Here is a 115343-nt window from a genome sequence, read left to right as displayed (position 1 = left end):
GTTGTTTCCAATCAAAATTATCAACCGACAGTTGAATTGATGAGATTTTTTACCGCTTTCGGAATCAACAAGTTCAATCATATTGAGTTAAAGGATAAAACTTGGCAAACGGTAAGTCCGTTTCGTCAGGATATTACAGAATTAAAACCTTCCCTTTCAGAAAAAGAACTTTGGATTGGAACTTTCATTGGAAATTATGACAAAGGCGGTCATAAAGTAAGTTTAGATATTACCATCCACAACAGCGAACAAATTGTTAATAAAAACAATAAGGTCATTCCGCTTTTCAACACGACTAATATTATGGAAATGGCGGGTCAGGATTATGCAACAATGTTTAATAATGACAAAGGACTTTTTGTAGAATTTAATTTAGAAAAAGATCTTAAAAATGCACAGTTAAGATACATTACAACCGGACATGGAGGTTGGGAAAATGGTGACGAATTCATCCCGAAAGCCAATTCAATTTATGTAGACGGAAAATTAAGCTTCTCTTTTACACCCTGGAGAACAGAATGCGCGTCTTACCGATTGTTTAATCCGGCTTCCGGAAATTTCGCAGACGGACTTTCTTCTTCAGATATAAGCAGATCAAATTGGTGTCCCGGAACGGTAACCAATCCAAACTTCATTTCTTTAGGTAATTTAAAAGCTGGAAAACATACAATTCAGGTGAAAATTCCGCAGGGAGAACCAGAAGGAACGAGCTTCAGTGCATGGAATATTTCAGGTGTTTTACTAGGAAATGAGTAAAAACAAAACCTCCTTGCAATATTATTACAAGGAGGTAAAAACACAAATGATGAAAAAAAATTATTTCGAGCAACAAAGGTGAGAAAAATATTTGAATTACAAATAATAAATTAAAAAATATTTATGTTAATTATTGCTTCTTTATGAAACATAGTTGTTTTTCTATTGTTAAAAAAATTCTTTCAAGTACTAAATTTTAATTATTTTAATTAATTTTTTAAATTAAAAATAAAAAATTAATTAAAAATATAAACTATTTACAAATTTTTATTGCAATTTTTAAACCACACACTTAGCTTTGTATCAAATAAATATAACATGTGTGGAATCGTTTGCTTATTTGACGCAAAACAGTCAACCGAAATACTAAGACCTCAGGTTCTTGAAATGTCTAAAAAAATCCGTCACCGTGGTCCCGATTGGAGTGGAGTTTTTCAAAGTGAAAAAGTTGTTTTTTCTCATGAAAGACTCGCTATCGTAGATCCCGCTTCTGGAAAACAACCTCTATTTTCAAAAGATGGAAAAATTGTACTTGCCGTAAACGGTGAAATTTATAACCACAGAGAATTAAAAAAAGAATTCCCTGATTATGAATTTCAAACCGAGTCTGATTGCGAAGTCATTATTGCTCTTTACCAGAAATACGGAAAAGATTTTATTGAAAAACTTAACGGTATTTTTGCTTTTGCATTATACGACATTGAAAATAACACTTACCTCATTGCAAGAGATCATATGGGAATTTGCCCGCTTTATCAAGGTTGGGACAGAGAAGGAAATTATTACGTTGCTTCTGAATTGAAAGCTTTAGAAGGAATCTGCAAAAAAATTGAAACATTTTTACCTGGACACTATTTATATAATATTGAAGGACACAAACTTCAGCAATGGTACAAAAGGGACTGGGAAAACTTCGATGCTGTAAAAGATAATGTTATAGATATTCAGGCTATCAGAAAAGGACTGGAAGATGCCGTTCACAGACAATTGATGAGTGATGTTCCTTATGGAGTTCTGCTTTCAGGAGGTTTAGACTCATCTATTATTTCTGCCATTACCGCAAAATTTGCAAGACAGAGAATAGAAAGTGGTGACACTCAGGAAGCGTGGTATCCAAGATTGCACAGTTTTGCAGTTGGATTGGTCGGTTCTCCCGATTTGGCAGCAGCGAAAAAGGCTGCAGAACATATTGGCTCCATTCATCATGAAGTTAACTTTACCGTTCAGGAAGGCTTAGATGCGATTCGTGACGTGATTTATCATTTGGAAACTTATGATGTGACAACAATTCGAGCTTCCACTCCGATGTACCTTTTGGCAAGAGTCATAAAATCTATGGGAATCAAAATGGTACTTTCCGGTGAAGGTGCAGATGAATTATTTGGCGGATATTTGTATTTTCACAAAGCTCCGAATGCAAAAGAATTTCACGATGAAACCGTAAGAAAACTTAGCAAACTTCACTTATATGATTGTTTAAGAGCCAACAAAGCATTGATGAGTTGGGGAATTGAAGGCAGAGTTCCGTTTTTGGATAAAGAATTTATGGATATTGCGATGAATGTAAATCCGGAAGATAAAATGATTCGCAAAGAAGAAGGAAAAATTGAAAAATGGGTTTTAAGAAAAGCATTTGAAGATCTTTTACCGGAATCTATTGCTTGGAGACAGAAAGAACAGTTTTCTGACGGCGTTGGTTATTCATGGATTGACACTTTAAAAGATATTGCTGAGAAATATGTGTCTGATGAAATGATGGCGAATGCAAAATTCAAATTTCCATTAAACACACCACAAAACAAAGAAGAATATCGCTACAGAACAATTTTTGAAGAGCATTTCCCAAGTGAAACTGCGGCTGCAACAGTTCCTTCGGTTCCTTCAGTTGCATGCTCCACTCCTATCGCATTAGAATGGGATGAAGCATTTAAAAAGATGAACGACCCAAGTGGAAGAGCCGTAAAAGTGCACGAAACTTCTTATTAAAATCTATGAAATTTATCAATCCTGTATTCGTACAGGATTTTTTATTCAATAAAATCAATAATATTTGCATAATTTAACTAAGTATTAAACTTATTATCTAATAAATAATTATATTTGGAAAATAAAAATAATCTCTGTTGTAAAATGAAAAGAAACATTACTATTTTTTTTGCTTTACTGTGTACAAGCTTAGCTTTCGGACAAGGTAAATACGGAAAAGTTCTCAATTCTAAAAAACTAGCTCTTTCTTATAAAACTGTGAAACCTGTTGATAAAGACGATTATTATCAACAATATTATTGGTTGGTAAAAGCTGAGCAGCTTAAAACATATCCTCATCTTGCTGATGTAAAACCTGTTGTTTTGTACAACTTTGTAAAGAAAGTAAACCCTCAAAACCCTACAAAAAAATTAGATGACAGAGGAAAAGAACTGAGAAAAACAGCAGAATTATCTTTAGATCAATACTTCAAAAACAAAAATTTCCAGAATAATGCAGTTTTGCTTTATAATTTGGAAACCTATGTAGATCCTTCTCAGGGAGAATATTTTACAAAAGTAGATGCTGAAAAAATCAAGCAACTAGTTCCTAAAGAATTTTTCGGGTTCGCTTCTTTAAACAAAAAAACTAAAGAAGAGACCAACTATTATCTTTGGGTTGACAAGAAAAATGATAAATTTAAAATCGTTGACATCATTCCAAATGAAAAAGACAATGCTAAATTTTACGCTTCTGTAAAGCAATATCTTCCGAAGTATAAGTTTGAAAGAAAATATATGCCTACAGTAAAAAAGGGTACTAAAGCTGATAAAACAGATAAAGATTTCTTTTACATTATGCCTTTTGAGCAAAATAAAGATAATATCGAATACAAAACAGAAGATTTTGAAACATTCATCCTAAGCCAGGTAAAAAGAGAAGGTGAAGCATGGATTGGAGTAGAAAAACCGAGAAAATAAAAAAGTTAATCTTTTAATAAAAAGCCCTGAAAAATAATATTTTCGGGGCTTTTAATTTATATTAGCGACAATAAAATTCACTTAACTATGAAAATAACATCAAGCTTTCCTGCACTATTTTTATTTGGAATTTTCTCTGCTCAATCTTACAAAGCAGTTTATGATTTCAAATGGAAACCTCAGAAAAACGCAACTGAATATTTGCATGAAGATTTTGCATTGTTGATCAATGAAAACAAAACATCAGAATTCTTATCTTACATTAAATTTAAAAGTGATTCTGCCAAAACCACAGTTGTAAATAATTTTAAAAAAGCAGGACAAGGAAGTATGTCTTTTGATTTTAAATATGGTGAATCTAAATTTAATGAGGTTATTTCTAAAAATTACACCACCAGAGAAATTCAATTTGAAAAACAGCTTCAAGACAAACTTTTCGTTGTAAAAAACAATTGTAAAATAGCCTGGAAAATAGATGCTGAGAAAGATAAATTCTTAGGATATTCTGTTCAAAAAGCAACCACAGAATTTGGTGGCAGAAAATGGACTGCATGGTTTTCTACAGACATTCCCATTCAGGATGGACCTTATAAATTTTCTGGTTTAGCTGGTTTAATTTTAAAGATGAATGATTCGGAAAATGAATTTATATATGAAATGAGATCAATCACCAAAGAAGCCAATGACATTTCAGAACGAAATTTCGGAGTTTTCAATACCATTAAGCTTAATTCTGGAAAATTTCATAAAATTTGGGAAGAATACAAAAAGCTACCATCCTCTATTTTCAACTATCAAACATCTTCAGATAATGATGCTTGGATGGCAAGCTACACCATTGGCGGTGGAGACACGAATGATAAAAAATACCGTGAAAATTATGATAAAAAGACCAAGGAGTTTTTAAAAAGTGTTGAAAATCCGATCGAGCTGAAAAATGATTGTCTGTAATAAAAATAGATACAATTAAATCTAAACTTCTTATCTTTGCAAAACAATGAAACACTTAAACAGCATTTTACGCTTACCGTTTTTCAGTACTTATTATTACCCGTTCTATCGTTCGGGAAGTATTTCTATACCTAAAATTCAATAAAATTTAAATTAAAAATATTGATGAGCCCGAACAGATTTGTTAGGGCTTTTTTATGCTTAAAATACAACAAAATGATACACACATTAAAAGAAAATGTAGAAATTATTCTACCAGAAAACGGTTTGGAACAGAAATTAAAACAAGCCAAAGAAGAAAACAGAAAACTCATCATCAAACTCGGTTTTGATCCCACTGCTCCGGATTTACATTTGGGACATGTTGTTGTTTTGAAAAAACTGAAACAGTTTCAAGATCAGGGACATCAAATCATCATCATTGTCGGAAGTTTTACGGCAAGAATCGGTGATCCGACCGGGAAAAACAAAGCTAGAAAACCATTAAGCAAAGAAGAAGTTCAGCATAATGCAGAAACATACATTAATCAGCTTTCAAAAGTAATTGATGTAGAAAAAACGAAAATTGTTTTTAATTCTGATTGGTTAGATTCTCTGAATTTTTCAGAAGTTATTCAGTTGATGTCAAAAGTTACAGTAGCTCAACTGATGCATAGAAATGACTTCAACAAAAGATTCACCGAAAACTCTCCAATTGCAATGCATGAATTGGTTTACCCAATTTTACAGGGATTTGATTCCGTAAAAATAGAATGTGATATTGAAATGGGCGGAACCGATCAGCTTTTTAATTGTACAATGGGAAGACAATTGCAGGAAGCTCATCACATATCACCACAAATTGTGATGTGCATGCCTTTATTAAAAGGACTTGATGGAAAAGAAAAAATGAGTAAATCTTTGAATAATATTATCGGATTAACAGACGAACCGAACGAAATGTTTGGAAAAACAATGTCGATTCCTGATTCTCTGATCAATGAATTTATTGATTTGACCACAGATTTTTCAGATGCAGAAAAGCAAAATTTGAAATTGAGAATTTCTGATGGTGAAAACCCAATGAACATTAAAAAAATCATTGCGAAAAATATTATTTCTCAATACCACAATGAAGAATCGGCTGAAATTGCTGAACAGTTTTTCATTAATCAGTTTCAAAACAAAAATTTTGAAGAGAAAGTATTTGAACCAATTTCTATTGAATCTTTATTTTCGAATCAATCAAAAATCAGCTTGATTGAGCTTTGTCATCATTTGAAAAATAACGAAAGTAAATCTTTCATAAGAAGATTAATTGAAAGCGGCGGAATTCAGATTAACAATATGAAAATCAATGATCCAAATGCAGAAATTAAGCTTTTAAAAGAGACAAAAATTAAGATTGGGAAAAGAGATTTTTTTGAATTGGTGTAAAAGATTTATATCTTTCAATATTATATTTAAATGATATTAATGAAAACTCAAATAATAGAAGTAATTAAAACTCAAAATTTCACAGATTTAATATCTGATGTAAACGAAATTATTTTAGATTCATTTTTAGAAGATGGTTTTGTGAAAGACCTTCCAATTTTTGGTTTATTTTTTAAAGGAAAGAACTTAGTATCAACAATTCAGGAAAAACTTTTTTATAAAAAGATATTCACTTTTTTAAAAGAACTAGAAAACACTTCTTCAACGGATAGAGAAAAAGAAACTGAAAAAATAGATAATAATCCAAACTATAAAACAAAGGTTGGCGAAAAATTATTATTTATAATTAATGAAAATGACGATTGCGAAAAAGCAAAATATGTTGGGATCTTGTTCAAAGAGTTTATCAATCAAAATTTGAATTATAATGATTTTATAAGATTATCACATTCGATCAATAAAACTAATATCATTGATTTAAATAATTTTATCAATGGTTCTATAACAAATTTACTAAAAGAAGAATATGAATATTATATTAACACAGGTTTAATAACCCAAGAATTTTATGATTCAATGGATAAAAAAAACATGATAGGAATACTTCCTCGTGGAGAATCTAAAATTGTTTACAAGAAATCATATATTGGAAAAAAGATAAGATATTTCTTAAAGTTAAAAGATCTCTTTTAGTGAAATAAAAATTTATTGATTCGCCATCGTCACATAAATAATTCTTCCGCCTTCTTCATTAGAAAGCAATATTTTTTTGCCTTCTGACAATTCAACCATTGAATTGGGCGGAATCTCTTTTTGTTCGGTTAAATCTTTCATAGAAGTCAAAGTCTGATTCACCAAAACCCATTTATCTTGATAAAAAGTAAAGTATCCGACTGGTTTTTTATCTTCGAAAGTCAGACTTTCATTGCGGATTATTTTTCTTGAAACGTGCCATTTGAATAAATATTGATTATGATAGACCATTAATCGATGATTTTCAGGCTTCCAAACCTCATCATCATATTTAAAATACAAATCGAGAACAGGCAAGCTTCCTTTGTGTGAAGTTCCACAGAACGGACATCTCGGAGTTTGGGTATTATCAAAAACATACCATTTCTCGTTACATTCAGGATTATGACAAGGCTGAATTAAATCTACTGTTTTCAGTAAAGCCGTTTCCCATTCATTTGCCAAAGGTCTTTTTATTGGATCATGAAGCCCGTCAATAAAAGCTTTTCTAAACAATTCAGACAAATAAGGTCCGGTAACGGTGTAAGGAATTTTATTCGGATCGCCCCAGAAAGCATCCCATTTTTTAAGATATTCAGTTCGCACTTTATTGGTCAAATCGGTTGGATGCTCTACGAAAAGAGCTTTTTCTCCCATTGATAATATCTCATCTTTTTCAGAATCCAGATCCCAGATTTTTCCGCCTCTCAAAGGATGGCGACGAAGAAGATACATATAAATAAGCACCGCCAGAGCATGAAGATCAGTTTTCTGATTCGGAAGCTGTCTTCCCGGATCATGCAGATGCAAATGTTTCGTTTTTAAAACCTCGGGAGCGATAAAATCTGCTGTTCCAATCACTTCAGGCGGAAACAATTTCGGAACAACCAATCCGTCAATATCAATAATACAGGCAGATTTCGTCACCGGATCAACCAAAATATTATTATAAGAAAGATCTGAATGCGCCAAACCCATCTGGTGCAATTTTTTAATTCCACGTGTGATGTTGATCGCAATCTGGAAATAACTTAACCAGTCTCCCAATTCAGATTTATCCAGACGAAGCGGATAATGCTGGTTTCTGAACATCGGAGCGGTGAACCACTTCCCCACTTTATCACTTCCTGCAATGTTATCTGAACCAAAATATCCTTTCGCAAAAAAAAATTTCTGACTGTAAACAGGAACAACAATTCCCGTTAAATTATTTTTCTGAACAATATCGTAAGGCCATCTGAAAACCTCATCTAAATAATAATCTGAAGCGTTTCCGTTTTGAATATTCACCAAATACGTAGAGACGATTCTTTTAATTCTTTCCTTTTGTTCGTTTTCTAAAGGTGTTCTGTAAAAAGCCACCACATATTTTCTGTCAGGTGAAAAATAAACATCTTTCACACCTCCTTTTACAGGGTTTTCATCTACGTATTCATATGATTTTGTAGTGTCTAAAATTGAGGAAACAGTGGTCGTTTTCATGAAATTCAGTAACTTAAAATTTATTTATTATTGCTCTCCCTATTAGTAATTTAAGAATTCTAAATACTTCTGCCTCATTAATGTTCAACCAATGCTTTTCAAAAATTGGTGTAAACCTATCAAACTGCCCGTTCTTCTCTTTATAAATTATTAATCTGTCTTTATCACAAATACCAAAAATAGAAGATTTCATAATTCTTGCATATGACAATGCTTGATTATAAGATTTAGTTTTTTCAATATTGGAACTCATATTAAATTTAGCTTCAATAACCAATGGAGAATTTTGAAAATACGTTTCTCCTTTTGGGAAAAATACAAAATCTGGAATTACTTTTTCTTTTCTTCCAGCCTTTTGTGATAGTTGTCTTACCCAATCATTCTCAGAATATCCTAACTTTTCCAATAATGGTATTAAAAGCTTATCCTCTACATCTTTTTCATTTCTTATGTTAACATCAAATTCTACATCGGGTTTATATAATTGTGGAAGAATAGAAATATCAAATCCTTTCTCAATTAATAATCTTTGTAGTTCTTTATAATCTTGTGGCGAAAAATGAACACCATTTACTCCTTGAAAATTTTTACGAGTAATTGGTAATAAAGAAAAATATGAGTCCGCTTTTAGTTCAGCCAAAGTTATCTTTGGAATGAGTATACCGTTTGTAGCTCTAGTTCTGCTATTATAATAATTAAAAGGTGTATAAACTCCGTCAATATCTGCTCTCCAAATTGATTGTATACAACTATGTGGTGAAAGTACATACATTACAATAATATCACCTCGCTTGGTATTTTCATTACAAGTCCAGACAGATTTCTCTCCTTGAATTGGGTTCTCTAGAAATATTTTATAATCCTCTTTACTCCCACCAGTCAACCAAATATTCGTAGGTTCTGGTAATTCATTTTGAGTTTGTTTAGCTTCTAATAGCAAAAATGCAAAATCATAAATACAAGCACAGGTTTCTTCAATTGTCAAATCATTTTCTTTAGAAAATTGTTTAATATTATTATTTAACTCATTATACAATAAAAGCCTTCCTTTTTTATCTGATTTTATAGGCAACTCGGGCATTTGAATATTTAATACATCAAGAATTTTTATAAAAACATCAAACTCTTCACTAAATAATATTGGAACAAAAAATAACTCACTGTAAAAATATAATATAAGTGATATTTCTGGTAATACTGAACAAAAGGATTTATAATCTTTTTGAAGAATAATAGGTTTTTGATTTTCTACTCTTACAAATTTTCCTGCATCATTCTCTTCAACATAAAAAATTTCAAGATTATCAATAAGATTTTTGAAGTATTCTGATGTATCATTATTATCAGTAAAAAGCAAATTATCAAATTCAATACTATTAATTATTAAGAAACAATTATCTATAAAATAATCTTCACTATCAACTCCTCCTAAGTACTGATTAAGCTTTTGAAAAATATTTTTTGTCTTTATTTCTAAATCATCTTTTCCAGTATCGAATGTAAATAAATCAATGGCTTCTTTTCCTTTTTCGGAATTCTTATATAAGTTCCAAATATTTTTATTCATTTACAATAATTGTAGTAATTAGTTAAAAAGTAATAAAAAGATTTAAAGAGACTAATAAATCACCGCCAAAGTACGATCATCATGATTTCCTTTGCTCCAGAAATCCATCCAGGAAAGCAATTGTTCATCAATGTTTTCATCGTTTTGAAAATCTACTTTCGCTTCATCATCATTTTTACCATTTAAATCTTCAAAAAAAACTTTCCAGCTTTCTATGTCTTCCAGTTTATTTTCGGTGATAAATTTCGGGTCGTAAATTCCATCCGTCATTAAAACCAATTTAGAAAAGTCTTTAGCATGCGTAATTTTGAAACGTGAAGAAATAGTGTCATCAAAAATTTCATTCATTGTGATAAAACGAGTTCCGCCCCCAAATTCGCCGACGTCCATTGTGTTCAGCAATTTTACCTCAGAAAAATCTTCATTAATCAGATTGATCGGACAGTCACCTACTCCAAAACTTAAAATAATATACCCATAATCAAACTTTTTAACCAAAGCAAAAATCAAAGTAGAATGTAAATCCTTTAGCATGACAAAATGTTCTTCTGCTTTATCTTTTAATGTTTTAAAAGTATCAGAAACTCCTTCGTAAAGAATTTTTATAATGTTTTGTTTCGCTTCAGAATTCTCATTCTCTAAATTGAAAATTTCATTGAGATGAATATCTAGCTTGGTTAAAACTTCTGTATTTTTAAAATAATCGTTGATTGATTGCGATGCCAGTTCAGAGCCATATCTTGCTAATTGTGCCGAACCAGCTCCATCAGAAACCGAAATAATACTCCAGGAATTAGGTAAATCATTTACCGCAAAATCATCATCTCTGAATTTTCCTTCATGCGCATGAGAACGACCTCTTTGCGAAGACACCACAATTTTTTTATCTGAAAAATTTCCTTTAAACTTTGCTTCATCTGATTTGTGAAAAGGCGCTTCTTTATCGGAAGGAATGTTTTTCCACAAATCTTTTGGATCTGCGTTGACGAAAAGCTGCGCTTTTTTAAATTCAGAGTTTTGCTCGTCTTGAATATGAAAAAATTCGATCTTTAAATCGTAAGTATCGCTTTCAAAAGGTATTCCTTTAATCTTGTTTTCTTCAAAGCTTAAACCCGCCAATTCCAGACCGGAAATGTCTTTAATTCTGATATTCGGAAACTGTTCCATCGGAAAAATAAATTCATATTTCTTCTTGGAATGTGCATTGGTAATCGGAAAAAATGCGTCGGCAAATTCTTCTCTTTCTTTATAAATCATTGCTTCCTGCATAATTTTGTTCTGAGCTTCAATAATCAGCTGTACATGAGTCTGAATTTCCGTTTGAGTCAACAGCTTTGAAACTACTTTATCCAATATTTTACGATCATGAATATCATGATTTTTCAAAATCTGCCTGATTATATTTTCCATTTAGCCTAAAGTTCGGTTGATGTCAAAACCTTCATTGCTGAATCCGTAATAATCTCCGGTTCCACACCATGGACATTCATTGTAACCTTCGCCTTTTAAACAATGAATTCCGCCACACGAACAGGTTGCCAAAGCAATCGGATTAGCACAATGCGGACAAGAAGGAGCACCGTGAAGTTCTTCCACCGAAATTTTCTGACTGCTTTTCTGCGCCGAAGAAAGTCGGTAATACGAAGCATCGTCTATTCTGTACGTTCCTTCCAGTCGGTAATATCGGGTTTGCATTCCTGCAATACCTGAATCGGTAAACGATTTTTTATATTTAATTAAGTACGATTTTTTTGACTCTGAACATTTTCCGTTCAGCACTACAAAATTATTATCGGGAAATCTTTGTTGAGCTTCGGGATCAACTTTTTCTAAAATACTGTGATCGATTTTAGATAAATTAATTCCTTCTTTATTGGCTTCCGTCACACTCTGGCTTGTCGTTTTAATAGAGTCTGTCACCCATTTGAAAAATTCTTTGTATGAATTTTCAGAATTGTTATTAAATAATAAAACGTTATCTGAAAGTGAGCCCAATAATTTATGATTGGTATTATCACCAATAGATATTGCAATCGTGTTTGATTTTCCGTGATAGTTTTTATTCCATTTTTCGATAGCGATTTGAGCGTCATCAGTAGGAACTCCGTCTGTAAAAAGAAAAACAAGAGGTTTCCAGTCACCTTTTCTATCGTAAGTGGTTTTTACAATATCTTTATCGATACAATCCATTACTTTAAAGAGACCTTTTGCCAAAGAAGTTCCACTTCCTACAGGGATTTTAGGCGGATAAAAAGAAATAATATCCTGCAACGGCGTAATCACTTCTGCTTCACCTGCAAAACCAACAACAGAAATCCAGACTGTTTCTAATGAATACGGATCTTTTTTCAGTTCTCTTACAATGGTTGAAATACCTTCCTGAACCTGATCAATCGGTTCACCAATCATCGATTCGGAAATATCTACCAAAAAATAAATGGGAAGTCTTCTCATCATTTTTAATTTTAGAAGATTTAAAATTTAACCATTAAGGTTCTATTAAGGATTTAAGAATATTAAGTTTTAGCTTCGCTCTTAGCAACTTGCTTTAAAAAAAGCTATTTGATTTTTCTTAATGAAACTTAACTTCTTAAATCATCTTAATGGTTTGATTTTTTATAATTTTTAGTGACAGATTTTAAATAATAATATTTAATTCTGATGGTGGTGGCGGAAGACTGATGCTTTCACCTGTTCCCTGAGATTTCCCACCCATTGTGATGGATGAACTTACCCATTTGAAAAATGAAGATAAGGTTGCAGCATCGGTTGTATCGAGTTTTACGACATTATCGGTCAATTCTTTCAGGAAACTTTCATCAGCTTTTGGACCTGCAGCACATCCTACAATCACCCCAAAATCCATATTTTTGATTATAGGAATCATCTGTCTGTATTTTTGAATATCTGAAGGTTTTCCGTCGGTAAAAATAAAAAGAAGCGGTTTCCAGTCACCTTTTACTTCTGTTGAACCTTTTATTAAATCCACCTGAAGCAGTGCAGAAACCAGTTCCAAAGCAGCTCCTGTATGAGTAGGACCACTATCGGGACACGTAATTTCCATCGGATGAAAACTTGCCAGATCAACCATCGGAATAATATTTTTTACTTCACGATCGAAAGTTGTGACACTTAAATACAATGTATCCATCGCTTGCGGATCTGAACGAAGCGCACTTATTAATCCGTTGAAACCATTGTTCAGCGCCTGAATGGGTTCACCATTCATCGAGCCGGAAGTATCCAGCAGAAAATACGCTAATAATCTTCTGTTCATTTTGCGACAGTATTATTTGAAAGATTTAATTAAAAATTTTAAAATCCATCAAAATTAAGTTCTCTTAAATATTAAAGAAAATCAATTTTGATGGAATATTTTTTATAAAAACTTTGATTAATTAGTAAGAATAGTTTTTAAGAATATCTACAAAACTATCGGTATGGTTGGGTTCTCCTAAAGCACGGAATTTCCAGTCACCATTGTGTCTGTAAGCTTCCGCAAAAACCATAGAACACATTCCGTTCATACTTGCGTCGCCCGAAAGACTGTATTTTGTAATTTCTTTTCCTCTTGCATCAACCGCACGGATAAATGCATTATCGATCATCCCGAAATGCTGGTTATTCTTTCTACCCATGTAAATCGTTACCACAAAAATAATTTTCTGATAACGCTCATCAAGCTGTTCTAATTTTACAATAATTTGTTCATCATCACCATCTCCGGCTCCGGTTCTGTTATCTCCTGTTAACCAAATATGTCCGCTTGGATGTTGCATTGAGTTGAAGTAAATAACGTCTCCCTGATAAAGTCCCATTTGCCTTCCGTCATTGGTCTGAACGGTTCTTCCTAAATTGGCAACTTTTCCGTTTCCATCAAGAAGAAATGCAACTGCATCTAAATCATACTCCGCTTCTTTGCTGAACATTTTTCCGAAAAAACCTCCCTGTTTACGAACATCCCATCCTAAACCAATTGTTACCTTAGACAGATCATAAACACTTTCTCCACGGTCGTTTTTTCTTAAATCAATAGTTTGACCTTTTTGTAAATTAATTGCCATTTTTAATATCTTTTTTGTGTTGTTTTAAATTTTATTTTGGTTTCTTTTTTTTTGTAGTATTTATTTTAACGCAAAAGGTGCAAAGATTTTTTCTCTACTAAATGTTTTTAAGGACGCAAAAGCGTTCTACTCAGCAAAGATTAAAAGTCTTGGATTTACGCTATTTAATTATGTTTTTTTATTTGATGATTTGACCTTTATAATATTTCTCTAAAAAGAAACCAAGATCTGCTCTGTAACCGATACCTGAAGCTTCAAATTTCCAGCTTCCGTTTCTTTTGTAAAGACGTCCGAATTCTACACCTGTTTCAATAGAAAAATCTTCATCAAGCTCATATTTTGCAATTTCCTGATGATTGTTATTATCCACAACTCTGATGTAAGAATTTCTTACCATTCCAAAGTTTTGCTTTCTTCTTTCAAAGTCTTCAATTGTTACCACAAACAGAATTTCTTCCACTCTTGGATCTACTTTTTCAAGATCAATAACAATTGCTTCATCATCGTCTCCATCGCTGCTTTTTCCATCGGGATCATCTCCTGTATGTTGTAAAGCTCCGTCTGGAGAATTTAAGTTATTATAAAAAACAAAATACTCGTCACCAACAAGCTTTCTGTCTGAATCAATCATAATTGCTGAAGCATCTAAATCGAATGCATGACCGGTACCTTCATTTGGATCCCATCCCAATCCGATTGTCATTTTTGTAAGTCCTAATTCTATTTTTTGACCTTTCTGTAAATTAATTGCCATAATCTATAAATATAATTTTTCCCTTAAGATAGATTTGATTTTTGAATTAACCAAATTAATGATAAAAAGTCATACAGTTTTAAAGTTTTTTTAATATTTGAAAAAAAAATTAAGCAAAAAAAAATCCTGCTTCAACTGAAACAGGATTTCTATATTTTAAAATGAATAAGATTATTTTTCTATTATATTATTACGTGCTTTTGCCAACATCGGAATAGAAATTAATCCCATCACCAACATAACGACAATCTGTAACGGAAGCGAGATAAATGAATACGTCAATCCCATTTCGCCACCAAACTCAGCACTTTTGCCCATCGCAAGGAATAATGCCATAAAACCGTACTTCATTGCCAAATTAAAGGCTCCAATTCCGCCACTTGCAGGAATTATCATTCCTAAAGTTCCTACAACAATGATGAAAAATCCGTCAGCAAAAGTAAAATCTGAAGTTTCAGGTAATGCAAAACATACCAAATACGCTACAAAGTAATAAGAGATCCAGATTCCTAATGTATATATAATGAACTTTCCTTTTTCTTTCAGTTTGAAAATCGAGGTAAGACCTTGAATAATACCATCAATAAAACCAATAATTTTGCCCAGAACAGGAACGTTAACAAATTTATTTTTAAAAACAAAAAATAAAACGCCTGCAACAGCCAATCCTGCAACAACTAAAAGTATTTTATTTGGATTAACATTTATCCCTGAATTTTTATAAAAAGCCAGTATTGCTTCATATTTAAAGATTAGGGTCAATCCTAAAAATCCAAACATACAAATCAAATCGACTACTCTTTCCAGAATAATTGTTCCAAAAGATTTATCAACAGGAACTTTTTCAACACCATATAAAGCAGTTGCTCTTGCCACTTCACCACTTCTCGGAATGGTCAAATTCATCAAATAACCAAAAGACAGAGACCAAAGCGCATTTGAGCTTGAGATTTTATGTCCCATCGGTTCCAACAATAAATTCCATCGAATTGCTCTGAACCAATAAGCTAAAAGTGCAAACACAGCGGCAAAAGCAACCCAAAGGTAATTGGCTTTCGCTAAAGATTTCTGAATGACTTTAAAGTCTAATCCTCTCAACGCTAACCACAAAAAAAAGCCTGCAAAAGCAAGCGAAATTACTATGGTTAAAAAAGATTTTAAAGTTTTATTAGATTTTTTCTCCATATTTTAGGTAAGAAGATTGGTTTTTTCGTCCGGGAAAACGATTTTCGGCTGAAACTCCTGAGCTTCTTCTGGTGTCATCTGTGCATAAGCAATAATGATGATGATGTCATCACGTTGTACTTTTCTTGCAGCAGGACCGTTCAGACATACTTCGCCAGATTTTCTTTTTCCTTTGATTACGTACGTATCAAAACGTTCTCCGTTGTTGACATTGACGATATAAACTCTTTCTCCCACTACCAAACCTGCAGCTTCGATAAGATCTTCGTCAATGGTAATACTTCCAATATAATTAAGGTCTGAAGCCGTAACTCTTACCCTGTGAATTTTAGATTTGAATACTTCTATTAACATGTTGCAAATTTATTAATAATATTTAATAAAATCATTTTAAAATGAAAATTACAACTATCATAAATTGAGGCAATTATTTTTATTCCAACTAAAATATCAACAGTTATTTTATAAACTTAACAATCATATCAGCAAAAAAATCAATACTTGATATTAAATTAGGAATTTAATAAATTAAAAAATAAATAATATAAATATAGCAAAGTCAATGTACATAAGTAGTTGGCACGATTTTAGTACCTCGAAACGTAGATTTTTCGCAAAAACCCAAATTGTCAAATTTTGATTGATTTTAAGAAATTGTAAAAAAAATCAATAAGTTTTTACAAAAAATTTGCACAATTTGAAAATTGTTTTAAATTTGCTTTTATAACTAACTAACTTTTAATATTAAAAATTATGAACAAGTCTGAATTAATCGACGCAATCGCAAAAGACGCAGGTATCACTAAAGTTGCTGCAAAAGCTGCATTAGAATCATTTATTTCTAATGTAACTACTACACTAAAGACAAAAGAAGGAAAAGTTTCTTTGGTAGGTTTCGGTACTTTCTCAGTATCTGAAAGAGCAGCAAGACAAGGTATTAACCCTGCAACTAAAAAACCTATTAACATCGAAGCAAAAACAGTTGCTAAATTTAAGGCTGGTGCAGATTTATCTGCTGCTGTTGCTACAGCAAATGTTCCTGCTGGTAAAAAGAAAAAATAATCTTCTGATTATAAAAAAGAAAACCTCATCATCTGATGGGGTTTTTTTATTGCTAAATAAAGTTGTTATTTTAAAAACTAAGGCGCCAATCTAGAAATCTTCCAATCAAGATCTTCTAATGTATAGATAATTCTATCATGCAATCTATTGGGTCTTCCCTGCCAAAATTCTATTTCGTAAGGCTTTGCGATATAACCGCCCCAGTTTTCTGGTCTGGGAACTTCTTTATTTTCATATTCCTGCTCTAAGACTTTTAATTTTTCTTCTAAAAACATTCTGTTGGGAATTTCCTGACTTTGAGGTGAAACTGCTGCACCGAGCTGACTTCCTTTCGGTCTTGAATGAAAATAACCATCACTTAAATTCGTTGCAATTTTTTCAAGATTTGCTTTGATAATTATCTGTCTTTCTAAACCCGGCCAAAAGAAGTGAAGACAGGCTTTATGTGTTTTTTCGATAGCTTTTCCTTTTCTGCTGTCGTAGTTGGTATAAAAAATAAAACCTTCGTAAGTATATTCTTTCAGTAAAACCATTCTCGTGCGCGGACAACCATCTTCTTCCAACGTAGAAACAGCCATTGCATTAGCCTCAGAAACGGAAGGATTTTCAGAAGCATTTAAGAACCAATCTCTGAATTGCTCAATAGGATTCTCTTTAATCTCAGTTTCAATAAGTTGAGATTTTTCGTAGATTTTTCTTTTATCGTGGAGGTTTTCCATAAATAATTTTTATTAAATTTGAGTATGAATTACTCATACAAAGGTAAAATATTAATTTCCACACCCGATATTTCCGGCGATATTTTTTCAAGATCGGTCGTGCTGATTATAGATCATTCCGAAAGTGGAGCATTCGGTTTGATACTGAATAAGAAAAATAGCAAAATGAGTAATCGTTTCAAAAACTTCTTTGATTTTGAAATTGAAGTTTACGACGGCGGTCCGGTAGAAAATGATAAAGTCTTCTTTATCATTAAAGGAAAAAAAGTAACTGAGAATTTTACCGAAATTAATGATGACTATTATCTTACAGAAGATATTGAACTTATCATCAATGCTGTTTTACAGAATGAAATCAGTATTCAGGATGTAAAAATATTTTCAGGATATTCGGGATGGTCTCCATCACAGCTGGAAAATGAAGTTCTACAGAAAGTCTGGACGGTTGTAGATGTTTATAATCTGGATTATACCCTTCCCAATGATCATACTTTGTGGAAATCTATTATGCAGAATCTTGGCGGTGAATATCTTTTGTGGGCAAATGCTCCGGAAGATATTTCGTTAAACTAGTCATTACTTCACATTGAAGCGATTTAAAATTTAACAAATTTTTAAGCTTTCTTTACATAATTTTTAAGATACTTTTCACGTTATTTGATAACCTAAAACAATGAACTATGAAAGCATTAAAATTACTGGTTGTATCATTCGCATCTGCCGCAATGCTTTCTTTCTCAACCGAAACCAAAAAGATTATTGTAATAGATGCAGGACACGGCGGAAATGATTTCGGAGCCAACATCAATGGTGTGTCAGAAAAAGATATGGTTTTGAGTATCGCTCAACAAATTAAAAAAGCAAGCGATAAAGACGGAAAATATGATGTTATCTTAACAAGAAGTGATGATACTTATGCAACTCTTGCAGAACGTACCGAGCAAATCAATAAACTGAATCCCGAAATGGTTATTTCGCTTCATATTAACAGAACTCCTGAAGCAAACACCAACAAAAGCGGTCACGAAATTTTCATTCAGAATAATCAAGAATCTAAAAATTTAGCTGAAAAATTATCGAAAAAATTAGGAGAATGCAACATTAAAGAACAAAATCTGCATATCCTGAGAAATTCAAAATCACCTGCAGTTTTGGTAGAATTAGGCTATATCAACAATACTAAAGAAAGAGAATACATGAACAGCAGCCACGGGCAAAGAGAAATTGCTCAGAAATTTGCTGATTTCATCAACGAAAAATAATAAAGAATACAGTTTCTGATCTCAATCAGAATAAAACCCGGTAAAGGACTTTAATGTTGTTTACCGGGTTTGTCAATTTTAGAAACTATTTCTCCAGCTTTCTACCAATTCGGTAAAACGAGCGCTTTCAAAAGTTTTATTTCTAATTTTCTTTACAGAAAAGATCCCTTTTTCATCTGAAATTAATAGAATTTCTTCCGCTTTTTGAGATTCAAAAGCAATAATTTCATGTTCCTGCGTATCGGAAAGATTATTTTTATGCAAAAAGGTCACAAAGTTCTCCAATAAAGGCGAAATATATGCTCCTTCTGACTGTTTTGGTATCTTGATAACATTTCCTTCCAAGAAAAGAAGATTTCCAGTTGTAGAACGGGCAATACGTTTGTTTGGATTTAATAAGATCACATCATCCAAGTCATTTTCCTGGGCGTAAATTCCTCCATAAATGTTTTCAGGGCAATGAACTCTGATGTTACTCAAAAGGTTATTATTTACATTGATTTCTTTAATTAAATCTAATTCTAAAGGTCTTTGATGAATAGAAAGTACATCATCCATTTCATCTACTTCAAAATAATAAGAAACCGTCGATTTAGATAAAATAACTCCGTCTGAATTTCTGAATACCAAGAAATTGATAATTCCGTTTTGAACACCTTCTCCTTCGATCACTTTTGTATTAAAAAGATTCTGAAAAAACTCCAGCGTATAAGTAAGAGGAATATTCATTCTCATTTTTCTCATGGAAGCCATTAAAAAGAAATAGCATTCTTCATCCATGATTAATTTTGAATTTCTAATAAAAAAAGAAACTTTCACAGCATCTCCCGAAAGAAACGCACGGTTTTTCAATTCAAGTTCTTCAGATGTAAAATAGGTATTTTTCAAAATTTAATTCTTTTATAAAAAAATAATGAACGATAAATCGTTCATCAGTTTTGTTCATTTAAAACAGTCCTACTTAAGAATTAAGCAGCACCTAATTTTATTCTAAGGTTTTCGATAAGATTTTCCCAGTACATTGCATTTTCCTCTTCATCACCTTCTTCACAAAAATCTGTAATATTTAAAGCTAGATCTTCTGTAATATCATCAATTGTGATGGTCATTTCGAAGAAATTTTTCGTCCCTTCGTCTTCTTCCCATCTGTAACGTACGAAACCTTCAGGCTTATATCTGATTAAAGTCGCCTTTTCAGCAGGACCTCCACCCCAACTGAAAAAGAAATCATCACCTTTCTCTACTACCTCATCCGCAAACCATTCAGACAATCCCTCAGCAGTTGCCAAATATTCGTACAAAATCTCTGAAAGACAGTGCATTGGGAATTCGTAATGGACTTTATGTTTCGCCATATAACTTATTTTTAACGTCACGCAATATATAAATTAATTTTTTCATTACGCAAAATTATATTTAAATTTTTATGATTTTTGTCAGAAATATTCTTATTGCTTCAAAACGAAGTTTAACAGCCAATTCCGAAATAAAACTGCATCAAAAAATCTTATGCAAAAGCAACCTTCTGCGCACAGCTTTATATAGGGTTTTCCTCGTTTAAAACGTCAAGAATAATCTTACATCCTTCTGTAATTTCTTCTTTAGAAATTGTTAGCGGTGGAGAAATTCTCAGGTATTCATTTCGGTATAACTGCCAGAAAACAATAAGACCTTTTTCCATACATTTTTTAGCAACATTGAGTGTAAATTCCGGAGTTCCAAGATTTACCGCAAGCATCAAACCTTTCCCGTTGATATTTTTAATTTTAGGATGAACCAAAAGTTCTCTGTACAGTTTTTCTTTTTCATCCACTTCATTCATCAAACCACTTTCTAAAACTTCTTTTAAAGTTGCATGAGAAGCTGCAGCAATCAAAGGATTTCCTCCAAAAGTTGTGATGTGCCCTAATTTCGGAGAGTGAGAAAGCGTTTCCATAATCTTTTTCGAACTCATAAAGGCTCCGACCGGAACTCCACCTCCCATTCCTTTTCCCATCACCAAAATATCAGGAACGATACCGAAATGCTCAAAAGAAAAAAGTTTCCCTGTTCTACCAAAACCTGGCTGGATTTCATCAAGAATCAATAAAGCTCCAACTTCTTCACATCTCTTTTTTAGTTTAATTAAATAATCATTATTTGGAACTAAAAATCCTGCTGCTCCCTGAATAGTTTCAAGAATTACGCAAGCTGTTTTTTCTGTGATTTTATCGAAATCATTTTCATTATTAAACTCAATAAAAGAAACCATTGGTAACAAAGGACGAAATTCTCTTTTGTGACCTTCATGTCCTGAAACGCTTAATGCTCCGTGCGTATTACCATGATAAGAGTTTTTGAAAGAAACAATTTCTTCTCTACCCGTATATCTTTTTGCCAGTTTTAAACTTCCGTCAATTGCTTCCGCACCGCTGTTGACCAAGTAAGTAATTTCTAAAGGATCCGGAGTTGCTTCAGCTAATAATCTACACAATTCAACAGGTTTTTCCTGAGCATATTCGCCATAAACCATCACATGAAGATATCTATCAGCCTGCTCTTTAATCGCATTTACTACTTTCGGATGCGAATGCCCCAAAGTATTGGCAGAAACTCCCGCTACGAAATCGAGATATTTTCTTCCGTCTTTTCCAAAAATATAGCTTCCTTCTGCTTTTTCCACTTCAAAACCTGCTGCAAATTGTGTCGTTTGAGCCTGATATTTAAAAAAATCGTTTTGCATTTCCATTGTATGAAAAATTTTAGGCAAAGCTAAAAAACATTCATCAGATGTAGAAATTTCATACATGATTATTACCCGTATTTGTACAAATTTCAACTTAGGGGTCTAAGTTACTAAAATTACACGTCTAACTTCTTCGATTAAGACGTGTAATTTAATTATGTTGTGCGTCTAATTAAGATTAAGCCTTGTCAAGGTTTAGAACCTTGACAAGGCTCTCCAAATAAAACAAATATTTACAAAGAAAAAAGACCAGCTTTACAACTGGTCTTTCATTTATTATTTTCTTACCCTTTTAGGTTTTTTAGCTTCTTCTTTAGCTCTTTCTTTTTCCGCTGCTTCCTGTACTTTATTGTAAAGAGCATCGTTGGGTTCGTATTTTATCTCTTCATAATTTGGTGAGTCAACGAGAATATCCTGCCATTTCCGTATTCGGTCTTTGGTATTCCAGTTGAAATCTTCAAATTTTTTCTGCTCCGGAGAAATCTGACTCATCGGATACGTTTTTGCTGCCGCTCCGATACTGCATGAAATAATCTGAACCTGACGCTGATCAAACAATGCACTGATAATTCCGCATATTGATACATTAACCCCGATTCTTTCGTTAACCTTTGTTTTCTTATTAAATTCATCGGCATACGTTATTGCTTCAGCATTTCCGATTACTTTAATTTCTTTGATATCCGGACCTTCGTAATACACCGTCATTAATTTTCCTTTCACCTGATGAAATTCATCTAACAGATTTAATGAATCTACTTTAGCAATCGCAAAACCGTTTCCTATTACTTTTAAAGAGTCGATATTTTCAGTTTCAGTATTAAAATAAGCTTCTACTTTATCACCGGTCACCTGTTTTTCGCCGCTCCATAAAATAGGATTAGTGTACATGTGCATAATTCCATCTGTTTCGTTGAAAGCAATAGAATCTGCTCTTCCCTGTGCATTTGATTTATAAATTCTTGCTTTTTTGAAAGCCCTCAAATAACTTTTCTTTTTGGTAATATCTGCAGTATCCGGTTTTTGATAAGACAGAATTTTTTCAGACGAAAAATAAAGCGAATCTTTTTCAAAAATCTTCACCGCATAAGGCTCTTTAGTCATCATTGACGAGTCTTTCTTTTCATAAATCTCACCATAACCACCTTTAATGTATCTTTTCTCTAAAGGATCATCAAGCGTAACATTTCCCGTAGCTTTACCGAAACCAGTGAGTTGATTATAATACATCTCATCTCCGGTAAGAATCTTGTCATTATAATAAATCCTCGAGTTTTTTGTAAGAAAAGACTCTTTGGTATTCATATTATGAGTTCCTTTATCGGTAATAATTCTGTTCTTCGGATTTTTATTATTAGTAATTACGGTATAACCGTTAATGGTAACAATATTGGTATTCTGATTCTGAACCACATTATCGCCTTCCAAAGTATAATCTTTATCTACAATTTTAACTCTTCCTGTAAGATCAATCGTACGTGTCGTCAGAAAATAAGTGGCAGTTTTTGCGTAGGTTGTGCTTTTACCGTCATTGATAGTTCCACCTGTATTAAAATAAGCCTGATTAGAAACCCTGTCGTAATACATGGTTTCAGTTTTAATAATCGTTCCTTTAGGATCGGTTAAGACCACATTTTTTCGGGCAACACCTTTTTGAGTATTTCCGTCGTACTCCATTTCTGATGATGTAATGATTGAGCCATCAGAGTTTTGAAGTCTTGTATTTCCGATTGCTTTTACAAAGTTTTCGGCTTCATACATCACCACTTCATCGGCGCTTAAAATAGAGCCTTGATGATCGATGACAACATTTCCCTTTAAATATTGATTACCATCATATTTGGCAGGATCTTTAATAATTTCATCAGCATGAATAATCTTCACCTTTTGTCCGGGCTTACTTTTCTGTGGCTGATTTTTTACAGGACTTTGTAAATAAGGGTCTCGTTGCGCAGGTTTCGGTGTAACCTGAGCCAAAGTAAACGAGGAAATAAATAGGAATAGAAAAAGAACCAGTCTCATTGATTAATCATTCTTAGTGCCATAAAAATACAGCGAATGAGAATCAATTTTTACGCCAAAAGCTCCTTCTATTGCTTCTTTAATCCCTTGAATTCTAGGATCACAGAACTCGATGATTTCTTCAATTTCTTTGTCTGAATCTTTTTTGTAAATCACCAAATGATCGTGCTGCTTATCAAAATAAGATTTCTCGTAAGAAGATGAAGTCAATGTTTTTTCACCAAACTGGTGCTTACGAATTAAGCCTGCATCAAGGAAAATCTCGATGGTATTGTAAATCGTAGCTTTAGAAACATGATATTTTTTCTGCATCATCAGAAGATACAAATCATCTACATTAAAGTGATGATCCATATTATAGATCTCTTCTAAGATGGTATATCGTTCAGGCGTGTTACGAAAACCTTTTTCAAGTAAATAATTTCGTAAAACGTCTTTTATTAAAGCTATATTTTTTTCTTTTTGTAAAGTATCCATTAAAAAATTTATCTTACAAATTTATTGATTTTTATTTAAATCAATATCATGCATTTAAGCTCTGTAATGCAAGTATTAAAAATTAGATCTTCTAAATTCTGCCTGTTGAATTTTACTGCTTGAGATCGTTTCTTCCGTTAATGGCGCCGATTCTACGACAACATTGTGCGAAGTAACACCCCAAGATTTGAAGTCATCGCTACCGATATATTTAACAAAATTATAAATATTTAACGTTATTTTTTGTTTTACCGTTAAAAGAATATCGTTGATATAGGTGTTATCTATGATTACATACTTTAAATCTGGCGGAACATTATGCGCTCTCAAAGAGGGATGGCTGCTTCGTGATGGAATTGTTCCGTCTGCCATTAAATCCTTTAAAACCATATTGAAATAATCATTGATTCTACGGTCTACCTTAAATCCTAAAAGGAAATTTACTTTATAAATCGTTCCCGGCAAAATTTCATCTATGCTGTATTTAAATGTGTAAGGATCTTCTTGGTTGACAATACTCAGAATAAAATAATGATCTGCTCTTTTAGGCTGTTTTTTAATAATGGAATAAATAATTTTCGATTCTATTTCATCATTTCGCTTCGCGCGGCTCAGATACGCAAGATTGGTACAATATTTTGGTATTGTTTCATCCAATTTCATGTCTTTGATGATAGAAACATATTTATCGATCTTCACATAGCTCGTGAAATTGGCTTTTAATAATCTTCCGTTGTACCAAGCGTACATACAAACTGCAATGAAACCTCCAAGAACCATTGTTAACCAACCGCCGTCGAAAAACTTAATTACATTCGCATAGAAGAATCCAGATTCAAGGAAAAGATAAATGGCTACAAAACCAAAAAGGAAGAATTTATTTAATCTTGTACGGCTTAACCAATATGTTAATAAGATTGTGGTCATCAACATCGTTATGGTAATTGTTAAACCATAGGCTGCTTCCATGTGCTCTGATTTCTGGAAGAAAATAACGACGATAAAACAGAAAAACATCAATCCCCAATTGATTCTTGGGATATACATTTGTCCTTTTACTCCTGAAGGATATTCGATATGCTGATTAGGCCAGAATGAAATTGACATCGCCTCAGAAAACATTGTAAATGAACCTGTAATTACTGCCTGACTTGCAATAATTGCTGCTAAAGTTGCCAAAATTACTCCCGGTAAAACGGCCCATTCCGGCATAATTCCGAAGAAAGGATTGACTCCTGAGAAAACTTTTTCATAGTTATCTAACAACCAAGCTCCTTGTCCTAAATAATTAAGGATCAACATCAATTTAACAAAGATCCAGCTTACACGGATATTTTTCGCTCCGCAATGTCCTAGATCTGAATATAATGCTTCCGCTCCGGTTGTACATAAAAACACTGCACCCATGATTACAATTGCACTTGGCGAATGGGTAATCAGGTTATACGCATACATTGGGTTGAATGCTTTTAAAATTTCGATATGATCAAAAATATGCATTGATCCGAAACCTCCCAAAACCAAAAACCACGTCACCATGATAGGTCCGAAGAATTTTCCGATAGAAGCCGTTCCGAATTGCTGTACAACGAAAACGATAAAGAGAATAAATAGGGTAATAAAAACAACCGGTGTTTCTGGATTGTAGATTTTAAGTCCCTCAATTGCAGACATTACCGTAAGAGAAGGCGTAATCACACTATCGGCAACCAAGGTTGATGCACCAATGATGGCGACGACGTAGAGCCATTTCTTTTTTAGTTTTTTAACTAAAGAATATAAAGCTAAAATTCCACCTTCACCGCGGTTATCTGCTTTAAGAGCGATAATCACATATTTAAGAGTTGTCTGAAGTGTTAAAGTCCAGATAATACAAGAAAGCGCACCTTCAATATAAGTGTCGAAAGGCATCGTTGAGCCATCTTTCCTTGCATTGACAATTGCCTTCATTACGTAAAGCGGTGATGTACCAATGTCTCCGAAAACAATCCCTAGAGAAACGATAACTCCCACAAATGAAAGCTTTTTAAGGTCTATATGATGACCTCCTTCTGTAACTTCTGCCATGTCAGCTTATTATTTTTAAAAGCGCAAATTTATATTAAATTTATCAGCCACCGTCACATTAGTCATGCATTGTATAAATGAAAAAACTTCCTTTCGGAAGTTTTTTTCTATAATCGCACAATAATTATTTCACGTACATTGCTTTTTTGATTTCCTCTTTCACTTTTTCAAGTTTAGGGAACCATTCTGCAAATAACGCAGATGAATAAGGAGCAGGCGCATCAGGAGTAGTAATTCTCTTGATTGGCGCATCCAAATAATCAAATGCTTTTTGCTGTACCATATAAGTAATCTCTGAAGATACAGAACCAAATGGCCAAGCTTCTTCTAAAATTACCAATCTGTTTGTTTTCTTTACTGAAGTTAATACCGTATCGAAATCTAAAGGACGAACTGTTCTTAAATCGATAACTTCTACAGAAATACCTTCTTTAGCCATATCTTCAGCCGCCTGAAGAGCCAATTTCATGATTTTTCCGAAAGAAACTAAAGTAACATCAGTACCTTCTCTTTTAATATCAGCTTTTCCTATTGGTAAGTAATATTCTTCTTCAGGAATTTCCATTTTGTCTCCGTACATCTGTTCAGATTCCATGAAAATTACCGGATCGTTATCCTGAATTGCAGTTTTTAATAATCCTTTCGCATCATAAGGGTTTGAAGGAACTACTACTTTAAGACCCGGAACGTTTGCGAACCAGTTTTCAAAAGCCTGAGAGTGTGTTGCTCCCAACTGACCTGCAGAAGCTGTAGGACCACGGAAAACAATCGGGCAGTTCCACTGACCACCACTCATCTGACGGATTTTTGCTGCGTTGTTGATAATCTGATCGATCCCAACAAGAGCAAAGTTGAATGTCATATATTCTACAATTGGTCTGTTACCATTCATTGCAGCGCCTACAGCAATTCCTGTAAAACCAAGTTCTGCGATAGGTGTATCGATTACGCGCTTAGCACCAAACTCATCCAACATTCCTTTAGAAGCTTTGTATGCACCATTATATTCTGCAACCTCTTCTCCCATTAGAAAAATGGATTCGTCTTTACGCATTTCCTCACTCATTGCCTGCGCAATCACTTCACGAAAAGTATGTTCTGCCATATTTATTTGAAAAATTTAGAGTACAAAAATAGTGTTTTTTTATTATTTACATAACAAAAAAGACAACTCATTGCTGAGTTGCCTTAATATTTAATATTATTTTAAACTGATTAGTTTACTTTCTGCCAAACCTGTGTTCTTCCTAAAATAGAAACGCCCATATATCCTCTTACATTTAGCTTATCTCCGCTTTTGGTGATGGTACATTTGTAAGTTTTACCTGTTTTAGGATCTGTAATGGTACCTCCTGTAAACTCATCGCCATCTTTTGCCAAACCTCTGATGATTTCCAATCCTAAAATTGGCTTCCCTTTTCTGTCATCTTTACAGCTTGTACAGTTAGGATCTGCTGGTTTAATCAATAACTGAGATACTTTTCCGTAATATTTACCGTCAGATTTTTTGTAGATTTCTACGATAGATTTTGCCTGTTTTGTTTCATCATCTATGGTTTTCCATTTTCCTTCGATTTGTGCAAAAGACATCACACTGAACAGTGAAAGTACAAATGTTGCTAATAATTTTTTCATATTATAGAGTTTAATTTAAATTATAGATTCTTAAATTCTTAATTAGTTAAAAATAGACATAAATTTTAAACGCACAAACATTTTTATTATCCTTTGCATATATAACAACAGAAAGAGCATTTTTTAAAATTAAACAAATAAAAAATTAATTCAATTTTCTATTGATTACGCGGCTCATATAATCCTGATACCATGCTTTTGCCATTTGTTTTCCTTTTTCGGTTTCCGGAGATTTTATTTTATCATTCAGATTGTTTTGAAAACCTAAATCGCTTTTATCATAAATTCCGATAATATTTTTACCATCGAATCTGTAAATATAATTTCCATAGATAAACTGCTCCGAAGTTCCGTCTGAGTTTACAATCAAAGGCTGGTATTTTTTTTCACTTACCAAACTTCTACCCCAACTTCTTATTTTTTTATTGTATCCGATTAAATCTGCCAAAGTAGGATAAATATCAATTTGCTGTGCCAATTCATCATTCACTCCTTTTAATTGATATTCAGGATTTGGAGAATAAAAAATCAACGGCACCGCAAAACGGTTCATCGCTTTTTCGTATTCAGAATAATACACCTGATTGGTGTGATCTCCTGTAAAGACAAAAATGGTATTTTTAAACCAAGGCTGTTTTTTAGCAGTTTCAAAATATTCTTTAATCGCATAATCGGTGTATTGCATCGGTTCATGCATTTCAATGTTCCCTTTTTTAAATTTCCCGTTATATTTTGCAGGAATTTTAAACGGATGGTGTGAAGATGCTGTAAAAACGGTTGCCATAAAAGGGGTCGACTTCCCTACATTTTTAGCAAAATACTGTAAAAACGGTTCATCCCAGATTGCCCACATTCCATCAAAATCTTCATTGTGATTGTATTCGTCTTTTCCGAAATAATGTTTAAAACCAAGAATATTTCCAAAACCTAAAAATCCCATTGAACCATTCGGAGCACCGTGGTAAAATGATGTATCGTACCCCATATCATTACAAACCGAAACAATCGACTGAATTTTCTGATTAGAATAAGGCGAGCTCGTAAAAGCATCCATCAAGCTCGGAATTCCCGCCAAAATACTGCTCATCCCATGAATTGATTGCCTTCCGTTGGCAAAAGTATTAGGGAAAATAAGACTTTCATTTGCCAAACTGTCTATAAATGGTGTGTAAGAAACATAATCTTTAATGTTTTTATCTTTATTAAAAGCTCCGGAATATTCTCTACCGAAAGATTCCACAATAAAAATCACAATGTTTGGTTTATCCTGAACCTGTCTGTCGTATGTTTTATAGGTATTGATATTTTCATCAATAAATTTCTGATCGACAAAATGAACTTCCTTAAAATTATTGGTTCCCATGGTTCTGAAAAACGAAAAAGTAGAGTTCAAAACCAAATTTCCCTGAAGCGGAGTTTTTACAAATTTATTCGCATCAACCAAATTAATTGGTCTTGTGCTGTGTTTGAAATCTCCTCTGATTCCGCCAACAATTAATACCGCAGAAATACACAAAGTCACCACAGACCAAATAAAGTAAGGAATGAGCTTTACAGGTTTTTTATAATTGATTTTAAATCTTTTATACAGAAAAACCCATGCAGCCATTAAAAACACAAACCAAATAATAACAAATGGATGCTCTATAATAGAAGCAGTGAATACTTTTAAAATATTCGTCTCATGTTTTGCTACCTGAAAAGCTGCAGAAGTAAGCCTTGCCTGAGAAAATTTATAGTAAATAAAATCCCCGAAATTCATTGCATACGCAATTCCGTTGGTGATAAAATAAAGCCAGATCATAAATTTTTGATATCCGCTTTTTGTATTGATGACAATAGGAATTAAACTTAAAAAAATAAACAAAGCATTCACATACAAAATCGCTGTAAGATCAAAAGCAATCCCGTGATAAGCCAAGCTCAGATAATCTACAATGCTGTCTACTTTTATTAAATCTTTATTGAAAAACCAAAACAAAAGTCTCGCAATCTGATAAAAAACAAAAGCCAAGAAAATCCTGTAACATAGAACGAGGATTTCTTCTTTTCTGAATTCTTTGAAAAATTTCATTTTTAAATAGTATTGTTTTTAAAAGTCGATTATTTATCGGTTGCAAAATTACATTAAATTCATATGTAGATATTTATTTTTTTTAAAGGTCATATGCAATCGCTAATATATACTGACTTATCTATCACTGTTAGTTATAGCGATTTCATAGAATTGTAATTTTTAGTTGACATTAATTAAGGTTAAAATTTTTAAAAAATGTAATTTTGCTTCTATGAATTTCATTAAGAACAATCTGGCAAACGCCATTACACTGGGCAATCTTTTTTCGGGTTGCGTTGGTGCTGTACATTTGATTTTAGGTGATTACCAAACGACAGCAATCTGCATTATTTTGTCTTTGGTTTTAGATTTTTTCGATGGTTTTGTGGCAAGAGCATTAAAAGCCAATTCGAATTTGGGAACCCAGCTAGATTCTTTGGCAGATATGGTAAGTTTCGGTTTTATCCCGGGATTGACGATGTTTAAAATGCTGGAACCTTTCGGAAATGAACTTTTTGGATTACAGCTTCCTTTTGAAATTAAATACTTCGGGTTTTTAATTACGCTTTTCTCTTGTTTGAGATTAGCAATTTTTAACCTTGACGAAGAACAGAAATATTATTTTAAAGGTTTAAATACTCCTTCAAATACAATTTTAGTTTTTGGATTATTTTATGCTTTCAAAGAAATCCAAAGCTTTAGTTTCCTTCTTGAAAATGTATTGTTTTTATTGATCTTCACTGTAATTTCTTCTTGGATCCTTATCAGTCCGATTAAAATGATTGCCATGAAATTCAAATCGATGAAACTACAAGATAATTATCCGAAATTAACTTTATTAATTGGCTCAATTCTTATTTTAGCGATATTTAAAATTGTCGGAATCCCGATGGTTATTCTTTATTATATTTTTATTTCAATTATATTTCAAAAACAGCTGAATTAAGAAGCTGGATGATAGAAGCTGGAAGTTTTATCCTGATTCTATTTTCAAATTAATACATTCTCAAAATTATAAAAAATGAACTTAAAACTGCATAAACCTCTTTGTGTATTTGATCTTGAAACAACAGGAACCAACGTTGGAAAAGACCGAATTGTTGAAATCTGTATTTTAAAAGTAAATCCCGATTCTTCAAGAGAAAGCAAAACATGGAGAGTAAATCCCGAAATGCCGATTCCTGTTTCGTCAAGTGAAATCCACGGAATTTATGATGAAGACATCAAAGACGCTCCAACTTTCAAAGAAATTGCTCCAAAAATTGTTGAGATGATTTCCGGATCTGATTTGGGAGGTTTTAATTCAAACCGTTTCGATGTTCCTTTGTTGGCTGAAGAATTACTTCGTGCAGAATTTGATTTTGATTTAAACAAATTCAAATTAGTCGATGCACAAACAATTTTCCATAAAAAAGAACCAAGAAATTTGGGTGCTGCTTACCAATTCTACTGTGGAAAAACTTTAGAAAATGCCCATTCTGCGGAAGCTGATGTATTGGCAACGTTCGAAGTTTTGGATGCACAAGTTGGAAAATACGACGATCTTCCTAATGAAGTTGCCGAGTTAAGTGAATTTTCTACTCAGAATAAATTTGCTGATTTAGCCGGAATGATTCATTACAATGCAAAAAATCAGGAAATTTTTGCTTTCGGAAAATACAAAGGTCAGGTTGTAAAAGAAGTTTTCCAGAAAGATCTGGGATATTTCGGATGGTTGCAAAACGCTGATTTCCCTTTGTACACCAAGAAAATTTTTACTAAAATTCAGCTTTCAAGTAAATTTTAAGTTTAATAATCTTTTAATTTTCTATAAAGTATGAAAATTGAGTTATAAAAATTAAAAAAGGATGAGCAACTTAGTTAAGTTTAAATTTTACGAAACTGCACTTGAAGCCAATCGTGACAAGCAGATTCTTGCCGAAAGCAACATCAACAGTTTCATTGCAAACGAACAGCTGATTCAGTCGGATTGGTTGCTTTCACAAGCTGTTGGCGGAATTCAGCTACAGGTTTTTGAAGATGATTTTGAAAACGCCGAAAAAATCTTAGCTGATTATAAAGAAAACGAAAAGTTTGCCCTTGAAGTAGAACATATGATTGAACATCCGAAGTTTGATTTTGTCTGCCCTAAATGTGGCTCAAATCACATCTACAAAGACGACAGATCAACAAGTTTCTTTGGAATTTCTTTGCTTTCGAGTGATAGATATGTGTGTTACTATTGTGAGAATGAGTTTACGCATTGAGAAGATGGAGGTTTGAAGCTGGGTGATGGAGGTTGACATGATTGAGAATATATTTGAAATCGCTACGTCGTTTCACTCCTCGTTTGGTTTTAAACACTACAATTTTATTAGCCCCGATTGCAGTGACATCCTTTTGTGCAGCGCAGCGGAACAAAAGATAAAGCGGAAAGCGGGAAAAAGCTTCTTAAAAAATACTACTAATAAATAACAATGAGTGATTCTGAGATTGTTTTTTCGCTCATCACAATGACAAATAAATTATGAAGATAATCTGCATAGGAAGAAATTACAGCGAACACGCAAAAGAACTGGGAAATGCTATTCCCGATCAACCTGTGATTTTTATGAAACCCGACACCGCGGTTTTAAAAGGAAACGATTTTTACATCCCCGAATTTTCAAATGATGTACATTATGAACTGGAAGTGGTGGTAAAAATCTCAAAAGGAGGAAAATACATCCAAAAAGAATCTGCTAACAAACATTATGAAGAGATTGGTTTGGGAATCGATTTTACTGCAAGAGATTTGCAAAGCGATCTGAAATCTAAAGGTCTTCCATGGGAACTGGCAAAAGGTTTTGATGGTTCTGCAGTGGTGAGCAGTTTCTTTAAAAAAGAAAATTATAATCTTGAATCTTTGAATTTTTCGCTTCTCAAAAATAAAGAGAAAGTACAAAACGGAAATTCAAAAGATATGATCTTCAGCATCGATGATATTATTGCTTTCGTTTCGCAGTATTTTACATTGAGAGTTGGTGATCTGATCTTCACAGGAACTCCGGAAGGTGTAGGAAAAGTATCTGAAAATGACGTTTTGGAAGCTTATCTCGAAGACGAAAAAATCTTGGATATAAGAATTATGTAACAATATCATTTGAGATTGGTCTGTTTTTTTCATATCTTTAAGAAGACTTAAATTACAAATTCGAACTTATGATTAATATTATTTTACCTGTAGATTTTGGAGAGAAAACAGATCAGCTTGTTGATGGCGCCGTAAAATTTGCCAAAGAAGTAAACGGAAAGATTTGCCTTATTCATGTTGCGCCAACAGATATTGGTTTTGCAATCGGAGATATGGGATACCAATATTTTCCGGAAGTGGAAGAAAATGAAATCAGAGAAGAATTGGTTCTTTTAAATAAAATTAACCAAAGAATTCTCGCTCAGGATGTAGATTGCGAACATATTCTGAAACAAGGTATCGCAAAAGATATTATTCTGGAATATTCTGATCTTAAAAATGCGAGTTACATTGTAATGGGTTCTCACGGAAGAAGCGGCATTTACGATGTGTTTGTAGGAAGTTTAACCAAAGGATTGACGAAAAGCTCGAAAATTCCAGTACTGGTTCTTCCAATTCATGAATAGTTTCAACTAAAAAAATAAAAAAGACCGATCAAAAATTTTGACCGGTCTTTTTCTATATAACCAATTAATTAACCTTCTTTTTTATAGATCGCAGGATCGTAGTAAGGATTCTTACCTTCTGTAGGAGAATAATATTCTTTGTCTTTGTCTCCACCAAGAGTTACCACCAAAACGTAGCACCAATACGTGAATAGTACGCAACATACTGCGAACAAAATCCAGTTTAAAACGTTTCCGAAAATATCGTAGAAACCAAATGCCCATTTGAATGCATCACTTAAGAATAGAAAGAAAGACGTCATTATTTTCCTTTTTTAAATTAACTTTGTACAAATTTATAAAAAATGTTTAGATTACTTTCAAAAGAAAGCAATATTTTTTCAATTCCTGTGTACATTGGTTTTCTGCTTTTAATAGTAATACTATTTAACATACTGAATTTCAATACTTACGAAGGGATTATTGCAGGAATTACTTTTGTAGGAATTGCATTGGGATATTTCTGTTTCAACGCAATAGATCTTAATTATCACACTCATTTGCCATTATTCCTCTACACATTTTTTATTTTCGGACTGTACGATGGCAATATCGACCTCGGAATTGCAGTTGCCATTCTTACCAATTCTTTTCTTTTGCTTCTTTTAACGAGTACCAATGAAGATGTAAGAAAGAAATCGTACGTTTTGGTAGGTTCTATTGTTGCGCTCAACTTTATATTTTTGCCAACAACATGGCCGATGATGATCTTTGTATTGATTCATTTGATAGTTACTTCCGAAAGAGTCGGTTTAAATATTTTCAGATTTCTGTTGGGAATTATCATGATTGGACTGAGTTATTTTTCAGTAATGTTTTTCTTTCAGTTCAATTCCTGGAATACCGATTACATTCCTTTCGGGAAAATGGAAATGATGACGGATTACACAGACTTATTTTCACTGATTCCAATTGCTTTACTGCTAATCTATGCAATATATGACCACTTTACCCATTACAATAAGAAAAGCCCTGTAAGTAGATATAAATATACTTTTTTACTTGTTTTTTCTTTAGCTCAGCTTATAAGCATCGTTCTTTATATGAATAAGAACTACGAATATTTATTACTTCTGGCTTTTCCATCAACGATTATTTTAAGCCGTATGATGAAATTCTTACCTAAATACTGGATGCAGGAAACAAGTGTTTGGTTAACCATTGTAAGTTTAATTGCTTTTAAAGCAGGAACTCACTTTAATTTATTTTAAAAAAAAGATTATGATTCAAATAGACGATAAATTAATTTCTGAAGATATTTTTTCTGAAGAATTTGTTTGTAACCTTACCAAATGTAAAGGTGCATGTTGTGTAGAAGGTGATGTAGGCGCTCCTTTAGATAAAGACGAGCTTGTGATTTTAGATAATATTTATGATAAAATAAAGCCTTATCTTACAGAAGCCGGAATTAAAGCACTCGACGAGCAAGGAACATGGACAACCGATCCTACAGACGGAATGTATGTGACTCCGATGATTGAAGATGCAGAATGTGCTTATGTAACTTTTGATGAAAGAGGCGTTACAAAATGTGGCATCGAAAAAGCTTACGAAGATGGGGCTGTAGATTGGCAGAAACCGATTTCTTGTCACCTCTACCCGATCAGAGTTACCGACTATTCTACATTCTCAGCTTTAAATTATCATGAGTGGAGTGTTTGCAGCGACGCCTGTACTTTAGGAAAAGAACTTCAGGTTCCAGTTTATAAATTTCTTAAAACTCCGCTTACCAGAAAATATGGTGAAGATTTTTATGCTACACTAAGCGATGTTGCTGAAGAGTGGAAGAAAGAGTATGGGAAATAGTTGATAGTTGATAGTTGATAGTTGATAGTTGAAAAATAAATGATTTTGTTATCATTATTCTTTTTATCAGTGCATTGAAAGTCCCGAAGGGACGACTTAATAAAGAATAGGATGAAATCCTATTAGTTAAAAAAACATCACAGATTCCTCAAAAAAAACAAACCACCGCAGAAAAATTTCTGCGGTGGTTTTCATTATATGTAATCTACTAAGATTATTTTACTGCAGTAGCTTTTACTGTTGCAGCAGCTTCTTTTTTAGGTGCATTTTCCCAACCGTCTTCAGGCATTAAAGTAGCAATAACTCTGTTCTTTGTAAGATATTTCTTAGCAACATCTTGCAAATCTTTTACAGTCAATGCTTTTACTTTTTCCTGATAATTTAAGATTTCATACTTATTGCTTCCGTCTAATTGATTTTTAGAAATAGCATTCATCCAATAATTATTGTCTTTGATGTCTGTTTTATAATCATTCATCTCCCCTTCTTTATACTTATCAAGATCTTTTTGTTCAGGACCTTTATCGATCAGTTTTTGAAGCTCTGTAATTGCACTTTTCGTCAATTTATCTGCATTTTCAGGTCCACAAGGGAAACTTAAGCTGAAGCTATAGCTGCTGTAAGGAACTTTTCCCATATAACCTCTAGCTCCACCACCGTAAATTCCGCTTTCGTCTTCTCTTAGTTTTTCAATAACTTTGATGGTTGCCACTTCACCTAAAGCTGAAAGTGCTAAAGCTTCTTTCTCGTTATAAGGAGCTTCACCCGAATAAACAATCTGTACCATACTCTTCGGATCTTTACCTTTTTTGTACACTTTGGTATGATCTCCAGTGATTCCTCTATATCCTGTATCTTTAAAATTTGTAGTTTTTCCTGTAGTTGGTAAACTTGCGATATATTGTAAAACTTCATTTTTAAATTTAGCCTCATCAATATTTCCTACAAAATAGAAATGGAAGTTTCCTGCATTGGCAAATTTCTCTTTGTAAACATCGTATGCCTTTTTGTAATCTGTCGCCGCCCAATCTTTTTCTAATGGAAGAATTCCGATGAATCTCGGGTTTTTCTGATTAGTAAACTTAGCATGCTCACTTGCGAAATAAGTCTGAGGATTAGACAAAATGTTATCCAGCATTGCAGACTGTTTTACTTTGTAAGCATTGAATGCTTCCGGGCTGTAATTTAAACCTGTAAAATAAGCATAAACAAGCTCCATTGCAGTGCCAAGATCTTTTTGGTTGGTTCTACCCATTATTCCTTCTAAAGTGCTGCTGATGTAAGGATTTACATTCACTTGTTTTCCTGCCAAATAATTGGTAAGATCTGCTTTAGAAGCACCGTTTACCCCAGCTTCAGTTAAAGCTTGATAGGCAAACTGAGTTTTATTGAAATCTGCATCATTCAATAATGAATTTCCGCCTAAACTTCTTGCTGAGAAAACAATCTCATCATCTTTAAAGTCGGTTTTTTTGAAGGTTACTTTTGCACCGTTGCTTAGCGTCCATGTTGTGGTGCCTAATTTTGCATCGGTTTCAGTTTTAGCAATTTTACCTTCAGATTTGAATGGTTTCACTAAGTTTTTAAGGGTAGCTTTTTCTTCGTAAGGTTTAAGATCAGCCATTTTTACATCGTCAAAAGTTTTTAAAACCAAAGCTTCTGTAGGCATCGTTACATTGTCTTTTTTAGGACCTGTAATTACGATCACCCTGCTGTCTTCTTTCACCATTTTTTTGATCACCTCATTGGTTTGTGCCAACGTTACAGATGGTAAGAAGCCTTTTACATCTTCATATTCCCAAGCAATTCCCGGCATTGGTTCCTGCTCAAGGAAGTTTCTTACATATTCGTCTACCAACATATCGCTTTCTGTTTTGTCGCGGTTGTTGTAAGATCTTTCCATATTAGACATTATCTGAGATTTTGCTCTGTCTAGCTCACTTTGTGTGAAACCAAATCTTTTAGCTCTTTCAGTTTCTTCTAAAAGTACTTTCAAAGCGCTTATCTGATTTCCTTCTTTCACCATGGCATACCCTTGGAAAGCTTCCTTCGTTCTCGCATAAGTTCCGCCGTGATAAACAGATCCGAAAGTGAATGGAGGATTATTAGAATTCACCAATTCTCTTAATCTGTTGTTCAGCATTTGCGTTGCAAGGTTTTCGATCAGGCTTTGGTTGTATTGTTCAACGGTAACATCCGGTGTATAAGAATCTGCATCCTTCATAATAAACTGAACCATAGAATTAGTCGCATCCGGATCAGTTTCTATCGCTACTAAAGTTTCTTTATGATTCGGAAGATCAAAAGTTTTTCTTTCTCTTGGCTTAGAAGGATTCTTGTATTTGCTGAAGTTATTTTTAATCTTCTTTTCTACCTCATCTACATTAATGTCTCCTACAACTACCAATGCCATCAGATCTGGTCTGTACCAGTCTTTGTGAAACTGTCTGATGACATCCGGTTTAAAATTCTGAAGCACTTCTTTGGTACCGATAGGTAATCTGTTGGCGTACTGAGATTTGTATAATAATTTAGGTAAATATTTATCAGACATTCTTTTGTCTGCTCCTAAACCTAATCTTAATTCTTCTAAAACAACTCCCCTTTCTTTATTGATCTGCTCATCAGTCAATGTTGCATTAAAAGCCCAGTCTTCCATTACCTTCAATCCTGAATCCAGATTTCCAGGTTTATCTAAAGGAACGGGAAGCATATAAACGGTTTCGTCAAAGCTTGTGTATGCATTAAGGTGCTGACCAAATTTCACTCCTATCGACTGTAGAAAGTCTACCAATTTGTTGTCTGGGAAATTTTTGGTTCCGTTGAAGTTCATATGCTCCATAAAGTGGGCAAGACCTCTTTGGTTTTCGTCTTCAAGGATAGATCCTGCGTTGATTGCCAGCCTGAAATCTACTTTCTTTTCCGGCAATGTGTTCTTTTTGATATAGTATTTCATTCCGTTAGGAAGAGTACCAGTCCTTACAGAAGGATCCATCGGGATATTCTGTGCAAAAGCCATAGATGACATTAGAATAACCGCAGCTATGGACGATAGAGTTTTTTTCATATAGTTTGATTTATTTTTTTATCTGAGCTAAAATTAAAGATTAATCCCAGCCCGAAGAAATTTAATCCCAGATTATTTAGTTAAACTTGCGTTAAAGTTTTAAAAACAAAAAAACCGGCAAAAGCCGGTTTAAAATATATAATCAGTAACAACTACTTAAAATCTGCATCAGAAACACCAGAATTAACGGTAACTTTTGTTGTTTTAATAACTACTTTCTGCCCGCTACCTTCAGCGTCGATATCTCCCGGAAATTTGATTCCGTCTACAGTAAGGTAAGATTTTATTACTGCATCACCCATTTCTGTGTTTGATTTATATAAAAGCCCCGTAACCACATCAAAGTAAAATTTACCTTTATCTGAAGTCAGTACATTATAATCCTTACCATCCAGCTTTTCTACAGTCACTCCGCTGAAATTAGCAGCATCATATCCTAAAGCATCGATGGTTTTTCCCTTTTTCAGCTCCGAAACTGTCGTTGCAGGTAAGTCTGTTTTGGTCCCCATCTGGTTTACGTATCCTTTCTCGCCATCAAACATCTGGGTAACTTCCTGTCCCATTACCGACTGTACAGATCTGAATTTGTTGCCCATTTTTTTGGTATTCATGGTAATTTCCATTCCCTGAAGAGACATTGTGTTTTCTGTAATTGTTGTTTTTACAGCCTCCAGTTTACTTTTTCCACCCAATGCATTCAGGTAGCTATCGATAACCAACTGAGGAGAAAGTTGAGATTTTACTACTGGTGCAGTAATAGTCGTTTTTGTCTGCGCATTTACAGTAGTGGTAAACAATGCTGCACAGAAAAACGGAATGATGATCTTTTTCATATTGAAATATTTATTGTTTTAAAAGCTTGTGAAACCTATTATTTCTTTCGGTTTCATTGTTAAATTAGGAGTGGTAAAGATAATCATATTATAGGATATACATTAAACCTCCGAAACACCTTTAATATTTCGGAAAAAATTCTTTTGAGAAATGAAACCAGCAATTATTGCAAGAGCCAACCTTACTTTTAATCTTTAATAAATTTTGTAGAGGTTGAGTTTCCGTCTTTATGGATTAGTTGTAAAATATAATTTCCCTTTGACAGCGATGACACCTTAAGTTGCGATAGCTTTGAGCTGTTTTTCTGTGAAAAAACTCTACGGCCTACAAGATCGAATACATGAAATTCATCAATTTCTTCAGGAGATTTTACATAAAGAATATCTTTTACAGGGTTGGGATAAACTGACGCACCATTATCAATCGTCACAGATTTTACACCCAGGCTTTCGACCGCATTTATTTTGATATAAGAAAAATTAGCCACTGTGATGCCAGTATTCAGCTCCCAACATGCAGACAAGTAGGTTCCATAAGCTGTGGAATTGGTATAAATAGCCTTTGAAGGAACCGAAGTAGAACTATTACTCCCTGTATGGCGTATTTCTATAACAAGATTTCCGCCCGTATAAAGATAAGGCGTATCGAATACGAAGGTATAAGCGTAAGGATTGCTGCTGTTTCCGCCAGGAACAGAGCCTGCAGGGATCGTAAGGCTGCCCGATTTCACCATAGTCTGATTCCCGGTAATATTGGTTGCAAAGTTCATTTGCATATTGGGAGGAGCCACTCCTTTGCTGAGATAAATCTCATAGCTGCCGAATGTAGTATCAGAAATCGGCCAAGAATTCGTATGAGAATCCTGAAGCCTGAACGAAATCGAGCTAATGTATTTGTTGGTCATTAAAGAAATTGGAGCATGAGCAATAAGCATCTGAAATCTTCTTGGAACATTTGAATATGGTCCCAGAAAAGCCCCATCTTCACCACTAAGACCGGGCAAAGTGATAAAACTGCCCTGCGCTTTAACGTTTGAAGACAACATTAATAAGAACAACAATGCATAGAAACTCAGGTTTCTGCTTCTTTTTCCGTTAAAAATAACAAATGAATCTGAGAACGGATAACTAATAAGGAGTAGACCTTTTTTCATATGTATATTTTTTGTGATTCTAAAGATACAGTTTATTAATAAAATCAAAACTAAGGTTTTACAGTGTGCAAAAATAGAAAACCTTAGCAATTATAATCAATTGGCATAAACTGAAAAACCTCCAATTTCTTGGAGGTTTTCAAATATTTATATCAAAATAAATTATTTTTTAAGTTCTTCTAAAAACTCGTCGTGAGAGATTTCAGTTTCCTTTTTTGTTGCTTTTTCAAGAATAACGTCTTTCAATTTAGCCATTGCTACTTCAGAAGAAATTTGTCTTACCTGCTCTTGGTCTTTCAACATTTCAGCAGCATATTTTTGAATTTCTTCGTCACCTAAGTGGTGAATTCCGTAGATTGCCAATTGATTTTTCACTAATTGTTCAGCCTGAGCCAAAACATCAGCATAATCTAATTGAATATCGTTATCAGACATCAATTTACCTTCGATAATCTGATATTTCAATTGAGTTTTCTCAGCTTCAAGAATTGCTTGCGCCTGCTCTTCAGACTGGATGTTCTGGTTAGAGAAGATCAACCACTTAGTCAAGAAAGACTCAGGAAGTTTTACTTCTTCTTTTTCAGAAACCTGCTCCAACACTTTGTTTACAAAGTGTACGTCTGCATTCTGCTGGAAGTACTCGTCTAATTCAGCTTTTACTTTTTCTTTAAGCTCTTCTTCAGTTTTGATGTTTCCTTCACCATAAACTTTATCAAATAATTCCTGATTAAGTTCTGCCAAGTTTAAGCTATAGAAATCTTTTACTTTAACTTCAACTTCAGCGTGGTGTAAATGCTCAACTTCTTCTTTAGAGAAACCTAATTCTTTAGCCAAATCTTCGTCAGCAGCAAGAGTTTCTTTAGAAACTTTTACAGACTCATTCATCTTCAAACCTTTAAGCAATTTGAAAGCTGCTTTGTTTTCAGCGGTAATGGTAGCGATTTTTGGTGCGTGATTGTGCTCTCCTTCTGCATCTTCTTCTACAACCTGAGTAATCTCGAAGTTGATATAAGAATCTTTAGTGATCTTATCTTGAGGAACCTGCTCAGCAAAGCGCTTCTGCATATTTTCGATGCTCTTGTTGATTTCTTTTTCAGAAGCCGAAACTTTGTAGTGAGGAGCTTCATATTTAGCCAAGTCAATAGTAAACTCAGGCTCGTAACCTACTTCGAAAGCTACTTCCAACTTCTCTGCATTATGATTGAAATCATTTACAGGCTGTGGAACCGGCTGACCAACTAATCTTAGTTTGTTTTCGTTGATATAGTTATTTAAAGCATCAGAAACTTGTTTGTTGATTTCTTCGAATGCAATCCCTGCTTCATATTGCTTTCTAACCATACTCAAAGGCACTTTTCCTTTTCTGAAACCAGGAACCTGTGCGTTTTTAGCATAATTAATCAATTGCTTTTCTACTTTTTCTTTGTAGTCAGATTTCTCCAATGTTACTGTAAGCAATGCACTTACATCATCATGGTTTTTTGCGGTAACCTTCATTATTGATTAAAATTTTAGGTTGCAAAAATATGAATTTTTTATTAAAACAAGACATTCCTTTTGTTATAATACGTTAAAATAAAAAGACATTACCGAAATAATGTCTTTTTATAATATTAAAAATTTGTCTGAGCTAACTTTTAGTGTGCGTCAACGGTAATATCTACATCAGTTTCACCACCTGTAGTCTGACCTAACTGATTGGTTGCTGAAGGATAATTTTGATTAACTGTTGCAGGACCGTGAATCAATTTGATGTTCATCTTTCCTGTCGGTTGCGTAGAATTAATTTTCCATTCAGTTCTTAAACCTAATTTTTGTCCGTCTGTTCTTACAATATCATTCGCTGCTCTCAAGACTGTAATATCTGCGTTTGCAGGAGCATATGTAATAAAATGATGATCTTTTTCTTCCTCAATTTCATCAGATGAATGATAATGATCATCGTGCTTAATTTGGAAATCAAGTTCAGTTAAATAAGTACTTCCTACGGTTAGATGTAAATGCCCCACTGCTTCACCAGAGATAACACTAACCGTTTGTACGTCTGCAGCATCAGCTTTATTAGTCAATTTTAAAACCACTTTTCCAATTTCGTCATGCTCATGAACATCTTCTGGAATTGTATCATCATCTGACCTACATGAAAATACTAAAAGTGCTGCAAAAAGGACTAGTGTAATATTGATAAATTTTTTCATTTTAATTTTAAATTTTAAGTTGTAAATAAATTAGAAATTGTATTTAAGAGTCACGACGAAGTTCCTTCCGGGTTCGTACATATAATATCTGAGTCTGTTCAGATATTCGCGATACTCTACATTAAATACGTTATTAATTCTGAAATTTAAATTCAGATTTTTAAATAAGTCTGCTCCCACAGAAGCATTAAATAAGGTAAACGCAGCAGGTGTAGAACTAAAATCAACGACTTCATTTCTTTCCACTCCGTCTTTAATAAAAGTTACCGGTAAATTTCTTATCGGAAAACGATTTTGCTTAAATGTATTTCCGTTTTCTAAAGTAACATAGAAATTCTTAGGTTTATTCAGATTCAGCTCAATAGAATTTCTCAGTTTTGCAGGCATCATCAAAATCAGTGGTTCATTATTCGAAAGATCGTCACCTCTTAAAATACTGAATCCTGATTTCCATTTTAAATTATCTAAAATTGACAATTCTGCATCGGCATCAACTCCGTAAATTCTCGCTTTAATCTGCTGATAAGACCAAACCGGAAAAACCCCTCGGTTGGTATTTAAAACACTCGTTGGAATTTGGTTCACAAAATTATCAGACATCATCAGATAAGGATTGGCTTCGATGTGAAGACCTTTCAATACATCAAAATGACCCGCCAATGAAAGATTAATATTATAAACTGTTTCTTTTTGAATGTTTAAATTCCCTTCTTCCATCACCGCTGCTGAATGATGTAAACCATCTGAAAATAGTTCTGCAGCATTCGGACTTCGATCTGCTCTGGATACATTCAGCTTAAACTCAAGATTCTGAATCGGCTTATAATCTAAACCTACATTCGCCGAAAAATTATGATAATCTAAAATTGGTCTGGTTAAAGTTCTGCTTCCTGATTCACTCACAAAAAACTGTGGAAAAACATCTGCATAATTCGCATTCCATTTATCAGAATCATAATATTTGTAAGCATCATATCTGCTGAAATCATATCTTGCCGCAGCTTCAATATTAATTTTTGAATTAAAACGGTATTTAAAAACAGAAAAAGCTCCGCCATCATACCTGTAATAATCCGGAATCAAACGTCTTGCTTTGGTTGCAGGATCAGGAAAATTATCCTGAAAAGCAGCAGAAATTCCGCTTTCTAAACTCCAGTTTGTACGCTCAATTAAATGAACCAAACTTGCAGAATTGGTGATTAATCGTAAATCCATTGAAGGCAATTCGCTCAGTTCTCCCCTTCTGATATCATATTCCTGTCTTCTGTTTAACTGAAAACTGTATTGAAAAGTCAGCTTACCAAAATCTGCAAAACGTTTGTAAGCGGAAAGTTTTGCAATATGATGCTCTACTTTCTGTTTCGGATTGTCGATATTGTGTGTAAACTGATCAAGATAGAAAGGCTGCCCAAAATTTACCGCATTATAAAAATCTTCGGGACTCGACAAATGTGCACCTCTGTAAATCCCAAATTCTTGGTTAATTCCGCTATAAGAAACATCAAAACCCTGCAAAAAAGAATGTTTCCCAAATGAGAAATTAAAAGAATTAAATTCCATCCCTGTATTTTGCAATGTATGATGCGGAACATACTGATCGCCAGTTTTTCTGTAACTTCCTCCGGTTTTTACAAACCATTGGTTTTCCCAAGATTTAGCAACATTAGCAGCAATTTCACCTCCTCTTCCACTTGAAATTCCTGAAAGTTTCAGGCTTCCCATAATGGTATCTTTTTTCGGTAAAATAGCCGGTTCCAAAACGACAACTCCGCCTACTCCTTCATTTCCGTACTTTAAAGCAGATGCACCTTTGATGACATCAATGTGTTCAAAATCATTGACATCGATATTTGGAGCGTGCTCAACTCCCCATTCCTGTTCCGCCATTTTCACACCGTTATTCAGGATAGAAATTCGGCTTCCATATAACCCACGTATTACAGGTTTTGTAATATTATTACCGGTTTTCAACGCGGTAACACCAGAGATTTTCGATAATAAATTCCCCAGATTTTCTGTAGAATTTCTTTCGATTTCCGTTTTATTAAGCGTTCTCATAATCACAGAACCTTTTGTTTTGTGACTTCCGTGAATGGTCACGGTTTCTATATCACCGATATGATGTTCCAGCGTGATTGCTAAATGCAAATTTCTGTCGACTCCCACATTTTCAGTATAATCGTCGCACAGAGCATGTTTAGCAATGAGCTGATAATTTCCTGCAGGAATATTTTTAAATGAAAACTCACCTTTTTTATTGGTATTGGCTGTAAAATCTCCAATTTTCACCACCGCATTTTCAAGCATGGTTTTATCGTGAAAATCCTGAACAGTTCCTTCTACCGTGTAAGTTTTCTGTGCGTTTGTAATTGCAAATCCACAAAGGATAAGCAGAACACTATATATCAATTTCATTGTAAAATAGATTGATTGAGTGTTTTTTTAAGCTGATTTTTTAAATAATGAATTGCTTAAAAAAACACATTCGTTAAAATTTTGAATTGGATTTTTTTTGTTTGAAACTATGAATCTTTATGATCAATTTTGAACCATTAAGATTTTATTTAAGCAGTTTAGAATAATTAAGTTCAGCTTCGCATTTTAAGAGATACCTAAAAAATTTATATGATTTTTCTTAATAAAACTTAACTCCTCAACTTACCTTAAAGGTTAAAAAAACGGCTAGTTTAATAAAATACATCATGCATTTAAAAATTATTCAAATCTTGAAAAATTTAAAGCAAAAAAATCCGAAAAGAATCTATTGATTATGAAATTGCGGGAGGTCCCCGAAGTTGAAAAGAAAATTTAGTTTGTGACCAGATTTTTTCCTGTACAGCAAAAACCTGCTCTACCTCATGAGTATGTTTGATCAAAGTGAAACTAAATTCATCTGGTAATAAAGTATTTCCTGTTGCTAAGAAGTGACAAGCCAAACAATCGCCAGCTTTTTCTTTTGCGTCGGTTTTTGAAATAGCGTTTTCTGTTTTTTTAAGATTAAAATGCTTAAAATCTCCAGACTCGTGACTGTGAAAGCTTGAAGAAAAGAGCGCAAAAAAGTAAATCCCAAGCATCAGCTTTGAGATAAAACTCTTTAATTGTCTACTTTCCTTAAAAACCATTGGGCAAAATTATAAAAAATAAATGAAAGGCTTTTCAATAAAGATTAGAAATAACAATTATTTATTGTTGATACTTTTGCCTTGAAGCAAAAGTATCCAAAAATTCAAGACTGGAATCATCCGCTAAAAATTAAAATTGAATCCTAAAATTCCCAAAACTCGTGCGGATTGAAGATAAAATTGATTAACATATATATTGCCGCACTCAAACAATGGGAATTTCTTAACGGCTTCAATTGTAATTTTCTTAACGCTCCTACTTCCTAAGTCGTTCTTCTATCACAAAAAAAAGATGAACTTTTCAGTCCATCTTTTTAATATTTATTTAAAAAAAATTAGTCTAATTGCGTTCCCAAATGTTCCCATTCCTGTAATGCAAGATCGAGTTCCTCTTTGGTTTTATTATATTTTTCTAAAGTTTCTTCAGAAGGATTTTCTTTAGTAAACGTAGCTTCAAAAGTTTCGATGGCTGTTTCCAGTTCAGAAATTTTTTCTTCTACTTTCTTTAATTTATTCTGAATACTTTTCTGTTCTTTACTGATAATGGTTGATTGTTGTTGGTTATTAGTTGCTGGCTTTTCTTCAACTTTTTTTACTTCAACTTTAGGTTCATCACCATGAAGCTTTGCTTTTTCTGCAGAAATTTCTCTGATTGATTCTTTCTGTCTGAATTCAAGATATTCATTGATATCACCTAAGAATTCTTTCATTTTACCATCACGGAATTCGTAGATTTTATCACAAAGACCTTGTAAAAATTCTCTATCGTGAGAAATTACGATTAATGTACCTTCAAACTTCTGTAAAGCCAATTTGATAATCTCTTTAGACTGAATATCTAAGTGATTGGTAGGCTCATCCATAATCAACGTGTTGAAAGGACGAAGAAGCAATTTACAAAGCGCCAAACGGTTTCTTTCACCTCCGGAAAGAACCTTTGTTTTTTTGTTTACCGCTTCACCCTGGAAAAGGAAAGATCCTAACAAATCTCTTACTCTAGGTCTTGTTTCTTCGGTTGCTGAATCTTCAGCTTCTTCCTGAACGGTTTTATTAGGCGTTAAAACCTCTTCCTGATTTTGGGCAAAATAACCGATGTTTACATTATGTCCTAAATTCCAGCTTCCTGAATAATCTTTTATGTCTCCTGCAAGAATTTTCGCCAATGTCGTTTTTCCCTGTCCGTTTTGTCCAAGAAGGGCAATTCTGTCACCTCTTTGAACGATGAAGTCTACATCATCGAAAATCTGTTTTTCACCGTAAGATTTCCCAAGATTTTCAGCTTCGAAAATAACTTTTCCGGGAACTTGTGACTGTACGAAACGGATATTGAATTTAGAAACGTCTTCGTTATCAACTTCAATACGCTCTATTTTATCTAATTTTTTGATCAAAGACTGCGCAAAAGATGCCTTAGTCGCACTTGCACGGAATTTGTTGATGTTATCTTCCATCTGCTTGATTTCCGCATCCTGATTCTTTTTAGCCTGAATCAGTTTTTCACGGCGGTCTTCACGCATGATCAAATATTTAGAATAATTGGCTTTATAATCGTCCACTTTTCTATTATTTACATCAAAAGTACGATTACAAACTGCTGTCATAAACTGTTTATCGTGACTTACCAAAACAATTCCTCCCGGATAATCTTTCAAGAAATTTTCCAGCCAGATAATCGATTCCATATCCAAGTGATTGGTAGGCTCATCGAGAAGCATCAAATCGTTTTTCTGAAGAAGCAATTTTGCCAATTCAATTCTCATTCTCCAACCTCCGGAAAACTCGTCAGTTATTTTTTGAAAATCATCTGCTTTAAAACCTAAACCGAATAAAACTTTTTCGATATCGCCTTCCAAATTATAGGCATCATGGTGCATCAAAAGGTCATTCAGATCGGTCATTCTGTTGATCAGATCTGTATAAGAATCGCTTTCGTAATCGGTTCTTACCGTCAATTGATGATTAATTTCTTCCAATTCTTCTTTCCAAGCATTAATTTGCTCAAAAGCCTGCATGGTTTCATTCCAAACTGTTCTTCCTTTTACAAAATCAAGATCTTGTTTTAAAAAACCGATGGTAATATTTCCTTCAGGAACTACGTTTCCTTCATAGAAAGTAATTTCTCCGGAAAGCATTTTCAGAAGCGTAGATTTCCCCGCTCCGTTTTTACCAACCAAACCAATTTTATCATCCTTTTTGATGGTGAAATTTACGTTTTGAAATAAATAATTACCTGAATGATGTAATCCTAAACCCTGAACCGAAAGCATTTGAAATGAATATTAAAGTGAATAATGAATGTGAATCTTTTTCGGGTGCAAAAATACAGAAAAGAAATGAATGACAGTAAAATAAAAAAGAGCCGTCTTTGTGAGACGACCCTATCCTAAATTTTAACAAGAATATTTACCGTCCTAGCTTTGCTTCGGCAGGCATCATATTTTCTTTTAATAATTGTTCACATTCTATATTTTGCGCTACAATTATTTTATTTACAATGTATTTTACATTTTTAAAAATTAAATTCTACAATGCTTTGAGAAATGTTGTTGGTCAGAAAATCGATGTAAATAATATTGGGCAAAGCATGTCTTTTTACTACAAATTCATCCTTTAAAACTGCAGGTAATTTTCCGTTGGCTTCTTTAGCCATGTTTTCTATAGAATCAAAAAAGTCGGTAAATCCTTGTGGAGTTAATGTCCATGACAACAGGAATAAACTGTTTTTACTTTCATTATTTTTAGAAAATTCGTCCCATTTAGCCAGTTGATTACTCTTCATTTTATCATAATTATTGGTATCTGAATATTGGTCAAAAACTTCCAGATTATAACTTCCATCACCAAAATCACGATATCTACATTTTCCCTGATCTGGATTGATAAAATCATCATAATCAAACACAACAATCATTTTACCTCTTAAGTCGCCCAATTTCACCTGAGTAATATTAATTTCAGGATTATTAGATTTATATAAAATATCGGTGTAATTATTGATTACGTCATTTATTTTAGGGATAATTTCGCTTGGCTTATGATCTTTATAATCCCGGATATGAGAAATTTTCAGAATTGCGATTTCAGACGGAGAATTTTTGAGAAAATTTCTTACATCATTCAAAATATCAATAAAATATTCGCCGCTACAGCCATTGCCATCGGTTCTGTGAAATGTTACAAGTTTATCTTTGTCGAAATCTATTCTTACATCAAAATATCTTGAGCCGTTTTCGAGTTGCTTACCGATTGAGTCATATTGGGTTTTCACCAGGTGATTTGCAAAATTCAAAGGAGCGCAGTTTCTAAGTTCAGACATTCCTGCATCGTGACTTCCGGGAATGGTAATCTGCTTCAACGTTTTTTCAGAAGAAATACTTTCCATCCATCTATTCAGCATTATTCCGAACGAAAAACTGATTTCATTTACAGGATTTCCACCTCTTAGAAAAATAAACTCATTCAAAGAACCCTTATTGCTTTTTACGACCGTATTTACTTTATTTCCGCCAATATTATGACAAGCTGTACCGCCAAACCACCAGTTGTTGCTTCCTGCACTGTGACCTTGAGCTAAAACGATATTATTAAAAGTAAAAATTTTATTGTTCTGAAACTCTAAAACCAAAGTTCCCAACATTGCGAAATTCAAATCATCAGGATTGTGATTGAATATGGTATTGTTTTTATTGACCTGTCTTGAAAACCATTCTGCAACTTTTTTCGAACCTTTTCTACCGATAGAAAAATTAAACTTTCCATCGCTTCCGCAATACGAAGAAAATCCTTGACGAATATGATGATCGGGATCTTGCCCATCTGTAACTGAGAAGTCTTTTACAGTAAAACTTCCTTTTACCAAGCTACCTGTACCAGAAGTAAAGACAACTTCATTATTTCTGTATTCCATGATTACTATTTGTTTTTTGGTTGTTTTGAAAAATATTTTGTAAAGCTTTACTGAAAAAATACAATTCAAAGTAACGAGAATAAAAGAACAAATATTAGCGTAGAAATAACCAAATAAAAAATTCCGTACAAGTACGGAATCTGTTTTTAAGCCGGGGAATAAATATTGTTAACGATAGCGTAAATTACAATTCCTACCGTATTTTTTGCGCCTATTTTTTCGATTGCTCTTTGTCGGTGACTTTCTACAGTTCGTGGACTGATAAAAAGCTTTTCGGCGATTTCGTGATTGGTAAATTCCTGGCAAATCAGCTTCACAACATCTTTTTCTCTTTCGGAAAGGTCATGATCCATACTAAACAATGATTTTTTCTTAGAAGTATTATTCATGTAAGAAAGAAGCATTTCATGGTCTTCATTCGTAAAGAAAATACCATTTTCAAAAACTCTTGATATGGCTTCTATAAACAATTTTTTGTCGGAATTTTTTGGAAGAAACGCAGAAACTCCCAACTTGACCATGTAGCCTAAAACCGATGTTTTGTAATGAGATGAAAGGATAATAATTTTTAAATCAGGATATTTATCTTTTAAAATCTCAACCAATTCGAAACCGTTCATCGGTTGCATCTGAACATCAACTAAGGCAATATCGGGGAAATTTTCTTCGGCACACGTCTCAAGATTTTCTAGAAATAGGTTTCCATTATTTGCCATCATCGTTACCGAAAAGTTTTTTTCTTTTGACAAAAGCATTTTTACTCCTTCGAGAATTAGCTGTTCATCATCAACCAAGGCAATTTTTATTTGGTCACTCATTATTTTTCTGAATTTTAAAGATTAATCTGCTTCCTTTATTTATGATACTTTTCCATTTGAATTTGGCATCCGTCGACTGCATTCTGGATTCTATATTTTTGATTCCCATTCCTTTTTTAACCTTTTCATAATCAAAACCTTGTCCGTTATCAAAGATAACAATTCCTGTAAAATCGTTAAAATCTTTAATGAGAATATCAATTTTATCTGCACTTGAATGCTTAATCACATTCGTTGTAAACTCCTGTATTATTCGATATATCTGAACTTCTACAAACACATCTTTTTTTTGGTATTCTGAAGAAACATGGAGTGAAATATTAATTCTTGCCGATAAATTGGTAATTAATTCTTCGATATATAAAATCAAACCTAATCTTTCGAGGTTTACAGGATAAAGCGAATGTGAAATATTTCTCGTACTATCAATTAATTCTGAAATTTGTCCTGAAATAACTTCTGAAGTAGAATCATCTTCAATATCTAGATTATTCAGCCATAAAGAAAGAATATTTAATCTGTTGCCAATGTCATCATGAACCGAGACCGCAATTCTTTTACGTTCTTCTTCCTGGACTTTGGTGTTTTCTAAAACCAACTGTTTCTGATGCTGGATTTCAGCTAAGTTCTGCGCTTCTTTTTCTTTTAAAATACGGTCTACAAAAGTTTTGTACGCCAACAATATAAAAAATACGATAACTGCAAGTGTTACAATTATCAGAATAAGCAGATTGATATTTAAGGTTACTTCTTTAATTTTAAAAAGGTATATACGATTGAACAATAAAGAAAAGTTGACAGAACATTATTAACACCCATGATTAAATAAACACTTTCTGTAGATAAATTAACAAATTGCGACAGCACTACAAAAATAAGAACAGAAACCGAATAATAAAAGAAGATACTTGCGTCAACCAAAATAAACCGGTCTATATTTTTTCCGTTTTTAATCTGCTGAATAAGAAATGTCGCAACAAGACAGATGATGACCAGATTGGAAATAATTTTTGCCAAATCATAATTAAAACTAATCTTTAAACCATAAATCACAAATAAAAAACCAAGAGAAAGAAGTCCTGAAATAATCAAAAAAAGTTTATTTAGATTCAGTTTCCTTATAAAAAGTCCCGTTAAAAGGTAAAATTCTCCTGCAATAAAGAAATGGTATAAAAACGAAGTATCATCTGACTCTAATATATAAGGCAATGTAAAACTACAAAGCTCAATTAAAAAAAGAAAAACAATATAATAAGTATATTGTTTTTCTTTCTTATTTAGAATGGTAAATTTCCAAAATATCAAGAATATGATGGCTAAAAGCAATCCATAATTGATAAATAAAAATGTTTTGTAAAATTCTACCATTTTTAGCAATTATTCATCAGTTCCAAGATCTGGTATTTTACAGATTGGAGGACAAGGCTTTGCATAATCATAAGTATTTGAGATCGTTTCTACACTTCCTCCATTTCCTAAATTTTTATGAAAAGCAATAAATATTAATGCCGATAATTGTTTTTGATAAATCTCAGAATATTTTAACCCAAATGAACAAACAAAGCTAAGATCTGCATCTGCATGACAAATTTTTTCTGAAGGAACATAGAATTTATTAAAAATAGTTCTTGCTTTATCTTCTTTATATTGAGCATAAAACCAGTCTTGCCCGTTACTTTGCCAAGATTCGATAGAATTTACCGCTTTATCCTGCTCCATGATCGGTTGGCTTGTAATTGGAAAAAACATATCAGAATCATTATCAATCTTACGCATATCTTTTGACAACAACGCATTCTTAACAACAGTATAAGTCTGAACTTCAGTTAATTTCAAATCATTTTCTAAAGCTTCAAAAGTGCAATAAGGAAATTCACCAACGGCTACTTTAGTTCCTTTTTCATCCAATGGGCATAAGATTATAGCCAATTGACCTTTAATAACTCCTATTTCAACACAAAATTCTTTGTTAGAGTTATTTTTCTTAAGCCATTGCACTTGTTCAGGTGATAGATTGAATACATAATTTGGCGGAAAAAGCTCTGCAATTCTTTTAATGTCCTGCTTTGCCATAATCCAACCTTCCAAAGCCATGGAATATTCTTCTCTGTTTAAATTATTCATAAAGATGGTTTTTAATTTCTGTGCATAAAATTATTGAATCTGCCTAAACTACGCAAACATCCCATGAATAAATAATAATTATTTAATAGTTTCTCACCGTCACATGAAAACAGCTCTGTTGTTTTTCTTTAATGTAATAAATGCGCCCTGCATCCGCATAGTATTTTAACACCTTTTCTAATGCAGCTTCCATTTTTGGATTATTCTTTAAAACACCATTAAATCTTACATAAGAAATATCGAATGAATTACCGTAATTATGCGAACTAATCCCTAAACTTGCGTTAGAATTTACTCTTCTCAACCTGCATTGATCTTCAAGTGTTCTGGTAATTGATGAAACTGTAAAAGTATGACCTTTTGTTTCTTTACTGAATCTTGAGCCGATTTTTTCTAAAGTCGCCTTTCCTTTAGAAACCATCCAGGCTCTGCTGTAATCTAATTTCTGAACCTTAAAACCTTTTCCTGATTTTTTGATGGAATGAAATTTCCCGCTATTGATATATTTCTGAACGGTTGCTGTGGTTTTCAGAAGTTTCACATTAAAGCTTTTTGAAGCATCTAAATGGGGTTTATAAAGCGGAGTCGGCTCAACTTTTAAAACTTCCGTAAGATCATAACAAGGCAGCGTTTTTTTGGATTGCTGACTAGAAAAAGTGTGATGGAAAAATAAAGGGATTATAAAAAGATACTTCCTCATTAAATATCATTTAAAATGTAAAACGAATAAATATTGGTTTTCTTACATTCAAAGATATTAATTTCAAGGAATGACATAATATTTTACATTTAAAAATATTAACTTAAAAAAAGTTAATTAATATGATTATCATTAAAAATAAAACCATAATTACAATAAAATAAATATTTAAAATAAAAAATCATTGAATTATTAATTTTTGTAAATTAGCTTACTAATTAAAAAATACAATAGGAGATGATTTCAAAAACCTCAAAATTTGTTGCTGAAATGTTCGGCACCATGGTCTTAGTTTTAATGGGTTGCGGAAGCGCTGTAATTGCAGGAGCAGACGGAACCACAGGAGTAGGACTTCTAGGAATTTCTTTCGCATTTGGCCTTAGTGTTGTTGCCATGGCTTATGCAATTGGTCATATTTCGGGATGCCACATTAATCCTGCAATTTCAATTGCGATGGTTGCAGCAGGAAGAATGAAAATGGGCGAAGCAATTAGCTACGTTATTGCTCAGATTATCGGAGCCATCATTGGAGCCGGAATTCTTTACCTGATTTTTACCAACCATCCCGGTGCAGAAATGAAACCGTGGGCTTTAGGATCTAATGGTTGGGGAACCGGATATCTTGATCAGTATAATACAATTGCAGCTTTTGTTGCGGAATTCGTTTTCACTTTTATCTTTTTGATGGTGATTTTAGGATCAACTTCTACAAAAAACATCAATGGTGGATTTGCAGGTTTAGCAATTGGTTTTTCTTTGGTTCTAATTCATATTGTTGGAATTAAAATAACCGGAGTTTCTGTAAATCCGGCAAGAAGTATTGGTCCCGCAATTTTCGCAGGTGGAGAAGCGCTTTCTCAATTATGGTTATTTATTTTAGCTCCCGTTTTAGGTGGGGTTTTCGCAGCATTCACTTACAATTTACTGATTGAAAAGCCTGAAGCGGCAAAATAGTAAAAACACATTTTCATATAAATAAATCCTGTCTTTTCAGACAGGATTTTCTATTTTATTTTCTTAATTTCAAAAGGATTTTTAAAGATGAGTTCTTCATGCTTTCCTTTCACCTCCATTTTTTTTGATAATAAATTGAGCGCCATTTTTCTTATAAAAAGGTCTTTATCAGTGAGATTCCAATAAGAATCTTCGTGAACTTTTGCTGGTTTTCGGATTAAATAAAATTCAGTTTCCCAAGAATCTACATTATGATAAAACTCAATAATTCCACAATGTTCAGGAATAACAGAATGTTCAATCATTCCCATTGGCAAAAGAAAACTGAAAGAATTGCAGATGTAATCTCCACAGCAAATCTTATCGTGTTTTAAGAATTTCTCACCTGTTGCAGTATTGACGTAAGATTTTTTAAAGTCATTTTTAAAATCGCTTTTAGACAATTTAATTTCTATTTCATGGCTAAAACCTTCTGCATTTATAATTAAAATATCAGCTTCCCAATCTGCCTGAAAATGGTTGGTCAACACAATTTCTTTCTCAAAATCACATTGAGAATGAATGTATGCATGAACAAGCTCTTCTATTTTTAACATTATTTTTAAGAAACAATTATTAAACTCTAAAATTCTACCACTCTAAAACCCTCAAACACAAATTAACTCACCAGCAAGCTGCAACCGCGAATATCGGAATGGTCAATCCTTCCCAAAACCTGAAATTTATCGCCAACAACTTTTCCTAGATCCTGAGTAGCAATAAATGAGCAAGAATGAATATTTGCTAAATCAATAATATTAATAGCACCGGTTTTTCCTTCCTTTTCATAACTGAAAGGGTCTTCTACATTCCTCATCAAAACCCGCATCCAGTTTGGACACTGATATTCATTTTGTCCCAAAGAATAAGCTTGCGAAAGAAGCTCGGTCATAGAATATTCCGAATAAATTTTCTCAGTTTTAAAACCTTCCTGTAAAATCTTCAGCAATTCATCTTTGGTCATTTCCTCTTTTCGTCCCTTCATTCCACCTGTTTCAATTACAGTCAGGGTGTTGGAAAGTTGGAGGATTTGAGAGTTTGAATTGCAGAAATCAAGGAAATCTAAAAGTGCAAATGAAACTCCAAAGAGAATAACTTTTTTATCTTTTAGCTCATTTAAAAGCTTAAATAAATCTTCATGGTTGTAAAGAAAATATCCGTTTTCAGGTTTGTCGGATTTTTTCATTAGATAATCGACCATGTAAATTAAAGAAGAATTTTGTTTTTCAAGATAACTTGGCAACAATCCAAGAAAAATAAAATCTTCCGGTTTTCCGATAAACTGTTCAAAACTTTTGTAAATACTTTCCTGATAAATATTTTCATCAGCAATGAAATGCTTAGACAAATTCATCTGAGTTGTTCCAGAACTCTGAAAATATAATTCTGTAGATACATTTTTGTCTAAAATCTGATGATTTTTAAACATCTCAATTGGCAAAAAAGGAATTCTGTCTAAACTTTCAATTTCTTCTGGATTGATTTTCAAATAGTCAACAAACTTTTTATAGACTTCTACATTGTCATATTGATAACGAAATGTTTTAAGCGAGGCAGTCAAAAAGTCATGTTCTGTCTTTATGTCGAATATATTTTCCAATGATATAAATATTTTAAAACCTGATAATGATTCAAAACAAATCATTTATTATACCAAGCATAGCTTTTAATTATTTTTTAATATTAAAATTAAAAATTTGGTTGGATTCTTGCAGTTGTAATTTCGGAATATGGATTAGTAATAAAGGTCATAAACCTTTATTCAATAATTACCTCTTTGCGAGGTAATTTTTTTATTCTTGTTTTTCAAACGTTTTTAATTGAAAATCTTGTTCGAAAACCCCATATGTGAAATAAGAAATCCAGTCTCCTAAATTGATGTATTTTGATTTTTTTCCTAAATCTAAAACCATCGGCAAATGTCGGTGACCGTAAATAAAGTAATCAATATTCTCTGTTTCAAGCTTCTTTTTAGAATAAATAATCAAAAACTCTTTATCTTCTCCTAAAAAAGCTTTGTCTTCATCTCCAGAAATCATTTTATTTTTCTGCGACATATACAAAGCAATCTTCATCGCAATGTCGGGATGCAACCATTTGAAAAACCATTGTGCAATAGGATTTGTAAAGACTTTTTTCATTCTTTTATAGCCTTTGTCTCCCGGTCCTAATCCGTCCCCATGAGCCAAAAGAAACTGTTTTCCTGCAATTTCAAAATATTGTTTTTTATAAAAAACGGTACAGCCAATTTCTTCTTCAAGATAATCTTTCATCCACAAATCGTGGTTTCCTACAAAAAAATAAACCTGAACACCGTGATCTTTTAATTCGGCAATTTTTCCTAAAACACGCACATAACCTTTTGGAATTACATGATTCCATTCGTGCCAAAAATCAAATAAGTCACCCATCAAAAATAAAACCTGAGCATCTTCTTTGATCTCATTCATCCATCGGATAAATTTTTCTTCACGCACTTTACTCTCCTTAGGATTAGGAGCTCCAAAATGCTGATCCGAAGCAAAATATACTTTTTTTCCCGGCTCTAAATTGATGGTTGTTTTAATCACCTTTTATATTTTAAATTCAGTAAAAAAATATTAATTATCCTCTGCAAACCATTCTCCGTAAGAGTTTTCGGTTTCGTGAAGTTTAAGATAAGCTAAAGAAATTCCTTCCGGAAGTTTTGATTTTACTTTTGCAGCAATGGCGTACAACATATTTTCGCAAGTCGGCTGAAAAGTACAGTAGATCACTTTATGACCCTGACTTTCTAAACCTTCTCCCAATTCTCTGTGCGGAGAAACTCCGTTAATCAAAACAGCATGATCCCAAACATCAACAATTTCAGATTTTACAATATCTTTAATATCGCCAAAATCTACCACCATTCCGTTTTTAGGATTTTCAAGATCATTTACAGGTTTTCCTTTTACAGTAACGAAAAGTTTATAGGAATGCCCGTGCATATTTTTACATTTCCCGTCATAATTATACAAAACATGAGCAGTTTCGAATGTAAAAATTTTTGTAATACGTATCATAGTGCAAAGATAAGGAAATTCGATATGTAAAAGAATCACCTTACCCTGACTTTAATTTTAATCTAATTAAAATATCGTCGCTATAAATACAATCAGTACAATTGGCACAACAATGAAGGCAATTGGTAAAAGAAGATTGGCAATGGCTTTTCCTATCGAAAATTTTTGCACTTCTGAAAGTCCAATCACCATAAAAACCAAAGTTGCAAGTGATAATAGATTTTCTATAATGAATGAAATCCAGAAAACAACGTTTATGAACATACCTTTTTCCAAATATCCTGCAAAATCTGTAAAACAATCAACGCCATAAACAGCAATCTGCAAAAACAGAAAAAACAGACCTAAAATTGAAGGAATCATTGCATAAGCCATCATTCTAAAAATGGAAGATGTATTTCCAACGCCATTCAGCCATTTTCCCGACCAACTTAAAAGTGCTGCATAAATATAATAGGAAATCCACCCCAAAGCTCCACCAAGAATAACGCATCCGAAAACAATTAAAAACAGTGATGAATGATCACCCATATTTTTAGAACTAGAGCGCTGAAAAGCACTCGCTACCCCCGCAAGAAACATAAAAAAGTACAAATATTTCTCGTATCGGGTATCGTTTATAAATTTGAAAACTCTTCGAGGTTCCGTCCAGATCTTTGTAAAAACATCCTGATCAGAAAGTGCATCATATTTTTCAAACTCCTCAAATTGATCTTCTGTATATTTTGTTTCCATGTAGTTTTTATAGGATCACGAAAATAAACATATTTATTAAAAATCAAAGTAAACTTAGCCAATTCTCATCCAATCTTTTAATTTTCTGAGTTTCTTTATCAATAAAAACCCAAAGCGTAAGAGAATCTACAACCAAAACATCATTACAATAGAATTCTACTTTTCTCGGCTGTCGAATTCCTTCCGGTGATTTTGGATAAGTTCTTATCGTAACTACATCATCTAAATAAACCTGCTTTTTGTATTGAATATGATGATCGAGAAGCATCCAGATATCATCTGGAAAACCTAATTGATTTTTTACAGAATTCCAATGTTCGCCCGCAATTTCTTCCACCCATTTTACATATTGTACATTATTGACGTGATTATTTGCATCAATATGTTGTTCTGTAATTTTTATTTGCTTTTCAAAAATCAAACTCATCTTCTTCAAATATTTATTCAAAAATAAGATATCAAACAGAACCTTCTCAATTTTTGGGAAGGTTCTTAACAATTAAATTTAGTTAAAATGATCTTTTTAATATTTTTTTCTGTTAGAAAAACGCAAAGGCGCAAGGAAACTTACAAATTACATGTTTTAAGACGCAAGGATTTTATCTTCGATAAAATTTACAACTTTTAATATTTAAAATCTTTGATTTTCTTGCGTCTTAAAAAACATTATAAATTTCATTAAGCTTTGCGTCTTTGCGTTTTTCCAACAAATTATTTTTAATGAATTCTTTTAATGAAACTGTGCAGTCTCAGTAGAATCTTTCATCGCAACAGTCGCCGAAGAACCTCCTGTAACAATATTCTGAACCTCATCAAAATATCCTGTCCCCACAAAAGTCTGGTGTTTTACCGCTCTGAAACCTTTTTGCTGCAAGGCAAATTCTCTTTCCTGTAGTTCAGAATAACCCGCCATTCCTTTTTCTTTATAAGCTAAAGCCAATTCAAACATCGCCGTATTCAATGCATGGAAACCAGCCAATGTAATAAACTGGAATTTGTAACCTAATTTCGCCAATTCTTCCCTGAAGTTCAACATTTCTTCAACACTCAGTCTTGCTGCCCAGTTGAAAGAAGGCGAACAATTATAAGCCAACATTTTTCCCGGATATTTAGCATGAATTCCTTCTGCAAATTTTCTCGCCTGTTCCAAATCAGGATTTGAAGTTTCCATCCAAATCAAATCTGCGTAAGGAGCATAAGATAAACCTCTGTCAATTCCCTGTTCCACTCCATTTTTCACCACATAAAAACCTTCGGAGGTTCTTTCACCAGTTACAAATTTTTTATCTCTGTCATCAATATCTGAAGTCAACAAATCTGCTGCATCCGCATCCGTTCTTGCAATAATTAAACTTGGAACGCCCAAAACATCCGCCGCCAAACGAGCCGAAATTAATTTATTAATCGCTTCCTGAGTCGGAACCAAAACTTTTCCGCCCAAATGACCACATTTTTTCGCAGAAGATAACTGATCTTCAAAATGTACCGCTGCAGCTCCCGCTTCAATCATTTGCTTCATCAATTCATACGCATTCAGATTTCCACCAAAACCAGCTTCTGCATCAGCAATAATAGGAACTAAATATTCTTTTTCTCCACCTCCGTTTACCGATTGAATCTGATCTGCCCTCAACAAAGCATTATTTATTTTTTTTACCACAGAAGGTACTGAGTTCGCAGGATACAACGATTGATCAGGATACATTTCACCAGATAAATTAGCATCTGCAGCAACCTGCCATCCTGAAAGATAAATCGCTTCCAATCCTGCGTCAACTTCCTGTACCGCTTGATTTCCCGTCAAAGCTCCTAAACCCGCAACAAAATCCTGAGAATTCAGTTTATCCCAAAATTTCTTTGACATTTCTGTTGCAATCGTATAATCTAATTTATAAGAACCTCGAAGTTTTAATACCTCTTCTGCTGTATAAGGTCTTTTCACACCATTCCAACGTGGGTTTTCTAACCAGTCTTTTTCTATTTCCTGAATTTGATCTTGTCTTGTTTTCATAATATTTTTTGTTTAGTTAATTGTTGATGTTAGTTGCTAGTTGTTGGTTTTTAGTTGACAGTTTATAACTCTCAGACACTAAAACCCTCAAACTCTCCCACTCAAATAAATGGATAAGCTTTTAAGGTTAAAAATTCTTCGAAGTTTTCGCAGAAAATCAATTCGTTGAAAAGTTCTTTTGCCAGATTGAACTTTCCGTTTTTGAAACGTTCTTCACCTACATATTTTTCGATGCGTTCCAATTCTTCAAACTCCCACTGCAAAATCATTTCTCTCGTCAATGTTCGATCATCATTTAATATCGCTTCATTTTTTAGCCATTGCCAGATTTGGGTTCTTGAAATTTCAGCTGTGGCAGCATCTTCCATCAGGTTGTAAATAGCTGCGGCACCAACTCCCATTAACCATGATTCGATATACAAAATTCCAACGTTAATGTTTTTTCTTACGCCTTTTTCAGTGATTTCACCTTTCGGAATTTCCAGCAAATCATTTTCTGTAATTTTATAATCAAACTTTTTATCTATTTGATTTTTCTCAGGCATAAATTGATCGAAGATATCTTTCGCCACAGAAACCAGAGCAGGATGTGCCACCCAAGTTCCGTCGTGACCATTTTTAACTTCCCTTTCTTTATCATTTCTCACTTTTCCGAAAGCCTGACTATTTGCTTCATAATCATTTTTAATAGGAATTTGTGCCGCCATTCCGCCGATTGCATGAACATTTCTTTTGTGGCATATTTCAATCACTCTTTTAGAATAAGCGCTCATGAAAGATGAAGTCATTGTCACCTGATCTCGATCTGGAACGATAAATTCAGGAAGATTTCTGAATTTTTTAATGAATGAAAAAATATAATCCCATCGTCCGCAATTTAAACCGGAGCTGTGTTCTTTTAATTCAAATAAAATTTCGTCGATTTGAAAGGAAGCTGTAATTGTTTCGACCAAAACTGTTGCTTTAATAGAACCTTGCGGAATCCCAATATAATTTTGAGCAAAAACAAAAACATCATTCCACCAACGAGCTTCTTTGTAATGCTCTAATTTTGGAAGATAAAAATAAGTTCCACTTCCATTTTCCTGCAATCTTTTTATATTTCTGAAAAAGTAAATTCCAAAATCGATTAGCGAAGCAGAAGTTGGCTCACCATTAATTTCAACATGCTTTTCATTTAAATGCAAACCTCTCGGACGAACCAACAAAACAGCCGTTTTTTCATTCAACTGATAAGATTTCCCCTGCTCATTCGTAAAATCAATTTTTCGATTGATGGCATCAGAAAGATTAATTTGTCCTTCCATACAGTTTTTCCAAGTTGGCGAATTGCTGTCTTCAAAATCTGCCATAAACGTTGAAGCACCAGAATTCAAAGCATTGATAATCATTTTCCGATCGACTGGTCCTGTAATTTCTACTTGTCTGTCGAGCAAATCTTCAGGAAGTGGAGCGCAGATCCAATTTCCATTTCTGATTTCTTCTGTTTCAGATAAAAATTTCGGAAGAATTCCTTTATCAAATTCCTGCTGAGTTTTTTTTCTTTCTTCTAAAAGTTCTAATCTTTTAGCATTAAAATTTTGATGAAGTTCAACCAAAAAATCGATCAAATCATTGGAGAATACTTCTTCAAACTGCGGTTGAGTATTTATATTTAATTGTGTTTTAGTTTCCATAACATCTTGATTTTGTGATTCGACATTACAAACCTAAATAAAAATTTTCACATACAGCGAACGTTCGCTAAATTTATTTTAAAAATTATTATGCGAAAAATCGCTTCTAAATATTATATTTGAACTATGAATTCTGACAGCGACTTTATCAAAACGGTTTTCGGACTTAAACTAAAACAGCAGAGGCAAAAGAAAAATTGGTCTTTGCAGGATCTTGCCTTAAAGACAGGATTATCAAAATCTTACCTTAATGAAATTGAAAACGGTAAAAAATATCCGAAACATGATAAAATTATTCAGCTTTCAGAATCTTTAAACTGTACTTTTGATGATTTGGTTTCAACAAAGCTTGATAAAAGTTTAGCCCCTTTCAACGAAATTTTACAATCTGATTTTTTTAAAGAAATTCCTTTGGATCTTTTCGGAATCAATAAAAATAACCTCATCAGTATTATCAGCGATGCACCAAAAAAAGTGACCGCTTTTATTAATGCTTTGATAGAAATTTCACAGAACTACAATTTAGGAAAAGAGCGGTTTTACTTTGCCGTTTTGCGTTCGTTTCAGGAATTAAACGATAATTATTTCCCAGAAATTGAAGATAAAGTCTTGCAGTTTGCGCAGGAAAATCAATTGAAGATCAATACAAATTTACAAACCGATATTTTAGAAAAAATATTGACTGAAAGATTCAATTACACGATTCAATCAGAAGATTTTGAACAATATGGAACGTTGGATAATCTTCGTTCGTTATTTATGCCTGAGAAAAAATTATTGCTTTTAAATAAAAAATTAGAGCAAGACCAAAAGACTTTTATTTTTGCGAAAGAAATAGGCTTCAATGTTCTGGAATTGAAGAATCGTCCGAACACCTATTCATGGCTTGATTTTGGAAGTTTTGAAGAAATCTTGAATAACTTTTATGCTTCTTATTTCGCAGGGGCTTTATTAATTTCAAAAGAAAAAACAATTGAAGAAACTTCTGAATTTTTCTTACAAAACGATTGGAAACCCACAAATTTTGAAGACTTAATTAAAAAATTCACTCATTCACCTGAAACGTTTTATTATCGTTTGACCAATATTCTATCTTCAGAATTAGGAATTAAGGATTTGTTTTATTTATGTCTGGTAAAAAAGAAAAACTCAGATAAAATTCAGATCTTAAAGGAATTGCATCTTAATCATCAACAAGCTCCACATGCCAACGCAACCAACGAACATTACTGCAGAAGATGGATCGCGATCAAAAACCTGCATGAATTAACTGAAAATGAAACATTGACGGATGCCCAAATTTCGCATTATAAAGATCAAGGTGTAAGTTATTTGGTGATCTCCACCTCGCAGAAAAATCCATTTTCGGATGGAAGCAACAGAAGTTATTGTTTGGGAATTTTATTGAATTCACAGACCATTAAAAAAATTAATTTTATTAAATCTGAAACTTTAAAAACCATTAATGTTGGTGTGACTTGCGAATCGTGCAGCATTGCCGATTGCGAAGTTAGACAGTCGCCACCAATTCGATTGGAAAAGGAATATTTTAATTCGGGTATGAAGAATGCGATTGAGAAGATTCGGAAGGATTTTTAGGTTTGGAGTTGGAAGCTAGATGATGGAAGTTTAACGCATTGAAAATATTTCTAACTCAGAGATTTTAATTTCAAAAGCGTTTCAATTAATTAATAGAAAATTAAAACGCAATTTTTAAAACTTCCAGCGTCAAGCATTCATCTTCCAGCTAAATTCACTATCTTAGTTCTACAAAACACACAAATGATTTTAGATATTTTCTTTCCGAATCGTTGCATTCACTGCAACCGGATTATTGACGGCGACTTGCTTGTCTGCAATGTTTGTTTTGAGCAAATTCACTTTACGCATTTCAACTTTTTTGAGGATAATTATATTTTGGAGAAATGTAAACTTCTTTTTCCCATTGAAAATGCTTTTGCATTAATGCAGTTTGAAAAGGAAAATTTAAGCCGAAAAATCATCCACGAATTAAAATATAAAAGTCGAGAAAAAGCCGGAAAGATTTTAGCAGAATGGACGACAGAGCGTTTAGATTTCAAAAATGAAAAACCTGATGCATTTGTTTCTGTTCCATTGCATCCGAAAAAATTAAAAGAGAGAGGTTATAATCAACTGCATTTGTTTACAGAAACATTATCTAAGTTTTATGAGATTCCTTTTAGTCATGATTTAATTAAAAGAAACCATTATTCAAAAGCACAGGCTTTGAAAGACAGACAACATCGTCTTGAAACTCAAAATACCTTTTCCATCACAGAAAACATTTCAGGAAAACATATTTTATTGATTGATGATGTTTTTACCACCGGAAATACGATTGCTTCAATTGCCTGGGAAATTTTGAAATCCGGAGACAACAAAGTGAGTATTTTGGTAATGGCAATGGATGAATAACATTTATAATATAAATGCAAAATTGGTCATATTAAAAAATACGACCAATTAATTTATCATTAAAATTTTAAACTTATCTCTGCAATTTTTCTCCGTAGCTTAAATCTCCGGCATCACCTAAACCTGGTGTAATATATCCTTTTGAAGTTAAATTTTCATCAATTGCTCCAACCCAAATTTTCGCATTCGGGTAAGCTTTTTCAATGGTTTCAACACCTTGCTTTGAAGCAATTGCTGCTACAATATGAAGCTGAGTTGGTGTTCCGTTGGTTAGCAAATCTTTAATCGCTTCAATTAAAGAAGCTCCGGTTGCCAACATAGGATCTGCAACAATTAAAGGTCTTCCGTCAATATTCGGACAGGTAAGATAATCCTGTTTGATTGAAAAATAATCGTTGGCATCGTGTTTTCTGTACGCTGCTACAAAACCGCAATCTGCTCTATCCAAATAATTTAAAATCCCTTCAAACAAAGGAACTCCCGCTCTTAAAATTGTGGTAATTACAGGTTGAACAGCAATTTCCTTTATTTTAATCGTATCTAAAGGAGTCTGAATTTCAACTTCTTTCTGTTCTAAACTTTTACTGATTTCAAATGCTGCAATCTCCCCGATTCTTTCCATATTTCTACGGAATCTCATTCGGTCGTGCTGAATTTCTACGTTTCTAAGTTCATTAATCCAAGTATTAACCAAAGAAAACTGTTCTGATAATACGACTGTATTCATTATTTTGAGAAGCTTTAATATAAAATTTAATTAAGAATAAAATCCCTCTTAGAAAATCTAAAAGGGATTGGTAAAATTATTTTTGTCTGAAATACACTTCGATAGGAACTCCGGTAAACCCGAATTCTTTTCTCAATTGGTTTTCAGTAAATCTCTTGTATGGTTCTTTTACATATTGTGGTAAGTTACAGAAGAATACAAACTGCGGTGACGGCGTTGGAAGCTGTACGCAATATTTGATTTTAATGTATTTCCCTTTGTTTGCAGGTGGTGGAGTTGCTTCAAAAATCGGAAGCATTATTTCGTTCAATTTAGACGTCTTAATTTTCTTCTTACGGTCTTCATAAACAATCATTGCCATTTCCACAGCTTTCAAAATTCTCTGCTTCGTTAAAGCCGAAACAAACAAAATTGGAATATCACTGAACTGACCGATTTTATCTCTGATTGATTTTTCGAAATCTCTGATTGTATTTGTTTGCTTGTCTTCAATCAAATCCCATTTGTTGACAACGATTACGATCCCTTTTCTGTTTTTCTGAGCAAGACCAAAGATATTCATATCCTGAGATTCCCATCCTAAAGTAGCATCAACCATGATGATCACCACATCAGAATATTCAATAGAACGAATAGATCTCATTACAGAGTAAAATTCTAAATCTTCATTTACTTTAGATTTACGGCGCATTCCGGCTGTGTCTACCAACACAAACTCGTGTCCGAATTTATTATACAACGTCTGAATACTGTCTCTTGTAGTTCCTGCAACATCTGTTACAATATTTCTTTCAGCATCAAGCAATGCATTCGTCATTGTAGATTTCCCTACGTTTGGACGACCTGCAATGGTGATTTTTGGCAATCCTTCAAAAGGATCTTTATAATCTGTAGTTGGGAAATCTCTTACAATATCATCCAAAATTTCACCTGTTCCAGAACCTGTTGCAGAAGAAATAGTATAATATTTTTCGATTCCTAACTGGTAAAATTCCGTAGCATCAACCTCTTCTTTCGCTGAATCTACTTTATTGATTACGATATAAGTAGGTTTATTTGATCTTCTCAGCATTTCGTGGATCTCGTGATCCGTATCGGTAAGACCTTCTTCTACATTCAACATAAAAATAATTGATGTAGCTTCGTCAATCGCCAATTGCACCTGCTTAGAAATTTCTCCCTGGAAAACATCATCGTTATTAACGTCATAACCTCCAGTATCAATTACAGTAAAATCTACACCATTCCAGTCAGATTTTCCGTAATGACGGTCTCTGGTTACACCAGCAGTAGAGTCTACAATAGCCTCTCTTCTTTCTAATAAACGATTAAATAACGTGGATTTTCCTACGTTGGGACGCCCAACAATAGCAACAATATTTGACATAAAAAATGTTTAATAATCCTTCGACAAAGCGATAGGACAAGATTATCAATGAGTTACTCCAACTTTTGGAGCTCAATTTTTTGCAAAGATAAGCTTTTATTATTTAAGCAATAAAAATCTCTCTGATTGTGAATTTGATATTTTTAAATAGTTGTTTTTTACCATTCTAATTTTGAATGAACTTATACTTAATCACAGTAATAACTAAAGCAAAAAAAGACAGTCAAACGACTGCCTTCATAAAAATATGATTTATAAGCTATTTTAAATCAAATCGGTCTAAGTTCATTACTTTCGTCCAAGCTGCCACAAAATCTTTTACAAATTTCTCCTGAGCATCCGAACTTGCATACACTTCAGCTAATGCTCTCAATTCAGAATTTGAACCGAAGACTAAATCTGCACGACTTGCTGTCCATTTTGGCTGTCCGCTTGATCGGTCAGTTCCCATATACAATTCGTTATCTTCTGAAATAGCTTTCCATTGCGTTCTCATATCCAAAAGATTTACAAAGAAATCATTTGTTAGAATTCCGGGACGCTGAGTAAATATTCCGTTTTTAGAACCATCGAAATTGGTATCTAAAGCACGCATTCCACCAATCAAGACCGTTAATTCCGGCGCAGTAAGCGTCAACAATTGTGCTTTATCAATTAATAAAGATTCTGTAGAAACAGAGAATTTTTTCTTTAAATAATTTCTAAAACCATCTGCTGCAGGCTCTAAATACCCCATTGACTCTACATCTGTCTGCTCTTGGGAAGCATCCATTCGACCCGGAGAAAAAGGAACAGAAATATTTTGTCCGGCATCTCTTGCTGCTTTTTCAACCGCTGTACTTCCTGCCAAAACAATTAAATCTGCTAATGAGACTCTTTTATTTCCAGATTGAGAATTATTAAAATCATTCTGAATATTTTCCAAAACAGATAAAACTTTCTGCAACTGAACAGGATTGTTTACTGCCCAATCTTTTTGCGGAGCCAAACGAATTCTTGCTCCGTTTGCTCCTCCTCGTTTGTCACTCCCTCTGAAAGTTGAAGCTGAAGCCCAAGCTGTAGAAACCAATTCAGAAATACTTAATCCAGAATTTAAAATTTTTGATCTTAAAGATTCAATATCAGAATTATCTACCAATTCATGATTCACTTCAGGAATCGGATCTTGCCAGATTAATTCCTCAGCAGGAACTTCAGAACCTAAATAACGAACTTTCGGTCCCATATCTCTATGTGTTAGTTTAAACCAGGCACGAGAAAAGGCATCTGCAAAAGCATCAGGATTTTCAAAAAAGTTTCTTGATATTTTTTCATAAACAGGATCAAATCTTAACGAAAGATCCGTTGTAAGCATAGTTGGTCTGTGTTTTTTATTCGGATCAAAGGCATCAGGAATAATGTTAGCTCCGTTTTTCGCCACCCATTGATGAGCTCCTGCAGGACTTTTAGTGAGTTCCCATTCGTTTTCAAATAAATTTTTAAAGAAAAGATTACTCCATTCCGTTGGTTTTTCAGTCCAAGTTACTTCTAATCCACTTGAAATTGCATCAGGACCTTTTCCAGATTTATAAGAACTGTTCCATCCAAATCCTTGCGCTTCAATTCCGGCTGCTTCAGGCTCTTTGCCTACATGATCTGCAGGACCTGCACCGTGAGTTTTACCAAATGTATGTCCACCTGCGATTAACGCAACTGTTTCTTCATCATTCATTGCCATTCTTCCGAAAGTATCACGAATATCTTTTGCGGCTAAAATCGGGTCAGGATTTCCGTCCGGCCCTTCAGGATTTACATAGATAAGTCCCATTTGCACTGCCGCCAAAGGCTTTTCAAGATTTCTTGAATGATTAACTTCAGAATCATCTTCTGCTGGAAGAACACCGTGACCTTCAACACCCGGAGAACCGTGTGCATAACGAAGATCTCCTCCTAACCAAGTTTTTTCCGTTCCCCAATATACATCCTGATCCGGTTCCCAAACATCTTCACGACCTCCTGCAAAGCCAAAAGTTTTGAAACCCATTGATTCAAGAGCAACATTTCCCGTAAGAATTAAAAGGTCTGCCCATGATATTTTTTTGCCATATTTTTGTTTGATTGGCCAAAGTAACCTTCTTGCTTTATCTAAACTTACATTATCCGGCCAGCTGTTTAGCGGCGCAAAACGCTGTTGTCCCGCTCCTGCTCCACCTCTTCCGTCACCTACACGATACGTTCCTGCGCTGTGCCAAGCCATACGAATGAACAAAGGTCCGTAATGTCCAAAATCTGCAGGCCACCAATCTTGCGAATCGTTCATTAATGCATGAAGATCTTTTTTTACACTTTCTAGATCGAGACTTTGAAAAGCTTCAGCATAATCAAAATCTTTTTCCATAGGATTTGATAAAGATGAATGCTGTCTTAGAATATCAACCCTTAATTGATCTGGCCACCAATCTTTATTGTTGGTTCCGCCTCCTGCAACGTTTTCTTTTTTCATAGTTCCGTTATGAAACGGGCATTTACTAATGTCGTTTAAATCATTTTCCATTTTAGTTTAATTTTTTATGTTGGTTTAACGTTTTAATAATTTTATTTGCTTTACAACTATGCAAACTTACAACGCTTAATCAATAAACACAATCTATCAATAAAATTTTTACAATAGTAAAAAACTATAACAATAACTTGACTATCGATTCCAATTTGCAAAGTCTAGAAAATACATAACAATGCAATTAAGTTAATAAAATTTGGCATTACTTTAGATAAAAACCAAGAATAAGTACCCGTATTTAGAATTATTCAATTTAAAACCTCTGTTTCAAAATTGATCATATTAATACATTGATAAAAATTTAATATCTTTATTAGTTTAGAAACTCAAATCTCAGCGTATGAAAAAAGTAATGATCATTCTTCTTGTCGCTTTTATAATCATCCAGTTTTTTCCGATTGATAAAACCAACAAGCCGTTGAATCCGGGAATGGATTTTTTAAAAATCAAAACCCATACTTCTCCGGAAATAGCAAAACTGATTACCAACTCGTGTTACGACTGTCATTCTGACGAAACTAAATATCCATGGTACACCAATCTTGCTCCTGCTTCCTGGTGGATAAAAAATCACATCGATGAAGGAAGAAAACATCTTAATTTTTCTACATTTGCTACTTACGAGCCGAAAAGACAGATCCATAAAATGGAGGAATGTGTAGAAATGCTCGAAAAACATGAAATGCCTTTGGAATCTTATTATTTGGGACATCAAGACGCGAAACTAACCGAAGCTCAAAGAAAAGAACTGATTACTTATTTTAAAAGAGAGATTCGGGAAACAAAATTTAAAACAGAATAATAGAAATCATGCCGGAAATTTGGGAACAAAAACATATTGTATTTTTTGACGGTGAATGCGGTGTATGCAATTTTTGGGTGCAGTGGATTCTTGAAAGAGATCAAAAAGATCAATTTATGTTTGCTTCCCTGCAATCAGATTTCGGACAGAAATTTTTATCGGAAAGAGGTCTGGAAACAAAACAGTTCAACACACTCTACCTTTGGAAACCTCATCAATATTATCTCATTAAATCTAAAGCTGTTTTAAAAATTGCCAATCTTTTAGGCGGAATTTATAATTTATCAGTGATCGGAAAATTGATTCCCACATTTATAAGTGATAAAATTTACAACAAAATTTCCGAAAACAGAATGAAGCTTTCGGCTCAAAAGTGCTTCCTACCCGATCAACATCAGAAAAAGAAATTTATTGAAGTCTGATTTGGTTCAGAATTTGGTATCAGATTACTATAAGAAAATCTTAAATATTTTTATTAAATTTTTATAAACATTTAAGTTTTTCGAAGCATTATTTTTATTAATCCATATATTTGCAGACTATGGAATACAATACCCAAAAAACTCATCTCAATATGCCAGAATATGGCAGAATTATACAACAGTTGGTTGAGCGTTGCAAAGAAGTTTCAGACAAAGACGAAAGAAACGAAATGGCAATGGCAATCATTGATTTTATGGGTCAGAGAAACCCACAGCTCCGCGACGAAGAAAATTACAAACATAAACTTTGGGATCACCTCTATATTCTTGCCAATCATGATTTAGATGTAGATTCCCCATATCCTTTCCCTACAAAAGAAGAACTTGCAGAAAAGCCAAAAAGAATGGAATACCCTAAACTTCAGGGAGATTTCAAATTTTATGGAAAAAGTATTCTTCAGCTGATCGAAAAAGCAATCGAGCTTGAAGCAGGCGACGAAAAAGAAGCCTTAATCGAAGTGATTGCCAACAACATGAAAAAGTCGTACAATGTTTATAATAAAGAACATGTAACAGATGATGTGATTTTCCGTCATTTGAAAGAACTTTCGCAAAACAGATTAGACCTTACCGGTATTGAAAGCTTAGAGAAAAGCAAAATCTACTACGCTACCAATAACAACAGGAATAACAACAATAAAAACACAAACAACAAAAACCAACCCGCAAAAAGAAGATTTAACAATAACAACAATAATCATAAGAACAGAAGGTAATGAGTGGAACATTTCAAATAAGAGGAGGAAAAAGACTGCAAGGTGAAATCACTCCACAAGGAGCGAAAAATGAAGCTCTTCAAATTTTGTGTGCAGTTTTGCTAACTGATGAAGAGGTAAGAATTAAAAATATTCCAGACATCCATGATGTCAACAGACTCATTGAGATTTTGGGGGACTTTGGTGTAAAAGTAACCAAAAATGCTCATGGAGATTATACTTTCAAGGCAGATAATGTCAATTTTGATTATATAAAGTCTAACGAATTTAAAAAAGACGGTGCTAAGCTGAGAGGCTCAATTATGTTGATGGGACCGATGTTGGCTCGTTATGGTGAAGCTTATATGCCGACTCCGGGAGGCGACAAAATAGGAAGAAGAAGATTAGATACTCACTTTCAAGGTTTAGTAGAACTTGGAGCAGAATTTAATTATGATGAGGAAGAATATTTCTATTCATTAAAAGCGAAAGAGCTTAACGGAAAATTCATCCTTTTGGAAGAAGCTTCTGTTACAGGAACTGCGAACATCGTAATGGCTGCAGCTTTAGCGAAAGGAAAAACAAGAATTTACAACGCAGCCTGCGAACCTTATCTACAGCAGCTTTGTAAAATGCTGAACAGAATGGGTGCTAATATTTCAGGAATCGGTTCAAATTTATTGACGATTGAAGGAGTAACTCATTTGAACGGAACAGAGCACACGATGCTTCCGGATATGGTAGAAATCGGTTCTTGGATTGGTCTTGCAGCGATGACAAAATCTGAAATCACCATCAAAAATGTCAACTGGAACCAATTAGGAGTTATTCCAAATACATTCAGAAAACTGGGAATTCAGTTGGAACAAAGTGGTGATGATATTTACATTCCGTCTCAGGAACATTATAAAATCCAGAAATTTATCGACGGATCTATTCTTACGGTTTCAGATGCGCCTTGGCCAGGATTTACTCCAGATTTGCTTTCTATTATTTTAGTTGTGGCAACTCAGGCAAAAGGAAGTCTTTTGGTACATCAGAAAATGTTTGAATCGAGATTATTTTTCGTTGATAAATTAATCGATATGGGTGCACAAATTATTTTATGCGATCCGCACAGAGCTACTGTGATCGGTTTAAATCAGGAATCTCCGCTTCGTGGAACCACAATGATTTCTCCGGATATCAGAGCAGGAAACGCACTTTTGATTGCTGCGCTTTCAGCAGAAGGAAAATCAATCATTCATAATATCGAGCAAATTGACCGTGGTTATGAAAATATCGATGGAAGATTGAAGGCTATTGGAGCTGATATTGAGAGAATTTAGTCTAGTTATTAGTTATTAGTTATTAGTTATTAGTTATTAGTTATTAGTTATTAGTTATTAGTTATTAGTTATTAGTTATTAGTTATTAGTTATTAGCAAAATTAATTTTTACTATTCAAATTAAAATATAAAAAGCGTTCAGAATTAATTTTCTGAACGCTTTTTTATTAGGAACGTAAATGCTTAATCTTTAAGCCTTGTCAAGGTTTTGAACCTTGACAAGGCTCTTTATTTAAAATTAATGGAGATCAGCTACCAACCGCCACCTCCACCGCCGCCTCCACCGCCACCGGAAGATCCTCCACCAGAAGAACCGCTGGAACTCGACCCTCCAGAATAGGATGATGAACTTCCTGAAGACCCCGATGAAGAAGATGAAGAACTGCTACTCACCGGAACTACTGTTGTTTCGTTAAGAGTACTTGTAAAAGCTCCTGCAAAGCTATATCCAAAATTATACTGAACATTTTCATAAGGCTGAGCAGAATCAATGGTTTCCTGCAGTTTATCTCTAAACCTTTTACCCCAAATTCCTTCAACTCCAAAAACAATGGCGTACGGAAGAAATTTCTCATATACATCTGAAGTCATTTCCGGAGGATTATGAAATTGAAGCTGATTTTCTTCAGCGGCACTCAGGTACATTTTGAAGCCATCAATCTCAGATTCTATTTTCACTTTTTCTTCGCTTGGTTTATTTATTAAATAACGAAATATTAAAATCGAAATAATTCCGAATATTAAAAATTTAAAACAATTCGATTCAAAGGCTGTAATATCATCAGAATCTGCAAATGCCATGAAAAACATCGGTACTATAAATGTCATAGAAAACATAAGTACAACCAAAAAGATAACCTTATTTCCTTCCTGCCAAGTCAACACCAATACCGCAGCAAAAAGACTTGTAAAAATAATTATAACAGAAGCTATAAGTAATGTTTGAAAGCTCCACGTAATTAAAGAACTTATAATTAAAGCAAGAAAAAAAGTTGCAAGCATTATTTTTATGGCTTGATAAACAATTTTCTTATTAGAAATCTTTTCAACAAAAATTTTATTTTCTTCAGAAATAAATTCTTCAAAATCGTCAACCGCTTTTTTGATTTTAGAATTATAAGTACCGTTTACCGAAACTTCCTTTTCTTTTCCAAATAGCTTTTTTAAAAGCCTCTTTTGATCGCTCTGCAAACTGCTGTTTTCTGATCCCAGCTTTTTTAAAGTGAACATTTTTGAGAGAAAAGTTTTTTTAATGTCTTTTACCTCATCAATATCTACAAAACCTTTTACAGCAAGATCAACAAGATTTGCCGTCACCAAATTAGCATCAAATTCACCTTTATCGATGTATCCTAAAGATGCAGGTGAAAGATTATTTGGTGCATTAAACTGTGGAATAACTACAGGTCTTTCAGGATCTCTCCCATATTTCTTCCAGTTTTTATAGTAGAAAAACAACAGATAAAAACCAACGATAACTAATGAAAGACTTGGCCAATCCCTATTGATCCATTTAGAAAAACCTGAAGGCTCTTTTAAAACACCGGCTTTAAAACCTACAGCTATGGTAAGGTTTTCGTGTGGATTTAAATTCTCAGCATTAAATTCAATCTGTGTAGATGATATTTTTTTGCTGGTACAATTCTGATCTTTACTTCCTTCTCCGCCTGTATAACAAGAATTCTGAATAATATCAGCATTTTTTGGCAAATGAATTATTGCTTGAATGTTTTCAACAGGAAAAGACCAATCGGTTCCGTTTACATTCCAATAAAATTCATCATAGCCTTTGAATTTACCAATCTGATCCTGCGTTTGATAAACAATTTTGTAGGTATAAAAACCTGAGGCAAGTTGCTCATCTTTATTCCCGATATAAATTGTAAAAATACCACCCTCCTTTTTGGTGTGGTAAGGTTCTTTTACACCCTCTTTTTCAATCGCAATGATTTTGTAGTAAACACTTTCTTTTCTGCCGTTAATGTTTCTTACCGTTGGTAAAGCACGAAAAATCCCTCTTTTAATTTCATTTCCATTGGCAAAAACTTTGATGGTTTCTGTTACCGTAACATCAGCATTTTCGGCAATATGAATATCAGAACGAAAAGAAATAATTCTTTCTCTCTGAAAATTAGCTTGTTCAAAATCTAAAGAATCTTCCTCAACGACGGGTAATGCAGCCACCTCATTCTGCGCAAAAACAAGAAAACAGAAAAATAAAGCAATGATTTGTATACAATTTTTCATATCTAAAATTTTACCAGCCGCCGCCACCGCCGCCACCGCCACCGCCACCGGAAAAACCGCCGCCACCAGATCCGGAACCAGAACTGCTTCCTGAACTTGAAGGTTGTGTCGCTGAAGATTGTATAGAATTGGTTAAACTTGAATTGAGCACACTTGCCATCGCAAAATGATTCATTGATGAACCAACATACCAATTGCTTTGATATTCATAAGACATTTTTTTGAGCAGATCGTCGAATTTTTTGCCCCAAATTTCATCAACACCCAAAACCATTGCAAAAGGCAACAGTTTTTCGAAAGACTGTGGCGTCATTTCCGGAGGATTGTGAAATTGAAGTTGTTGATTTTCGGCGGCTCCCATATACATTTTGAAACCATCGATCAAAGATTTTTTTCTCAGTTTCTCTTCTGAAGGACGTTTAATTAAAAACTGATAGATCACCAAAGACATAAAACCTAAGACAATAAAAATATAGCAAATATTAAAATTATTGTCGATCGTAAAATCACTTCCTTTATAAATAAGCATTCCTAAAAGCACGAAAGCAATGACAGGAAAAACCAAGAAAATCTTAAATAAACCAGGAAAAAATTTAAACAAAATAATAGCAATCACAAAAGCTATCGTTAAAACAGCAAGAAGGAAAATTCCTAAAAATACTTTTTCAAATTCCGGGAAAATGGTGAAACTGATAAAAAGCCCGAGAAAATAAACTCCTAAAATCACTAAGATCGGTAAGATCAGTTTTTTATAATTATTCCCTTCGTTTAGCATTTTATCATGTTGAAATTTTAATGCTGATTGAAAGCTGCGAACCGTTTGCTCGATCTTAGGATCATATTTTCCGTCAAATTTTATACTGTCGGAAATATTAGAGAACAAATTATTCATCAGATTAATTTCCTCTTTTGGCAAATTCTGATCTGCATTTTTCAGTTTTTTTACCGTAAACTGTTTCGATTTAAACAAACCAAAAATTCCGGGATCTTCATCTTCAACAATCTGTACATATCCTTTTATAGCCAAATTGACCAAAGCTGCAGTGAGATATTTATTTTTAAAACTTTCATTATGAATATAACCTAATGAAGCCGGTGACAAATCATCGGGCGAGTTGAATTGTGGATAAATAGTAGGCTTTTCAGGATCGACTCCATATTTTTTCCAGGTTGAATAATAATACAACAGCAAACCTAAAAAGATAATAATTCCAGCAATCAGAATTCCGAATTTTTCAAGAAAAGTTGGCGGCGGTGGCGGAACCATAACTCCTTTTTTAAAACCAACTGCAATTGTAAGACCTTCACCAGATCCCAAATCTTTTGCGCTCCATTCAATTGAATGCTCAGAAAGAACTTTAGCCATACAATCCTGAGAAGTGCTTCCGTAACCACCTTTATAACAAGAATTCTGAATAATTCCCGCACCTTGCGGAAGATTTACCTTTGCTGAAATACTGTCAACAGGAAAACTCCATTCGTTGCCATTTACATTCCAGTACAGTTCATCATACTTTTCAAAAAAACCGATTTGCTTTTCGGTGGTATATTTTATTTCATAATTATAATCTCCCGGCGACAAAATGACCTCCTTATTTCCCACATACACTTTAAGATAACCATCCTCAATTTCTTCGTGAAAATCTTCATCAACACCGTCTTTCTTTACCGAAACGATGTTGTATTTTACTTTTTGAGTTCTGTCATTCAGATTTCTTACCAAAGGCAGTGAGCGAAAAATTCCTCTTTTAATATTTTCTCCAAGACTGTGAACTTTTATTTTTTCTGTAATGCTTAGTCCAGAATTTTTATCGACATCAATGTCTGCATGAAAAGACAGAATCTTTTCAGGACCACTTACAAAACCGGTCTGCTCTTCACCAACAGCTACAGCTCCTTCAGCATCCTGCGCAAAACCCAGAGAAAAGAAAATAAGAAAAAGAAATGCTATAAGCTTTTTCATTCCTTAAAATTTTACATTAGGAACTTCTCTTTCGGCAATATTTTCAAGCTCGAAGAATTTAGACTTTTCAAATTTGTACATATTGGCGACAATATTGCTAGGGAAAGACTCTACCAAAGTATTATTTTCTCTTACCGTTCCGTTGTAATATCTTCTGGATTTTTCTATATCGTTTTCGATTGAACTTAGCTCAGCCTGCAGTTGCTGGAAGTTTGCATTAGCTTTCAAATCAGGATATTGCTCTGCAACTGCAAATAAATTTACCATTGCCTGGTTCAGATTTTTTTCTGCCGCTTCTTTAGCTTCCACAGAATCTGCGCCTACTGCCAAATTTCTTGCTTTGGTAACATTTTCAAGAGTTTCACGTTCGTGAGTAGCGTAACCTTTTACAGTTTCAACCAAATTTGGGATTAAATCGTGACGTTTTTTAAGCATCACATCAATACTACTCCAAGCTTCCTGAACGAGATTTCTCAATTTTACGAGGCGATTGTAGATAGATACTCCGTAAAGTAAGGCAATAACCAAAACACCACCAATAATAAGTGCAATCATAATTTTGTAATTTAATTTAGATTAAAAATAATCTTTTTCTCGGAGAATTGAATAAAATCTATAATGAATATTAATTCCGTCACTTCGAGTAGATTTTGAAAAAATCGTATCGAGAAGTTCATAACAAAAGTTCTCGATACAAATTCTTGCAGAATTTTACTCGAACTGACGGTAATCCAGAATAATCCTAACATCAATTAGATTAAAAAAAAATAAAAAAGCGCTCAATAAATTGAACGCTCCTCAAACTATATGGACGTACAGCTTTATGAATACTTTCTGCAGGTATATTCGACAGTGGTATTCAAGAGTTTATTATGATTAAGGAAAAATTCTAATTCCTGAGATTCTTCATCTGTTGCATTGATGTATAGCTGAAATGAGCCAAAATTGTTTCCGTTCATATACTCCACATTTGCGCTTAATACTTTGTAACAAATTCCCATCTGCTGATAAATAGCATTTAAAAGATGATCGAATTTCACTTTTCCATTCAGTTCTACTTCAAGGATCAGTTCTTTTCTGATAAGGTTTACCTTTTTTGGCAAAGCCTGCACATTGGTTGTAATCATAACTAAAACATTTTTGATTAAATAATACTTTCTGAATTACATATTTTTAAATATTTTCTCATTAATTCTTTCACAAAAGTATAAAAAAATATTAGTCCACCAAATTAGTGGACTAATATTTTTTAATTTTAACATAAAAAAAGAGAAGCCTTTCAGTTTCTCCAATTTTTATAAGACTCAAATGAATACAAAAAAGCCACGAATGCACGAATATAATTCATTCTAGTTGAAATTAAATTCGTGCATTCGTGGCAAAAAAAAAGATTATTATAGCTCTTTTATTCTTTCAATTTTATCTGAAGCAGCCAAACCATTTGGGTTACAGCCCACCTCTCCTTCCGGAACTTTTAGATTTTTTTTAGCATAAAACTCTTCCCAAAACACGTTTATTTTTCCAGTTTTAGGATCAATGAAAGTCATTGGTTCTAATGTGAAGACTTTATCTTTTCTAAATGCTCTTTCGATGTAATCTGAACAGTAATAGGAATTATCATCTAAAATATAGTTGAAATTATAAGGCTTTCCCAACATAGAATTTGCCTTTTCGATGGCATCAGGAATATTTTTCTGATACTGAGGTTTTAATCTGTAAGCAACAACTTTTTGTCCGTCATTCGCCTGATCTTTTAGAAATTCATTTAAATTCTGTTTTTGAGAACCACCTTTTGGTGCTGCGTGAAGAACAAAAACACCTGTTTTATCTTTTTGCAAAATTCCGATATGATCAAACGAAGCATTTTTCTGTTTTTGCGTCACATTATTAATTGCACCCGACAAGCCACTTTCTTTTGCCGTAACAAACAATAAATCTCCATTTTTCAAACCTAAAGTCTGAGAATTTTTACAGCTTACAACAAAAAGTAAAATTGAAAAGAAGAGAACTAAGTTTAATAGAAATCTATTTTTTAAGATTGCTTTCATAGATATTGATCCATTCATCTACAGTCATTTTTTTACTCAGTTCGGCAATTAATTCAAAAGGAATTTCATCCATTTTTTTGAAACGGATACATGATTTCCCCATATCCAGTTTTCTTTTTGAATGTTTAGGAAACTCTGCCACAAACCAGTCTAAAAGTTCAGGTTTTGCATACATTCCCATATGATACAATGCAATGAAATTTTTCTGCGAAGCCATTCCCATAAAAGGAAGCGCCGAACCAGGTGTGCAATGATAACCTGCAGGAAAAGTCTCTAAAGGAACATTCCAACCGATCATTCCATAACTTACACCTTTCTCAAAACCCTGAGGTAGATTATCATTAACTGTATCAAACATTTTTTTGAAAACCTCCTGTCTTTCTTCAGGAATTTTTGAAATATAATCTTCTACTGATGTTGATGGAATTTGCATTGTTTCAATTTTTAACAAATTTAAAATAAAGGTTTTAATTAAATCGAAATCTTTAGAAAATAAAAAACAGCCTTACATAAATGCAAGGCTGCTAAAAAAAATAATTCAAAAATAATTTACTTTTTAATGGCTTTCACCGTATTTTGAGAACCGTCTTTGAAATACATGGTAATCAAATAAAGTCCTGAATTTAATGAGCTTAAGTTAATTTCTTTAGTAGGATTTTCAATAAATTTCAATGTTTTTCCTGCTACATCAGTAACTCTTATTGTTTTAACATTTTCTGTTTCAGAAATGAAGATAACGTTGTTGAACGGGTTTGGATATACTGCTAATTTCTTTTTAGTAGAAGATTCAGAAGCGCTTAATGAGTTTTTAGCTTCCCAAGTCACATCATCCCAATAGTATGATTTTCCATCTGCAGTATTCTTCACCGCCAATCTTGCATTTGCCGGCACTGTAGTAGGCACATCTACTGTGTATTCAGCTCCTGAAGTATAGCTTGTATTTGCAAGACTCAAAGTCTCAATATTTACAAATGTTGCAGCATCTGTTGAGCTAGTTACATACCCTACAATTAAACTTCCTGTAGCAGTAGAAACTCTTGCTTTTATTTTTAATCTATGCGTCCCCGCATTAATGTTGGTAAATTCAGGAAGCACAACAATGGTAGGATTCTGTGATGAACTGCTGTACTGATAAAGATTTCTGATACCTGAAGCCGGTGTTGAAGAACTAATCTGTTGAGTTCCATTGGTTGTGATAATTCTCGCCCAACAATCCGGTACAATACTTACAGAAGAACCATACGATTCCAAATCTTCAAATAAAGAAGGTGTTGGTGCACAAGTTGTCTTGAAAGCAACCTGATACGTCCACTCACTCTTATTTATTGTACTACATGAAGAACGTAGCCATAAGTTATAAGTATGATTAGGATTTAATCCTGAAATTGTACCTGAAACAGTATTTGCCGCAAAAGTTCCACTAGGTGCTGTTGTAGAAGTAGGAGCTACTGTGCTTACTGGTGAATAGTAATATTCATAACCACCTGTTGCCCCGGTTAACGGTGCTGTCCATGTTACATCTACTGTATTCGCTGTTGCATTGGATGTAACAACATTTGAGGGATGTACACAAGATGGGATGGCTTCCCATTTTACATCATCATAATAATAACTCTTTCCATCTGCTGTATTTCTGATAGCTAATCGTGCATTTGCAGGTATTGAAGTTGGTACCGCTACAAAGTATTCAGGTCCATAGTTTACATTCGTAATATTCAAAGCCTGAATAGATACAAACGTAGATGCATCTGTAGGATTTGTTACATAACCTACGCTAAGAGTTCCAGGACCAGTGCTTACTCTAGCTTTAAGTCTAAGCCAGTGAGTTCCTGCATTAATGTTACTAAATTCAGGTAAAACAGCAACAGAAGTACTTTGTGTTGCCGTACTGTACTGATATATATTTCTTGTTCCCGAAGCAGGTGTTGTAGTAGAGATTGTTAATGAACCCGTACTCCCTACAAGCCTTCCCCAGCAATCAGGTAAAGTTGTTCCCGCTGCGTAAGAATCAAAATTTTCAGTCATAGATGCCACAGCACCACAAGCTGTTTTAAAAGTTCCTGAGAAAGACCATGTACTTTGAGATGGCGTACCTCCACAATTAGCCCTAACCCAATAATAATAATTCGTATTTGGAGCTAAACTAGGAACTGTAGTTGAAGTTCCGCTGATCCCTGTTAAAATCGGTACAGTAGCACTTGTTGGAGCCGTATTTGTTGTACTGTAATAAATTTCATAATTTGTAGCTGTAGTTCCGGTCGCAGGTATCCAGGAAACTGCTGCTGAATTTGAAGTAAGTGCACCAACAGCATTTAAAGTCGGAGCAGCACATGTTGAATATACATCGGCAGAGAAAGCGAAAATATTTGCATGACCTTGAGCGGTAGATGTTTTTGTAATGGTTACACTTTGAATTAATTTAGACTGATTTGCAGGATCAATAGTCAATAAGTTTTGATAAAGTCTTGGATTTGTTCCACTACCTGATTCCAAAGCATTTGTATTTCTATTTATTCTTCCAAAACCCTGAATTGCAAAGCCAGTATTATCATACCAATCTGAAACAGCCACTCCGGTAAAAGTTTGTGAAGTATTGTCTGTAAAATTAACAACGACAGTTACCGTAGACGAACCACTACCAGTAGTTGCAAGCATATAAAGTTTGAAAGCAGCTTTAGGCGTTGTAAATACCAATGTTCCTGAGTCATTCGTATTGGAGAGTTTTAGTGAGTTGTTTGCAGTATACCCTGCCATAATATAACTCAACCCAGGGGTTGATGCCACGACACTATTGATAATTCCATTTGTCGGCAAGCCATATGTAAGAGCAGGACTTGTTGCCGTTGCCTGAAAATCCTGTGAAACGAAAGCATAAGAAACACCATCGACATCAGTACTCGTAGAAGTTGTCGCAGAACCTACACCATTGGCAATCACATCTGCAGTAAGACCTGATTGAATAGGCATGGTTTGAAAGTTTTGTGCAAGTGCAAGCGAACTGGAAAGAACTCCCAGTACACCCAGCAAAAGAGCTGGTTGATTTCTTTTCATAAATATTTTTTATTAGTTCACTGTAAAACTATGAATTAAATCTAAATACACAATATTAATTTTAAATTATTTTCAAATAAATTAAAATTTAAATAAGATATACGTAATATCTAATCCATTAAGCAACTAATATCCGCTATATTTTAGAGCTATTAACACTAATAACATAATTAAAAAAAACAATACATCACAAATTAATCCTTTCTATTAATATTTCAGTTCGAGCCGAAATATTTTGTTATTTTTGCACATACAAATTTTAGACAATGCCAAACATTTCCAACAGAGCACAACAGATGCCGCCTTCACCGGTAAGAAAACTGGTTCCTTTTGCCTTACTGGCTAAACAGAGAGGTACAAAAGTATATCACCTTAACATCGGACAACCGGATATCGAAACTCCTGAAACCGCTTTGAATGCTTTAAAAAACATTGATTTAAAAGTTTTGGAATATGCTCTTTCAGAAGGAAATATCGAATACAGAAAAGCGCTTACAGAATATTATCATTCTTTAGATTTTACAGATCTTACTCCAGATAATTTCATTGTAACAAACGGTGGATCTGAAGCTTTAAATTTCGCTATCTCTACTCTTTGTGATGACGGCGATGAAGTAATTATTCCAGAACCATATTATGCAAATTATAACGGATTTACAAGCACATTCAATGTGAATGTAGTTGCAATTCCTTCCTCTATTGATACTGGTTTTGCCCTTCCTCCGATTGAAGAATTTGAGAAAAAAATCACTGCAAAAACAAGAGCAATCGTTATTTGTAACCCTGGAAATCCTACAGGATATCTTTACACCCGTGAAGAACTTCAGAAATTAGCTGAAATTGCTTTAAAATATGACATCGTTGTTATTTCTGACGAGGTTTACAGAGAATATGTTTACGACGGGAAACAACAAGTTTCAATGCTTGCTTTCCCTGAATTAAGCGAAAACTGCATCATTATCGATTCTGAATCTAAGCGTTATTCTATGTGTGGTGTAAGAATCGGTTGTTTAATTACCCGTTCAAAAAAGATTCACGATGCTGCAATGCTATTTGCACAGGCAAGATTAAGCCCGGTACTTTTGGGGCAAATCGCAGCAACTGCCGCTCACCAAAACGACGGAGCATATATCAGAGCCGTAAGAGAAGAATATACCCACAGAAGAAATGTTTTGGTTGATTTGCTAAATGCAATTCCGGGAGTTATTTGCCCTAAACCCAAAGGAGCATTCTATTGTGTTGCCGAACTTCCGGTAGATGATACTGAAAAATTCGCGCAATGGCTTCTTGAAAAATACACTTTGAACAATGAAACCATCATGGTTGCTCCTGCAGGAGGATTCTACAGCGATCCTGAATTAGGAAAAAAGCAGGTGAGAATTGCTTACGTTCTGAAAGAAGAAGATTTAAGAAAAAGTGCAGAGATCTTAAAACACGCGCTTGAAAAATATAAATTAGAGTTCAATTTTTAATAGTACAAATATGTCGGCAGTAAAAATAAGTGATTTGAAAATTTTCGTTTCAATGTTTTTACTGCTGATCTTTTTTTCATGCAGTGAAAAAACTGCTGATAAAAAACCAGATTCTAAAACCGAAGAAATCACCTTTATTGGCTTATCGGAAATTGGTGGTCAGTTAGGTTTTTACAGAGTGATAAAAGTTACGAAAGACTCCATTCATTTTGAAACCGGAGCAACCTCAACAAAGAAGCACAAAGAATGGCACTCTGCCATCAAACCGCAGACCTGGAAAAGCATGACTTCTTCTTTTAAAATTAGAAATTTGGACGGCATCGAAAGTTCACCAAGTATTCAACCGATTGATGGTATTGACGAGAGTTTTCAGATTAAAACCAATAAAAAATCTCACGTTTACGTCAACGCACAAAACGATATTCATTACAATCAGTTTGCCCGTTTCAAGCAAGAGCTTTTAAAAATTATTCCTCAGGAATATCAATAAAATTTTATTTTCAAATTAATTCTAAACATTTACTAAATCCAATGCAGGAAAATTTTTCACTAAAACCTTTCAATACTTTTGGAGTAGAAGCAAAAGCAAAATATTTTGTTGAAATAAATACTGTAGAAGAATTAATTGAAACTCTAAAACACTCCCACACTCAACCTCTCCCACTCCTATTCTTGGGTGGCGGAAGCAATATTCTTTTTACAAAAGATTTTGACGGTTTAGCGATACAATTAAATTTAAAGGGAATTTCTGAAGAATTTTTAAATGAAAACGAAGTTTTAGTAACAGCAAGAGCAGGAGAAAACTGGCATAAATTCGTCATATTTTGCCTGAATAAGAATTATGGCGGACTTGAAAATCTTTCTTTAATTCCTGGAAATGTAGGAACCTCACCGATGCAAAATATCGGAGCTTACGGAACTGAAATAAAAGATCATTTTGTAAGCTGTAAAGTTTTGAATTTACAGACATTACAACTTGAAAATTTTGATCTGGAAAAATGCAGATTCGGGTACAGAGATTCTATTTTCAAACAGGAAGGAAAAAATAAATATGTGATTTTGGAAGTGAGTTTTAAATTAACCACTCAAAACCACACCATTAAAACCGAATACGGCGCTATACAATCTGAACTGGAAAATTTAGGAATAATAAATCCAACAATTCAGGATGTTTCAAAAGCCGTTATTAACATCAGACAAAGTAAACTTCCCGATCCGAAAAAAATTGGTAATGCAGGAAGTTTTTTTAAAAATCCCACTATTCCTTTAGCTCAGTTTGAAGATTTAAAATTAAAATTCGATAACATTCAGGGTTATCCAAACGGAAATTTCGTTAAAGTTCCTGCAGGCTGGCTAATCGAACAATGTGGCTGGAAAGGAAAACAAATCGGAAATGTAGCTTCTCATCAATTACAATCTTTAGTGATTATTAACGCTACAGGAAATGCTTCCGGGAAAGAAATTTTTGATTTCTCAGGTTTAATTATTGATTCCGTTAAAGAAAAATTCGGGATTGAATTGGAGCGAGAAGTGAACATTCTTTAAATTACCATTCTTTCATATTATCCATCTGACTTTTGTCAGTTATTTTAATTTGTTCTAAATAAATTTCATATCCGCAAATTTAATTCCTACTTTTGCGGTCGATTTTGCTTTCCATAAACTAAAATAATGATGATCAGGCTTTTAACATTTACAATACTTTTTTTCTTCGGTTCTCAACTTTTATTGGCTCAAAACGAGAAATTACAATTAAGCATTAGTATTTCGGGGGAAAATCAGCAAAAACTGAAAGGCGTTACTGTAAAAAGTTCTCAAAACTCTGCAGTTACGGATGAAAATGGAGTTGCAACATTAGTTTTAAGTGAAGGCAAACATCATCTAAAAATCATTCACTCTAATTATCAGGAAAAAGAGTTTGATGTTACTTTAAACAGTTCAAAAACACTTAATTTCCAGCTTCAACCCGTAGATAAACTTGAAGAAATTGTTATTTTCTCTAAAGAAGGGAAAGGTTTAACGACTAAAACCATTATCGACAGAAAAGCAATGGAACATTTGCAACCCTCAAGTTTTACAGATCTGATGGAGCTTTTACCGGGTGGATTGGCAAAAACGCCATCATTAAGTGTAAATAACCGACCATTGCTTCGTGAAAACAGAGGGGGCCTGAGTAACGAGCCCGGAAAATATGATACTTCGTCACTTGGAGTACAATTTATGATTGACGGGAATGTCGTTAATTCTAATGCAGATATGCAGGTTTCGCTAGACAACAGACAATTTGGATATTCACCTGAAGCTAGAGAAACTGCCACAACCGGGGTAGATATGAGAACAATTTCTACGAACGACATTGAAAAAGTAGAAATTATTCGAGGAATTCCTTCTGCATCTTATGGAGATTTAACATCCGGAGTGATAAAAATCGAAAGAAAAATTGGTGAATCTCCTTTGCAGGCAAGATTTAAAGCAGACGGTTTCAGCAAGCAATATTATGTAGGAAAAGGTTTTAAAATTAATGAGAATTGGCAAATCAGTGCCAGTGCAGATTTTTTAGATTCTAAAGCAAATCCGACAGATGATTTTGAAAATTACCAGAGAATGACCGCATCAATCCGTTCAAAAAAGAAAGGAAATCTTTGGTCTAATCCTTTAGAATGGCGTTCAAATATCGATTTTTCAAGCAATATCGATTCCAAAAAAAATGACCCGGATAATGGAGCTCCTGAGATAGATAAATACAAACAAGCCAGAACAAGAATAAGCTTTACCAACAATTTTGTGTACAGTTTAAATAAGGCCTCATTTTTTGATAAAATTATTTTAAATACTGCAATCAGACAAGGATTTGAAAAAATAGATCAGACAAAACTGATACAATTATCTGGACCGAGATCTTTTTCTTTAGCCACAGAACAGGGAGAAAACGTAGGTGTTTTCCCCGCTCTTCGTTATATCAGCGAATTCAGTACAGAAGGAAAACCACTTGACGTTACAGCGCTTCTTCAAACTACAGGAACAAGAAATACTTTTGGAATTAATCATCAGTATGAAGCCGGTTTAGACTGGAGATATTCTAAAAACAACGGACGAGGTTTAGTTTACGATATGAACTCTCCTTATGCTGCATCATTTATCAACTCAAGACCTAGAGCTTTCAATGATATCCCTGCTTCTAATTTGATGGCTGCATTTTTAGGAGATCAGATGAGCTACGCAGTTGATCAGCATAAATTTACCTTATACACAGGATTAAGATTCTCAAAACAAATAGGAATTGACAATTCTTATGCTATCAGCAAAAAAGTTTTTGTGGAACCAAGATTAAATCTACAATACAACCTTCCACATTTAATGATCAATAATGTTCCATTAAAGACAGATATAACTCTTGGATACGGACAGTTTTACAAGCAGCCTACTCTTTTGATGCTGTATCCGAACAGAGAATTCTGGGATTACACTCAGCTGAACTATTATCACAATGATGCACAATACCGATATGTAAATTTCATGACGTATGTTCAGAATGTTGAAAATAAAAACTTGGAGGCAGCAAAAAGTATCAAAAAAGAAATAAGGCTCGATCTTTATTATAAAAACCACAACTTTTTCTTTACTTATTTCAAAGAAGATATGACCAATGGTTTCCGCCCGATGAGACACACTGTTCTTCACACCTACAAACAATACGATGCATCGCAAGTAGATCTATCACAATGGAATAACGGACCAAATTTAGCAAATACTCCTTACGTTGACCGAAAAACCAATGCCGAATACTTGCTTACTGAAAATGGAAGTGCAATTATTAAAAATGGTATTGAATTCGGATATACATCCCCACGTTTTAAAGCAATCAATACAAGATTTACTTTAAGCGGAGCTTATTTTAAAACACAATTAAGAAACTCTGTTCCTGTCGTTGAAAAACCTTCTGCATCAATAGGCTCAGACGGATTCCCATATTATGGAATTTACCAGAATGATGACGGTTATGTTAATTCTAACATGAATTACAACCTTTTTATCGACACCTACATTCCTAAAATGGATTTAACAATCTCTGCGTCATTCCAAGGAAGTGTATTTGATTATCAAAGAAAAGATCAAAGAATTGCTGCACCTATCTCTTATTACGGAATCGACGGAATTGTACATCCTTTCACCGAGGCAGATAAAACCGACACTTATAAACAATGGTTGGTACGAAATGTTTCGGTAACCGACAACATGCCTAGAGATTATACATTTACAATTGCAGGGAACTTAAAAATCACTAAGAGTATTTATAAGAACATAAAAACATCCATGTTTGTGACAAGGATTTTTAATTACAGTGCACCTTACTATTTCAACAATCTCAAAATTGAAAGAAAAGCAGCCAACCGTCCTTATTTTGGGATGGAACTTACTTATAATTTTTAATATAATAATTTAATATAAATTGACATGAAGAAAAGAGTATTAATACTAAGCTTAGCAGCAGCAATGGTAACCGGGTTTACGGTAACATCTTGCTCAAGCGATGATGATTTCGGAAAATCTGTTTCTCAGACAGGAGTTTTAACAATGAATTTCACAGGCGAAGAAATTGCAACTTACAAAACTTTAGATATTTCAATTAAAGAAATCAACACTGGAGCTGTAACAGAATTTACCATTCAAAATACCAATGCACATTCTCTTGAATTGCCTTTCGGATCGTACAATATTACTGTAAACGGAATTGTTGTAAAAACAGATTCGGAACAGATTAATGTAGGTGTAACTGCAGTTACAGATATTAAAGTAAATGCTACCAATATTACCATTCCGCTTTTAGCTAAAAGATTTGGTAACGATTTTATCATCGAAGAAGTATTCTTCACAGGAGTAAGAACACCGGATAATAAAAACTACAATTCAAGCAGATATTTTAAAATCACCAATAATACCGACAAAGTTTTAGATGCTGCAAATTTAATTATTGGGCAATCTAACTTCTACACAACATCAAACGATAATCCAACACCATATAACATTAATGATTATTTTCCGGTAAAGGCAATAATGATCCTAAAAAGTACTGAAAAAAAATGGGTTCAGCCAGGTGACTTTATTGTTGTAGCTGACAATGCAATAAATCATTCTCAAAACACTTCAACAGCATATAATCTACAGAATGCAGACTGGGAATTTCCATCTACAAATCCTAGTTTAGGACAGGTAGATAATCCAAGTGTTCCAAATGCAGATGTAGCTTATACAGAAATGAATTATAACATGTTTTTCCTTCACAACAGAGGTTTTGAAACATATGTAATTGCTCGTTTCCCAGACGGCGAAAACCGAGACACTTTTCTTCAGAATCAAAAATACGATTATACCTTTGTAAACAGTGCAGGAGTAGTAAAAGCAATGAGCAGATATAAAATTCCAAACTCTTGGATTATTGACGGAGTAAATAACAGCATCCCTACCAATTTTGTTCAGACACTTACATCAGCAAGTATCGATGCAGGTTGGACTTCAGTAGGTTCTATGGACAATGATGCAACACGTTACGGAAAATCTGTAAGACGTAAGGTGATCGGAAAAACTTCTGAAGGCAAAAATGTTTACAAAGATACCAACAACTCATCTTTAGATTTTGTAAAAGATTCTCAACCGAGCTTAAAAAACGGGATTGTACATTAATCTCGGTTTAAAATTTATTTAAAACATATGTTCAATATTAAAACTTCTTTCGCAGCACTATTTGTCATTTGTTTTTCTTTGTTGAAAGCTCAGGACAGTCTTGATTTTTTTAATAAATATCGCAATCAATACAGCGCGGAAAGAAATTTAAAATCTCAGTTTTATTATAATCCGGCTTCCATGTCGGATTATAGTTCTACTTCTTTCTCAGAATTCGGAATTGGTTATCATTCAGAAAAAAAAGATATTTACAGAGAACAGCTTAGTTCTGGAGATAAAGGTTTGAAAATTTACGTCAACTCTTTTCAAAAGCTTAATGATAAAAGAGCGGTTTGGGGAAAGGCAAGCTACGAAAGTCAGAAACAATTAAAAATTAAATGGAACGAAAATCTGGATTTTGACCGTGTTTCACCTTATGTTTTGGCAGATTCTGTAGGCGGAGATTTAAAACTCGAAAGATATTCTTTTGCAGGAGGTTATTCTGAGAAATTCAACCGTTTTACTTTAGGACTTGAAGCTAACTATACCGCACAATTGGGTTACCGCTCAAGAGACCCGAGAATTAACAATACAACCTCAGATCTTTATGTAAATCTAGGTTTAAATTACAATATTTTCAGAGAATATGAAGTCGGCGTTTTTGCAAAATTTAATAAATATACCCAAAACAGCAGCATTTCATTCGTTAGTCTTTTAGGAAATCCTTACCTCTACCAAATGGTAGGATTAGGGTACTCTAACAACTTTTTTAACGGAGGAAAAAATGCTATTGCATTTGAAGAATTAGGTTACCAAGTCGGAGCTCAGATCACTAATAAAACAGGAAAAGATTTTTATATTCAAGCTATTGCTGGAAATTCTAAAAACACCAAAAACATCCAAATAAATAATCAATTTTTTAAAGCTTCAGCTTTACAGAACGAGCAGTTTATTTTCGAAGGTGCAAAATTTTTCAATCTAAACAACCATCACAGATTCGGGATTTTTGCCAATTACTCTGCTTCTGTAAAGACTGCAACTGAGTTTGGTTATTCTATCAATACTCAGCGTACAGAGCGGATTTTCCAAAGAAAAGCTTATCATAATGAAACTTATGCTTCTTTGTTCAAACTGATGTATCAATTCTCAAAAGATGATTTCACATTGAATGCAACGCCATTTTTCAGTCAGCAGGAAATTAAAGAAAGAAGATTATATCCTATTTCAGGACAAAAATTTGTCTACAATTATTTTGGAATCAATGCAGATTTTCAGAAAAAATTAAACAAAAACCAAGTATTGAGTTTTAGTCCCTATTTTACAAAACGAGTTGTAAATAAATCAATTTCTGCAATTACATCAGTTGGAAACACTGCCATCAATGATTGGATTCTTCAGGATTACCAATTTCAGGCAAGCGACATCAGCACTTTTGGAGCATCTTTAAGATACGATATCAAATTGGAGAAGCTTCCGGCATTCTTTGTAAGTACAGAATATCAATCACAGAAAATTCAGAAAAAAAACAATAATTTTGTCGGCGCAAGTTTAGGAATTACTTTCTAAAGCTTTTGAAAATTATAATTTGAAATAAATTGCTGACTTTGCATTAAGAAATTTATCAAAAAAAGAATATTTAATTTAAAATGAAAAGAGGAATTTATTGGAGTTTAGGATTGATTTTATTTATTCTTTGGAGTTTCACTTCAAAAGTCGGAAATGAGTTATCAAACATTCAGGAGCCATCTATTGAGGACATCGTAAAAAGCTACAAAAAAGCCGTTACAGAATGGCCAAAACCCAATATTGACCACGGTGTAAAATGGCAGGAATTTGCAGCCATCAAAACAGATTCTGCTTATTTCACAGAACAAGATAAACCGAATGTTATTTTAGGAAAAATGCTTTTTTTCGATCCTAAATTATCAAGATCCAACCAAATTTCTTGCAGTACTTGTCACGACCCCGAAATGGGATGGCAAGACAGAAGACGTGTTGCCCTTGGAAACGACCACCTTTTAGGAAACAGAAATACCATTTCTCTTTACAACATCGCCGAAAGAACTTCTTTTTTCTGGGACGGAAGAGCAAAAACTCTCGAAGAACAGGCTTCCGGACCACTTGGGGCTCATCACGAAATGGCAATGGATGTAAAAACACTTCCCGCAAAAATCCAAAATATAAAAGGATACAATTCGCTTTTCAAAAATGCTTACGGAACCGAAAAAGTAACGTACGATAAGATCGTAAAAGCCATTGCCGATTTTCAGAAAACCATAAAAAGCCAACCAAGCCGTTTTGATAAATTTCTTGAAGGAAAATACAGCTCGCTAACAGACGAAGAGATTTACGGAATGCATATTTTCCGTACTAAAGCTCGTTGTATGAACTGTCACAGTGGAAAATATTTAACTGATGAATCTTTTCACAATATCGGGTTGGCTTATTACAAAAGAAAATATGAAGATCTAGGTTTGTACAATATCACCAAAAAAGCAGAAGATGCCGGAAAATTCAAAACTCCACAACTAAGAGATCTAACTCTTACTCAGCCTTGGATGCATAATGGACTTTTCGACAGCCTTGAAGGCGTTGTTAATATGTACAACAGCGGAATGCATCAGCTCGACCCCAATGCAGAGAAAAAGTTGGCAGATCCGCTTCATCCTTCAACAGACCCTTTGTTGCAAAAACTAAATTTAAATAAAGAAGAAGTAAAAGCTTTGGTTTCTTTTCTTGAATCTCTTTCAGGAACAAAATACAAAATGAGAAGACCTGAGTTTCCTGTGGAATAATATTAATTTCTTTTTAAAACCAATTCTTCGTTCGTTTTAATAGAATAGCTTATTTTAGTTCAAATATTCTAAAATAGCTATGGCAGATAAAATGCATTCTGACAAAGAATTAAAAAAAACGATTCAGGATCACCTCAATAAAACCCATTATGTAAAAGTTTTCTTTTCCGAAGAATGTCCGGAAGAGTTTACTTCAGGTTTTATTCTGAATGTATCTGAAAAATTTTTAATGGTCCAGGAATCTCATAATTTTACTTTAGATGGGATTAAAATTATCCCTTTCAATAAAATTTCAGGCACCCGTCACAAAAAATTCGAAAAAACTTCTGAGAAAATATTTTCAGAAGAAGGTCTGATCAATTTCAATCAAAAAATCATCAGCAATACTTCGTTAAAGAGTTTTGAATCCTTATTTAAATCTTTAAAAAAGCAAAATTTTCACTGCATCGTCGAAAGTTCCACAAAAAAGAAAAACATATTTTCTATCGGTGAAATTTTAGAAATAAATGAAAAATCTGTGGTGATTAAAAACTATGATGCTACCGGAAAAATTGAAAAAAAATCTGATAAAATTCTATTTAAAAATATTCATTTTATTACTTTTAATGACCGTTATTCTCTAACGTTTAGAAAATATTTAATTGAATAAATAAAAAACACAAATATGAAAATCGCCATCATCGGAGCCGGAAATATGGGTTTATCTTTTTCAAAATCATTTTTGAAATACGAACTCATTAAACCTGAAAACCTTCACCTGATTACAAGAAGCCAGTCTAAAATATCGAAAATAAAAGAAGAGTTTCCCAAATCAGAAATTTCTGTATTTGAAGAGGTGAAAAATTTGGATGCAGATCTTATTATCATTGGCGTAAAACCACAGGATTTCCAAAAAGTAGCAGAAAGTTTTCAGTTTTCACTAAACGAAAACCAGATGATTTTGTCAATTATGGCTGGGATTAAAATTGAAAAAATCCAAAAGTCTTTACATCACAAATCTGTTGTAAGAGCAATGCCCAACTCTCCTACTCTTTTAGGAATGGGAATCACAGGTTACACTTCTGCGGAAGGAATTTCCTTTAATCAGTTGATGAATATCGAAAGACTTCTGAATAGTACCGGAAGATCTGTTTATTTGGAAAACGAAGATTTATTAGACGGAGTTACCGCTCTTTCAGGAAGCGGACCAGCGTATTTTTATTACATTGTCGATGCGATGATCAAAGCCGGAACAGAAATGGGAATTGATGAAAATTTGTCTAAACTTTTTGTAAAACAAACGATGTTGGGCGCTTATCATTTGATCAATAATTCAGATAAAAATTTGGAAGATTTGATAAAAGATGTTGCATCAAAAGGCGGTACAACGGAAGCCGCACTGAAAACTTTTGAAGAAAATAATTTTAAAGAAATTCTACAGCAGGGAATTTTAAATGCTGAAAAACGTGCGAAGGAATTGAATGGATAAATTTGAGATAATATCTCTCGCAGATTTTGCTGATTAAGCAAATTTTATTCAATATTTTAAATCTGCGAAATCTGTATAATCTGCGAGAATTTTTAAAATAAACAATTCTAAAAATCTCACTTGGATTCCTGCGGAATGACAAAACTTGACGTTGAATTATTCAACTATAAATTTACTGAATCTAGGTTCCAACACTCTTTTAATTTGCCAACCCAGAAAAACGCCAAAAGTATTCAGCAAAACATCATCCACATCAAAGACTCCCAATCTTGAAAAATACTGCAACGCTTCTACAATCACAATGGCAGAAACAAAAGTGATGATGAGACTTTTTAAATTTTTCAACTGTGGAAAAATCCAGCCTAAGAAACCAAAAGGAATAAACATTATCACATTTCCCAAGACAATTCTAATAATATCAAGCCAGCTTATTGTTTCCTGAATAAACCAAATTGTTGAAACAATCGGTTTAATTCTCACAATATTATCTTCATACTGCAATCTTCCCATCCCGAAAAACATCAGATAGAGCAGAAAAATGGTGTATGGTAAAATGATGAATTTATAAAATTTCTTTAACATCATTTGCAAAGTTATTCATTTCAAAAGCATTAAATTTGGTGTGTTAAACTAATTTAATGAAATACGTCTTACTTACGCTCATTTCAGCGATGTTGCTATCGGTTTCTTGGCCGACTTACGGAGTTCCGTTTTTTATATTCTTTGCCCTCGTTCCGCTTTTGATGATGGAACATGGTGTTTCTAAATTTTCAAATTACAGTAGAAAAAGCTGGGTTGTTTTCGGTCTTTCCTATCTGTGTTTTGTAATTTGGAATATTGTTACAACAGGTTGGTTGTATGGTGCAAAAAATCCGGATGGAAGCCATTCTTTACTTGCTGTGGTATTTCCTGTTTTAGTTAATTCTTTTTTATATTCATTGGTTTTTCAATGCTATCATTGGTATAAAAACGCACAAGGAACCTATTGGGGAATGGCTTTTTTAGTAGCAATCTGGATGAGTTTTGAAAAATTCCATATGAATTGGGAATTTACTTGGCCTTGGTTGAATCTTGGAAATGCTTTTTCAGATTACCCGAAGCTGATCCAATGGTATGATACTTTGGGATCAACCGGTGGAAGCTTCTGGATCTTATTGGTCAATTTACTTATATTTTACACCATCAGAATTTGGGAAGCCGGAAGGAAAAGAAAAGATTTAATTATTAATGTTTCTGGAACGGTACTTTTAATCGGTCTTCCGATGATTATTTCATTAATAAAATTCAATAGTTTTAATGAAAAGCCAATTGGTGAAGTCAGTGTTTTAATGTTGCAACCAGATCTTGATCCTTATGGTGAAAAATATTCTAAAGACAGCATCACGATTCAGAATGATCTTTTAGCTTTAGCCGAAAACAACACCAAAGGAAAGATTGATTATTATATCGCACCCGAAACAGCACTTCCCGGAAGAGGTTCTATTTCTGAGACCGCTTTTGAAAAAAGTGACCTTTTAAATAATGTAAAAGGTTTTCTTGCGAAACATCCCGGTTCTGTTTTTACAACGGGAATTTCTTCTCACAAATATTTCTTAGATAAAAATACTGTTCCAACAAATGCTTATCAAATTAATGACCGAGTTTGGGTAGAAAGTTATAATTCTGCAGTACAGATTATTCCGAATCAAAAAGTTGAAGTTTACCACAAAGGAAAGCTTGTTCCGGGTGTTGAAATTTTCCCTTACATGAGTGTTTTAAAACCTCTTTTAGGTAATGCGATGATTAATTTGGGAGGAACGGTTGCTTCATTGGGAACAGATAAAGAGCGTGTTGCATTTTCAAATCCTTATAATAAAGGAAAGATTGCGCCGATTATTTGTTATGAAAGTATTTATGGTGAATTTGTAACTGATTACGTAAAAAAAGGCGCCAACTTCCTCGGAATTATGACCAATGATTCTTGGTGGGGCGTAACAGAAGGTCACAAACAGCTCCTTTCTTATGCAAGAATGAGAGCTATTGAAACCAGAAGAGAAATTGTACGAGCTGCAAACAGCGGGATTTCTGCGCATATCAATGCAAAAGGAGAGATCTTAGGAGACACTTTTTACGGTGATCAGACTACTTTATTTGCTAAAGTAAACCTTTATGAGGGCGAAACATTTTATGTAAGAACCGGAGATCTTCTTTCTCGAGTTTCTATTTTTGCTTTAGGATTTTTGCTGTTTTATTTTCTGATTAAAAGGTTTCAGAATAAAATGAAAAAAGAAAACAAAAAGTAAACTTTTAAATATTGGAAAGTTTCCTATAAATAAAAACCAGCCAATTGGCTGGTTTTCTCTGTTTAATTTAAGTTTAAAAAATCAAATTCAAACTACTATTTACTTGATCATTAGTTTTTGGGTCACCCAGTTGTTGTTAATTTTAATTTTCAGAATATACATTCCTTTTGGAAGATCAGAAACGGTTACCGACTGATCGCTATTAAGCTGTACATTTAGTTTTTTCCCATCTATTGCATACATTTCAACAGCAGTTGCTTTTTCCCCTTTAATGTATACTTTTTCAGAAGCCGGATTTGGATAGATTGACAGCTTCGTTTTCGCTGAAAAATCATTGACACCCAACGTATTTTCTACCGATGGATTAGAATAAACTTTTGACGCATCAATTGATTTTACGCTCCAATATACCTGTTGAACAGAAGGGTCAAGCGTTAAAAACCATGAAGGTGTTGTTACAATATACTTTGCCACATCTTGCGCTCCCGGACTTGTTCCGACTTTAATTTCATATTGTAAAGCATTGACCGGAGTTTTATCATCCGTTGCGCCGCTCCATGTAAAATTAAATGTATTTCCATTTTTGTTTAAATGTAAATTGGTGGGAGCAGTCGGCTTTAGATTTGCTGCCGTAGATGTATTTTTATAAAGTTTGGTGAATGAATTTAAGTCGGGATCTGCCCAGTCGAAACCAGTCATTAAAACATCCAAATGATCGTTTTCGTCATAATCAAAAAGCCTTATATTTCCTGTTCCGCCTAGATTATACAAAGAGGTATTGCTCGCTTTTGTAAAAGATTGGGAAGCCGGATTGTAAAGGAAAACATTCACCGCTCCATCATTATTTTTATCATCACCAATCACCACAAAATCGTAATATCCATCATTATTAAGATCTCCAACATCAACACTTGAAGCAGAAAGCCCTTCTCCGGAAATTGCATGTGTTGTAAACTGCCCCGTTCCGTCATTCATAAAAACACCAAGATATTCGTCATAATTTCCATCCTGACCAATCGCTACCAAATCTAAAAAACCATCTGCATTAAAGTCTGCATACGCTAATTTCCCGCTCGCTAAAGGCAGCAAAGTTTGAGATTCCTGAAGTGTACCATTCGAATTTAGATATACTTTAAAAACAGGATTTGTATCTTTATCATAACCGAAAATAACTACATCCAACAATTGATCATTATTCAGATCTAATACTTTAAAACTTCCATTCTGAGTTCCGGGAAGCCACGATTGAGTTAGTTGAAAACCATTACCTGCGTTTTTGTAAAAACTTAAATCATACACAAAACCGGTTCCGTGTACATATTGAGGTCCGTTGATTGCATAATCCTGTTTTCCATCATGATTAAAATCAAAAACTTCAATAGAGCCATACACTTTTCCGGGAGTATCTTCTACTTTTGAAAAACCAGTTCCATTATTCAGAAAACGATAGTGTTTGTAATTAACAACATCCTGATAACTTAAACCGGTAGAAACAATATCTAATAATCCGTCATTATTATAATCTATAAATTTAATATCTCCTAAATGCGTAACATCAGTTCCTAAATCTCCATATGCAGAAAAAACGCCATTATTATTAATATAAGCTTCATTAAAGGTAACATCTGCACCTCCGTCTGCGTCAATATCTATAGCTCCATTGTATACAACATCCGGCTTTCCGTCATTATTAAAATCACCGATATCACTGGATCCGTAAAAGAAATTTTTTATGTTGCTGGAAACTTCAGAAAAAGTTTGAGCCTGAAACATCATAGGAATAAAAAAAGCAAAAACATACATCTTTTTCATTTTATTTTTATTTAGATTAATTAAAAACAAAGATAATATCAAATATTATTTCAGCGTTCAAATTGAGACTGATATTTATCACATGCCCACATTCGAGAGACTTTAAAGAATGCAAATGAATGGGTAACTCATTAAAAATGATAAATATTTATTATAAAATTTATACAAAGACTTGTCTATCTAAAAAAATCTTCGTTATTTTGCAACCTCAAATATTATACAAATAAGAACATCGAGATATGTCAAGAATTTGCCAGATAACAGGAAAGCGTGCAATGGTTGGTAACAACGTTTCCCACGCTAATAACAAAACGAAGCGTCGTTTTGAAATTAACTTATTGGAAAAGAAATTTTACCTTCCAGAGCAAGACAAGCACGTTACGCTTAAAGTTTCAGCTCATGGATTGAGAATCATTAACAAGATTGGAATCGAAGAGGCTATCGAAAGAGGCATCAGAGAAGGATTGATTAAAAAGAACTAAAATCATGGCAAAAAAAGGAAATAGAGTTCAAGTAATACTTGAATGTACAGAGCACAAAGAAAGCGGTATGCCAGGAATGTCTAGATACATTTCTACAAAAAATAAAAAGAACACTACAGAAAGATTGGAATTGAAAAAATACAATCCTGTTCTTAAGAGATCTACCCTTCACAAAGAAATCAAGTAATTTATAAATATAATTTACCATGGCAAAGAAAGTAGTAGCAACCCTACAAAGCGGACAGTCTAAAAAAATGACTAAAGTCGTGAAAATGGTGAAGTCTTCTAAATCAGGAGCTTACGTTTTCGAAGAAAAAGTAATGAATGCAGACGAAGTTGACGGTTTTTTGAAAAAATAATCCAGAACTTTATTTACAATACAAAAACTACTCATATTTTGGGTAGTTTTTTTGTTATCTTTGCTTTTAATACGCTGGGTGTAGGATGTCTGAAGCTAAATGTTTATAAAATTATACATTATTTTGTAAACATCCAGCTTCCATAATCCTGCATCTGACAATAACTAAATTCCGAAATTCATACAATGAGTTGGTTTAAAAATATTTTCAAAAAAGAAGAAAAAGAAACTTTAGATAAAGGTTTGGAAAAATCGAATCAGGGTTTCTTTGAAAAAATGACTAAAGCCGTAGTCGGCAAAAGCAAAGTAGATGACGAAGTTCTGGATAATCTGGAAGAAATACTGATTGCTTCGGACGTTGGTGCTTCTACAACCATCAAAATCATTGAGAGAATTGAAGAACGTGTTGCCAGAGACAAGTATGTCGGCGTAAATGAACTAGACCAAATTTTACGCGAAGAAATCTCCGGACTTCTTTTAGAAAATCCACACTCAGGAAGCGGAAACATTGACACAAGTAAAAAACCATACGTTATTATGGTTGTCGGTGTAAACGGTGTTGGAAAAACCACCACTATTGGAAAACTGGCGCATCAGTTTAAATCTGAAGGTAAAAAAGTAGTTTTAGGAGCTGCTGATACTTTTAGAGCTGCTGCAGTTGATCAACTTGTCATTTGGAGTGAAAGAGTTGGCGTTCCTATTGTAAAACAGGAAATGGGTTCTGATCCTGCTTCTGTTGCTTTTGACACTGTACAAAGTGCCGTTGCTCAGGATGCCGATGTTGTTATTATTGACACAGCAGGAAGACTTCACAATAAAATTAATTTGATGAATGAACTTTCTAAGATCAAGAGAGTAATGCAAAAGGTTATTCCTGATGCTCCACACGAGATTTTATTGGTTCTTGATGGTTCTACAGGTCAGAATGCTTTTGAACAGGCTAAACAGTTTACAGCAGCTACTGAAGTGAATGCTTTAGCAGTAACAAAATTAGACGGAACTGCAAAAGGCGGTGTGGTAATTGGTATTTCAGATCAGTTTCAGATTCCGGTAAAATATATTGGCGTTGGAGAAAAAATGCAAGATCTTCAACTTTTTAATGGTACAGAGTTTGTAGATTCGTTCTTCAAGAAGAGATAAATTCTTTTTGAAAACAAATCAAACAAATTATTAACATTAAAAAATTAAAATTATGGGATTTATAACATGGATTATCTTTGGTCTATTGGCAGGAGCACTTGCTAAAGTGATTATGCCTGGAAAACAAGGCGGCGGTTGGCTGATAACGATTATCTTAGGTATCGTTGGTGCATTCGTCGGCGGCTTGATTGGAGTATATATTCTTCACTGGGGCGATGTAGATTCTTTCTGGAATTTCAGAAGCTGGTTCCTTGCCATTGGTGGTGCAATCCTTGTACTATGGCTTTACGGAATGGCAACTAGGAAATAAATAAATTCTTTAAAAAAAACAAAATCCCGATTTGAAATTTCAAATCGGGATTTTTATGAACAATATAATTTAGTCAATTTTGATTCTGTAAGGCATTTCCATTTTTACCTCAGATTTTAGTTTCTCGCTGGTAAGCTGTTCTAAAATCTCATAGTTTGCTTTACCAATTTTATTCTTAATGACTCTTGCAGAGATATCGTCTTCATTCAGATCTTCAAAAATCTGCTCAAATGCAGTCATCTTTTTAGGATAAGAAGCAACGTTGTAAGATTTTAGGTTTGCTTTTTGTGCAGCAAATTTTACTGCATCATTTAAAGTTCCCAATTCGTCTACCAAACCGATTTGTTTTGCACGAACTCCACTCCAAACTCTTCCGCCTCCGATGTTATCAATCTGCTCAAAAGTCTGCTTTCTGTTTTGAGTCACAAAATGTACAAATCTTTTATAAGTTCCTTCAACACTTCTCGTCATTAAATTCAATCCATAAGGCGTAAGACCGTGCAATGAAGAATAATAAGCCGAGTTGGCATTGGTAGCAACAATATCAGAACGCACTCCGTTTTTATTGGCAATATCTTTAAAGTAAGGTAACACCCCGAAAACTCCGATAGACCCTGTTAAAGTATTGGGTTCAGAATAAATTTTATCCGCTCCCATTGCAATATAATATCCACCTGAAGCAGCATAGTCACCAAAAGAAACAACCAAAGGTTTTGTTTTCTTCAATTGTTGAAGTTCAAATAAAATTTCGTCTGAAGCATTTGCACTTCCTCCCGGAGAATTAATTCTTAAAACTACCGCTTTTACTTTTTTGTCTTCCTGAAGTTCTTTAATATACTTGATGTACTTTTCAGAATAAATTTCATTGTATTCATCACCGCTATTGATAGAACCTGACGCGTATAAAACTGCTACTTTTTCTCCTGAGCTATCTTTATCTTTAAAAGAATCGATATATTTTTGTAGCGAAACTTTGTTTAGTTTATCTTTTTCAGCAATACTCAGTTTTGTTTTGATTAACTGATCGTACTCAGTTTTCTGAATAAGTTTATCAGCCAATTTATATTTTACCGTTAAATCCGGAATCATTCCATATAAGCTGTCTACAACAGTTTTGAACTCTTCAGCTTTCATTTTTCTTGAGGCTGCCATTTTAGATGAAGTATTTCCCCAAATATCATTTAATAAGGTACTCAACTGCTCCTGATTTTCCGGCGAAATATCATTTCTTAAGAAAGGTTCTACAGCAGATTTAAACTTGCCGTGACGGATTACTTCAATCCCGATTCCATATTTTTCAGCAAAATCTTTAAAGAAAGTTACTTCTGTAGCCAAACCTTTAAGCTCAATTCCACCTGATGGATTTAAATAATACTGATCAGCAACAGAACCTAAATAATAGGAAGCCTGCGAAACCGCATTTCCGTAAGCGTAAACAAATTTCCCGCTTTTCTTGAAATCTTCAATAGCATTTCTCAAATCATCAATCTGAGTAGTTCCTGCGCTAATATGATCGGTTTCAATACTGATACCTTTAATATTATCATCATCTTTCGCTTTATGAATAGCTTTCACAGCATCATAAATCAAAATATTCTGATTTTTATCTTTAATATTAAAAATACTTTGCTGCTCTTCTGTAGGACTATCAATAATAGAAGTCTTCAGATTAATAGTTAAAACAGAATTCTTTTTCACATCCACCGATTTCTCTCCACTCATTGAACTGACAGCAATCATGATAATAAAAAAGAAGAAAAACACGAAGCATAATATAACAATAGCCACTATATTTGCTAATACATTTTTAAAGAAACTCTTCATAAACAATCATTTTTCTATATGTCGCAACATAAGGTGGTTTTGTTACTCGGAAGTAACATTGGCAATCAAAAAAATAATATTGACCTCGCTTTAACCAAAATAAGTGAAGCTTGTTCTATATTAAAAAAAAGTGAATATTTGACATCAGAACCCGTAGAATTTGCCAGTTGTAATATTTTTTGTAATATTGCAACAATAATATCTACTCACCTATCACCTATTCAACTGCTTGATTACGTGAAAAAAATAGAAATTGAAATGGGTCGCCTTACTGATTCTTCAGTTTCGAAAGTTTACACAGACAGAATAATCGACATTGACATTGTGAAGTATGATGAGTTAAAATTTGTATCAGAAAGGTTAGAAATCCCTCATAACAAGCATCTTTTTGAAAGGGAATTTTCTAGGATATTATTAAAAGAATTTATTTAAAAAAAACAAACACATAAAACATATTGTATGAAATTAGGTTTATTATTATTGGCGGTTTTGCCTATTGCTGCTTATGCTCAAGACAGTATTTCCATAAACTCTACAAATGAGTACCCCAATACGTTTTCTTCTGGTTCCGCAAATGTTCAAAAATTTGACAATAAAGCAAGAAGATTCAACGATTGGTCTATTTCTGTGGGTGGAGGTGCAGCATTCATGATGAACTCAGACCTTACATCTTTTTATGACAAAAAGGTTAATTGGGGGTATAACAGCTATGTAAGTATCGACAAACAAATCTCTCACACATTTGGAATAAGCATTGCCTACCAAAGAGGTGAAACAAACCAAAAAGGAATGCAGGAAGGCACACGTGGACAACTAGCCGGTGTAGGAGTTGCAAAAACAAAATACAATCAAATCGCTTTATTAGGAGATGTTAACTTTTCAAACCTTTTGAGAAGAGTTGACAACCATTCTCCATACAGATGGGCTTTCCATGGTTATGGAGGAATCGGCTTAATGAATTTCAACACATCTTTACATGATAATGATGAATTTAGATGGAGTAATTCGCCTAAACGAGTACCCTTATTTATAGACCAAAAGCTTGATATCAATTCATTTTATTACCAATTTGGCGCAGGTTTGAAATACAAAGTTTCAAGACTTATCGATATCGAAGCTAGAGCAATGTACATTATCAGTGGTGATGATGAATTCGATGGCGGAGGATGGGCAGGTCCAGCAGATTATAATCCTACAAGTGGTAACTCTAAATATAATATGATTAATGATAAAAGATCAGATAATATGTTAACGGTTAATTTAGGTGTATCATTTAAATTAGGAAAACATATGTCTCATTTAGCTTGGCATGATCCTTTACAGGAAGTTTATTACAGAACTAATGTACTTGAAAATACAGCCAACGAATTAGTTGTATGTGAAAAAGGAGACAATGATAACGATGGCGTTTGTGATGACTGGGACAGAGAGCTGAATACTCCTGCAGGAGCAAGAGTTGACGGTGCTGGTGTAGCATTGGATATGGATCTTGATGGGGTCATCGATTTATACGACAAATGTGTTACCGTTCCAGGATCTCCTGACAATAATGGTTGTCCTGTGAACTAAACATTCAATAAAAATTCATTTAATTAACTAAATAAATAAAAATACATACTATGAAATTAAGTTTAGCAATTGTCGCCTTAGCATTAGCTGTTCCTACAGTGAGCTATGCACAAGATTCAATAGCCGTAGTTTCTACCGACGAGTATCCAAATACATTTTCATCTGGTTCTGCCAATATTTCACCTTTCACTCAAAAGTCCAAAAGATTTAATGATTGGGCAGTGTCATTTGGTGCAGGTGTACCCTTGCTGCAATCAGGAGATTTAACGTCTATTAAAAACGGTAACGGTAAAAATCTTTTTGGTTATTCTGCTTATGTAAGTGTTGACAAAGCAATTACCCATGCTTTCGGAATTAACTTACAATACGACAGAGGAGAAACCAGACAAGGTTGGTTTAATACAAAAGATCCTGCCCCTTCTGCTAATTTAAATAAAGTTGGTGCAAGAACGCAATATGACGCAATCTCTTTATTAGGTGATATTAACTTTTCAAATCTTTTAAGAAGAGTTGATAACAAATCTACTTACAGATGGGCATTACATGGTTATGCAGGTATCGGTACAATTGCCTATAGAGCATATCAAAAAGACGCAAACGGACAAAGATTAATGACAGAGATTAAACCATTTAAATTTGGTTCATTCTTTGGACAAGCAGGAGCCGGTCTTAAATTTAAAGTAAACAGAAGATTAGATCTTGAAGGAAGACTAATGTATGTTTACACAGGTGATGATGAATTTGACGGTGGTGGAGCTCAATACAGCGCTATTAATCAAAGAGAAGAACAGGTTTCTGATAACTTCTTCAACGCTACCATTGGTCTATCTTTAAAATTAGGGAAACACGAATCTCACCTAATGTGGCACGATCCATTGCAGGAGATTTATTACAAATTAGATGTTTTGGCTAATAAAAACCAGGATATTGAAGTTTGTAAAAAAGGAGATGCTGATAATGATGGAGTTTGCGACGATTGGGACAGACAGCTTGATACTCCTGCAGGAGCAAGAGTTGACGGTGCTGGTGTAGCTCTGGATGCAGATTTAGATGGAGTAATCGATCTTCACGATAAATGTGTAACAGTTCCGGGACCTGTAGAAAATCAAGGTTGTCCATTGACGCCAACTACTCCGGTAGGACCAATCGATGAAACAGTGACCAACATGGAAGGAATTGAGTTTGATTTAAATTCTGACAGAATTTTACCAAACAATACACCAATTCTTAACAACGCTGTAAACTATATCAATTCTTCAAACGGTACTTATACTGTAATTGGAGCAACTGATACCAGAGCTTCTGACGAATACAACCAAAAATTGTCTGAAAGAAGAGCAAACAGTGTAAAAAATTATCTAATCAAAAACGGTGTAGATTCTTCTAAACTAAACGCTGTAGGTAGAGGTGAAAAAGACCTTAAATACCCAGAGTGTGATCCTGCTACTAAATGTCCTGAGTGGAAAAACAGAGCAAACAGAAGAGTTTATTTCGAAGCTAAATAATAAAAACTTCTTATTATAAAATGAAAGCCATGCATTGCGTGGCTTTTTTTGTTTCAATACTTTCCTTACATTTACCTTATGATTTCCGCTAAAGATTTTAATGAACTTAAAAATAAAACCCTTAAGCATTTTTGGGGTTATGATCAATTCAGAGATTCTCAAGAGCCGGTTATTGATTCTGTTCTCAATAGAAAAGACACCTTAGTTCTTCTTCCCACCGGTGCCGGAAAATCATTATGCTATCAGCTTCCCGCTTTATTACAAGAAGGAACTTGTCTTGTCATTTCTCCATTATTGGCGTTGATGAAAGATCAGGTTAACCAATTAAAATTCAGAGGAATTGAAGCTGAATATCTAAGTTCGGAATTGGATGAGTTTGATGCTGAAGTTATTTACAACAGATGCAAAGACGGTTTAACAAAGCTATTATATGTTTCACCTGAAAGACTTACCAACAAGCTTTTTCTTCAGCAAATTGAAGAAATTCAGTTATCATTTATTGCGGTGGATGAAGCGCACTGTATTTCAGAATGGGGCCAAGATTTCAGACCAAGTTATCAGAATATCAAAGATTTTAGGAAAAACAATCCTGAAATTACATGTCTTGCATTAACAGCAACAGCAACTCCTAAAGTTTTAGATGAAATTAAAACTAAGCTTGAACTTAAGAGTCCTAAAATTTTTCAAAAAAGTTTTAAAAGAGACAATATTAAACTATTTTCTGAAGAAATTTCAGACAAGTATCAAAAGGTTTTTAACATCCTTAAATACGCTAAAGAATCGGGAATTATCTATGTGAGAACCCGAAAAGATGCAGAATTACTCACCGAGTTTCTTCAACGACATAAAATTCAGAATGTGGATTATTTTCATGCAGGATTATCAACAAAAGAAAAAAACGAAAGACAAAATTTCTGGAACAGCAGTGATCAAAATGTATTAATTTCCACCAATGCTTTTGGAATGGGGATCGACAAAGACAATGTACGTTTCGTCATTCACTTCTCCCCTTCTCAGTCGATTGAAAATTATTATCAGGAAATCGGTCGTGCCGGAAGAGATGGCAAAAAAAGTTATGCATTTATGCTTTGGAATAAGCAGGAAATTTCAAATTTTGATCAGATTTTAAGAAATCAAATTCCCAATAAAGCAGAGTTTTTAAAAATTATTTCTTATCTCTATTCTAAATTTCAGGTGGCTGAATTTGAGCTTCCAGAAAAGGTTTTTCAGTTAAATACTTCAGGAATTCAAAGTTTTACTAAACTTTCAACAGCAAAAATAAAAAATGTTCTGAATTTCCTCCATACTCAGGAAATTATTTTTCACAACAGTAACAAAAGCTTATCATCTCTCGAACTTCTCATTAAGCCTGATGAAATTGATCAGCTTCCACAGAAAGATGCTTATTTTATTGAACTTCTTTTACGTTCTATTTCAGGAATTGCGACACACAAAATAATGTTTAGCGAGCAGAATGTAAGCAATAAAATAGGCGTGAGTCTTCATCTAATTAAAGAGCGCCTGAAAGAATTACAGCAGAAAAATTATTTGGAATATATTGATGGAGCTTTGGCGAGTGTAAAATTTCTGAAACCACGAGACGAAAGAGCTATCAACGGATTATACTGGAATCTTTTTGAGCACATTCAAAAAAATAAAATCCAGAAATGGGAAGAAATGAAATTTTTCATCGAAGACAATCAATATTGCAAAATGAAATTGATTCTCTCCTATTTTGGCGAAAAAAACACTAAAAACTGCGGACAATGCACCGTTTGTGAAAAAAACAAACAATCTATTTTTGGCAAAAATGTTTCTTTGGAAATCATTAAAGTTTTAAATAAAAAGCCCGCAACCATTGAAGAAATTTCTATACAGCTACAGTTTCATTCTAAAGAAAATATTTTAGAAAATCTTATTTTCCTATTAGATTCCGGAAAAGTAAAAATGCTGAATTTTAGAACCTATAGTTTAGTGTAAACGCATCTTTGTGATTTCGACCAAGGGGGAAATCTGCTTTATGAGAGATGCTTCGACTTCGCTCAGCATGACACCGTTAGTAACATTCAGTTTTAAAATGTTTAAATTATTCAATCTTTAAATATTTAAATCAACAAAGATTATCTTTGCACCATGAAATCATTGAAAGTCGTTTTTTTAGGCACTCCAGAGTTTGCAAAGACTGCATTGGAGGCCATTCACCAATCTCATCATGAAGTTGTAGGCGTTGTAACCGTTGCCGATAAAGCAAGTGGACGCGGACAAAAGATCAATCAATCTCCTGTAAAAGTTTTTGCTGCAGAAAATAACATTCCTGTTTTTCAACCTGAAAAATTGAGAAACCCTGAGTTTTTAGAGGAATTAAAAAAACTAGATGCTGATGTTTTTGTTGTTGTTGCTTTCAGAATGATGCCTAAAGTTTTGTTTGAAATGCCTAGAATGGGAACTTTCAACCTTCATGCTTCGTTGCTACCTGATTACAGAGGTGCTGCTCCGATTAATTATGCTGTAATTAATGGAGAAGAAAAAACAGGCGCAACTACGTTCTTTATTAATGAAAAAATTGATGAAGGAAATATTTTATTACAGGAAGAAATTCCGGTTTTGGAAAATGAAAACGCAGGAAGTCTTCACGACAGACTAATGGAAATGGGTTCAAAATTGGTGGTAAAAACTTTGGATGGATTGGCAGAAAATTTAATCATTGAAAAACCTCAACCCGAAGTTGAACATCCAAAAAATGCTTACAAAATTTTCAAAGAAGACACCAGAATCGACTGGAAGAAAAGTTCAAAAGAAGTTCATCAGTTTATTTTAGGAATGTCACCTTATCCAGCAGCTTTTACCACTTTAAAAATTGGTGAGGAAGAAAAAGGATTAAAAATATACAATGGAAAATTTGAAGTTTCAGATCATGGAAAACCTGTTGGAAGTTTAGAGATTTCAAAAAATGATTTTAGAATCTATACAAAAGACGGAATGTATTTTCCTTTAGAATTACAATTGGAAGGAAAGAAAAGAATGAATATCAAAGATTTTCTAAACGGGTTTAGAAATTTTGACGAAATAAAAATGGCTTGAGTAAATCAAGCCATTTTTTTATTGTGAATTGTGAATAGTTAATTTTGCTTCGCAAGTAAATTGAAAACGCAATCAAAAAATTGACTACGAAGTGAATTCACCATTGACCATTCACATTTTAAAGTTGAACCATCTCTGTCACCTCAACATCATAACCTCCAACCTGAGGTTTTACGTTAGGATTTTGAGTGATTACTTTAAATTTATTAATTCCTAAATTCTTCAAAATCTGAGTCCCGATTCCGTAATCTCTGTAGTTAAATGCTGCAGTAGGATGCTTTTGCTGTCCATCCTGATAATTTAAAAACTGTTGCAATTTTCTTAGTGTATTTTCAGAATTTGAAACATTATTGATGAAAATAATTGCTCCTTTTCCTGCTTCATTTACCATTGATGTTACTTTTTCCAACAATGGTTTTTCACCGTTATTCAATCTGGTTAAAACATCAAAATAAGAATCAGAAGATTGAACTCTTACCAAAACAGGCTCGTCAACGGTCCAAGATCCTTTTGTTAAAGCAAAGTGAATCTGGTCATTTGAAGTTTCTCTGAAAGCACAGAAATCAAATTCTCCATAAGCAGTTTGCACTTTTCTTTCCTCAATTCTTTCGATTAAGTTTCCTTTTTTAAGCTGGTAATGAATCAAATCTTCAATAGATACAATTTTCATATCATGCTTCTGAGCAAAGACATGTAAATCCGGCAAACGAGACATAGAACCGTCTTCGTTCATAATTTCACAGATTACACCACCTTCTTTTAAACCAGCCAAGCTCGTTAAATCAATTGCAGCTTCTGTGTGACCTGCTCTTTTCAAAACACCACCTTTTCTTGCACGAAGCGGGAAAATGTGACCTGGACGCATGAAATCTGTTGGTTTAGATTTTTCATCCATCAAAGCTAAAATAGTTTTCGCTCGGTCTCCGGCAGAAATTCCGGTAGAAGTACCGTCACCCAAAAGGTCAACAGAAACCGTAAATGCAGTTTCTTTAGGATCGCTGCTTCGGCTTACCATTACATCTAATCCTAACTCATCACATCTTTTTTCTGGAAGCGGCATACAAATCAACCCTCTTCCGTGAACTGCCATAAAATTAATTAACGCAGGTGTTGTCAATTCGGCAGCACAAAGAAAATCACCTTCATTTTCTCTGTCTTCATCGTCTACCACTATAATTATTTTACCATTTTTAAGGTCTTCAATCGCCTCTGGAATAGTATTTAGTTTAATATCTGACATTTTTACTTTAAATTTTCGCAAAGATACTCAATAAAATAAGCATCAACAATTAATATGAGCGGTTTGTGCAACCGCTTTCGCTTAACTATAAAAGTTGCAGAAGATTTTGACACATTAATCACATAAGTTTTTAGCTAAAGCTTTGAAAATATTGAGAACACATAAGTTTTCAAAATATTAGATTTTCATTTTAAACTTAAAAAAAACTGTATCAATCTGTGAAATCTGCGGGATTTAAAATTAAAACAAAGAATCTGTCGCTTTTTTTATAATCTCATACGATTCCAGTCTTTTTTGATGGTCATAGATATGAGAATTGATCATCAGTTCATCCACCTGATATTTTTCCTGAAAGTTTTTAATCTGTTCAGCAATTTCATCTTGGTTTCCAATAAAACTAAATTTTAATTTCTGTAAAACCATCGATTTTTCCATCGCTGACCAAACCGTATCCATATCTTCAATCGGTGCCGGAAAAGGTTTCCTGTCGTTTCTGATAATATTAATGAACGCCTGAAACAATGTCGTAGAAAGAAAATGTGCTTCTTCAGAAGTTTCCGCAGCAATTCCGTTCACACAAGCCAAAATAAAAGGTTTATCTAAATATTTTGAAGGCTCGAAATGTTCTCTGTAAATTTTAAAAGCCATATCCATTTGTTCGGGAGCGAAATGTCCCGCAAAAGCATACGGAAGTCCTAATTCTGCAGCCAACCAAGCGCTGTCTGTGCTTGAACCAAGAATATACATCGGAATATCTAAACCTTCACCGGGAATTGCACGAACCAAAGCGCTTGAATTTTCTTTCGAAAAATATTTCTGTAATTCTAAGATCTGTCTCGGAAATTGTTCATTGATGATTGCCGGATTTCTTCCCAAAGCTTGAGCCGTTAAACCATCTGTTCCAGGAGCTCTCCCCAAACCAAGATCGATTCTTCCCGGAAAAAGTGATTCTAAAGTTCCGAATTGTTCGGCAATAACGAGCGAACTGTGATTTGGAAGCATAATTCCTCCTGAACCCACTCTTATTTTTTTTGTTCCGTTGGCGATGAAACCAATCAGAACTGAAGTTGCGGAACTTGCAATACTTTCCATATTGTGATGCTCGGCAAGCCAGAATCTTTTATAGTCTAAATTTTCAGTGTGATTTGCTAAAGACAAACTGTCCTGAAAAGTATCGTGAATGGTTTTCCCCTGTTTTACGGGAGCCAAATCAAGCACGGATATTTCAAAATGTTTCATATTGATTTGTTTATTTTTTCAAAGATGATAGATAATCTTCTTCCCCGATTTCATATCATGAATTTGAAAGAACAAATTTAAAACTAATAAATTGCATTAGTTACTTTTTGTAATTGATGGAATTGATTGGTGTGTTGTGGGAAAAACTATTGGATTTTTTAGATAAACTATATTTTAAATTATAATATTTTAAAGATTATCATTATCTTGGGAATGATTTTAAGCCATTAAGGATTGTCTATTTTAATAAGCTTTTTAACTATAAATACTTATGAAAAAAATTTTACTCTTCGTCACTTTAACGCTATTAGTAAGCTGCTCTTTTAATCAAACGTTTTCAAATAGAGAATCTGATAGAGATGATGCAGAGAAAATTTCAAAAAAATTTTACAGGGAATTGTTACAGGGCACAAATAAAGATAAAATCTACGAGCTATTTAGTGACAAATTTTTCGAGGTTACTAGTAAAGATCAATTAGATAAGCTCATATCAGATTCGCAACAAGAATATGGCGTTATCAAAGAAAATAATTTAGAACATTGGGAAACTTTAGTCGTAAAAGGCTCAAACTCTAAAAGCGAGTATCTTCTCACTTATAATGTAACTAGGGAATCTGGTACTACTAAAGAAACATTTTCAATGCTTAAAGAAGACGAAAACATAAAAATTGTGGGGTATCACATCAATTATATTTTGCCGGATGAATAATTTTACATTATCAAAAACTTTTTAAAATTAATTATAATCATGCAATCAAAAATAATGTACATCGAAAACAAATCTAAAGGTCATCACGGATTGGCTTGGATTGGTTTTGCAGAGTTTTCAAAATCTGGTCAAACAGTTTATTTTGATGGAAAAGCATTCGATCTGCAACATATTGGGATAATAACAAAAGAAAGTTCAGCAGTATTTAAATAAAAAAGGATTCAGTTTTAGCCGAATCCTTTTATTTTAATTGTTATTTTTCTCCTTCTGATAGGTAAAATGATTAATCAAAATCCTGATTTCATTAAATTCAAAATCATTTGGTAAAGCAGCTTTCCAATCGGTTAGATTTTCTTTAGGATCTCTGTGAAACATTTCCTTAAACGCTTTGATCTTATCGGAAGTAATCACTCTTGCAATATCTAGCAAACCCTGTTCTGCAAATTTTGCCAAATGACCGATTACGGTTTCTTTTACCAAACCTCTTTCCATGGCAATTTCGGAAATCGTTTTTCCTTGTTCAAACAATTGGAAAGTAAGAACCTGAGACGGAACTTTTGCAATTTTCATGCTGACTTCCTTATCATTTTTTTCATCCAGAAGTTTGGTTTCCAGCAAATGAATTTCTTTTAGACTGTTCAGGTATTCTTCAATATCTTCGAGCCAGTTTTTAAGCTCTTCATTGTATTGTTTTAAACCTTTTGCGCCTTTTATTTCAGCATAAAATTCTTTCAGTGGATTAAAAACTTTGTCTCTGATCTCGGTAAAAAAGAAATTCACCGCACCTTTTGATTTGCTTTCAATCTCACTCCAATCTTCTTTCTTTTCAATAAATAAATTGACTTTCTGGAAAATAATACGCTCCAGTTTTTCGAAGATCTTACCTAGATTCAAAACATCACGTTTTAACTGAATATAAAGCTGATTCGATTTTGTACGGTCGATACTTTTGGTAACAATTGAAAGATTATTCCACTGCTCTACTTCTTTTAAAAACCATTGACAATCTACTGTACGAAGTACTTTTCGGATGCTGTAATCGTATTTTTCCTGATTTAAAATACTTTCAACATTATCATTTGCCTGCGTTTCCCCCTGAAATTTCAGAATCCGGTTGTCTTTAAAAATAACTTCAGGAGTAATTTTAGATTTTAAAACAATTCCTTCCAACGTTCGGCAACGTGACAACGCAACATAAACCTGACCCGCTGTAAAACTTTTTCCGGCATCAATAATCACTTTATCAAACGTTAAACCCTGACTTTTGTGAATCGTCACCGCCCAAGCTAATTTTATCGGAAACTGCTCAAAGCTTCCCAAAACTTCTTCTTTAATATTTTTATCGGTATCGAGAGAATATTTTTTCTGTTCCCAGACTTCTCTTTTTACGGTAATCTCTCTTTCGCTTCCATCAAGAATAACTTTTACTTCGTTTTCATCTAAAGAAGAAATCTCGCCTAATTTACCATTGAAATACTTCTTTTCACCTGTAATATCATTTCTGATAAACATGACTTGAGCTCCGACCTTTAATTCTAAAAATTGCTCATTTGGAAACTGATTTTCTTTAAACTCACCAAAAAGCTTCGCTTCATAAGACTTTGGACTTACTTTTATATCTTTCAGTTTTTCCTGATTGATATCGTCTGCCATTTTATTGTGCGAACAGAGATAAACGTAAGGATCTTCTCCCGCTTCGAAACCCGGATCATATCTTTCGTTTAGATGATTAAAATCAATATTGGCAACATCTCCGTCACGAATCGCATTTAATATTTCTAAAAATCCCTGATCGGTTTGACGGTAGACTTTGGTTAATTCAATCGTCAGTAAAGGAATATCTTTAATCGCCAAACTATCGAAAAAGAAAGGCGAATTATAGAACATTTTCAAGACATGTTCATCTCTCACCACTGGTGGAAGCTGATACAAATCTCCGATGAACAACATCTGAACGCCACCAAAACGCTGATTATTTCTACGGATAAATCTCAAAGAAAAATCCATCATATCCAAAACATCGGCACGCAACATCGAAACCTCATCAATAATCAAAACCTCAACTTCTCTTAACAGTTTAAGTTTATCTTTTCGGTATTTAAAATGCTGCTGAAGGTCGATAATATTATTGGCCAAACTACTGTCAATACGGTCTGTTGTTGGTAAAAAAGTACGCAAAGGCAAACCAAACATCGAGTGAATGGTAACTCCGCCTGCATTGATTGCAGCAATTCCCGTGGGCGCTACAACAATGTGCTTTTTTTTCGTTTTCTTTACAAATTCGTTTAGAAATGTAGTTTTCCCCGTTCCTGCTTTTCCTGTAAGAAAAACACTTCGGCTGGTGTATTCAATTAAGTCAAAAAAATGATTGTTCATCGCTTGCAAAATTACGGAAAATGTGAATAGGCATAAACTTTGATTTGCTTAAAAAAATTAATTTATGAAAAACTCGATCATTAAATATTCAACCATTGCGTTAATCAGCGCATTTACAATCAGTTCATGTGCCTCATCAAATTCTGGCAACACCACAAATTTACCCATAGATATTGCAGACAGACCTGCAGATGAAAGCAGCAAAAAATATGATGAAGCCAATCTGGATAAATTAAAAAGCATCATAGAATCTGAAATCGCAAAAGAAAAATGCACCGCAGCTTCTGAATGGACTTTTGCACCAATGGGATCTAAAGCTTGCGGCGGACCTGTTTCATATATTGCTTATCCCAAAAAATTGGAAACTTCAGTTCTTAGAAAAATTGAGCATTACACACAAACCATGTCTGATTTCAATAAAAAATATGGTATAACATCAGACTGTATGATGGTAGCAGAACCTACAGGTGTGAGATGTCAAGCTGAAAAAGCAGTTTTGGTATATTAGTAGATAGTTGATAGCTAACAGATTGAAATTTGAAATTCAAATTTCAAAAATATATAAAGAAGTTAAAAAAAGGTCTGAAATTATTTTGTTTCAGACCTTTTCAAGTTTTGGCTAAAGCCATCTCTATTAATAAGAAATATTATTTAGAATAAGTGAATACTAAACTTTATACCAAGAGGAATATTTCACATAATTATCTGCAATTCTATTCACTTCGCCTTCCAGAAGCGCTGCAGAAATATCTTTAATTTTTCTGGCAGGAACACCGCCCCAAACTTCACCAGATTTTATATGCGTTCCTTGTGTTACCACAGAGCCTGCACCTACAATAGAATTTTCTTCAATTGTACAGTCGTCCATCACGATAGAGCCCATTCCAATTAAAACATTGTCGTGAATTCTGCATCCGTGAACAATTGCATTGTGACCAATTGAAACATTATTTCCGATCTCTAAAGGGAATTTTTCGTACGTACAGTGCAACATCGCATTATCCTGTACATTCACTTTATCACCCATCGTAATATAATGCACATCGCCTCTGATTACTGCATTGTACCAAATGCTACAATCTTTTCCCATCGTTACATTTCCGATAACCGTTGCTGTTTCTGCCAAAAATGTATTTTCACCAATTTGCGGTGCCTTTCCTAAAAGTTCTTTTATAAGTGCCATATATTATTTTTATATTTTAAATTCTTTTAACGGAATCCAATAATAGTTTTCTTTAAAAATTTGAAATTCAGATTGATTTATTTTTAAGCGATCAAATTCATTTTTATTTAAAATCAATCCATCAAGATATCGTTTAGCAATATAATATTCAGGAGGATGCTTTCCTGAAATAGAAGAGGTATTACTATCTCCCTCCGAAACATAGGAATAACCAAAAGTAATCTCTCCAATTCCTCTTACATTTAATTCTTCAATAATGATATCATTTCCCATTAAATAATCTCCTGCTTCTAATTCGAATAATGCGGTTTTGAAGTTTATATTTAAATTCAATAATTGTTTATATAAAAAATCCCTAATCTCATAAAGTAAAGTCTTTCAAATAAAATATCTCTTCCATCAAAACTATCAGTGCTTAAACCGTAAGGTAGTAATTGAAGTACTATATCATCTGAATATTCAAGTTTATGAACCTCCGTACTCATTCTAACTTCAGTATGATTACTCAATTTTAATATTTGAGAAAATTTATTTTTACAATCATTTACTAAGTTTTCATTTTCAAAAACAATTCCTAATGAATAATACCAACCCATAATTTTTAAATGATGTTAATAGCAAAAATCTAACTCTCAACCTCCAGCTTCTAACTTCTAAATCCGTATTTTTGTACTCTCAAATTTAACGAAAAAATGCGTACGATACTTATAGAACCTACCGAAAACCCAAAAGTGATGAAATTTGTAGCTGATTACAACTTGATTCCGGGGTCTTTAGAGTTGGACAGAGATTCAGATATATCAGAAATTCCTTTGGCACAAGAGCTTTTTAATTATCCTTTTGTTGAAAGAGTTTTCATCACTGCTAATTTTGTAGCAGTTGCAAAACAAGATACTGTAGAATGGGAACATGTTGCAGAAAGTCTGAAAAATGTAATTGAAGACGAGCTTTTGGCCAACCCGAGAATTTATCTTCAGAAGAAAAAAGAAATGTTTCAGATTTATGCTGAGATGACTCCGAATCCTAATGCAATGAAATTTGTATCAAGCAAAATGCTTATGGACGGTTTCGTGGAAGTAAAATCAAGAAACGAAGCTCAAGGAGTTCCTTTGGCACAAGCGATTTTTACTGAATTTGATTTTGCTCAGGAAGTCTTTATTTCAGACAATTTCGTAGCTGTTACCAGAGATAATTCTGTGGAATGGCACCAAGTAATGATGGCTGTTCGTGGTTATATTGCAGAATATCTTCAAAGCGGAGGTGAAATTTCTAATATTGAATCTCAAAGACACGAAAATCCTGTAGAAAAGATCATCAACAGAGAATATACTGATGATGAGCAGAAAATTTCAGATATTTTAAATGAATATGTAGCTCCTGCTGTAGAAAACGATGGTGGAAAAATTTCT

Annotated in this window: 108 protein-coding genes (2 of these 108 running past the window's edge); 47 read left to right on the top strand and 61 right to left on the bottom strand. The window is 33.6% G+C overall.

Annotation, left to right across the window (positions count from 1 at the left end; all coding sequences use genetic code 11):
* The 6 genes from FDY99_RS14795 to FDY99_RS14770 all read left to right on the top strand — a co-directional run.
* On the top strand, positions 1-756 hold the 3' portion of the coding sequence (locus tag FDY99_RS14795) for a GLPGLI family protein (protein ID WP_139422537.1). Its footprint begins 909 nt before the window's first position; only the last 756 of its 1665 coding nucleotides appear in the window; its start codon lies beyond the left edge, outside the window; its stop codon occupies positions 754-756.
* A 318-nt stretch (positions 757-1074) separates the two neighbouring features.
* Entirely contained in the window at positions 1075-2742 is a 1668-nt protein-coding gene (gene asnB, locus FDY99_RS14790; RefSeq protein ID WP_139422535.1) for an asparagine synthase B, read from the top strand.
* A 144-nt stretch (positions 2743-2886) separates the two neighbouring features.
* Complete coding sequence (locus tag FDY99_RS14785; protein ID WP_139422533.1) at positions 2887-3702, top strand: hypothetical protein; 816 nt, start codon at positions 2887-2889, stop codon at positions 3700-3702.
* A gap of 87 nt (positions 3703-3789) precedes the next feature.
* Positions 3790-4653 carry a GLPGLI family protein gene (locus FDY99_RS14780; RefSeq protein ID WP_139422531.1) on the top strand — a complete coding sequence of 288 codons (864 nt, stop codon included), beginning with the start codon at positions 3790-3792 and terminating at the stop codon, positions 4651-4653.
* Between the two features lie 216 nt (positions 4654-4869).
* On the top strand, positions 4870-6069 hold the full coding sequence (gene tyrS, locus FDY99_RS14775; protein WP_139422529.1) for a tyrosine--tRNA ligase: 1200 nt from the start codon (positions 4870-4872) through the stop codon (positions 6067-6069).
* A gap of 39 nt (positions 6070-6108) precedes the next feature.
* Positions 6109-6762: a hypothetical protein gene (locus FDY99_RS14770; RefSeq protein WP_139422527.1), complete on the top strand. Its 654-nt coding sequence runs from the start codon at positions 6109-6111 to the stop codon at positions 6760-6762.
* Between the two features lie 12 nt (positions 6763-6774).
* Here the strand turns inward: FDY99_RS14770 and FDY99_RS14765 are convergent, their stop codons facing one another.
* The 9 genes from FDY99_RS14765 to panD form a co-directional block, all read right to left on the bottom strand.
* Positions 6775-8283: a helix-hairpin-helix domain-containing protein gene (locus FDY99_RS14765; RefSeq protein ID WP_139422524.1), complete on the bottom strand. Its 1509-nt coding sequence runs from the start codon at positions 8281-8283 to the stop codon at positions 6775-6777.
* A 13-nt stretch (positions 8284-8296) separates the two neighbouring features.
* Complete coding sequence (locus FDY99_RS14760; protein WP_139422522.1) at positions 8297-9850, bottom strand: restriction endonuclease subunit R; 1554 nt, start codon at positions 9848-9850, stop codon at positions 8297-8299.
* 51 nt (positions 9851-9901) lie between these two features.
* Positions 9902-11260: a PP2C family serine/threonine-protein phosphatase gene (locus FDY99_RS14755; protein WP_139422520.1), complete on the bottom strand. Its 1359-nt coding sequence runs from the start codon at positions 11258-11260 to the stop codon at positions 9902-9904.
* Positions 11261-12307: a TerY-C metal binding domain-containing protein gene (locus FDY99_RS14750; protein ID WP_317129834.1), complete on the bottom strand. Its 1047-nt coding sequence runs from the start codon at positions 12305-12307 to the stop codon at positions 11261-11263. It abuts the gene before it with no gap.
* Between the two features lie 181 nt (positions 12308-12488).
* Complete coding sequence (locus FDY99_RS14745; RefSeq protein ID WP_139422518.1) at positions 12489-13127, bottom strand: vWA domain-containing protein; 639 nt, start codon at positions 13125-13127, stop codon at positions 12489-12491.
* Between the two features lie 121 nt (positions 13128-13248).
* Positions 13249-13914: a TerD family protein gene (locus FDY99_RS14740; RefSeq protein WP_139422516.1), complete on the bottom strand. Its 666-nt coding sequence runs from the start codon at positions 13912-13914 to the stop codon at positions 13249-13251.
* A gap of 178 nt (positions 13915-14092) precedes the next feature.
* A complete protein-coding gene (locus tag FDY99_RS14735; protein WP_102980898.1) occupies positions 14093-14668 on the bottom strand; it encodes a TerD family protein in 576 nt (191 codons plus the stop codon).
* Positions 14669-14839: 171 nt separating this feature from the next.
* Positions 14840-15853, bottom strand: a complete 1014-nt coding sequence (locus FDY99_RS14730; protein WP_139422515.1) for a lysylphosphatidylglycerol synthase transmembrane domain-containing protein — start codon at positions 15851-15853, stop codon at positions 14840-14842.
* A 3-nt stretch (positions 15854-15856) separates the two neighbouring features.
* On the bottom strand, positions 15857-16207 hold the full coding sequence (panD, locus tag FDY99_RS14725) for an aspartate 1-decarboxylase (protein WP_066679682.1): 351 nt from the start codon (positions 16205-16207) through the stop codon (positions 15857-15859).
* A gap of 399 nt (positions 16208-16606) precedes the next feature.
* On the opposite strand from panD, the gene FDY99_RS14720 reads away from it, so the two are divergent.
* Positions 16607-16915, top strand: a complete 309-nt coding sequence (locus FDY99_RS14720) for an HU family DNA-binding protein (protein WP_074230015.1) — start codon at positions 16607-16609, stop codon at positions 16913-16915.
* 77 nt (positions 16916-16992) lie between these two features.
* On the opposite strand, the gene pdxH is transcribed toward FDY99_RS14720, so the two are convergent.
* The gene (gene pdxH, locus FDY99_RS14715) at positions 16993-17634 is read right to left on the bottom strand and encodes a pyridoxamine 5'-phosphate oxidase (RefSeq protein ID WP_139422513.1); all 642 of its coding nucleotides are present in this window, start codon (positions 17632-17634) and stop codon (positions 16993-16995) included.
* Between the two features lie 24 nt (positions 17635-17658).
* On the opposite strand from pdxH, the gene FDY99_RS14710 reads away from it, so the two are divergent.
* Complete coding sequence (locus FDY99_RS14710; protein ID WP_139422511.1) at positions 17659-18207, top strand: YqgE/AlgH family protein; 549 nt, start codon at positions 17659-17661, stop codon at positions 18205-18207.
* A gap of 107 nt (positions 18208-18314) precedes the next feature.
* On the top strand, positions 18315-18896 hold the full coding sequence (locus FDY99_RS14705; RefSeq protein ID WP_139422509.1) for an N-acetylmuramoyl-L-alanine amidase family protein: 582 nt from the start codon (positions 18315-18317) through the stop codon (positions 18894-18896).
* 78 nt (positions 18897-18974) lie between these two features.
* Here the strand turns inward: FDY99_RS14705 and FDY99_RS14700 are convergent, their stop codons facing one another.
* From FDY99_RS14700 to FDY99_RS14660, 9 genes are all read right to left on the bottom strand, one after another.
* Complete coding sequence (locus tag FDY99_RS14700; RefSeq protein ID WP_139422507.1) at positions 18975-19784, bottom strand: aminotransferase class IV; 810 nt, start codon at positions 19782-19784, stop codon at positions 18975-18977.
* A gap of 80 nt (positions 19785-19864) precedes the next feature.
* Positions 19865-20251, bottom strand: a complete 387-nt coding sequence (locus tag FDY99_RS14695; RefSeq protein ID WP_066675814.1) for an START-like domain-containing protein — start codon at positions 20249-20251, stop codon at positions 19865-19867.
* Between the two features lie 182 nt (positions 20252-20433).
* Positions 20434-21618: an aspartate aminotransferase family protein gene (locus FDY99_RS14690; RefSeq protein WP_139423828.1), complete on the bottom strand. Its 1185-nt coding sequence runs from the start codon at positions 21616-21618 to the stop codon at positions 20434-20436.
* A 279-nt stretch (positions 21619-21897) separates the two neighbouring features.
* Positions 21898-23643 (bottom strand): OstA-like protein, encoded by a 1746-nt coding sequence (locus FDY99_RS14685; protein ID WP_139422505.1) that lies wholly within the window; start codon positions 23641-23643, stop codon positions 21898-21900.
* Positions 23644-23646: 3 nt separating this feature from the next.
* Positions 23647-24120: a Fur family transcriptional regulator gene (locus FDY99_RS14680; protein WP_047399628.1), complete on the bottom strand. Its 474-nt coding sequence runs from the start codon at positions 24118-24120 to the stop codon at positions 23647-23649.
* A gap of 75 nt (positions 24121-24195) precedes the next feature.
* Positions 24196-26187, bottom strand: coding sequence for a KUP/HAK/KT family potassium transporter (locus tag FDY99_RS14675; protein ID WP_139422503.1), 1992 nt, complete (start codon positions 26185-26187; stop codon positions 24196-24198).
* Between the two features lie 124 nt (positions 26188-26311).
* On the bottom strand, positions 26312-27292 hold the full coding sequence (locus tag FDY99_RS14670; RefSeq protein WP_074230022.1) for a pyruvate dehydrogenase complex E1 component subunit beta: 981 nt from the start codon (positions 27290-27292) through the stop codon (positions 26312-26314).
* Positions 27293-27402: 110 nt separating this feature from the next.
* The gene (locus FDY99_RS14665; RefSeq protein ID WP_066675806.1) at positions 27403-27822 is read right to left on the bottom strand and encodes a DUF2147 domain-containing protein; all 420 of its coding nucleotides are present in this window, start codon (positions 27820-27822) and stop codon (positions 27403-27405) included.
* Between the two features lie 145 nt (positions 27823-27967).
* Positions 27968-29896, bottom strand: a complete 1929-nt coding sequence (locus FDY99_RS14660) for an LTA synthase family protein (protein ID WP_139422501.1) — start codon at positions 29894-29896, stop codon at positions 27968-27970.
* Between the two features lie 214 nt (positions 29897-30110).
* Here FDY99_RS14660 and FDY99_RS14655 point away from each other — a divergent pair, with 214 nt between their 5' ends.
* The 5 genes from FDY99_RS14655 to FDY99_RS14635 all read left to right on the top strand — a co-directional run bounded on the left by FDY99_RS14655 (position 30111) and on the right by FDY99_RS14635 (position 33496).
* Positions 30111-30824, top strand: a complete 714-nt coding sequence (locus FDY99_RS14655; protein ID WP_139422499.1) for a CDP-alcohol phosphatidyltransferase family protein — start codon at positions 30111-30113, stop codon at positions 30822-30824.
* A gap of 75 nt (positions 30825-30899) precedes the next feature.
* Positions 30900-31664: a 3'-5' exonuclease gene (locus FDY99_RS14650; protein ID WP_139422497.1), complete on the top strand. Its 765-nt coding sequence runs from the start codon at positions 30900-30902 to the stop codon at positions 31662-31664.
* Between the two features lie 61 nt (positions 31665-31725).
* Positions 31726-32124, top strand: a complete 399-nt coding sequence (locus tag FDY99_RS14645; protein WP_139422495.1) for a putative signal transducing protein — start codon at positions 31726-31728, stop codon at positions 32122-32124.
* 260 nt (positions 32125-32384) lie between these two features.
* Positions 32385-32990, top strand: coding sequence for a fumarylacetoacetate hydrolase family protein (locus FDY99_RS14640; protein ID WP_139422493.1), 606 nt, complete (start codon positions 32385-32387; stop codon positions 32988-32990).
* 68 nt (positions 32991-33058) lie between these two features.
* Positions 33059-33496 carry a universal stress protein gene (locus FDY99_RS14635; RefSeq protein WP_074230028.1) on the top strand — a complete coding sequence of 146 codons (438 nt, stop codon included), beginning with the start codon at positions 33059-33061 and terminating at the stop codon, positions 33494-33496.
* Positions 33497-33564: 68 nt separating this feature from the next.
* Here FDY99_RS14635 and FDY99_RS14630 read toward each other — a convergent pair whose 3' ends face one another.
* Positions 33565-33798 (bottom strand): DUF6341 family protein, encoded by a 234-nt coding sequence (locus tag FDY99_RS14630; RefSeq protein ID WP_079464418.1) that lies wholly within the window; start codon positions 33796-33798, stop codon positions 33565-33567.
* A 42-nt stretch (positions 33799-33840) separates the two neighbouring features.
* On the opposite strand from FDY99_RS14630, the gene FDY99_RS14625 reads away from it, so the two are divergent.
* A complete protein-coding gene (locus FDY99_RS14625; RefSeq protein WP_139422491.1) occupies positions 33841-34746 on the top strand; it encodes a DUF6427 family protein in 906 nt (301 codons plus the stop codon).
* Between the two features lie 10 nt (positions 34747-34756).
* Entirely contained in the window at positions 34757-35341 is a 585-nt protein-coding gene (locus FDY99_RS14620; protein ID WP_102980929.1) for a DUF3109 family protein, read from the top strand.
* A 214-nt stretch (positions 35342-35555) separates the two neighbouring features.
* Here the strand turns inward: FDY99_RS14620 and FDY99_RS14615 are convergent, their stop codons facing one another.
* The 14 genes from FDY99_RS14615 to FDY99_RS14550 form a co-directional block, all read right to left on the bottom strand.
* Positions 35556-38408 (bottom strand): M16 family metallopeptidase, encoded by a 2853-nt coding sequence (locus FDY99_RS14615; RefSeq protein ID WP_139422489.1) that lies wholly within the window; start codon positions 38406-38408, stop codon positions 35556-35558.
* Between the two features lie 152 nt (positions 38409-38560).
* Positions 38561-39241: a hypothetical protein gene (locus FDY99_RS14610; RefSeq protein ID WP_139422487.1), complete on the bottom strand. Its 681-nt coding sequence runs from the start codon at positions 39239-39241 to the stop codon at positions 38561-38563.
* 188 nt (positions 39242-39429) lie between these two features.
* Positions 39430-40395, bottom strand: a complete 966-nt coding sequence (locus FDY99_RS14605; protein WP_139422485.1) for a T9SS type A sorting domain-containing protein — start codon at positions 40393-40395, stop codon at positions 39430-39432.
* Positions 40396-40557: 162 nt separating this feature from the next.
* On the bottom strand, positions 40558-41892 hold the full coding sequence (locus FDY99_RS14600; RefSeq protein ID WP_139422483.1) for a trigger factor: 1335 nt from the start codon (positions 41890-41892) through the stop codon (positions 40558-40560).
* 140 nt (positions 41893-42032) lie between these two features.
* Entirely contained in the window at positions 42033-42593 is a 561-nt protein-coding gene (locus FDY99_RS14595; protein WP_139422481.1) for a hypothetical protein, read from the bottom strand.
* 30 nt (positions 42594-42623) lie between these two features.
* Entirely contained in the window at positions 42624-45008 is a 2385-nt protein-coding gene (locus tag FDY99_RS14590) for a TonB-dependent receptor (protein ID WP_139422479.1), read from the bottom strand.
* A 353-nt stretch (positions 45009-45361) separates the two neighbouring features.
* The gene (locus FDY99_RS14585; protein ID WP_228448803.1) at positions 45362-45667 is read right to left on the bottom strand and encodes a hypothetical protein; all 306 of its coding nucleotides are present in this window, start codon (positions 45665-45667) and stop codon (positions 45362-45364) included.
* A 383-nt stretch (positions 45668-46050) separates the two neighbouring features.
* Complete coding sequence (locus tag FDY99_RS14580; RefSeq protein ID WP_139422477.1) at positions 46051-47982, bottom strand: ABC-F family ATP-binding cassette domain-containing protein; 1932 nt, start codon at positions 47980-47982, stop codon at positions 46051-46053.
* 242 nt (positions 47983-48224) lie between these two features.
* Positions 48225-49622 carry a PI-PLC domain-containing protein gene (locus tag FDY99_RS14575; protein ID WP_139422475.1) on the bottom strand — a complete coding sequence of 466 codons (1398 nt, stop codon included), beginning with the start codon at positions 49620-49622 and terminating at the stop codon, positions 48225-48227.
* 146 nt (positions 49623-49768) lie between these two features.
* Complete coding sequence (locus FDY99_RS14570; RefSeq protein WP_139422473.1) at positions 49769-50440, bottom strand: response regulator transcription factor; 672 nt, start codon at positions 50438-50440, stop codon at positions 49769-49771.
* The gene (locus FDY99_RS14565) at positions 50433-51224 is read right to left on the bottom strand and encodes a sensor histidine kinase (protein ID WP_228448802.1); all 792 of its coding nucleotides are present in this window, start codon (positions 51222-51224) and stop codon (positions 50433-50435) included. The genes FDY99_RS14570 and FDY99_RS14565 overlap by 8 nt, the downstream gene beginning before the upstream one ends.
* Entirely contained in the window at positions 51185-51808 is a 624-nt protein-coding gene (locus FDY99_RS14560) for a hypothetical protein (protein WP_139422471.1), read from the bottom strand. Before FDY99_RS14560 ends, FDY99_RS14565 begins: the two co-directional genes overlap by 40 nt.
* Positions 51809-51817: 9 nt before the next feature.
* Complete coding sequence (locus FDY99_RS14555; RefSeq protein WP_139422469.1) at positions 51818-52564, bottom strand: hypothetical protein; 747 nt, start codon at positions 52562-52564, stop codon at positions 51818-51820.
* 82 nt (positions 52565-52646) lie between these two features.
* Positions 52647-53264 (bottom strand): DUF5715 family protein, encoded by a 618-nt coding sequence (locus FDY99_RS14550; protein ID WP_139422467.1) that lies wholly within the window; start codon positions 53262-53264, stop codon positions 52647-52649.
* 237 nt (positions 53265-53501) lie between these two features.
* Here FDY99_RS14550 and aqpZ point away from each other — a divergent pair, with 237 nt between their 5' ends.
* Positions 53502-54218, top strand: a complete 717-nt coding sequence (gene aqpZ / locus FDY99_RS14545) for an aquaporin Z (RefSeq protein WP_074230044.1) — start codon at positions 53502-53504, stop codon at positions 54216-54218.
* A 50-nt stretch (positions 54219-54268) separates the two neighbouring features.
* On the opposite strand, the gene FDY99_RS14540 is transcribed toward aqpZ, so the two are convergent.
* From FDY99_RS14540 to aceB, 8 genes are all read right to left on the bottom strand, one after another.
* A complete protein-coding gene (locus FDY99_RS14540; protein ID WP_102980921.1) occupies positions 54269-54814 on the bottom strand; it encodes a hypothetical protein in 546 nt (181 codons plus the stop codon).
* 62 nt (positions 54815-54876) lie between these two features.
* Positions 54877-55857, bottom strand: coding sequence for a LuxE/PaaK family acyltransferase (locus FDY99_RS14535; RefSeq protein WP_139422465.1), 981 nt, complete (start codon positions 55855-55857; stop codon positions 54877-54879).
* 193 nt (positions 55858-56050) lie between these two features.
* Entirely contained in the window at positions 56051-56827 is a 777-nt protein-coding gene (locus FDY99_RS14530) for a UDP-2,3-diacylglucosamine diphosphatase (RefSeq protein ID WP_139422463.1), read from the bottom strand.
* 30 nt (positions 56828-56857) lie between these two features.
* The gene (locus tag FDY99_RS14525) at positions 56858-57301 is read right to left on the bottom strand and encodes a 6-pyruvoyl trahydropterin synthase family protein (RefSeq protein ID WP_139422461.1); all 444 of its coding nucleotides are present in this window, start codon (positions 57299-57301) and stop codon (positions 56858-56860) included.
* Positions 57302-57367: 66 nt separating this feature from the next.
* A complete protein-coding gene (locus FDY99_RS14520; RefSeq protein ID WP_139422459.1) occupies positions 57368-58036 on the bottom strand; it encodes a Yip1 family protein in 669 nt (222 codons plus the stop codon).
* 43 nt (positions 58037-58079) lie between these two features.
* Positions 58080-58463 carry an acyl-CoA thioesterase gene (locus FDY99_RS14515; protein WP_139422457.1) on the bottom strand — a complete coding sequence of 128 codons (384 nt, stop codon included), beginning with the start codon at positions 58461-58463 and terminating at the stop codon, positions 58080-58082.
* A gap of 303 nt (positions 58464-58766) precedes the next feature.
* The gene (gene aceA / locus FDY99_RS14510) at positions 58767-60047 is read right to left on the bottom strand and encodes an isocitrate lyase (RefSeq protein ID WP_139422455.1); all 1281 of its coding nucleotides are present in this window, start codon (positions 60045-60047) and stop codon (positions 58767-58769) included.
* Between the two features lie 101 nt (positions 60048-60148).
* A complete protein-coding gene (aceB, locus tag FDY99_RS14505; RefSeq protein ID WP_139422453.1) occupies positions 60149-61723 on the bottom strand; it encodes a malate synthase A in 1575 nt (524 codons plus the stop codon).
* Positions 61724-61849: 126 nt separating this feature from the next.
* On the opposite strand from aceB, the gene FDY99_RS14500 reads away from it, so the two are divergent.
* Together FDY99_RS14500 and FDY99_RS14495 are read left to right on the top strand one after the other, a co-directional pair.
* Positions 61850-63322, top strand: coding sequence for a helix-turn-helix domain-containing protein (locus FDY99_RS14500; RefSeq protein WP_139422451.1), 1473 nt, complete (start codon positions 61850-61852; stop codon positions 63320-63322).
* A 183-nt stretch (positions 63323-63505) separates the two neighbouring features.
* A complete protein-coding gene (locus tag FDY99_RS14495) occupies positions 63506-64159 on the top strand; it encodes a ComF family protein (protein ID WP_139422449.1) in 654 nt (217 codons plus the stop codon).
* Positions 64160-64232: 73 nt separating this feature from the next.
* Here the strand turns inward: FDY99_RS14495 and upp are convergent, their stop codons facing one another.
* The 3 genes from upp to katG form a co-directional block, all read right to left on the bottom strand.
* Positions 64233-64886 (bottom strand): uracil phosphoribosyltransferase, encoded by a 654-nt coding sequence (gene upp / locus FDY99_RS14490; protein ID WP_139422447.1) that lies wholly within the window; start codon positions 64884-64886, stop codon positions 64233-64235.
* A gap of 76 nt (positions 64887-64962) precedes the next feature.
* The gene (der, locus tag FDY99_RS14485; RefSeq protein WP_102980164.1) at positions 64963-66273 is read right to left on the bottom strand and encodes a ribosome biogenesis GTPase Der; all 1311 of its coding nucleotides are present in this window, start codon (positions 66271-66273) and stop codon (positions 64963-64965) included.
* 259 nt (positions 66274-66532) lie between these two features.
* Positions 66533-68806 carry a catalase/peroxidase HPI gene (katG, locus tag FDY99_RS14480; protein WP_139422445.1) on the bottom strand — a complete coding sequence of 758 codons (2274 nt, stop codon included), beginning with the start codon at positions 68804-68806 and terminating at the stop codon, positions 66533-66535.
* Positions 68807-69152: 346 nt separating this feature from the next.
* On the opposite strand from katG, the gene FDY99_RS14475 reads away from it, so the two are divergent.
* The 4 genes from FDY99_RS14475 to murA all read left to right on the top strand — a co-directional run bounded on the left by FDY99_RS14475 (position 69153) and on the right by murA (position 72119).
* Entirely contained in the window at positions 69153-69614 is a 462-nt protein-coding gene (locus FDY99_RS14475; protein WP_074230059.1) for a heme-binding domain-containing protein, read from the top strand.
* An 8-nt stretch (positions 69615-69622) separates the two neighbouring features.
* Entirely contained in the window at positions 69623-70036 is a 414-nt protein-coding gene (locus FDY99_RS14470) for a thiol-disulfide oxidoreductase DCC family protein (protein WP_102980161.1), read from the top strand.
* 119 nt (positions 70037-70155) lie between these two features.
* The gene (locus FDY99_RS14465) at positions 70156-70812 is read left to right on the top strand and encodes a DUF4290 domain-containing protein (RefSeq protein WP_074230061.1); all 657 of its coding nucleotides are present in this window, start codon (positions 70156-70158) and stop codon (positions 70810-70812) included.
* Positions 70812-72119 carry a UDP-N-acetylglucosamine 1-carboxyvinyltransferase gene (gene murA, locus FDY99_RS14460; protein WP_115949919.1) on the top strand — a complete coding sequence of 436 codons (1308 nt, stop codon included), beginning with the start codon at positions 70812-70814 and terminating at the stop codon, positions 72117-72119. The genes FDY99_RS14465 and murA overlap by 1 nt, the downstream gene beginning before the upstream one ends.
* 252 nt (positions 72120-72371) lie before the next feature.
* Here the strand turns inward: murA and FDY99_RS14455 are convergent, their stop codons facing one another.
* From FDY99_RS14455 to FDY99_RS14425, 7 genes are all read right to left on the bottom strand, one after another.
* Positions 72372-74366 (bottom strand): DUF2207 domain-containing protein, encoded by a 1995-nt coding sequence (locus tag FDY99_RS14455; RefSeq protein WP_139422443.1) that lies wholly within the window; start codon positions 74364-74366, stop codon positions 72372-72374.
* A 10-nt stretch (positions 74367-74376) separates the two neighbouring features.
* On the bottom strand, positions 74377-76329 hold the full coding sequence (locus FDY99_RS14450) for a DUF2207 domain-containing protein (protein ID WP_139422441.1): 1953 nt from the start codon (positions 76327-76329) through the stop codon (positions 74377-74379).
* Positions 76330-76332: 3 nt separating this feature from the next.
* A complete protein-coding gene (locus FDY99_RS14445) occupies positions 76333-76884 on the bottom strand; it encodes a LemA family protein (RefSeq protein ID WP_139422439.1) in 552 nt (183 codons plus the stop codon).
* A 266-nt stretch (positions 76885-77150) separates the two neighbouring features.
* Positions 77151-77456: an NIL domain-containing protein gene (locus FDY99_RS14440; RefSeq protein ID WP_139422437.1), complete on the bottom strand. Its 306-nt coding sequence runs from the start codon at positions 77454-77456 to the stop codon at positions 77151-77153.
* A 267-nt stretch (positions 77457-77723) separates the two neighbouring features.
* Positions 77724-78395, bottom strand: a complete 672-nt coding sequence (locus FDY99_RS14435) for a YiiX/YebB-like N1pC/P60 family cysteine hydrolase (protein ID WP_139422435.1) — start codon at positions 78393-78395, stop codon at positions 77724-77726.
* A complete protein-coding gene (locus FDY99_RS14430; protein WP_139422433.1) occupies positions 78355-78810 on the bottom strand; it encodes a DUF1801 domain-containing protein in 456 nt (151 codons plus the stop codon). The genes FDY99_RS14435 and FDY99_RS14430 overlap by 41 nt, the downstream gene beginning before the upstream one ends.
* Positions 78811-78926: 116 nt before the next feature.
* Entirely contained in the window at positions 78927-81428 is a 2502-nt protein-coding gene (locus FDY99_RS14425) for a T9SS type A sorting domain-containing protein (protein WP_139422431.1), read from the bottom strand.
* A gap of 266 nt (positions 81429-81694) precedes the next feature.
* On the opposite strand from FDY99_RS14425, the gene FDY99_RS14420 reads away from it, so the two are divergent.
* From FDY99_RS14420 to proC, 9 genes are all read left to right on the top strand, one after another.
* On the top strand, positions 81695-82900 hold the full coding sequence (locus tag FDY99_RS14420; RefSeq protein ID WP_139422429.1) for a pyridoxal phosphate-dependent aminotransferase: 1206 nt from the start codon (positions 81695-81697) through the stop codon (positions 82898-82900).
* A gap of 10 nt (positions 82901-82910) precedes the next feature.
* Positions 82911-83390, top strand: coding sequence for a hypothetical protein (locus tag FDY99_RS14415; protein WP_139422427.1), 480 nt, complete (start codon positions 82911-82913; stop codon positions 83388-83390).
* A 41-nt stretch (positions 83391-83431) separates the two neighbouring features.
* Positions 83432-84445, top strand: coding sequence for a UDP-N-acetylmuramate dehydrogenase (murB, locus tag FDY99_RS14410; RefSeq protein ID WP_139422425.1), 1014 nt, complete (start codon positions 83432-83434; stop codon positions 84443-84445).
* A 126-nt stretch (positions 84446-84571) separates the two neighbouring features.
* Positions 84572-87331 (top strand): TonB-dependent receptor, encoded by a 2760-nt coding sequence (locus FDY99_RS14405; RefSeq protein WP_139422423.1) that lies wholly within the window; start codon positions 84572-84574, stop codon positions 87329-87331.
* Between the two features lie 24 nt (positions 87332-87355).
* A complete protein-coding gene (locus tag FDY99_RS14400; RefSeq protein ID WP_139422420.1) occupies positions 87356-88582 on the top strand; it encodes a DUF4876 domain-containing protein in 1227 nt (408 codons plus the stop codon).
* Positions 88583-88609: 27 nt separating this feature from the next.
* On the top strand, positions 88610-90127 hold the full coding sequence (locus tag FDY99_RS14395; protein WP_139422418.1) for a DUF6850 family outer membrane beta-barrel protein: 1518 nt from the start codon (positions 88610-88612) through the stop codon (positions 90125-90127).
* Between the two features lie 80 nt (positions 90128-90207).
* Complete coding sequence (locus tag FDY99_RS14390) at positions 90208-91356, top strand: cytochrome-c peroxidase (RefSeq protein WP_139422416.1); 1149 nt, start codon at positions 90208-90210, stop codon at positions 91354-91356.
* 79 nt (positions 91357-91435) lie between these two features.
* Positions 91436-92005, top strand: coding sequence for a hypothetical protein (locus FDY99_RS14385; RefSeq protein WP_139422414.1), 570 nt, complete (start codon positions 91436-91438; stop codon positions 92003-92005).
* Between the two features lie 15 nt (positions 92006-92020).
* Positions 92021-92824: a pyrroline-5-carboxylate reductase gene (proC, locus tag FDY99_RS14380; protein WP_139422412.1), complete on the top strand. Its 804-nt coding sequence runs from the start codon at positions 92021-92023 to the stop codon at positions 92822-92824.
* A 156-nt stretch (positions 92825-92980) separates the two neighbouring features.
* Here the strand turns inward: proC and FDY99_RS14375 are convergent, their stop codons facing one another.
* Positions 92981-93406, bottom strand: a complete 426-nt coding sequence (locus tag FDY99_RS14375) for a VanZ family protein (protein WP_139423826.1) — start codon at positions 93404-93406, stop codon at positions 92981-92983.
* Positions 93407-93462: 56 nt separating this feature from the next.
* On the opposite strand from FDY99_RS14375, the gene lnt reads away from it, so the two are divergent.
* Positions 93463-95106 carry an apolipoprotein N-acyltransferase gene (gene lnt, locus FDY99_RS14370; protein ID WP_139422410.1) on the top strand — a complete coding sequence of 548 codons (1644 nt, stop codon included), beginning with the start codon at positions 93463-93465 and terminating at the stop codon, positions 95104-95106.
* 99 nt (positions 95107-95205) lie between these two features.
* Here the strand turns inward: lnt and FDY99_RS14365 are convergent, their stop codons facing one another.
* Complete coding sequence (locus FDY99_RS14365) at positions 95206-96918, bottom strand: T9SS type A sorting domain-containing protein (protein WP_139422408.1); 1713 nt, start codon at positions 96916-96918, stop codon at positions 95206-95208.
* Positions 96919-97157: 239 nt separating this feature from the next.
* Here FDY99_RS14365 and rpmB point away from each other — a divergent pair, with 239 nt between their 5' ends.
* The 5 genes from rpmB (at position 97158) to FDY99_RS14340 (ending at position 99208) form a co-directional block, all read left to right on the top strand.
* Positions 97158-97400: a 50S ribosomal protein L28 gene (gene rpmB, locus FDY99_RS14360; RefSeq protein WP_034760742.1), complete on the top strand. Its 243-nt coding sequence runs from the start codon at positions 97158-97160 to the stop codon at positions 97398-97400.
* 4 nt (positions 97401-97404) lie between these two features.
* A complete protein-coding gene (gene rpmG, locus FDY99_RS14355) occupies positions 97405-97587 on the top strand; it encodes a 50S ribosomal protein L33 (RefSeq protein ID WP_027373683.1) in 183 nt (60 codons plus the stop codon).
* Positions 97588-97606: 19 nt separating this feature from the next.
* Positions 97607-97759 carry a DUF4295 domain-containing protein gene (locus FDY99_RS14350; RefSeq protein WP_065399141.1) on the top strand — a complete coding sequence of 51 codons (153 nt, stop codon included), beginning with the start codon at positions 97607-97609 and terminating at the stop codon, positions 97757-97759.
* 185 nt (positions 97760-97944) lie between these two features.
* Positions 97945-98898: a signal recognition particle-docking protein FtsY gene (gene ftsY, locus FDY99_RS14345; RefSeq protein ID WP_102980093.1), complete on the top strand. Its 954-nt coding sequence runs from the start codon at positions 97945-97947 to the stop codon at positions 98896-98898.
* A gap of 85 nt (positions 98899-98983) precedes the next feature.
* Entirely contained in the window at positions 98984-99208 is a 225-nt protein-coding gene (locus FDY99_RS14340) for a GlsB/YeaQ/YmgE family stress response membrane protein (RefSeq protein WP_394344543.1), read from the top strand.
* Between the two features lie 69 nt (positions 99209-99277).
* Here the strand turns inward: FDY99_RS14340 and sppA are convergent, their stop codons facing one another.
* A complete protein-coding gene (sppA, locus tag FDY99_RS14335; protein ID WP_139422407.1) occupies positions 99278-101032 on the bottom strand; it encodes a signal peptide peptidase SppA in 1755 nt (584 codons plus the stop codon).
* A gap of 18 nt (positions 101033-101050) precedes the next feature.
* Between sppA and folK the strand changes: the two genes are divergently transcribed.
* From folK to fmt, 5 genes are all read left to right on the top strand, one after another.
* Entirely contained in the window at positions 101051-101464 is a 414-nt protein-coding gene (gene folK, locus FDY99_RS14330) for a 2-amino-4-hydroxy-6-hydroxymethyldihydropteridine diphosphokinase (RefSeq protein ID WP_139422404.1), read from the top strand.
* Between the two features lie 27 nt (positions 101465-101491).
* Complete coding sequence (locus tag FDY99_RS14325) at positions 101492-102601, top strand: OmpA family protein (RefSeq protein WP_139422402.1); 1110 nt, start codon at positions 101492-101494, stop codon at positions 102599-102601.
* Positions 102602-102651: 50 nt separating this feature from the next.
* Positions 102652-104106 (top strand): OmpA family protein, encoded by a 1455-nt coding sequence (locus FDY99_RS14320; protein WP_139422400.1) that lies wholly within the window; start codon positions 102652-102654, stop codon positions 104104-104106.
* 78 nt (positions 104107-104184) lie between these two features.
* Positions 104185-106086, top strand: coding sequence for a RecQ family ATP-dependent DNA helicase (locus FDY99_RS14315; RefSeq protein WP_139422398.1), 1902 nt, complete (start codon positions 104185-104187; stop codon positions 106084-106086).
* A gap of 153 nt (positions 106087-106239) precedes the next feature.
* Positions 106240-107187 carry a methionyl-tRNA formyltransferase gene (gene fmt / locus FDY99_RS14310; RefSeq protein WP_139422396.1) on the top strand — a complete coding sequence of 316 codons (948 nt, stop codon included), beginning with the start codon at positions 106240-106242 and terminating at the stop codon, positions 107185-107187.
* Between the two features lie 118 nt (positions 107188-107305).
* On the opposite strand, the gene ribB is transcribed toward fmt, so the two are convergent.
* Positions 107306-108427, bottom strand: a complete 1122-nt coding sequence (gene ribB / locus FDY99_RS14305; RefSeq protein WP_079464371.1) for a 3,4-dihydroxy-2-butanone-4-phosphate synthase — start codon at positions 108425-108427, stop codon at positions 107306-107308.
* Between the two features lie 240 nt (positions 108428-108667).
* Positions 108668-109666 (bottom strand): LLM class flavin-dependent oxidoreductase, encoded by a 999-nt coding sequence (locus FDY99_RS14300; protein WP_139422394.1) that lies wholly within the window; start codon positions 109664-109666, stop codon positions 108668-108670.
* 271 nt (positions 109667-109937) lie between these two features.
* On the opposite strand from FDY99_RS14300, the gene FDY99_RS14295 reads away from it, so the two are divergent.
* On the top strand, positions 109938-110375 hold the full coding sequence (locus tag FDY99_RS14295) for a hypothetical protein (protein ID WP_139422392.1): 438 nt from the start codon (positions 109938-109940) through the stop codon (positions 110373-110375).
* Between the two features lie 39 nt (positions 110376-110414).
* Positions 110415-110588, top strand: coding sequence for a hypothetical protein (locus tag FDY99_RS23015; protein ID WP_162304175.1), 174 nt, complete (start codon positions 110415-110417; stop codon positions 110586-110588).
* A gap of 33 nt (positions 110589-110621) precedes the next feature.
* Here FDY99_RS23015 and FDY99_RS14290 read toward each other — a convergent pair whose 3' ends face one another.
* A complete protein-coding gene (locus FDY99_RS14290) occupies positions 110622-112751 on the bottom strand; it encodes a helix-turn-helix domain-containing protein (protein WP_139422390.1) in 2130 nt (709 codons plus the stop codon).
* A gap of 64 nt (positions 112752-112815) precedes the next feature.
* Here FDY99_RS14290 and FDY99_RS14285 point away from each other — a divergent pair, with 64 nt between their 5' ends.
* Positions 112816-113259: a hypothetical protein gene (locus FDY99_RS14285; RefSeq protein ID WP_139422388.1), complete on the top strand. Its 444-nt coding sequence runs from the start codon at positions 112816-112818 to the stop codon at positions 113257-113259.
* Positions 113260-113418: 159 nt separating this feature from the next.
* Here FDY99_RS14285 and FDY99_RS14280 read toward each other — a convergent pair whose 3' ends face one another.
* From FDY99_RS14280 to FDY99_RS14270, 3 genes are read right to left on the bottom strand one after another with little or no spacing between them, the layout of a single operon-like run.
* A complete protein-coding gene (locus tag FDY99_RS14280; protein ID WP_139422386.1) occupies positions 113419-113934 on the bottom strand; it encodes a gamma carbonic anhydrase family protein in 516 nt (171 codons plus the stop codon).
* 9 nt (positions 113935-113943) lie between these two features.
* Positions 113944-114267: a hypothetical protein gene (locus FDY99_RS14275; protein ID WP_139422384.1), complete on the bottom strand. Its 324-nt coding sequence runs from the start codon at positions 114265-114267 to the stop codon at positions 113944-113946.
* Entirely contained in the window at positions 114264-114530 is a 267-nt protein-coding gene (locus FDY99_RS14270) for a hypothetical protein (RefSeq protein WP_139422382.1), read from the bottom strand. The genes FDY99_RS14275 and FDY99_RS14270 overlap by 4 nt, the downstream gene beginning before the upstream one ends.
* Positions 114531-114626: 96 nt before the next feature.
* Between FDY99_RS14270 and FDY99_RS14265 the strand changes: the two genes are divergently transcribed.
* Positions 114627-115343: the 5' portion of a NifU family protein gene (locus FDY99_RS14265; RefSeq protein ID WP_139422380.1), read on the top strand. It continues 162 nt past the right edge of the window; 717 of the gene's 879 nt are visible here — the first part of the coding sequence; it begins with the start codon at positions 114627-114629; the stop codon falls past the right edge of the window.

Origin of the sequence: Chryseobacterium mulctrae, from assembly GCF_006175945.1 — a bacterium.
GTDB lineage: Bacteria > Bacteroidota > Bacteroidia > Flavobacteriales > Weeksellaceae > Chryseobacterium > Chryseobacterium mulctrae.
Note: the sequence above shows the minus strand (reverse complement) of the source record. Positions and strands in the feature narration are given on the sequence as shown.

Coding starts and splice junctions, on each gene's coding strand:
- katG (WP_139422445.1), bottom strand. CDS start 68,806: ATGGAAAATGATTTAAACGACATTAGTAAATGCCCGTTTCATAACGGA.
- FDY99_RS14675 (WP_139422503.1), bottom strand. CDS start 26,187: ATGGCAGAAGTTACAGAAGGAGGTCATCATATAGACCTTAAAAAGCTT.
- FDY99_RS14670 (WP_074230022.1), bottom strand. CDS start 27,292: ATGGCAGAACATACTTTTCGTGAAGTGATTGCGCAGGCAATGAGTGAG.
- murA (WP_115949919.1), top strand. CDS start 70,812: ATGAGTGGAACATTTCAAATAAGAGGAGGAAAAAGACTGCAAGGTGAA.
- aqpZ (WP_074230044.1), top strand. CDS start 53,502: ATGATTTCAAAAACCTCAAAATTTGTTGCTGAAATGTTCGGCACCATG.
- FDY99_RS14710 (WP_139422511.1), top strand. CDS start 17,659: ATGAATTACTCATACAAAGGTAAAATATTAATTTCCACACCCGATATT.
- FDY99_RS14435 (WP_139422435.1), bottom strand. CDS start 78,395: ATGAATGGATCAATATCTATGAAAGCAATCTTAAAAAATAGATTTCTA.
- FDY99_RS14300 (WP_139422394.1), bottom strand. CDS start 109,666: ATGAAACATTTTGAAATATCCGTGCTTGATTTGGCTCCCGTAAAACAG.
- FDY99_RS14455 (WP_139422443.1), bottom strand. CDS start 74,366: ATGAAAAATTGTATACAAATCATTGCTTTATTTTTCTGTTTTCTTGTT.
- FDY99_RS14575 (WP_139422475.1), bottom strand. CDS start 49,622: ATGGAATACAGAAATAATGAAGTTGTCTTTACTTCTGGTACAGGTAGC.
- FDY99_RS14740 (WP_139422516.1), bottom strand. CDS start 13,914: ATGGCAATTAATTTACAAAAAGGTCAAACTATTGATTTAAGAAAAAAC.
- FDY99_RS23015 (WP_162304175.1), top strand. CDS start 110,415: ATGCAATCAAAAATAATGTACATCGAAAACAAATCTAAAGGTCATCAC.
- FDY99_RS14405 (WP_139422423.1), top strand. CDS start 84,572: ATGATGATCAGGCTTTTAACATTTACAATACTTTTTTTCTTCGGTTCT.
- FDY99_RS14475 (WP_074230059.1), top strand. CDS start 69,153: ATGAAAAAAGTAATGATCATTCTTCTTGTCGCTTTTATAATCATCCAG.
- FDY99_RS14280 (WP_139422386.1), bottom strand. CDS start 113,934: ATGGCACTTATAAAAGAACTTTTAGGAAAGGCACCGCAAATTGGTGAA.
- FDY99_RS14680 (WP_047399628.1), bottom strand. CDS start 24,120: ATGGATACTTTACAAAAAGAAAAAAATATAGCTTTAATAAAAGACGTT.
- fmt (WP_139422396.1), top strand. CDS start 106,240: ATGAAATCATTGAAAGTCGTTTTTTTAGGCACTCCAGAGTTTGCAAAG.
- FDY99_RS14650 (WP_139422497.1), top strand. CDS start 30,900: ATGAACTTAAAACTGCATAAACCTCTTTGTGTATTTGATCTTGAAACA.
- FDY99_RS14515 (WP_139422457.1), bottom strand. CDS start 58,463: ATGAGTTTGATTTTTGAAAAGCAAATAAAAATTACAGAACAACATATT.
- FDY99_RS14660 (WP_139422501.1), bottom strand. CDS start 29,896: ATGAAATTTTTCAAAGAATTCAGAAAAGAAGAAATCCTCGTTCTATGT.
- FDY99_RS14745 (WP_139422518.1), bottom strand. CDS start 13,127: ATGAACAGAAGATTATTAGCGTATTTTCTGCTGGATACTTCCGGCTCG.
- FDY99_RS14730 (WP_139422515.1), bottom strand. CDS start 15,853: ATGGAGAAAAAATCTAATAAAACTTTAAAATCTTTTTTAACCATAGTA.
- aceA (WP_139422455.1), bottom strand. CDS start 60,047: ATGAAAACAAGACAAGATCAAATTCAGGAAATAGAAAAAGACTGGTTA.
- ftsY (WP_102980093.1), top strand. CDS start 97,945: ATGAGTTGGTTTAAAAATATTTTCAAAAAAGAAGAAAAAGAAACTTTA.
- FDY99_RS14290 (WP_139422390.1), bottom strand. CDS start 112,751: ATGAACAATCATTTTTTTGACTTAATTGAATACACCAGCCGAAGTGTT.
- FDY99_RS14590 (WP_139422479.1), bottom strand. CDS start 45,008: ATGAAATTGATATATAGTGTTCTGCTTATCCTTTGTGGATTTGCAATT.
- FDY99_RS14635 (WP_074230028.1), top strand. CDS start 33,059: ATGATTAATATTATTTTACCTGTAGATTTTGGAGAGAAAACAGATCAG.
- murB (WP_139422425.1), top strand. CDS start 83,432: ATGCAGGAAAATTTTTCACTAAAACCTTTCAATACTTTTGGAGTAGAA.
- FDY99_RS14645 (WP_139422495.1), top strand. CDS start 31,726: ATGAGCAACTTAGTTAAGTTTAAATTTTACGAAACTGCACTTGAAGCC.
- FDY99_RS14595 (WP_139422481.1), bottom strand. CDS start 42,593: ATGAAAAAATTTATCAATATTACACTAGTCCTTTTTGCAGCACTTTTA.
- FDY99_RS14500 (WP_139422451.1), top strand. CDS start 61,850: ATGAATTCTGACAGCGACTTTATCAAAACGGTTTTCGGACTTAAACTA.
- FDY99_RS14470 (WP_102980161.1), top strand. CDS start 69,623: ATGCCGGAAATTTGGGAACAAAAACATATTGTATTTTTTGACGGTGAA.
- FDY99_RS14450 (WP_139422441.1), bottom strand. CDS start 76,329: ATGAAAAAGCTTATAGCATTTCTTTTTCTTATTTTCTTTTCTCTGGGT.
- pdxH (WP_139422513.1), bottom strand. CDS start 17,634: ATGGAAAACCTCCACGATAAAAGAAAAATCTACGAAAAATCTCAACTT.
- FDY99_RS14400 (WP_139422420.1), top strand. CDS start 87,356: ATGAAGAAAAGAGTATTAATACTAAGCTTAGCAGCAGCAATGGTAACC.
- FDY99_RS14415 (WP_139422427.1), top strand. CDS start 82,911: ATGTCGGCAGTAAAAATAAGTGATTTGAAAATTTTCGTTTCAATGTTT.
- FDY99_RS14445 (WP_139422439.1), bottom strand. CDS start 76,884: ATGATTGCACTTATTATTGGTGGTGTTTTGGTTATTGCCTTACTTTAC.
- FDY99_RS14735 (WP_102980898.1), bottom strand. CDS start 14,668: ATGGCAATTAATTTACAGAAAGGTCAAAAAATAGAATTAGGACTTACA.
- FDY99_RS14270 (WP_139422382.1), bottom strand. CDS start 114,530: ATGGGTTGGTATTATTCATTAGGAATTGTTTTTGAAAATGAAAACTTA.
- FDY99_RS14550 (WP_139422467.1), bottom strand. CDS start 53,264: ATGAGGAAGTATCTTTTTATAATCCCTTTATTTTTCCATCACACTTTT.
- FDY99_RS14560 (WP_139422471.1), bottom strand. CDS start 51,808: ATGGTAGAATTTTACAAAACATTTTTATTTATCAATTATGGATTGCTT.
- FDY99_RS14760 (WP_139422522.1), bottom strand. CDS start 9,850: ATGAATAAAAATATTTGGAACTTATATAAGAATTCCGAAAAAGGAAAA.
- FDY99_RS14285 (WP_139422388.1), top strand. CDS start 112,816: ATGAAAAACTCGATCATTAAATATTCAACCATTGCGTTAATCAGCGCA.
- asnB (WP_139422535.1), top strand. CDS start 1,075: ATGTGTGGAATCGTTTGCTTATTTGACGCAAAACAGTCAACCGAAATA.
- FDY99_RS14440 (WP_139422437.1), bottom strand. CDS start 77,456: ATGATTACAACCAATGTGCAGGCTTTGCCAAAAAAGGTAAACCTTATC.
- FDY99_RS14720 (WP_074230015.1), top strand. CDS start 16,607: ATGAACAAGTCTGAATTAATCGACGCAATCGCAAAAGACGCAGGTATC.
- ribB (WP_079464371.1), bottom strand. CDS start 108,427: ATGTCAGATATTAAACTAAATACTATTCCAGAGGCGATTGAAGACCTT.
- lnt (WP_139422410.1), top strand. CDS start 93,463: ATGAAATACGTCTTACTTACGCTCATTTCAGCGATGTTGCTATCGGTT.
- FDY99_RS14525 (WP_139422461.1), bottom strand. CDS start 57,301: ATGATACGTATTACAAAAATTTTTACATTCGAAACTGCTCATGTTTTG.
- tyrS (WP_139422529.1), top strand. CDS start 4,870: ATGATACACACATTAAAAGAAAATGTAGAAATTATTCTACCAGAAAAC.
- panD (WP_066679682.1), bottom strand. CDS start 16,207: ATGTTAATAGAAGTATTCAAATCTAAAATTCACAGGGTAAGAGTTACG.
- FDY99_RS14395 (WP_139422418.1), top strand. CDS start 88,610: ATGTTCAATATTAAAACTTCTTTCGCAGCACTATTTGTCATTTGTTTT.
- sppA (WP_139422407.1), bottom strand. CDS start 101,032: ATGAAGAGTTTCTTTAAAAATGTATTAGCAAATATAGTGGCTATTGTT.
- FDY99_RS14750 (WP_317129834.1), bottom strand. CDS start 12,307: ATGATGAGAAGACTTCCCATTTATTTTTTGGTAGATATTTCCGAATCG.
- proC (WP_139422412.1), top strand. CDS start 92,021: ATGAAAATCGCCATCATCGGAGCCGGAAATATGGGTTTATCTTTTTCA.
- FDY99_RS14495 (WP_139422449.1), top strand. CDS start 63,506: ATGATTTTAGATATTTTCTTTCCGAATCGTTGCATTCACTGCAACCGG.
- FDY99_RS14705 (WP_139422509.1), top strand. CDS start 18,315: ATGAAAGCATTAAAATTACTGGTTGTATCATTCGCATCTGCCGCAATG.
- FDY99_RS14570 (WP_139422473.1), bottom strand. CDS start 50,440: ATGAGTGACCAAATAAAAATTGCCTTGGTTGATGATGAACAGCTAATT.
- FDY99_RS14295 (WP_139422392.1), top strand. CDS start 109,938: ATGAAAAAAATTTTACTCTTCGTCACTTTAACGCTATTAGTAAGCTGC.
- FDY99_RS14765 (WP_139422524.1), bottom strand. CDS start 8,283: ATGAAAACGACCACTGTTTCCTCAATTTTAGACACTACAAAATCATAT.
- FDY99_RS14385 (WP_139422414.1), top strand. CDS start 91,436: ATGGCAGATAAAATGCATTCTGACAAAGAATTAAAAAAAACGATTCAG.
- FDY99_RS14655 (WP_139422499.1), top strand. CDS start 30,111: ATGAATTTCATTAAGAACAATCTGGCAAACGCCATTACACTGGGCAAT.
- FDY99_RS14555 (WP_139422469.1), bottom strand. CDS start 52,564: ATGAATAATTTAAACAGAGAAGAATATTCCATGGCTTTGGAAGGTTGG.
- upp (WP_139422447.1), bottom strand. CDS start 64,886: ATGAATACAGTCGTATTATCAGAACAGTTTTCTTTGGTTAATACTTGG.
- FDY99_RS14640 (WP_139422493.1), top strand. CDS start 32,385: ATGAAGATAATCTGCATAGGAAGAAATTACAGCGAACACGCAAAAGAA.
- FDY99_RS14320 (WP_139422400.1), top strand. CDS start 102,652: ATGAAATTAAGTTTAGCAATTGTCGCCTTAGCATTAGCTGTTCCTACA.
- FDY99_RS14770 (WP_139422527.1), top strand. CDS start 6,109: ATGAAAACTCAAATAATAGAAGTAATTAAAACTCAAAATTTCACAGAT.
- FDY99_RS14350 (WP_065399141.1), top strand. CDS start 97,607: ATGGCAAAGAAAGTAGTAGCAACCCTACAAAGCGGACAGTCTAAAAAA.
- FDY99_RS14610 (WP_139422487.1), bottom strand. CDS start 39,241: ATGAAAAAGATCATCATTCCGTTTTTCTGTGCAGCATTGTTTACCACT.
- FDY99_RS14780 (WP_139422531.1), top strand. CDS start 3,790: ATGAAAATAACATCAAGCTTTCCTGCACTATTTTTATTTGGAATTTTC.
- FDY99_RS14325 (WP_139422402.1), top strand. CDS start 101,492: ATGAAATTAGGTTTATTATTATTGGCGGTTTTGCCTATTGCTGCTTAT.
- FDY99_RS14615 (WP_139422489.1), bottom strand. CDS start 38,408: ATGAAAAAAACTCTATCGTCCATAGCTGCGGTTATTCTAATGTCATCT.
- FDY99_RS14630 (WP_079464418.1), bottom strand. CDS start 33,798: ATGACGTCTTTCTTTCTATTCTTAAGTGATGCATTCAAATGGGCATTT.
- FDY99_RS14585 (WP_228448803.1), bottom strand. CDS start 45,667: ATGCTTGGGATTTACTTTTTTGCGCTCTTTTCTTCAAGCTTTCACAGT.
- FDY99_RS14625 (WP_139422491.1), top strand. CDS start 33,841: ATGTTTAGATTACTTTCAAAAGAAAGCAATATTTTTTCAATTCCTGTG.
- aceB (WP_139422453.1), bottom strand. CDS start 61,723: ATGGAAACTAAAACACAATTAAATATAAATACTCAACCGCAGTTTGAA.
- FDY99_RS14540 (WP_102980921.1), bottom strand. CDS start 54,814: ATGTTAAAAATAGAAGAGCTTGTTCATGCATACATTCATTCTCAATGT.
- FDY99_RS14365 (WP_139422408.1), bottom strand. CDS start 96,918: ATGAAAAAGATGTATGTTTTTGCTTTTTTTATTCCTATGATGTTTCAG.
- FDY99_RS14465 (WP_074230061.1), top strand. CDS start 70,156: ATGGAATACAATACCCAAAAAACTCATCTCAATATGCCAGAATATGGC.
- FDY99_RS14600 (WP_139422483.1), bottom strand. CDS start 41,892: ATGAAGGTTACCGCAAAAAACCATGATGATGTAAGTGCATTGCTTACA.
- FDY99_RS14785 (WP_139422533.1), top strand. CDS start 2,887: ATGAAAAGAAACATTACTATTTTTTTTGCTTTACTGTGTACAAGCTTA.
- FDY99_RS14620 (WP_102980929.1), top strand. CDS start 34,757: ATGATTCAAATAGACGATAAATTAATTTCTGAAGATATTTTTTCTGAA.
- FDY99_RS14665 (WP_066675806.1), bottom strand. CDS start 27,822: ATGAAAAAATTATTAGCAACATTTGTACTTTCACTGTTCAGTGTGATG.
- FDY99_RS14580 (WP_139422477.1), bottom strand. CDS start 47,982: ATGCTTTCGGTTCAGGGTTTAGGATTACATCATTCAGGTAATTATTTA.
- FDY99_RS14390 (WP_139422416.1), top strand. CDS start 90,208: ATGAAAAGAGGAATTTATTGGAGTTTAGGATTGATTTTATTTATTCTT.
- folK (WP_139422404.1), top strand. CDS start 101,051: ATGTCGCAACATAAGGTGGTTTTGTTACTCGGAAGTAACATTGGCAAT.
- rpmB (WP_034760742.1), top strand. CDS start 97,158: ATGTCAAGAATTTGCCAGATAACAGGAAAGCGTGCAATGGTTGGTAAC.
- FDY99_RS14425 (WP_139422431.1), bottom strand. CDS start 81,428: ATGAAAAGAAATCAACCAGCTCTTTTGCTGGGTGTACTGGGAGTTCTT.
- FDY99_RS14685 (WP_139422505.1), bottom strand. CDS start 23,643: ATGAGACTGGTTCTTTTTCTATTCCTATTTATTTCCTCGTTTACTTTG.
- FDY99_RS14375 (WP_139423826.1), bottom strand. CDS start 93,406: ATGTTAAAGAAATTTTATAAATTCATCATTTTACCATACACCATTTTT.
- FDY99_RS14605 (WP_139422485.1), bottom strand. CDS start 40,395: ATGAAAAAAGGTCTACTCCTTATTAGTTATCCGTTCTCAGATTCATTT.
- FDY99_RS14420 (WP_139422429.1), top strand. CDS start 81,695: ATGCCAAACATTTCCAACAGAGCACAACAGATGCCGCCTTCACCGGTA.
- rpmG (WP_027373683.1), top strand. CDS start 97,405: ATGGCAAAAAAAGGAAATAGAGTTCAAGTAATACTTGAATGTACAGAG.
- FDY99_RS14755 (WP_139422520.1), bottom strand. CDS start 11,260: ATGGAAAATATAATCAGGCAGATTTTGAAAAATCATGATATTCATGAT.
- FDY99_RS14430 (WP_139422433.1), bottom strand. CDS start 78,810: ATGCAAATTCCATCAACATCAGTAGAAGATTATATTTCAAAAATTCCT.
- FDY99_RS14695 (WP_066675814.1), bottom strand. CDS start 20,251: ATGGCGAAACATAAAGTCCATTACGAATTCCCAATGCACTGTCTTTCA.
- FDY99_RS14315 (WP_139422398.1), top strand. CDS start 104,185: ATGATTTCCGCTAAAGATTTTAATGAACTTAAAAATAAAACCCTTAAG.
- der (WP_102980164.1), bottom strand. CDS start 66,273: ATGTCAAATATTGTTGCTATTGTTGGGCGTCCCAACGTAGGAAAATCC.
- FDY99_RS14690 (WP_139423828.1), bottom strand. CDS start 21,618: ATGCAAAACGATTTTTTTAAATATCAGGCTCAAACGACACAATTTGCA.
- FDY99_RS14520 (WP_139422459.1), bottom strand. CDS start 58,036: ATGGAAACAAAATATACAGAAGATCAATTTGAGGAGTTTGAAAAATAT.